The organism is Streptomyces sp. NPDC053560, assembly GCF_044544605.1.
Taxonomy (GTDB): domain Bacteria; phylum Actinomycetota; class Actinomycetes; order Streptomycetales; family Streptomycetaceae; genus Streptomyces.
Genome location: NZ_JBITXI010000009.1, coordinates 166,615 through 279,656, shown reverse-complemented (window position 1 = coordinate 279,656; position 113,042 = coordinate 166,615). Strand labels below are relative to the sequence as shown.

Here is a 113,042-nt window from a genome sequence, read left to right as displayed (position 1 = left end):
CCCGTACCGAACACCACTTCGGGCGCGTGGAACTTCGCCAGTTGCGCGGGAGCCTCCGTACCGCCGGCCATCACGGCGCCGTCCGACAGCGGCATGCACCCTCCTGGGACGGTGGTCTGTGCTCCGTGCGCGGAGCACAGTATTTTTACGTTCACCGATCAATAACACCCCTGTCACACGCGCACAACGCTACGGGCGGCGGGGGTGGGAGAAATACCGTCCTCCGGGACGGGGACGTCCTGTCCGTCCGGACAGGTGCGCTCCGGCGGTTCCCGGGGGACGATTGTCGGTTGACCCTGCTGGAGACGACAAGGTTCGGGACGCCCATGTCATCAGTGGTGAGTGACCTCCGGCAGCGCAGAGCCGCGCTGGAGAACGAATGGGCCCGCCGGGTACCGGAGCTGCGCGAGGCCCGGCGGGTGCTGGAAGGCGAAGCGCCGCTGCGCCGGGAAGTGACCGAGTCCTGGGTCCGCTCGCTGCACACCGTGGACCCCGGCGCGGCCAGTGCCCCGGTGACGGACGGCGGTGAGGTACGCCCCCGGTGGGCCGACTCGCCGCTGCGGCGCCCGGTCGTCGACCTCGCCGACGAGCTGAACAGCATCGCCGACGACGCCGGGTTCGTCGCCGGCGTCACCGACGAGTCCGGCACCCTCCTGTGGACATGCGGCGGCCGCGTCATGCGGCGCCGTGCCGAGCGGGTCAACTTCGCGCCCGGCGGCCGCTGGGACGAGCAGGCCATGGGCACCAACGCGCTCTCCCTCGCGCTGCGCACCGGCCGCCCCAGCGCCGTCTTCTCCGCCGAGCACCTGGTCGCCGCGCTGCACGGCTGGGCCTGCTACTGCGCCCCGATCCACGCGCCCGACGGCCGCATCCTCGGCGTACTGGACCTCTCCACCACTTGGGACCGCTCGCACCCGCTCGCCATGTCCACCGTCCGGACCCTGGTATCCACCATCGAGACCCGGCTCCGCGCCGACCAGGGTGAGCGCCGGAGGAGCGGCGCGGAGGCCGTGCCGGGCGCCCCGGCCGGTGTCCGGCTGGCCTGCCTGGGGGCCGAGGAGGCCGTACGGGCCGGCGCCCGGCTGCGGCTGCGCCCCCGCCAGCTGGAGATCCTCGCGCTGCTGGCGCTGGAGCCGGCGGGGTACACCCCGGAGCGGCTGCGGGACGCGCTGTACGGCGAACGCCCGGTGACCGCCTCCACGTTCAAGGCGGAGGTCTCCCACCTGCGGCGCGCCCTCGGCGGCGCGGTCGCCACCCGCAGGTACGCGCTGACCACGCCGGTCGAGTGCGACGCCGTGGAGGTGCTGCGGGCACTGGCGGCCGGCGACACGGACGGGGCGCTCGCCCGGTACAGAGGGCCACTGCTGCCGCAGTCCGAGGCGCCGGGCATCGTGGCCTGGCGGGAGCACCTGGAGGTCGCGGTCCGCGAGGCCGTCCTCGGCAGCCCGGTTCCGGACCACGCGCTCCGCTACGGCGAGCGCGCCCCGCACGACGCCGAGATCCATGAACACGCGCTGCGCGTCCTGCCGGCCGGCGATCCCCGCCGCGCCCTCGCGGCGGGCCGGCTGAGCACCGCGCTGCGCGACTGACGGCCCGCCGGGCAGCCGGCCCGGCGGACCGCCGAAAGGTCCCTGTCGGCCCCGGAACGGCCCTCGCCGGCAACGGAAAGGAGGCGCCAACCTTTCGCCAACCTCACGGGGTGAGGGTGTGCCGCACCCCGTACAGACCCGTACCTCTGAGGAGCGCACAATGGTGTACGCGCAGCCCGGCAGCGATGGCAGTGTCGTCAGCTTCAAGCAGCGCTACGACAACTTCATCGGCGGCGACTGGGTCGCCCCCGTGAAGGGCCAGTACTTCGACAACCCCTCGCCGGTGGACGGCCGGACGTTCACCCAGGTCGCGCGGTCCACGGCGGCCGACGTCGACCTCGCGCTGGACGCCGCGCACGCCGCCGCGCCGAAGTGGAGCCGTACTTCCACCACGGAGCGCGCCAATCTCCTCAACAAGATCGCCGACCGGATCGAGGAGAATCTCGAAAAGCTCGCGGTCGCCGAGACCTGGGAGAACGGCAAGCCGGTCCGTGAGACGCTCGCCGCCGACCTGCCGCTGGCGGTGGACCACTTCCGTTACTTCGCGGGCGCCGTACGCGGCCAGGAGGGCTCGATCTCCGAGATCGACGCCGACACCGTCGCGTACCACTTCCACGAGCCGCTCGGCGTGGTCGGCCAGATCATCCCGTGGAACTTCCCGCTGCTCATGGCCATCTGGAAGCTGGCCCCCGCGCTGGCCGCGGGCAACTGCGTGGTCCTCAAGCCCGCCGAGCAGACCCCGGCCAGCATCCTGGTCCTCGTCGAGCTGATCGCCGACCTGCTGCCGCCGGGCGTGGTCAACGTCGTCAACGGCTTCGGCGTGGAGGCCGGCAAGCCGCTCGCGTCCAGCCCGCGGATCGCCAAGGTGGCGTTCACCGGCGAGACCACCACTGGCCGCCTGATCATGCAGTACGCCAGCGAGAACATCATCCCCGTCACGCTGGAACTGGGCGGCAAGAGCCCGAACATCTTCCTGCCGGACGTGATGGCCGCCGACGACGACTTCCTGGACAAGGCCGTCGAGGGATTCGTGATGTTCGCGCTCAACCAGGGCGAGGTCTGCACCTGTCCGTCCCGCGCGCTCATCCACTCCTCGATCTACGACGAGTTCATGGCCCGCTGTGTCGAGCGCACGAAGGCCATCACCAGCGGCAACCCGCTGGACCCGGCGACCATGATCGGCGCGCAGGCCAGCAACGACCAGTTCGAGAAGATCCTCTCCTACATCGACATCGGCAAGAAGGAGGGCGCCGAGCTGCTCACCGGCGGTGCCGCCCGGACCGTCGACGGCTTCGAGGGCGGCTTCTACGTGGAGCCGACGATCTTCCGCGGCACCAACGACATGCGGATCTTCCAGGAGGAGATCTTCGGTCCGGTCGTCTCGGTCACCACGTACGACTCGGTCGACGAGGCCCTGAAGATCGCCAACGACACGCTCTACGGCCTCGGCGCGGGCGTGTGGACGCGGGACGGCAACACCGCGTACCGCCTCGGCCGCGAGATCAAGGCAGGCCGGGTGTGGACCAACTGCTACCACGCCTACCCCGCGCACGCGGCGTTCGGCGGCTACAAGAACTCCGGCATCGGCCGCGAGAACCACAAGATGATGCTCGACCACTACCAGCAGACCAAGAACCTGCTGGTCAGCTACTCGGCGAAGAAGCTCGGGTTCTTCTGATGGATGCCCCCATCCGACGCGTCGAACTGACGCCGGCCGCCGAGGAACTGGTGGCCCGGCTGACGGAGACGCACGGCCCGGTGATGTTCCACCAGTCCGGCGGCTGCTGCGACGGCAGCGCGCCGATGTGCTACCCGCGCGGTGAGTTCAAGGTCGGCGCCGTCGACGTCCTCCTCGGCCACGTCTCCGGGGACGTGCCGTTCTGGATGAGCGCCGACCAGTTCACCTACTGGCAGCACACCCACCTCACCGTCGACGTCGTACCGGGCAGGGGGAGCGGCTTCTCGCTGGAGGCCCCCGAAGGGGTTCGCTTCCTCATCCGCTCCCGGCTCCTCACCGACGAGGAACTGGCCCGCATCGATGCCGAGCCGCCGCTCCCCACGGGAGCCGACACCGCCGGCTGAGGCCTACGAGCACGGCCCGGGGCGCGGACGGCGCGCCCCGGGCCGTCCGGCGTTCACGCCGGGAGCGGCCGTTCATACACCACGTGCTTCATCACGAGGGTGGAGCTGAGCCGCTGCACGCCCGGGAGCGTGGCCAGCTTCTCGTCGTAGAGCCGCTGGAAGGCCGGCAGGTCGGTGCTGACGATGCGCAGCAGGTAGTCGGGGTCGCCGAAGAGGCGCTGCGCCTGCAGCACCTGAGGGATGTCCGCGACGGCCTCCTCGAAGGCGGAGACGGTGCCGCGGTCCTCCTGGCGCATGGTGACGAAGACCAGCGCCTCGAATTTCAGCCCGACCGCCTCGGCGTCCACGACCGCGCGGTAGCCGCGGATGGCGCCGCCGCGCTCCAGCTCACGCAGCCGGCGGTGGCACGGCGAGAGGCTGAGCCCGACCCGCGCCGCCAGTTCCGTGACCGTGAGGCGGCCGTCCTCCTGCAGTTCAGCAAGAATCGTCCGGTCCAAGTCGTCCATGGGGAAAATCCTTCCACAGACGCCCCGCGGGACGACAATATCGGGAAACACTTTCCGGGCTGTCGTGACTAATCTCCCTCTCTGCCGCCGTCCGACCAGAGAGAACCAGCGAGAACCACGTCATGGCCGCCAGCTCCATAGCCGCCTTCTGGGCAGTGTCCGTCCTCCTCGTCCTCGTGCCGGGCGCGGACTGGGCGTACGCCATCACCGCAGGCCTCCGCGACCGGTCCGTCCTGCCGGCGGTCGGCGGGCTGATGCTCGGCTACGTCGGGCTCACCCTCGTGGTCGTCGCCGGCGTGGCCGCCGTGGTCGCGAGCAACCCGGCGGTGCTCACCGTCCTGACGGTGCTCGGCGCGCTGTACCTGGTCTGGCTCGGCGTCATGACCCTGCTCCGGCCGGCGGCGCCCGCTTCGGCCGACCCGTCCGAGGCCCCGGCCGGCGCCGGCACCGGAGCGAGGCTCCTGAAGGGCGCCGGCATCAGCGGCCTCAACCCCAAGGCGCTGCTGCTCTACATCGCCCTGCTGCCGCAGTTCGCCGCCGCCCACGCCGGCGGCAGCAGCTGGCCGCTCGCGGCCCAGATCGGCGTGCTGGGCCTGGTCCACATGGCCAACTGCGGCGCGGTCTACACGGGGGTCGGCGTGCTGGCCCGTACCGTCCTGCGCGCCCGGCCCGCCGTCGCCCGCGCGGTCACCCGCGTCTCGGGCGCCGCCATGATCCTGATCGGCGCGCTGCTGCTCGTGGAACGCCTCGCGCCCTGACGCTTACGGACAGGGCGCGGCGGCGGGGTGCCCTCAGCCAGCGAACCGGCGGACGTACCGCTTCTGCCAAGGCGTCTCGACGGCGTGCCGGTCGTAGTGGCGCCGTACGAACTCCACCGCCTCGTCGGCCGGGACGCCGTCCAGTACGGCCAGGCAGGCCAGCGCCGTACCCGTCCGGCCGCGGCCCCCGTCGCAGGCGAACTCGACCCGCTCGGCGCCGGCCCGCTCCCACGCCTCGGTGAGCACGGCCGCCGCCCGGGCGCGGTCGCTGGGCAGCCGGAAGTCCGGCCAGCGCACCCATTGCGACTCCCAGGGCAGCTCCGGCGGCGGCTTGCCCAGCAGATAGACGCCGTACGTGGGGTCCGGCCCGGCAGGCACCGCCCGCCGCAGCCCCCGCCCCCGCACCAGCCGTCCGGAGGGCAGCCGCAACACACCGTCGTCGGTGGACTTCCAGGACCCGGTCATGCCGTCACGGTACCGGCGAAGTCGCCCGCACCGAAGGCCCTTTGCGCAGCTCCCTCGCAGGTCACACGGTTAGCGGCCGAGCCGTGGGCGGCTCGCGGGGGCTTTCGGTGGACTGGACCTCAGGAGTTTTCCACAGGCATGGCCCGGCCCGGTGGGGTCGCGTAACGTGACGAGGTGTGAAGATCCCCGCGTCGTGCGGGGATCGCCCGCGTCACGTCCCTGACCTGCGATAGGACTGGTGCATGGTGAAGATCCTCATCTCCGCCGACATGGAGGGCGCCACCGGCGTGACCTGGCCCGCCGACGTGCTGCCGGGAGCGAGCCAGTGGGAACGCTGCCGTCACCTGTTCACCTCCGACGTCAATGCCGCGATCGCCGGATTCTTCGACGGCGGCGCCGACGAGGTGCTGGTGAACGAGGCGCACTGGACGATGCGCAATCTGCTGCTGGAGAAGCTCGACGAGCGGGCGCAGATGCTGACCGGCCGGCACAAGTCGCTGAGCATGGTCGAGGGCGTGCAGCACGGCGACGTCGACGGAATAGCGTTCGTCGGCTATCACACGGGCGCCGGGACGGAAGGCGTGCTCGCGCACACCTACCTCGCCAATTCGATCACCGGTGTGTGGGTCGACGGCGTGGCGGCGAGCGAGGGCTATCTGAACTCCCTCGTGGTCGCCGAGTACGGCGTTCCGGTGGTGCTGGTGACCGGGGACGACCGGACGTGCGCCGACGCGAAGGGGTACGCACCCGAGGCGCGGGGCATCGCAGTGAAGGACTACGTGTCGCGGTATGCGGCGGTGTGCCGCCCGCCGGCGCGCACCGCGGCCGACATCAGGGCCGGGGCCCGGGAGGCGGCGGCCCTGGCGCGGCGGCACGAGCCCGCGCGCCGCGGCCCGTTCACCGTGGAAGTGGAGTTCGACGCCGAGCACCTCGTGGGAGCGGCCACGGTCGTGCCGGGCGTGGAGCGCAGCGGCACCCGCCGCGTCCGTTACGAGAGCCCGACCATGTACGAAGGTATCCGCTGCTTCAAGGCGGTCACCACCCTCGTCTCGTCCGCCGTGGAGGAGCAGTATGGCTGAGCAGATGACCGACCTGGAGGAGCTGGTCGACGGCGAAAGACCGGCGCCGGGCGCCCGGCCGGACAGTGCCGTCGACGCCAAGGCGCTGGACGAGGTGGTCCGCTTCACCTCGGAGCTGATCCGCATCGACACCACCAACCGGGGCGGCGGGGACTGCCGGGAGCGGCCGGCCGCCGAGTACGTCGCGGAGCAGCTGGCCGACGCGGGGATCGAGCCCACCCTGCTGGAGCGCAGCCCCGGCCGGACGAACGTCGTGGCGCGCATCGAGGGCACCGACCGGAGCGCCGATGCGCTGCTGGTCCACGGCCATCTGGACGTGGTGCCCGCCGCGCCGGAGGACTGGAGCGTGCACCCCTTCTCCGGCGAGGTCCGGGACGGCGTGGTCTGGGGCCGCGGCGCGATCGACATGAAGAACATGGACGCGATGGTGCTGGCCGCGGTGCGGGCCTGGGCGCGTGCCGGGGTCCGGCCCCGGCGGGACATCGTGCTGGCCTTCACCGCCGACGAGGAGGCCAGCGCCGAGGACGGCTCCGGCTTCCTCGCCGACGAGCACCCCGGCCTCTTCGAGGGCTGCACGGAAGGCATCAGCGAGTCCGGTGCCTTTACCTTCCACGCGGGCGACGGGCTCCAGCTGTACCCGATCGCGGCGGGGGAGCGGGGCACGGCCTGGCTGAAGCTCACCGCGACGGGCAAGGCCGGCCACGGCTCCAAGGTGAACCGCAGCAACGCCGTGAGCCGGCTCGCCGCCGCCGTCGCCCGCATCGGGGCGCACGAATGGCCGGTGCGGCTGACCCCCACCGTCCGGGCCGCGCTGCGCGAGCTGGCCGCGCTGCAGGGCGTCGAGGCCCGGCTGGACGCCACGGCGCAGCAGGACCTCGCGCGGGACGTCGACGCGCTGCTGGACGCGCTCGGCCCGTCCGCCGACCTGGTCGCGCCGACGGTGCGCAACAGCGCCAACCCGACGATGCTGGCGGCCGGTTACAAGGTCAACGTGATCCCCGGGAGCGCCACCGCCTTCGTGGACGGGCGGGTGCTGCCCGGCGGCGAGGAGGAGTTCCGCACCACCCTTGACCGGCTCACGGGCCCGGAGGTGGAGTGGGAGGTCGACCACGGCGAGGTGGCACTGGAGGCTCCCGTGGACGGTCCCACGTACGCCGCGATGCGGGCCTCGATCGAGCGCTTCGACCCGCGGGCCCAGGTCGTGCCGTACTGCATGTCGGGCGGCACGGACGCCAAGCAGTTCTCCCGGCTGGGCATCAGGGGGTACGGCTTCTCGCCGCTGCAGCTCCCCGAGGGCTTCGACTACCAGGCGCTCTTCCACGGCGTCGACGAACGCGTGCCGGTGGAAGCGCTGCACTTCGGGGTCCGGGTGCTGGACGACTTCATGGTGCACAGCAGGGGATGAGCGCGGGCGGGAGCAGCCCGCCGCCGCGCTGATGGAGACGAACGGACTGAGAGGAACACCGCCATGGTGACCACGGCGCCCTACGGGACCTGGCCGTCACCCATCGACGCCCGGCTGGTGGCCGCCAACGACGGCCGTCCGGAGTACCTCGGCGTGGTGGGCGACGAGGTCTGGTGGACCGAGCCGCGGCCCGAGGAGGGCGGCCGCCGCGCGCTGATCCGCCGCGGCCCCGAGGGCGCCGAGGAGTCGGTGCTGCCGCCGCCGTGGAACGTCCGCAGCCGGGTCATCGAGTACGGCGGCCAGCCCTGGGCCGGTGCCCAGGACGCGCACGGGGCGACGCTCCTGGTCTTCGTCCACTTCGCCGACCAGCGGCTGTACGCCTACGCGTCGGGCGAGGGCGGCGAGCCCCGGCCGCTCACCCCGCTCTCCGCGGTCGGCGGCGGGCTGCGGTGGGCGGACCCGGTGGTGCTGCCGGACCGCGGTGAAGTCTGGTGCGTGCTGGAGGAGTTCACCGGCGAGGGGTCGTCGGACGTGCGCCGGCTGATCGCCGCCGTACCACTGGACGGCTCGGCGGCGCAGGACCGCGCCGCCGTGCGCGAGCTGAGCGACGACCGGCACCGCTTCGTCACCGGACCGCGGCTCTCCCCGGACGGCCGGCGCGCCGCCTGGATCGCCTGGGACCACCCGCGGATGCCGTGGGACGGCACGCTCGTGATGCACGCGGACGTCACCGAGGACGGCGGCTTCACCGGAATCAGGCAGCTGGCCGGGGGGACCGACGAGTCCGTCCCCCAGATCGAATGGGCCGCCGACGGTTCGCTGCTGTACGCGTCGGATGCCGACGGCTGGTGGGAGCTGCGGCGCATCCGCCCCGGCGCGGCGGGCGACGGGAGCGTACCGAGCGTCCGGCTGTGCTCCGCGCGCCGGGAGGAGTTCGGCGGGCCGCTGTGGAAGGTCGGGCTGCGCTGGTTCCTGCCACTGGCGGACGGCACGATCGCCACGCTGCACGGCCACGGCGCGAACTGCCTGGGCATCCTCGACCCGGTCGGCGGCGAGCTGGTCGACGCGGCCGGGCCGTGGACGGAGTGGGCACCCTCGCTCGCCGTGCACGGCACCCGCGTCATCGGCATCGCCGCGAGCCCGCGCAGCGCGTACGAGATCGTGGAACTGGACACGGTGACGGGCCGGGCGCGGGTGATAGCGGCGCGGCACACCGACGCGCTGGACCCGGCGTACTACCCCGAACCGCAGATGCGTACCTTCACCGGCCCCGACGGCCGGGACATCCACGCCCACGTCCATCCGCCGCACAGCCCCACGCACGCCCCGCCGGACGGCGAGCCGGCGCCCTTCGTGGTGTGGGCGCACGGCGGTCCGACGGGGCACGCCCCGCTCGTCCTCGACCTGGAGATCGCCTACTTCACCTCGCGCGGCTTCGGCGTCGTGGAGGTCAACTACGGCGGCTCGACGGGGTACGGCCGGGAGTACCGCGAGCGGTTGCGCGAGCAGTGGGGCGTGGTGGACGTCGAGGACTGCGCCGCGGTCGCCGAGGCGCTGGCCGCCGAGGGCACCGCCGACCGCTCCCGGCTCGCCATCCGAGGCGGCAGCGCCGGCGGCTGGACCACCGCGGCCTCGCTGGCCGGTACGGACCTCTACGCCTGCGGCACGATCACCTACCCCGTCCTGGACCTGACGTCCTGGGCGGACGGCGAGACCCACGACTTCGAGTCGCGGTATCTGCACTCGCTGGTCGGGCCGCCGGACGAGGTCCCCGGCCGGTATCGGGAGCGCTCGCCGGTGCATCAGGTGGACCGGATCTCCGCGCCGTTCCTGCTGCTCCAGGGGCTGGACGACGTGATCTGCCCGCCCGCGCAGGCCGAGCGGTTCCTCGCCGAGGCCACCCGCTGCGGCATTCCGCACGCCTATCTGACCTTCGAGGGGGAGGGGCACGGCTTCCGCCGCGAGGACACCATCGTCCGTGCCGTCGAGGCGGAGCTGTCCCTGTACGCGCAGGTCTTCGGCATCGAGCGCACGGACGTGCCCGTGCTGGAGCTGGGCAAGTGAGGGGCGGACGCGCGGCGGAGGGGCCGCGGTGACCGTGCGGGCGGGCGCCAGGCCGCCACGGCTGCGGCCAGGGGACCGGGTGACGGTGATCGCGCCCAGCGGCCCGGTCGCCCCGGAGCGGTTGGACGCGGGACTGGACATCCTGCGCGGCTGGGACCTCGACCCCGTACTGGCGCCGCACGTCCGCACCGGGCACGCCGAACTGGCCCACCTCGCGGCGCCGGACGAGTGCCGGGCCCGGGACCTCCAGGACGCCTGGTGCGACCCCGGGGTGGCCGCGGTGTTCGCCGCGCGCGGCGGGTACGGTGCCCAGCGGATGGTGGACCTGCTGGACTGGCGGGCGGTCCGGGCGGCGCGGCCCAAGCCGCTGGTCGGCTTCAGCGATGTGACGGTGGTGCACGAGGCGTTCGCGCTGCGCGCCGGGGTGGCGACGCTGCACGGCCCCGCGGTGGCCGGCGAGGTCTTCCTCAAGGACGAGCCGACCAGGGACCACCTGCGGCGCACGCTCTTCACCCCCGAGGACGCGGCCGTGACGACCCTGGCGCCCGGTACGGCGCGCACACTGGTGCCGGGCCGGGCGCACGGCGTCACCTTCGGCGGCTGCCTGGCGCTGCTGGCGAGCGAGGCGGGTACGCCGGATGCCCGGCGCGACGCGGCGGGCGGCCTGTTGCTGCTGGAGGACGTCGGCGAGCAGCCGTACGCCGTCGACCGGGCGCTGACCCAGTTGCTGCGCTCGGGCACGCTGGCCGGGGTCGCCGGGATCGTGCTCGGTTCGTGGGCGCGCTGTGGTCCGTACGACCGGATCAGGGCGGTGCTGGCGGACCGGCTGGGCGGGCTCGGGGTGCCGGTGGTCGAGGAGTTCGGGTTCGGCCACGGCGACTCGGCGCTCACGATGCCGCTGGGCGTCCCGGCCACGCTGGACGCGGACGCGGGGACCCTGACGTGCGCCGTGCCCCCACTGCTCTGACACCGCTCCGGCGGAGGTGCCGCCGCACCCGCAGCAACCTGGGGCTGTCCCCTCAACAGCAATGTGACCAGCGGTAACTGACGCTCCGGTAAGAAGTTTCGTCAACTCCGTTGACATGGCCAAAACGCATGCCGGACCATGAGCGCGCCGTACTGACTGGTAGGTATGGCGTGTCTCTGTGGAGGTCAGCGTGTACCGAGCAGTGTCCCGCCCCGTTCTGCGCACGTCGCTCGCCCTGTTGGCCGCCGGTACCGTGGCCGCCCCGCTCGGCCTCGCGGCCCCCGCGGCAGCCGCCGCCGCACCGTACGACGTCACCGCCGTCAAGCTGACCGTGCCGGCGGGCGACCGTGACTGCACCGTGGACGCCGACCTCTACCGCCCGGCCGGCGTCGACGCGGCACATCCGGCGCCCGCGATCCTGACCACCAACGGCTTCGGCGGCGACAAGGCGGACGGCTCGACCGCCGCCACGGCCCAGGCGTTCGCCGCGCGTGGCTATGTCGCGCTCTCCTACTCCGGGCTCGGCTTCGGCAAGTCCGGCTGCCCGATCTCGCTCGACGACCCCACCGTCGACGGCAGGGCCGCGAGCCGGCTCATCGACTTCCTCGCCGGTACGCGCCCCGCGGACGACGGCACTCGCATCGACTACGTCACCAAAGAAGGCAGGGGCGGGGCGGCGGCCGCCGATCCGCGTGTCGGCATGATCGGCGGCTCGTACGGCGGTGCGATCCAGCTGGCCACCGCCGCCGTCGACCGCCGCGTGGACGCGCTCGTACCGCTGATCACCTGGAACGACCTGGCGTACGCGCTGGACCCCAACAACGCCGGTCAGCCCGCGGGCAGCGTCAGCAACGACGTCCCCGGCGTCTACAAGAAGCAGTGGACCAACGGTTTCTTCCTGATCGGCGAGGCGCAGGGGCTGCTGAACCCGAGCCTGGACCCGTCCCGCCTCGGCGGCGCCGGCTGCCTGCACTTCGTCGCGAAGGCCTGCGAGACCAAGCGTTGGCTGGACTCCGGCCGGTACCCGGCCGACAGCACGAAGCCGATCCTCGACTACGCGCGCAGCGTCAGCCCCGTCTCGTATCTGAAGGACGTGAAGGCACCGACCCTGCTCGTGCAGGGCCAGGCGGACAGCCTGTTCAACCTCAACGAGGCGGCGGCCACCTACCGGACGCTCAAGGCGCAGGGCACCGACACCAAGATGATCTGGCAGTCCTGGGGGCACAGCGGCGGTATGACCGACCCGGCATCCGGCGAACTGAACCTGTCCGAGGGCAATCTGGAGACGAGCTACGTCGGGCAGCGCATCCTCGCCTGGTTCGACCGCTACCTCCAGCACAAGAAGGACACCGACACCGGCCCCGCCTTCGCCTACTACCGCGACTGGATGCCGGCCGGGCAGACGTACGGCACGTCCGCCACGTTCCCCGCGAGCGGCGACTCCTGGAAGCTGTACCTCTCCGGCGACGGCAGGCTGGTCGACGACCGCGCGAAGGTGGCGCGCGGCAGCCGCGAGTACCGCAACCGGCTGCTGCCCACCAGCCACTCCGAGTCCCAGCTCGCGGGCATCCTGGGGCTGCCGGACCCCGCGCCGTACGACCTGAAGGGCACGTATCTGGACTGGACGTCAGCACCGGTCGAGGGCCGGCCGGTCGACGTGGTCGGTGCGCCGAAGGCCACGCTCAAGGTGGTCTCGCCGCGTACGGAGCAGGTGCAGAACTCCGGTGACGCCGCCGACAAGCTGGTCCTCTTCGCGAAGCTGTACGACATCGCGCCGGACGGCTCCAAGACGCTGGTGCACCGGCTGGTGGCGCCCGCGCGGGTGCCGGACGTGACCCGTCCGTTCACCGTCGAGCTGCCCGCCCTCGTACATCGCTACCAGCCCGGCCACCGCCTGCGGTTCGTCATCGCGGCGAGCGACACGGCGTACTACGGCAACAAGGGCGTCAAGCCGGTCACCGTCGTCAGCGCGCCCGAGGACACGGGCACGCTGGAACTCCCGTTGGCGGGCCGGTAACCGGGGCGGGTCAGTCCTCCGCGATCGTGATGGCCTGCACCGGGCAGGCGCGGGCGGCCTCGCGCGCCATGGGGTCTTCGGGCGCCCTCTCGTCGGGCGGCAGCAGGGCGCTGAAGCCGTCGTCGTCCTGCGTGAACGTCTTCGGCGCGGTCAGGGCGCACTGCCCCGAGCCGATGCAGCGCTCCGTGTCGATGCTGATGTGCTGAGTGGTCGGCATGGTCGGTCCCTGAATCCGTGAGTGGCGTGTGGGGGAGGGGCCGGCCCGGCGCGGTGGTGGTGCTGCCGTGTCGGGGACGGGGCCGGCTCCGGTGGTGCAGAGCGGTGCGGTCAACTGCTACCAGGCGACGGGGAGTTCCACCATGCCCTGGATGGTGTCGCCGGGCTTGAACGGGATCTCCTCGGCCGGTGCCGCGAGGCGGAGGCCGGGGAACCGGGTGAGGAGCGAGTGCATCGCGATCTCCAGCTCGGCGCGGGCGAGGTTCTGCCCGAGGCACTGGTGGATGCCGAAGCCGAAGGCGATGTGGTGCCGCGCGGAGCGGTCCCAGTCCAGCTCGTCCGGTGCCGCGTACGCCGTGGCGTCACGGTTGACGAGCGAGGTGGAGAGCACCACGCCGTCGCCCTTCTTGACGGTCACGCCGCCGACCTCGATGTCCTCGGCCGCCACCCGGAGCATGCCGTCGGCGATGGAGAGGTAGCGCAGCAGCTCCTCGACCGCCGCGGGCATCAGCGAGGCGTCCGCGCGCAGCGCCGCCAGCTTCTCGGGGTGCTGGAGCAGCGTGAAGGTGCCCAGCGAGATCATGTTGGCGGTCGTCTCGTGCCCGGCCACCAGCAGGATCATGGCCATGCTCACCAGCTCGTCGCGCTCCAGGTCGCCGGTGCGCAGCCGGTCCGCGATCAGCTCGTCCAGCAGCCCGTCGCCCGGCTCGGCCTCCTTCCGGGTGATCAGCTCGCCGAAGTACCCTTCCAGGTCGTCCAGCGCCTTGCGGGAGTCGGCAGCGGCCGGTCCGCGCAGCAGCCGGCGCGACGCGTCCTCGAAGAACTCGTGGTCGGTGTACGGGACTCCCAGCAGCTCGCAGATGACCATGGAGGGCACCGGCAGCGCGAAAGCCGAGACCAGCTCGGCCGGGTGACCGCCGGCCTCCATGTCGTCCAGCAGCCGGTCGACGATCTGCTGGATGCGCGGGCGCATCGCCGCGATCCGCTTCAGGCCGAAGCTGGGGATGAGCATCCGCCGCTGGACGTTGTGCTCGGGGTCGTCGACCCCGAGGAGCGTGGTGCGGCTCTTGCGGTCCTCGTTGCGCAGCCCCTCGAACCGGGCGCTGGGGACCGGGAAGTCGGGGTTCAGGCGGTCGGACGAGAGCCGCTGGTCGGTGAGCAGGGCGCGTGCCTCGGCATGCCCTGTCACGACCCACACCTCCCGTCCGTCGTAGAGGTGGACACGGCTGAGGGGCTGCCCCTGCTCACGCAGGGGCGCGTAGGCGGTGGGCGGGTGGTAGGGACAGGCGCGGTCCTGCGGAAACTTGACGGTTTCCGCGACCGCTTCCGATATGACTTCCGACACGGCGTACCTCCGGTGCGCTGACTCAGTTGTGCCACTTCTCATTTCATGTCATGCCAGGAGAAATCACTACGCCAAGTTCAGCCAAGTGGTCAGCTACTGCCAAGAGTTGCCTCCTCTTCTGGTACGTGGTGGCTGAACAGGGCGTTCCGGTGGGGTGTGGGGTTCGTGGCGTCCGCCGGGCCGCCGGGCGGAGTCCGCAGCTCCTCAGGGACGTCACCCGGTCGGCCTCGGCGTGGCCGAGAAGTGCTGGGTGTGGCGAGGAGTTCGCGCCGAACTGCTCCGCGCGTCGTCCCGGCTCCGCACGCTTCTCACAGGTGGCACTCAGTGCCACACTGGCGCCATGAACGACGACGCGCGGTACCAAGGGGACGCGGCGGCCCTGGCCTGGGCCGCACTCGGCGGCGAGGCCGGCCTGACCGGACGGGTGCGGCACGGCGGTGCGCGCGGGCTGCTCCCCGCGCGGCTGCCGGTCATGGACCTGGCCAGGGCGACCGTCACGGTGTGCGCGCTGGCCGGCGCGGAGCTCGCCGCGGCCCGCACCGGCGGCGCCCTGCCGGCCGTCGAGGTCGACGACGGCGCCGTGGCCACCGCCTTCCTCAGCGAACGGCACCTGCGCATCGACGGCCGGGCGCCCGCGGTCTTCGCGCCCCTCTCGGGCTTCTGGCACACCGCCGACGGATGGCTGCGCACGCACGCCAACTACCCCCACCACCGCGACCGGCTGCTCGCCGCGCTCGGCCTGCCGGAGTCCGCGGGACCCGAGGCGCTCGCCGCCGAACTGGCGGGCCGGAGCGCGGCGGAGACCGAGGCGGCGGTGTACGCGGCGGGTGGCCTCGCCGTCGCCGTACGGGACGCCACGGAGTGGGGCGACGGCCCGCAGGGCGCCGCGGTGGCCCGCCGGCCGCTGCTCACCCTCGAACCGCTCGGCGCCGCCACGCCGCCCCTTCGCGCGCCCGCCCCGGCAAGCGATCCGCTGCTGCCCGCCGCCGGCCTGCGCGTGCTGGACCTGACGCGGGTGATCGCCGGGCCGGTCGCCACCCGTACGCTCGCGCTGCTCGGCGCCGACGTGCTGCGGATCGACGCGCCCGGCCTGCCGGAGAGCCGGGACGCGCACGCCGACACCGGCTTCGGGAAGCGCTCGGCCGTCCTGGACCTGGACTCGCGGGCGGGGCGCGCGACGTTCGAAGAGCTGCTGTCGTACGCGGACGTGGTGGTCACCGGCTACCGGCCGGGCGCCCTGGACCGCTTCGGCCTGGCGCCGGAAGCGCTCGCCGAGCGCCGCCCCGGCATCGTTGTCGCCCGCCTGTCCGCCTGGGGCGACTACGGCCCCTGGGGCGGCCGCCGGGGCTTCGACAGTCTCGTACAGGCAGCCACCGGCATCGCCGTGACCGAGGCAGCGGCCGACGGCACCCCCGGGGTGCTGCCCGCCCAGGCCCTGGACCACGGCACCGGATATCTGCTGGCCGCCGCAGTGCTGCGGGCGCTGACCGAACGGTCCCGTACGGGCGGCGCACGGCTGGCGACGCTGGCCCTCGCGCAGACCGCCGCACTGCTCACCGACGTCCTGCCGCGGTGCGCCCCGGGCCCCGCCGACGCGTACGACCCGGCCGTCCGGCTCGCGGAGACCACCGGGCCCCTGGGCCGGCTGCGGCACGCGCTGCCGCCGGTCGCCTTCGCCGGCTCCCCCGCCAACTGGGCCCGGCCGCCGGGGGAGTGGGGCGCCGACACACCCGCGTGGGTGTGAGCACACGGAGACGCCGAGCGCGGGGCACTCCGTACGACCGACCGATAGCATCCGACGGTGACCGACGACCGACGCTCTCCGACCGCATCCGTACCGGAATCCGACCGCTACCTTGCCAGTGGCGCGCGCGTGGGCATCCGGCCGTTCCGGCGAGCGGACCGGGCGGAGTTCACCGCGCGGGCACGGGAGAGCGTGGCGCTGCACCGGCCATGGCTCTTCCCGCCCGTCGACGAGGCGGGCTACGACGCCTACTACGAGCGGCTGCAGGAGCCGGAGCGCGAGGGCTTCCTCATCTGCGAGCTGGACGGTGGCGGCATCGCGGGCTACCTCACCGTCAACAACATCGTGCACGGCGCCTTCCGCTGCGGTGCGGCAGGGTACGGAGCCTTCGCGCACGCGGCGGGCCGCGGCCTGATGAGCGAGGGCCTGCAGCTCGTGCTGCGGTACGTCTTCGGACGGCTCGGGCTGCACCGCATCGAGGTCAACGTCCAGCCGGAGAACACCGCCTCGATCGCGCTCGCCCGGCGCAACGGCTTCCGGAAGGAAGGGCTCTCGCCCGACTTCCTCTTCGTCGACGGGGCCTGGCGGGACCACGAGCGCTGGGCTATCACCAGCGAGATGCTGCCGCCCGAAGCCCCGTGACCCGCCCATCCGGTCCGCCCCCTCAGCGCCGCTTCCGGTTGACCTTCATCGTGTCCATGTCCGTGGCCGAGGAGCGCAGGCCGCGGTGGCCCAGCCCGGCAGCGCGCAGCGCCTGCTCGGCCTTCTCCTCCGCGAGGGCGGCCGCCATCTCCTCGCCGTCGGCCGCGTCGGAGACGACGGTGTAGCGGTACGTGAACGACGTCAGCGACCGGTCGTACGCGAGCGAACCCTCGGGGGTGAACCGCAGCTGCGCCAGACCGTGGTCGTCGGCCCCGTCCAGCAGCCGGGCCCTGGTCTCCTCGGTCAGCCCGTCCCACGTGCCGCGCACGATCACGCGGTAGGTGTGCTCGGTGGCCATCTCGTCCGTCCTCGCCTTCGTCGTGGCGCAACGCTGCCTCATACGGTGTACGAGGCCAGCATCCATCATCCTCCGGCGCCCTGTCGCGCGAATTCTTTTTGCGCAACCCTGACCGGAGGACGCCCTGTTCAGGGTGGGCGCGAGAGGGTTCCATGGTGATCAGACGGCCGCCACGACCGGGGCGGCCCGCTCCGACTGCGAGGCGCCGTGACCACGAGCGTGCGACGCACGACCCTCACCCTGCCCGCTGCGGCCCTCGGCCCCGACAACCCGCTGCCCGCGCTGGCCGGCCCCCGGGACGTCCACCGCGTCACCGTCCCCGAAGGCGCGGACATGCCCGCCGACATGGCCCGGCAACTGGCGTACCGCCCGCTGGACTCGCTGCTCCCCGTACGCCGCCGCGACGGGTACACCCGGCACCGCACTCCCACCGGCCTCGACGCGCTGGTCATCGAGAACGACCGGCTGCGCGCCACCGTCCTGCCGGGCCTCGGCGGCCACGTCCACTCCCTGCACCACAAGCCCACGGGACGTGAACTCCTCTACCGCAACCCGGTGTTCCAGCCCGCGGACTTCGCCCTCAACGGCGCGTGGTTCTCCGGCGGCATCGAATGGAACATCGGCGCCACCGGCCACACCACGCTCTCCTGCGCGCCCGTGCACGCCGCGCGCGTACCGGCACCGGACGGCGGGGAGATGCTGCGTCTGTGGGAGTGGGAGCGGCTGCGCGACCTCCCCTTCCAGGTCGACCTCTGGCTCCCGGACGGCTCCGACTTCCTGTACGTCGGCGTGCGCGTCCGCAACCCCCACCACCACACCGCACCGGTGTACTGGTGGTCCAACATCGCCGTCCCCGAGGACGCGCGCACCCGCGTCCTCGCCCCCGCCGAAGAAGCGTTCCACTTCGGTTACGAGCGCGCCCTGAGCCGCGTCCCCGTCCCCGAATCCGGCGGCGTCGACCGCACGTACCCGCTGCGCAGTGAGTATCCCGCCGACTACTTCTACGAGATCCCGCCGGGGGAGCGGCGCTGGATCGCCTCGCTCGACGCGGACGGCCACGGCCTCGTCCACACCTCCACCGACACCCTGCGCGGCCGCAAGCTCTTCCTCTGGGGCGCGGGCCGGGCGGGACGGCACTGGCAGGAGTGGCTGACCGAGCCGGGCACTCCCGGGTACGCCGAGATCCAGGCCGGGCTCGCGCGCACCCAGCTGGAGCACGTACCCCTCGAAGCGGGCGCGGAGTTCGCGTGGCTGGAGGCGTACGGGCCGCTGGCGGCCGACCCGCGAGCCGTGCACGGAGCGGACTGGGGCGCGGCCCGTGGTGCGGTGGCGGATCGGCTGGAAGCGGTGCTGCCGCGCGCCGCCGTGGACGCCGCGTACGCCGCCTGGCGCCCGTACGCCGACATCGAGCCGAAGGAGCGGCTCGCCACCGGTTCCGGCTGGGGTGCGCTGGAGGTGGCCCGCGCCGGGTACGACCTGCCGGGCCTGCCGTTCACCGAGGACACGCTGAGCGAGGAGCAGTGGCCGTGGCGGGAGCTGCTGCGCACCGGTGATCTCCCCGACGAGCCGGGCGTACCGGGCCCGTCGCCGGTCGCCCCGGCCTGGCGGGACCTCCTGGAGTCCGCGCGGCCCGGCCCCACCACCGACTTCCACCTCGGGGTTGCCCAGTGGCACGCCGGCGACCGGGCCCAGGCGGTGCGCAGCTGGGAGCGCGCGCTGGCCCGCGGCCGGAGCTGCTGGCCGCTGTACTGCCTGGCGGTCGCGGAAGCCGTCGCGGGTGAGACGGGCCGGGCGGCGCAGCGGTACGCCGAGGCCGTCGCGTGCGCGGGGGAGACGGCCCAGGAGGTGCGGCACACCGTGCTGCCCGCGCTCGCCCGCGAGGCGGTGCCGGTGCTGATCGCGGCGGGCCGGGCCGACGACGCGGCCGCCGTCCTCGCCCGGCTGCGCCCCGAGGACCGCGCACGCGGCCGGTTCCGGCTGCTGACGGCACAGGTCCTGCTGGCGCGGGGGGAGGTGGCCGCCGCCCGTGCCGTCTTCGACGAGGGGTTCGAGGTCGCGGACCTCCGGGAGGGCGACGAGACGCTCAGCGACACCTGGTACGCGATCGCCGAACGGCTCGTGGCGGGCGACGGCCCGGTGACCGGCGCGGTGCGCGCCCGGGCCCGCGCCGGCCACCCGCTCCCGGAACGGTACGAGTACCGGATGCATCCGGCCTGAGAGCTGTTCGGGCGCCGCGCGTCACCCGGACGCGCGGCGAACGGAATGCTCGGGCCACCCTGCTCGTTGTACGGGGCATGAAGGCAATCACCACCGACAGCTATGGCGACCCCGACGTTCTCGCCCTCACCGACCAGCCGGACCCGAAGGTGGCGCCCGACTCGGTCCTGATCCGGGTGAAGGCGGCCGGCGTCAATCCGGTCGACTGGAAGATCCTCGCCGGCTACCTCGACCCGATCATGCACGTGCACTTCCCGCTGATCCCCGGCTGGGACGTCGCGGGCGTCGTCGAGGCGGTCGGGATGGACGCCACCGAGTACCGGGTCGGCGACGAGGTCATGGGCTACGTCCGCAAGGACGAGGTCCAGCACGGGACGTTCGCCGAGCTGGTCGCCGCGCCGGTGCGGACCCTCGCCCGCAAGCCGGCGGCGCTGGACTGGCAGCAGGCGGCGGGCGTGCCGCTTGCCGGGCTCACGGCGTACCAGGCACTGAAGCGGCTGGGCGTGGGCAGCGGCGAGACGGTGCTGGTGCACGCGGCGGCGGGCGGCGTCGGCGCGTTCGCGGTGCAGATCGCCGTGGCGTGGGGCGCCCGCGTCATCGGCACGGCGGGCGAGCACAACCACGACTTCCTGCGCTCGCTGGGCGCCGAGCCGGTGACGTACGGGGAGGGCCTGGCGGAGCGGGTGCGCGCGCTGGCCCCCGAGGGCGTGGACGCGGCGGCGGACTTCGTCGGCGGCGAGGCGGTCGACATCTCCCAGCAGGTGCTCAAGGATCCCAAGAGGGTGGCGTCGGTCGTCGACAACGACGTCGTCGGCAAGGGCGGTCACCTGGTGTGGGTGCGCCCGGACAGCGCCGACCTCACCGCGCTCGCCGACCTCGCCGACGCGGGGCAGCTCACCGTCAACATCGACACGGCGCTGCCGCTGGCGCAGGCGGCCGAGGCGTTCCGCCGCAGTCAGTCGGGCCGGGCCCGCGGCAAGATCGTGCTCGACCTCTCCTGACCGTCCTCAGGTGATCGCCACCCGGTCGACGTACTCGAAGATCGAGCCGTCCGGGTGGCGGGCCACCATGTTCCGGCCGGCGGGGCTGGCGAGCGGACCCGCGATGATCTCCCCGCCCACCGCCTTCAGATCGTCCACGGCCTCGTCCACGTTGGTCACCGCGATCGTCGCGGTGATCTTGCGGAGTACGGACAGCTCCGTCTCGGGGCCGCTCATCAGGAAGAAGCAGCCGACCGCCGCGACGGCCACGCCGCCGCGCTGGAAGCGCTGCGCCTGCGCGCCCGTCAGCCGCTCGTACACGGGGATCGCGGCATCGAGGTCGTTGACGCACACACGCAGTGAGGTTCCCAGAATGTCCATGGGACGAGCCTAGTTGGCGCGGCGGGGCGGCGCGATCATCCGATCGGATCGGCGCACGGACCTTCAGAGAGTCCTCACACGCGGCACAGGATCTCGCCGTGCACCATGGCGAACCAGCCGTCCTCCTTGGTGCCCCACTCGCGCCAGGCGGCGCTGATCGCCTCCAGCTCCGTCTGCGTCGCCTGCCCGCCCTCGGTCGCCCGCCGGGCGTACGTCGAGGCCAGCGTGCGGTCCGCCCACAACCCGCTCCACCAGGCGCGTTCCTCGTCGGTCGCGTAGCACCACGCGCTCGCGGTGCACGTGACGTCCGCCGCCGCGAAGCCGGCCGCCAGCGCCCAGGAGCGCAGCCGGCGCCCGGCGTCCGGGTCGCCGCCGTTGGCGCGGGCCACCCGCCGGTACAGGTCCAGCCACTCGTCCATGCCCGGGACCGCCGGGTGCCAGGTCATCGTGGCGTAGTCACTGTCGCGCACGGCGACGATGCCGCCCGGCTTGGTGACCCGGCGCATCTCGCGCAGTGCCTGTACGGGGTCGCCGACGTGCTGCAGTACCTGGTGGGCGTGGACGACGCAGAAGGTGTCGTCCGGGTAGTCCAGTGCGTGGACGTCGCCGACCGCGAAGTGAACGTTGGTCAGGCCGCGTTCGTCCGCGACCGCACGGGCCTGCTCCAGCACGCCGGGCGCGTGTTCCAGGCCGGTCACCGAGCCGTCCGGGACCAGCGCGGCCAGGTCGGCGGTGATGGTGCCGGGGCCGCAGCCGACGTCCAGGACCTTCATGTGCGGTTTCAGCGAGTCCAGCAGGTAGGCGGCGGAGTTCTCGGCGGTGCGCCAGGTGTGCGAGCGCAGTACGGACTCGTGGTGGCCGTGGGTGTAGACGGCGGACTCCTGAGACATGGCTGCTCCTTCGCATGCTCGATGCGGTCACGGCGCGCGGCCGCGCCGTGATCACACCGTACGCCGCAATCTCGAAGTATGAGAGTCGCGTATCAAAATATGGACCGAGGTTCGGGTCGCCGTGGCCGGTTCACTCGGGGAGCAGGCGGTAGACGACCAGCGCCTCGTTCTCCTTATCGATCGTCAACTCCTCGGCGGCAGGCGACACTTCACCGTCGTACGCGAGGTCGGTACCGGGCGCGAGGCCGCCGATCCGCAGCGTCCGCAGCCGCGCCTCGCTCAGTACGGGGGTGTGCCGCAGCGCACCGGTCACCGCCGCGGTGAGCAGCCGGGTACGGGCCAGCCGGCCACCGTGCACCATCCGCACGTCCAGCACGCCGTCCGCGAGGTCGTGCCTCCGTACCGGCGCCGAACCCAGCCCCCGGTACGCGCAGTTGCCGACGAACAGGGTCCACAGCTCGCGCCGCCGGCCGTTGATCTCCACGGTCACCGGCTCGGCCGTCCGCAGCACCTGCCAGGCCGCCAGCACCCCGGCCGGCCAGGCGCCGATCTTCCCGGCCCACTCCTCCCGGATCCGCACCAGCTCCGGGTAGGCACCGATGGAGAAGGTGTTGAGGAAGTGCGTCGACTCCTGCCCGGCACCCGGCCGGAACCGTGCCAGGTCGACCGCGACGGCCTCGCCCGTCTCCACCGCGCGGGCCGCAGCGGCGATGGTCTCCACGCCCAGGTCGTACGCGAAGTGGTTGTGGGTGCCGCCGGGCAGCACCGCGAGCGGCACCCCGTGCTGCCTGGCGACCGCCGCCGCGGCGTTGATGGTGCCGTCCCCGCCCAGCACGCCGAGCGCGCCGCCGCGCTCGGCGGCCCGCTCGGCCGCCGCCTCCAGCGCCTTGTCCAGCGGCGCCGCGCCCTGGTGGCCGCACTCGGTCACCTCGGCGCGCGGCAGCACGTCGTGGATGACCTGGGCCTGGTCGCTGTGCGAGCCGGTGCGCTGGCCGGAGCCCTGGTTGGTGACGACGAAGAGCCCGTCCCCGTCCGGCAGTGCGGGCGCGTCGGCGCGCGGCCTGGCGGGCGGCGCCAGCAGGGCCCGGGTCGGCGCGAACCCGCGTACCGCGAAGGCCGCGCCCGCACCCAGCGCGGCGCCCGCCACCACGTCGCCCGGGTAGTGGACGCCCGTGTAGACGCGGGAGAAGGCGACCGAGGCGGCGAGGGGCGCCAGCGCCAGCCCCCACCACTTGTTCTCGAACGCCACACCGGTCGCGAAGGCCACGGCGGAGGCGGCGTGCCCGGAGGGGAAGGAGGTGGTGAAGGGCTGCTTGGCGAGCTGCCGTATCACCGGCACCGTGTCCAGCAGCGGCCGCTCCCGGCGCACCGAGCGCTTGGCCAGGGTGTTCACGGTCAGGGACGCCACCGCCAGCGAGGCGACGCCGCGCAGCGCCGCCCGGCGTGTGGGGCGGCCGCCGAACGCCGCCGCTGCCGCCGCCGACCCCAGCCACAGCAGCCCGTGGTCGGCGGCCCGGCTCAGCTTCGGCAGTACCCGGTCCGCGCCGGGCCAGTGCCGGGTGGCGACCCCGTTGAACGTCTTGCGGTCCCAGGTGCTCAGTACAGTGCGCATGAGCCACATGTACCCCAACGGGACCGACGCAGACGACAGGGTCCCGGACGGCTCAGCGCCGGTCCGGCCCGCCCTCCGCGGCCCGGCTGATGTCCGCCGGCGCGGAATCCGGATCCTGCGCCCGGGCCAGGTCCCCGATGCTCACCATGCCCACCGGGGCGCCGTCCCGGACGACCGGCAGCCGTCGCACCGCCTTCCGGCGCAGCAGCGACACCGCGGCCGAAACCGGCTCCTCCGGCCCGACGGTGACCGGTTCCCGAGTGCAGACCGCGAGGCAGGGCACGCCGAGCGGATCCACCCCGTTCGCCACGGCGCGCAGCACGATGTCCCGGTCGGTGACCACGCCGACCAGCTTGCCGTCCTCGGCCACCAGTACGTCGCCGATGTCGTGCGCGCGCATGAGCTGTGCCGCTTCCACCAGCGAGGCGTCGGGGTGGACGGCGGTGACGGCCGGCGTCATGACTTCCCGTACCAACTGTGCCATTGCCTGATCGCCTTCTTCCTCGTCCTGCTCCGACGGCCGGCCTGCTGCGGGGATGCTGGAGGCTGTACCCGGCACGCTCCCCGCCATGCCCGGCGCGTGGTTCGATGAGCGGGTGATCAGACGACGGGGCGCGGCGGACCTTCCCGCGTGCGTGCGGGTGCTGCGCGAAGTGCATCTGGAGAGCGGATATCCGTACGCCTGGCCGGCCGATCCGGCGGGCTGGCTGACCCCGGACGGGCTGACCGGTGCCTGGGTCGCCGAGGACGGCGCCGGGCGCGTGGCGGGGCACGTCGCGCTGTGCGGGCGCGAGGTCGGCCGGCTGTACGTGTCCCCGGCGGCCCGCGGCCGGGGACTCGGCGGCCGGCTGCTGCGCGCGGTGACGGACGCGGCGACGGCCGCCGGGCTGCGGCCCGTACTGGCCGTCAACGCCACCGACACCGCGGCGATCGCGCTCTACGAGCGGCACGGCTGGCGGCCCGCCGGCACCGAACAGCAGGACTGGGGCGGCCCGGCACCGGTCACCGTCCGGTTCTACGAAGCACCCGCGCCTCCGCTCCGGACGGACGGCTGACCCGGCTCGGCCCGGCGAAGGAGGCCGCGCGGGGCGGTTTTTCGTACTGGTCGGCGGGTGTGGGATGCCTGCGGTGGGTTACCCCGGAGGCAAGTGCTGCCGGTCGAGGGCGTGCTGGATCGCACGCACGGCGCGCAGGGCGAACTGTGTTTCGCCAAAGGTGTTTACGGGTCTGGGGGCCGGGCACGCGACTAACCGTGCTTCGGACCGGAGGCACGCCCGTGGAAGTCACATGACTCCTGTGTCGGGCGCGCCTGACCGGTCGTGCTTCCGCGGGTTCGACGGACTCTGAAGTCGACGGATCAGGGAGCCCAGACCATGCCCGTGACACCCCAGGCCGAAGAAGCGCGTACCCCCATAGAACCCATCCCCGAGCAGCGCAGCACCCGCCGGCGGAGCGAACAGGCGCCGAGCAGGCCGCCCGGCAAGCCGGGCCGCCGCACGAAGCAGCGCCGCGTCTCCGCGAACAAGCCCCCGCCCGCACCCCGGCAGCGGGGCCGCCACTCCCATCACGACGCTCCCGACACCGCGGAGGACTTCCGGCGGCTGGTCGCGCTGCCGGACGGCCCCGAGCGTGACGAGCTGCGGCAGCGCGTGGTCTGCGCCTGGCTCCCGATGTCCGAACGGCTCGCGCTGCGGTTCCGCAACCGCGGTGAGGCCGCCGAGGACCTCCAGCAGGTCGCGGCGCTCGGCCTGGTGAAGGCCGTGGACCGGTACGACCCCGACCGCGGCTGCGCGTTCGAGAGCTTCGCCGTGCCGACGATCGTGGGCGAGGTCAAGCGCCACTTCCGCGACCACATGTGGGGGCTGCACGTACCCCGCCGGGTGCAGGAGCTGCGCAACCGCGTCCGTGCCGCGCGGCAGGAGCTGACCCGCAGCGTGGACGACCGCGGGCCCACCCCCGAGGAGATCGCCGAGCACACCGGCATGTCCCTGGAGGAGGTGCTGCTCGGCAGCCAGGCACTGGACAGCTTCACCACGCTGTCCCTGGACGCGGAGCTGCCCGGTGCCGACGACGGCTACTCGCTGGCGGACACGCTCGGCTCGTCCGAGTCCGGCTTCGACCTCGTGCTGGCCCGTGAGGCGGTCAAGCCGAAGCTGCGCAAACTGCCCGAGCGCGAGCGGGAGATCCTCTACATGCGGTTCTTCTGCGACATGACGCAGAGCCGGATCGCCGACCGGCTGGGCATCTCCCAGATGCACGTCTCGCGCATCATCAGCCGCACCTGCCGGCGCCTCGCCGACCAGGTCGGCGCCCGTCAGGGTGAGTACGCGGCGTCCTGACCGCAGGGCCGGGCCCGGTGCTCAGGGCCGGCTGTCGCGCAGTGCCAGCCCGAGGTGGCGCGACAGCCGGTCGACGGCACCGGCCTCGGCGAGACTGAACGCGCGCCGGGTCCCCGTACGGAAGAGCGTGAGCACACCCCGTACGGGGCCGTCCGGCTCGCGAAGCGGCACGCACAGCAACGACGTGACGGCGGCGCGCGCCAGCAGCGGTGCGCCCGCCGCGTCGTGCCCGAAGGCCGCCAGGTCGTCCGGCCGTACCTGGACGGCCGAGCTGCCGGTACGGGCGGTGTCCTCGGCGAGCGGGCAGCCGGCCGGGTCCTGTCCGGCCAGGGCCGCCGCGAGGTCGTCCCTGTCCTCGGGGCCGAGCACCAGCGAACGGCGCAGCGCGCCGGGCGCGTGCCCGTCCCGTGCGGCATCGGCCCCGGGGGCCTCCTGGTCCAGGACCACCCAGTCGGCGAACCGCCCGTGCAGCTCCCGCAGGGCCCGCTCCACCGCGGCCGGCGGCCGCTCGCCGTCCGGCGCCGCGCCCTCCGGCGGTCCGGACAGCAGTGCCGTGGTCGTGTCGTCCAGCAGGTCCATCAGCTCCGCGCCCTGCGTGACCTCGGCGAGGTGCGCGCGGGAGAGCGGGCGGGGCGGGTCGGGCACTCGGCGGGCCGACGGCGCGGCGCGCTGCGCGGGCGGCGCCGGAGTGCTCCCGCGCTGCCGTGCCGCGCGGTTCTCCCGCTGTTCGTCCTCGTGCTCCGTGCCGTTGACCGACGGCTGGTCGTACGCGGGCAGGGCGCCGCCGGTGTGGAAGACGGTGAGGACGGCGTTGCCCGGCTCCTGCGGCGGGCGCAGCGCCGTCATCGTCGCCCGCAGCGGCTCCCCGGGTCCGTCCGGCGTACGGAGCAGCCGGACGACCATGCTGCGGTCGCCCTCGTTGCGGGCCACCGCGGCGACCTGGGACCGGAAGGCGGCCCGCACCTCGGGGGCCAGCGAGCCGGTGAGCGGGCGCCCGGTGGCGTACCCCGCGCGCATCCCGAAGAGGATCGTGCCCGCGAAGTTCAGCCGCCGTACGACCGTGTCCGGGTCGAGCAACGCGACGACGCACGGCGTCCGCTGGAACAGCGCGCGCAGCAGCTGCTGCTCCTCCGTCCCCGCCCGGGAGTGGTTGTTCCGCTCGGCCCCCGCCAGCCCTTCGTACCGCGGCAGCAGCACGTCGACGACGTGCTGCAGCTCGAAGAGCGCAGCGTCCAGCGTCGGCTGCTGTTCCTGCGACGGGAGCGTGCGCGCGTTCCGCAGTTCTTCCACCCGCTTGCGGAAGTCGGCGAGCTCTCCGCCGGCTGACTGTTCTACCCCGGCCATGCCCACACCGTATCCGGACCGGCCGGTACCGGCCCCGCCCGTAACCCATCACGTCCGGAAGACCCCCCTGCCGTTCGGCGAAGCAGCAGGTCGTGGGCGTGCGGCGAGTCATGGAGAAAGGGCTGCGCCGGGCCGGAACCCGCCCCGGTGCGGTGCATGAGAGAGGCGCCTGGGGCCCTTGGGCCGGAGCCCGGTGAACGGCGTTCGAACGACGGGATACCGGCGTTTTCCGTGCCCGCGTGCCGGGCATCCGAGTCCCTACGGGCAGGGCCCCCGACATATGCGGGGACAGCCGCGGCGATCCGCCGTGACGCCCGCCCGACGCACCGACCGAGGGAATGACTGGAAATGGTGACCCACACCCTCTGCCCGGTGGACGAACCCGGCGACTCCCAGGGCTCGTCCGCCCGGAGCCTCGCGAACCTCGCAGACGTGGCCGCGCGATGCACCCCGGCCAGCTGCGGCGCCACGGCCACCGTCACGACCGGCGAAGTGGCCGACGATCCGCCCGCCGCCGTCACCCACCCCGACCTGTCCACTCTGGTCAGCGTCCAGTGGGAGACCGGCGAAGGGCCCATCCGGGCCGCCCTCGCCTCCGGACACCCCGTCACCTCCGACGATCTGCTGCACGAGGACCGCTGGCCCGCGTACCGCACCGAGGCGCTGGAGGCCGGGGTGCGCTCCAGCACCACGCTGCCGTACCTCCGCGACGGACTGGCGGTCACCGTCACCGTCTACGGCTTCCGGCCCGGCCTCTCCGTCGAGCCCGGCGACTGCGCGGCAGCGGCGCTCGGCGATCTCGCCGCCACCGGGCTGGCCCGCGACCGCAACTACCGCCGGGCGCTGGCCGAGGTCGGCCGGCTGGACGCGGCGCTGCGCTCCCGCCCGGTCATCGACCAGGCCTGCGGCATCATGATGTACGTGCTGGGCTGCGACGCGGACGACGCGTTCGACATGCTGCGCCGGCTCTCCCAGCGGACCAACCGCAAGCTGCACGACCTCGCCGTCGCCGTCGTCCGGACCCGCGGCCGCGGCCTGGAGCGGGAGCTGCGCGTGCTGCGCGAGGGGAACGGCCGGCGCTGACGGCGGCCCGAGGCCCGGGCGGTGACGTGTCCTCCCGCCCGGCACCTCCCCGATCTGCGAGGGTGGTGGGGGGGGGGGGGGGGGGGGGGGGGGGGGGGGGCGGGCCGGGGCGGGGGGGGGGGGGGGGGGGGGGCGGGGGGGGGCCCCCCGCGCCCGGCCCGCGCCGGCGCGCCCGCCTCCCCCGCCGCCCGCGGCGCGCGGGGCGCCCCGGCCCCCCCCCCCGCCGCCGCCCCCCCGCCCCCCCCCGCGCGCCCCGCCCCCCCCCCCCCCCCCCCCCCCCCCCCCCCCCCCCCCCCCCCCCCTGCCGTGGAGAGTGGAGGTACGGATGCAGCCGAGCGCCCCGGAGCCGCACCCGGATCCGGATCCGCCCATGGGGCTGCCCGTCCTCCCGGAGCTGGCCGCGCACCTCGCAGCGGCGGCCGACCGCACGTCGCCCGAACCGCCCGGCGGAGCCCGGCCGCTGCGCACCGCCGCCTGCGGTTACTTCGGGCGCCGCGGCCTGGTGACCACCGAGGACCGCGTACTGGCCGGGCCCGGCGCGCCCGCCCTGCTGCTCGCGCTGCTCGCCGCGGCCGGCGGCGACATCGTCGTGTCCCGCCCGTGCGCCGCGTGGTACGCGCCGCAGGCCCGGCTGCTGGGCCGTGCCGTGCACCCGGCGCCGGTACCGGCCGAGTCCGGCGGCGTACCGGATCCGTTCACGCTCCTGGAGGCCGTGCACCGGGCGCGGGACGCCGGCGGCGACCCGAAGGTGCTGCTGCTGTCCGTCGCCGACGACCCCACCGGCACCTGCCCGCCGCCGGAGCAGCTGCACGAGGTGTGCGAGGCGGCGGCCGGCGAAGGGCTGTGGATCGTCAGCGACGAGACTCGCCGCGACCTGCTGCACGACCCGCACGACACGGTGGTGCTCAGCCCCGCCGAGATGCTGCCCGGCAGCGTCGTCGTCCTCGCCGACCTGCGGGTCACGCTCGTGCCTGCCTCATGGCCCGCCGCGCTCGCCCGCTTCCCCGCCACCGGCCCCGGTGAGGCCCTGTGCGCCGCGGCGCTCGCCGCGCTGTCCGGGCTCGCGACCCCGCTGCCGGGCCCGCTCGCCGCCGCCGTCGGCCACGCGCTCACCGAGCCGGCCACCGTACGGGAGCGGACCGCGGCGGCGGCCCGGCTGCACGGCCGGCTCGCCGCCGGACTGCACCGCACGCTCACCGAGGCCGGCGCCGTGTGCCGCCCGCCGCACGCCGGCAACCACCTCTACGCCGACCTCGAAGCGCTGCGGCCCGTGTTCGCCGCCCGCGGCGTGACGGGACCGGTCGCACTGGAGCGGGTGCTGGCGCCCTGGGCGGCCCGCGGCGGCCACCGCTTCGGCGACGACCCCAAGGCGCTGCGCGTCCGGCTGAGCACCGAGGCACTGTTCGACCCGGACGCGGACCGCAGCCGGCGCCTCCTGGCCGCCCCCGACCCGCTCCATGTCCCTGCCGTGGATGCCTCGTTGCGAGAACTGGACGCCGTACTGAAGTCCGGGGGAGGACCCGCGGGCGGTGCGTGACGGGACCTCAGGGCGTGCGGTCGTGCGGCCTGCGGATGCGGCGCCACGCGGCCGGTGCCGCGCTGAGCAGGACCGTCAGGCCCACCGCCGCGGCCACGCCCTGCCACGGTTCACTGAAGAGCGAGCCGCCCAGGATGCCGATGAGCTGGTACGTCGCCGCCCAGGCCAGGCAGGCCGGCAGGTCGCCGCGGGCGAACCAGCGGACCGGCTGCTTCGCCAGCAGGCAGGCCAGCATGACGGGGATGCGCCCTGCCGGCACGAGCCGGGACAGGACGAGCACCTGGACGCCGTGCTCCTCCAGCCGCGCCTGTGCCTGCGCCAGCCGCTCCGGCGCCGACCGCTCGCGCAGCCGCTCCAGCCAGCGCGAGCCGTTCTTCGACCGCACCCCGCGCGCACCCAGCCAGTACAGCCCCAGATCGCCGAGGAACGCGGCGGCCGACGCGATGAGGAAGACCAGCAGCAGCGAGAACGGCGCGGTGTGGTGGAAGGCGACCGCCGCCGCGGAACTGACCAGGGCGCCCGTCGGAACCACCGGAACCAGCGAGCCGAGGACCACCAGGACGAAGAGGGAGGGGTAGCCGGCCGCCTGCTGGGTGGTCTCCGGCGGCACGGCGGCCGCGATCCGGTCCATCAACTGCGGTGCCTGGGAAGCAAGTTCGGCCAAGGGTTCGGATGCCCGGTACGTGTTCACCGGCCCGCCGCCAGCCGTGCGGACCCGCCGTGCTCCAGCTGATGCACCGTCACCTCGGGGGCCAGCAGCGCCGACTGCCGGGCGAACTCCTGCCCGGGGGCGTGGAATTCGTGCGGCCGCACCGCGTCCATGCCGATCGGCCAGTACGTGCCGTAGTGCACCGGCACCGCGTCGCGCGGCGCGAGCCGGGCAGCCGCCACCGCCGCACGGTGCGCGTCCAGGTGCCCGTGCCCGAGGAACGGGCCCCAGCCGCCCACCGGCAGCAGCGCCACGTCGCACTCCCCGACCTCGTCGGCCATGTCGTCGAAGAGTCCGGTGTCCCCCGCGAAGTACGTCGTGGCCGTGCCCCGGACCACATAGCCGAGCGCCGGCACGCGGTGCGGTCCGTACGGCAGCCGCCGTCCGTCGTGCGCGGCGCGCACCGCCCGCACGGTCAGCGCGCCGACCGCCGTCTCCTCGCCCGCTTCGAGCTCGGTGAGGGGCAGCTCACCGGCGGCCGCGGTACGGCGGAGCCCCGGGAGCGCGGCCGGCGCGCCGCGCGGCACGATCAGCCGGGTGCCGGGCGCGAGCCGGGCGAGCGAGGGCAGGTGGAGATGGTCGGAGTGCAGGTGGGAGATGAGCACGGCGTCGGCCACCGCGGCGCGGCCGTCGGGGACGGGGCCGCGCCGGCGCCGCAGGTGCGCCAGGCGCCGGACGAAGAGCGGGTCGGTCAGCAGCCGGACGCCGGAGTCCTCGACCGTCGCGGTGGCGTGTCCCCACCAGGTGACCTCCACCGGCACCGAAGACCTCCTCGCCTCATCCGCCCGTACCCGTTCCGTCCGCTCCTCCGAGCGTAGCTCTCACCCCGCCCGGCGCTCCGCGTCAGGGGCGTCGATGACGTACACCCGGACCGCCCGGCCGCAGGTCGGGTCGACCGTCTCGAGGTCCGGGCGCATGCCCAGCTTCCGCATGATCCGCTCGGAGGCGTCGTTGCCGCGCTGCGCGATGCTGATGATCCGTTCCAGGCCGCGCTCGCGGAAGCCGTAGTCCAGCGCGGCCCGCGCCGCCTCCGTGGCGATGCCCCGGCCCCAGTACGGCTGCCCCAGCCGCCAGCCGATCTCCACGGCGGGCAGCACCTGAGGCAGGAAGTGCGGTACGGACAGGCCGGTGAACCCCGCGAGCTCCCCCGAGTCCCGCAGCTCCACCGCGAAGAGTCCGAAGCCCTCGATGTCCCACTCCTGTTCCCAGGAGGAGATCCCGGAGGCGGTCTGCGTCAGGCTGCGCGTCGCGCCGTTCCCGATCCAGCGCATCACTTCGGGATCGGCGTTCACGGTCGCCATCGGCTGGAGGTCCCCGGGGAGCCAGCGGCGCAGCACGAGCCGCTGCGTATGCAAAGTGATCACGCTTCATCCTGCCAAATCATGTCCATGGGACCGCCGGCGGAGCGATTCCCGAGGACCGCCCCCGGCTGCCGTCACCGTCCTCATGCCCGATGCGCACGTGTGACGTAACGCCACGATCCGTCCCCTCGTGCAGGTGTGGCACGCTGAGGCGCGTACCGGACACCCGTAACCGGGACATCGGTGAGGAAAGGTGAGTGCGGAGTGCGGCGACCCCGATGGCGGAGCGCGGGCGGTGCCCTGCTGCGAGTGATCGCGGTCTGGGCGGTCTCGACCGTCGCCATGCTCGTGCTGGCCGGTGCGCTGCCCGACTTCCGGCTCCAGTCCGCCGACGGCGACAGCGCCACCCGTATCGCGGTCACCGCGGCCCTCGCCGCCGGCGTCTTCGGCCTGCTCGGCGCCCTCGTGTGGCCGGTGCTCGTCCGCACCCTGCTGCTGGTGCCCGCGCTCGTGCTCGGCCTGCTGGTCTTCGGGCTCAACGGCTCGCTGCTGCTGATCGCGCTCTGGCTGGTCCCCGACGGGCGCGGTGCCGCCTCCCCGGAGACCGCGGTGGTGGTCGCGGCCGTGATGTCGGCGGTCTCCTCGGCGACCGGTGCGGCCCTCGCGGTCGGCGACGACGACGCCTACCGCCGGCGACTGGCCCGGCTCGCGCTGCGGCGCCGCAACACGGTGGTGCAGGACCCGGCGGGCGCCCCGCCCGGCACGGTCTTCCTCCAGCTCGACGGGGTCGGGCACGATGTGCTCACCGACGCGCTGGCCGGCCCCGACCCGCTCATGCCCACCGTCGCGTCCTGGGCCGGCAGCACCCACACGCTCACCCCCTGGCGCACCGACTGGTCCAGCCAGACCGGGGCCAGCCAGCTCGGCATCCTGCACGGCACCAACCACGACCTGCCCGCCTTCCGCTGGTACGAGAAGGAGACCGGCGAGGTCGTCGTCAGCAACCGCCCGACCAGCGCCGCCGAGCTGCAGCGCCGCGCCATGGCCAGGACCGGCGACGGCGGCCTGCTCAGCGCGGACGGCGCCAGCCGCGGCAACCTCTTCAGCGGCGGCGCGGCGCAGCTCGCGCTGGTGCTCTCGGTCGCCGCCCGGCGCGGCCGGTACAACCGCTCCCGGGCCGGCTACTTCGCCTACTTCTCCGATCCCGCGAACGCCACCCGCACCGCCGCCTCCTTCGTCGTCGAGGTGTTCCGCGAGATCGGCCAGGCGCTGCGGGCCCGCTTCCGCGGGACCGGCCCCCGGGTCAAGCGCGGTGGCCTCTACCCCTTCGTGCGGGCCTTCGCGACCGTCGTGGAGCGGGACGTGGTGGTCGCCGCGGTGATCGGCGACATGCTCGTGGGCCGTACCGCGGTCTACGCCGACCTGGTCGCGTACGACGAGGTCGCGCACCACTCGGGGCCGGCGAGCCGGGACGCCCGGCTGGTGCTGCGGCGCCTGGACCGCTCGCTCGCGCTGATCGCCAAGGTCGCCCGGCACGCGCCGCGCCCGTACCGCATCGTGCTCCTCTCCGACCACGGCCAGAGCCCCGGCGAGACCTTCGCCGGGCGGTACGGGCTGACGCTGGAGGACCTGGTGCGGGCCGGCTGCGGGCTGCCCGTACCGCGGCGGGCGCGCCGCAGCCCCACCGGCGCCGAGGCCAGGAACACCGCGCGCGCCGCGCTGCGCCGCCCCGAGGAGGAGCCGGAGGAGACCACCCGACGGGCCCGGCGGGCCGCCGAGCCGATCGTGCTGGCCTCCGGCAACCTCGGCCTGGTCTCTTTCCCGTCGATAGCGGGCCGGGCGACCCGCGAGCAGATCGACCGGCGCAACCCGGCGCTGCTGAGCACGCTGGCCGAGCACCCCGGCATCGGCTTCCTGCTCGTCCGGTCCGAGGAGCACGGCCCGGTGGTGCTCGGACCGCGCGGCGGCGCCCACCACCTCGACAGCGGGCTGGTGACCGGCGAGGACCCGCTGGCGCCGTTCGGGCCGGGCGCCGCGGACGCCGTACGCCGCACCGACGGCTTCCCGCACGTCGCCGACATCATGATCAACTCCTGCTGCGACCCGGAGACGGGCGAGGTGCACGCCTTCGAGGAGCAGATCGGCTCGCACGGCGGGCTCGGCGGGCCGCAGTCCCACCCCTTCCTCCTCTGGCCCGAGGAGCTCACGCCGCCGGTGGGGGAGGGCACGGAACTGGTCGGGGCCGAGCGGGTCCACCACGTCTTCCGGCGCTGGCTGACCGAGGGCGGCGGCCCGGCGGTACCGGTCGGGGAGCCGCCGGCCGCCGGGGAACCGCCCGCGGCGGAGCGGCGCCCGGCCGGCGACGGTTCCCGGCCCGCCGTGAACGAAATCCGGCCACGGGGTGCGGCGCCCGAAGCTTTTTCGCCCGGCCGGGGCGGCTCGCAGGAGGAACAGCGCTGATTTTGAGGCGGCCTCCGGGGTCCCGGACGATGGTGGGGCGCCCGCGGCCGTCCGGCCGGGCGCGGCGCGCCCGGTGCCCGACACTGGCCCGGTGCGCAGGGCGTCCGGCGATCCTCGGGCGCAGAGCACAAGAGAGAGCCACCACGCGCCATGCACGACCGGCACACCCGCCGCTTCGGTCTGGGGACCGCCACCGCCCTGGTGATGGGCAACATCATCGGGGGCGGCATCTTCCTGCTCCCCGCCTCGGTCGCCCCCTTCGGGACCGTCAGCCTCGTCGCCTTCGGCGTCCTGACCCTGGGCGCCATCGCGCTGGCCCTGGTCTTCGGACGGCTGGCGCAGCGCCACCCCGACACCGGCGGCCCGTACGTCTACGCCCGTGAGGCGTTCGGCGACTTCGCCGGCTTCCTGTCCGCCTGGTCGTACTGGACCATGGCCTGGGTCAGCAACGCGGCGCTCGCCGTCGCGGCCGTCGGGTACGTCCATGTGCTCTTCCCCGGCCACGCCTCCACGGGCCTGGACCTGACCGTCGCACTGGCCGCGCTCTGGCTCCCGGCGATCTCCAACTTCGCCGGTACCCGCTACGTCGGCGCGGTCCAGCTGATCGCCACCGTCCTGAAGTTCATCCCCCTCCTCTTCATCGCGATCGCGGGGCTGTTCTTCTTCGACGCGGACAACCTCGGCTCGTTCAACGCGGGCGGCGGCAGCGCGCTGGGCGGCCTCTCCGCGGCGGCCGCTTTCCTCCTCTACAGCTACCTCGGCCTGGAGTCCGCCGCGATGAGCGCGGGCGAGGTGCGCAACCCGCAGCGGAACGTCGGCCGGGCCACCGTCCTCGGCGTCGTCGGCGCCGCGGTCGTCTACCTCCTCGGCACGGTCTCCGTCTTCGGCACCGTCCCGCACGACAAGCTGGTCGACTCCAAGGCGCCGTTCTCCGACGCCATCAACATGATGTTCGGCGGCCACTGGGGCGGCATGCTGGTCGCCGCCGCCGCGGTGATCTCCATCGTCGGCGCGCTGAACGGCTGGACGCTGATGAGCGCCCAGTCCCCGTACGCCGCCGCGCGGGACGGCCTCTTCCCGGCCGCCTTCCAGAAGAAGCGGCGCGGCGTGCCGACCTTCGGCGTGCTCGCCTCGGCGATCCTGGCCAGCGCGCTGACCGTGATCAACTACGTCTCCGGCGCCGGCGGCGTCTTCGAGATCCTCGTCCTGATCACCACCTTCTCGGCCACCGTCCCCTACCTCCTCGCCGCCGCCGCGCAGATCTACTACCTGCTCACCGGGCGCCGCGACGAGGTGCGTCCGGGGCGCTTCGCCCGCGACCTGATCCTCGCGCTGGTCGCCTTCGGCTTCACCTTCTGGCTGGTGGCCGGTGCCGGGTACGCGGCGATCTACCAGGGCGTGCTGTTCCTCTTCGCCGGCATCCTGGTCTACGCGTGGATGCGGGCGCGGCGCACCGTACGCGAGCGGGAGGCCGCCGAGGCGGGGCTCCCGGCGGACGCGGACGACGCCCCCAAGCACGAGGAACCGGTGGCCTGACGCCCGGCGGGCGGGCCCGGACGATCACCTTTCGGTCACCCGCCCGGCGCCCTCGGGGTCCGTGATAGATCTCCGGTGGAAGCCGCACACCGCCAGGTGGCAGCCGTACACCGAAGGAGAGCCCGATGCCCGCCCGTTCCCTCGCCACCGCGCCGATCCTCGTCCTCAACGGCCCGAACCTGAACCTCCTCGGACAGCGGCAGCCGGAGATCTACGGCTCCGACACCCTCGCCGACGTCGAGGCGCTGTGCGCCAAGACCGCGGAGGCGCACGGCGGCACCGTGGACTGCCGGCAGTCCAACCACGAGGGCGAGATCGTCGACTGGATCCATGAGGCCCGCACGGCGCACGCCGGCATCGTGATCAACCCGGCCGCCTACTCCCACACCTCGGTCGCGATCCTCGACGCCCTCAACACCTGCGACGGCATGCCCGTCATCGAGGTGCACATCTCCAACATCCACCACCGCGAGGAGTTCCGGCACCACTCCTACGTCTCGCACCGCGCCGACGGCGTCATCGCGGGCTGCGGCGTCCAGGGCTACGCCTTCGCGGTCGAGCGGGTGGCCGCGCTGGTGGCCGCGCGCCAGGAGGGCTGACCGCCCGCACCCCGCCGGAGTCGCACATTGGCGCGAAAGCGGGTTCGGCGTGCGAGGGTGGGTGGAAAAGCTGGAACGCAGATACGGGCGACGGCCGAGAGGCGGTACGACATGGACGGTCAGGTGGATCCGCTCACCGACAAGGAGATCGAGGACCGGCTGGCGGAGCTGCCGGGCTGGTCGGTGGCCGAGGACCGGCTCACCCGCACGTACCGCTTCGACAGCCACCTCCCGGCTGCCGCGATGGTCGTGCACGTGGCCCAGCTCCAGGAGGAACTGGACCACCACTCCGAGCAGACCCTCGGCTACAACACCCTGGCCATCGCGGTGAACACGCACAGCGCCGGCGGCCGCATCACCGAGCGGGACTTCGTCCTCGCACAGCGGATCGAAGCCGTCGCAGCGGGCCACGGGGCGCATTGATCCTGCCCCGCGCGAGCTGCGGCGCCGCCCGCGTCAGCTCCGCGTTGAACTGCGCGCCGGTCAGCAGGGAGAGGTGGGAGAACCACAGCCAGATGAGGAACACCACCGGCCCCGCCAGTGAGCCGTACAGCCGGCTGAACGTGCCGGCGTACGACGCGTAGAGCGCGAAGCCCGCCGAGGAGACCAGCCAGAGCAGTACCGCGAGGACGCCGCCGGGCACCCCGCGCCGCACCCCGCGCGAGGCCGGCGGCCCCGACCGGAAGAGGACCAGCACCAGCACGGTCGCCAGGCACAGCAGGAACGGCCACTTGACCACGTTCCAGGTCGCCTCGGCTGCCCGGCCCAGGCCCACGGCCCGCCCCAGCGCACGCGCCAGCGGCCCGCTGGCCAGCAGCGCCACCGCACTGCCGATCAGCGAGGCCAGCAGCACCAGCGCGGTGCCGAGGATGCGCGGCGCCTTCCGCCACGGCGGCCGGTCGTCCTTGACCCGGTGCATGGCGTGCAGCGCCCGCCGGAACACCGCGAGATAGCTGCACGAGGACCACACGGCGCTCACCGTCGCACCGCCCACCAGCAGCCAGGCGGCGGTCCGCTGGTGGGCCATCGAGACCAGCGCGCGGTGCAGCGTGTCGCCGGACTGGGCCGGGGCGAGCGAGCTGATGTGCGCGATCAGCTGCCCGGTCGCGGGCGGATCGGCCAGGCCGATCAGCGACACCGTGATGATCATGGCCGGCAGCAGCGCCAGCACCGAGTAGTACGTCAGGCTCGCGGCCCAGTCCGTCAGGTCGTCGTTCCACACGGACACCGGCGTACGGCGCAGGGCGGTGCGCCACTGGCGCCAGGACGGCAGCGAGCGCCCCGCCACCGTGCCCGGCCCGGCCCGCTCCGGCGTCTGCTGCCCGGGCACCCGGCGCTCATCGCCGACCTCCATCGTGCTGGTCTTCCTCTCCGTACGGACCGATCTGTTCCGGCCAGGCCCCCATCCTGCCCCGTTCTGGCGATTCTCCGTACCGCGCGGGGGCCGCGATGCCGGGCGAAGGATCGGATAATGGGCGTAATCGGAGCGCTTTGTGCGTGCCGTACCGCGACATCGGCGGCCAGGCGTGTCCCAATGGGCCCCGGGGCAGTGATGCCTGGCACGGATGTTCCGAGGTACGGACGGAGAGGAGCGGACGGGTGCCCGAACCCGGCGATGGCCTCCTGGCCGCACGGGCCGCGGAGGGGGACGAGGGGGCGTTCGAGGTGCTCGTACGGCGGCACGGCCCGTCGCTGCTGCGCCTGGCGACCCGACTCCTGGGCAGCAGGGCCGACGCCGAGGACGCCGTGCAGGACGCGTTCGTCAACGCCTGGCGTCGGATGCCCGGATTCCGCGGCGATGCCTCGTTCTCGACGTGGATGTACCGCATCGTCACCAATCGCTGCCTGAACATCCTGCGGGCCCGCCGCCCCACCCAGGACCTCGGCTCGGTCCCCGAGCCGCCCGCGCCCGAGCACGCCTCGTCGCCGGTCCGTGCCGCCGAGTCGCACGCGGCCGTGGAAGCGCTGGGCGACGCCATGCGGGGACTCACCCCCGAACAGCGCGCCTGCTGGGTCCTGCGCGAACTCCAGGGGCTGCCCTACGACGAGATCGCCGAGATCGTCGGCAGCACGCACCAGGCGGTACGCGGCAGGGTTTTCCGGGCCCGCCGCCATCTGACGGAGGCGATGAGCTCATGGCGGTAGGCGACGCGTACGAAGAGGATCCGGCGCTGCCCTGCGGCCGCACGCTCTCGGAGGTCTGGGAGGCGGCCGAGGAGTCGCCGGACGACCCGCACGCGGCCGGGTGCCCGCACTGCCAGGAGGCCCTGGCGCAGCTCGGCGTGCTCGACGACTACGTACGGGAGGCCCGGACCGGCGCCGCCGACGAGGCCGCCGAAGCGGCGGACGCGGCGGCTGCCGAGCGGCTCACGGCACGGGTGATGGACCTGGTCAGAACCGAGCTGCGGCCCGGCCGCACCCTGCCGCTGGGCGAGCCGGCGGACGATGCCTGGATCACCGAGGCGGCGGCCGCGAAGGCGTTCCGGGCGGCGGCCGAGACACTGCCCGCGGTCCACGCCGGAAGCTGCCGGGTGACCCTGACGGCGCCCGAGGGTCCGATGACGGTGAGCATGGAGATCGCTGCGGGCCTGCGGTGGGAGCTGCCGGACCTGGCGGAGCAGGTGCGCCGGCGGGTGCGCGCGGCGGCGGACGAGGCGGTCGGCCTGAACGTCTCCGCGGTCGACGTCGCGGTCGTCGACCTCATCGACGAGTCGGAGGAGCCGGCATGAGCGGTGCACAGCAGGCGGAGGGCCGGGGAAGGACCGACCGGGAACTGCGCGCACTCCTCCAGCGGACCGCCGCCGAGGCCGCGCGCAACACCCCCGGGGTGGCCTACCTCCGCCCCGGCCTGGGCGACCTGGTGCGCGGCGCGGTACCGCTGCTCGCCGCCGCCGACGAGCGGCGCGTCGCGGGCGTCCGTGCCGAGCCGGACGGGGAGTCGGACCGGTGGCGCCTGCGCATCCACCTCGCCGTACGCCGCGGCCACCGGGCGCTGGACGTGACCCGCGCGGTGCGCGGCGAGGTGACGGCAGCGGTAAACCGCGCGTGTGCGCCGGACGGCCCCGAAGGCCACGGCATCGCGGGGCTCACGGTCACGGTGACGGTCACGGACCTGGCCTGAGCGGCGCGCGTCCCTGCCGGGATCCGGCGGTGCCCGCCACCGCGCCGCCGAGGTGGTTGCCCTCCGGCGCGCCGTACCGGAGGCTCGGCCCATGACCGACACCCCGCACCACCACTCGCACGGGCACGGCCACGACGACACGCACGTCGACTGGGACGAGCACGCCCCGGTACTGGAGCGCCAGGCCGAGATCGCCACGCCGATGTACGAACAGGCCGCCGACTGGCTGCGTACGCTCCTGGGCGGTACGGAGGAACACGCGTCCGGAACGGTGCCGGTCCGCCGCCTCTGGGACGTCGGCTCGGGGCCCGGCGTCCTCACCTGTCTGCTGGCGCGCGCCTTCCCCGAGGCCGAGGTGGTGGCGATCGACCCCGCGCCGGCGCTGCTGGCCCGGGTCCGCGACCGCGCCGCGCGGCTCGGGCTGGCCGACCGGGTGCACACCCACGTGGCCGAACTGCCCGGCGAACTCGGAGGGCTCGGCACGGCCGACCTCATCTGGACGAGCAGGGTGCTGCACCACGTCGGCGACCAGGCGGCCGCGGTCGCGCTGCTGGCCGGGCGGCTGCGGCCCGGCGGCGTGCTCGCGGTGGCCGAGGGCGGGCTGCCGGACCGGATGCTGCCGCGCGACATCGGTATCGGGCGGCCCGGACTGCAGGCGCGGATGGACGCGGCACAGGAGGAGTGGTTCGCGCGGATGCGCGCCGACCTGCCGGGGCACCGCGAGACGGCGGAGGACTGGCCCGCGATGCTGGCCGCCGCTGGGCTGCACGACACCGGCAGCCGGAGCTTCCTGCTCGACCTGCCGGCCCCGCTCACGGGCGACGCGCGTGACCACGTGGCGGACCGGCTGGCCCGCGCCGCCGAGCGGTACGCGGAGCTGCTGGACAAGGAGGACCGAGCGGTACTGGCACGCCTCACCGACCCCGCCGACGAGGCCGCGATCGCCCACCGCCCCGACGCCTTCCTGCTCTCGGCACAAACGGTGCACGTGGGCCGGGCACAGTAACCGGCACCGTCCCTGACGCTCCGTCAGCCCGTGGCCCCGTCCTCGGCGGTTGTCGCCCCCTCCAAGGAGAAATCGGGAGGCACGGACGAGGGCTCGGGAGTCACCGGGGAGGACTCGGGAGTTACCGACGAGGGCTCGGGAGACATCGGGAACCACCCGAACTCCGGCTCAGGTTGCTGCGACGGCGTAGCCGCCCCGCCGTTCAGCCACAGCGCCAGCCCGCCCCCTCCGACGACCAGCACGCCCCAGGCAATGACCAGCCACTTCTTCCCCCGCCGCGACATCCGCGCCTCCTCGTTCCGCCGATGACCGTAGATCGTATGACAGTTCAGGCGAAGGGCGGCGCCGCGGGCCCCTGCGTCGCGACTGTTCGAGTGGACCGCGCAGTGCGCCAGTTTTCCCGGATCGCCACCCGGTCAAGCAAGTGACGATCCGACTGAAGGGGAAAACGCTTATGCGCGTGCGTACAGCGGTCACCGCGACCGTGCTCTCGGCTCTCGTCGTCCTGGGTGCCGCGGGCGCCGCCGCGGCGGCACCGCCGCCATCGACGGCGTCCGACACCTCCAGCGCGACCGACGCCGCCGAGGACGCGGGAACGCCGCTCATCAACCTCAGCGACGTGCCCGTACTCAGCTACAACGGCGTCAACAAGAGCTGACCCGCCACAGCAACAACGGCGCCGCCGCCCACAGAGCGTGGGCGGCGGCGCCGTTGTGTGACCCGTTCGGGCCTCGATCAGGTGATCAGGAGCAGATCGCGGCGGACGGAGTGGTGTACAGCGCCTCGTCGCAGGGCGGGACCCCGTTCTCGGCCGACAGCTTGGCGACATCGGTGATGACGAACTTGTCGGGGGTGTCGGAGTCGGCCGCGGCAACGCCGGCGCTCCCCAGCAGAGATGCGACAGCCAGCGCGGCAGCGGCGAAGGCGGTACGGATGCGCATGGTTCCTCCTGATGGCAAAGGGTGAGGGTGTGCTACGGGCATGACCGTGCTGCTCGCCCTCTACTCGCAAAAAGGGGCTATTCCACCCGAAAGGTGCATTTGAAGCACCGGCCTCGGCGGCCACGACGACGGCGCCGCCGCCCAGGCGTAGTGGGCGGCGGCGCCGTAGGGATGAGCGCGGGGCTCAGGCCACGTCGAAGGTGGCGGGGTCCGGGCCGAGGCGCTTGTCGGCGTTGAGGCCGGCGAGGGTCTGCATGTCGTCGGCGTCCAGCTCGAAGCCGAAGACGTCGAAGTTCTCCTTGATCCGGGACGGGGTCGCGGACTTGGGGATGACGACGTTGCCGAGCTGGAGGTGCCAGCGGAGCACGACCTGCGCCGGGGTCTTGCCGTACTTCTCGGCGAGCTTGCCGATCGTGGCGTTCTCCAGGAGGCCCTTGCCCTGGCCCAGCGGAGACCAGGCCTCGGTGGCGATGTCGTGCTCGGCGTGGAACGCACGGCTCTCGGCCTGCTGCAGCTCGGGGTGGAGCTCGATCTGGTTGACCGCGGGGACGACCGAGGTCTCGTTCAGCAGCCGCTGGAGGTGCGGGGGCTGGAAGTTGGAGACACCGATGGCCTTGGCGCGGCCGTCCGCCTGGATCTTCTCGAACGCCTTGTAGGTGTCGACGTACGTGTCACGGGCCGGCAGCGGCCAGTGGATCAGGTACAGGTCGACGTAGTCCAGGCCCAGCTTCGCCAGGGAGGCGTCGAAGGCGCGGAGGGTGGAGTCGTAACCCTGTTCCGAATTCCACAGCTTCGTCGTGACGAAGAGCTCGTCGCGGGCGATGCCGGACGCGGCGAGGGCCTTCCCCGTGCCCTCCTCATTGCCGTAGATCGCGGCGGTGTCGATGCTGCGGTACCCGGCCTCCAGGGCGTGGCCGACGGCGGTGAACGCCTCGTCGTCCGGGATCTGCCAGACGCCGAAGCCGAGCTGCGGCATGGTGACGCCGTTGTTGAGGGTGATGTGGGGGACCTTGCTCACGAGCGAATCGATCCTTTGGTCGGCGTACAGGTTCTACAAGATCCAACCACTGAGTGGATCCGTGCATTCCCATACGCGCCCAAAGATTTGGTGCCGCCCGTGCGCACCTCCGCCGTCACCCGTACAGCGCCGCCACCTCGGCCTCGTACGCCGTCTCGATGGCCTTCCGCTTCAGCTTCAGCGACGGCGTCAGCAGCCCGTGCTCCTCGCTGAACTGGCTGGCCAGTATCCGGAACGTACGGATCGACTCGGCCTGCGAGACGAGCGTGTTCGCGGCGACCACCGCGCGCCGGATCTCGGTCTCCAGGTCCGGGTCGCGCACCAGGTCGGTCGGCGGCATGGCCGGCTTGCCGCGCATCTGCAGCCAGTGCGTCACCGCCTCCGCGTCCAGCGTGACCAGCGCGGCGACGTACGGCCGGTCGTTGCCGACCACGATGCACTGGGCGACCAGCGGGTGCGCCCGCACCCGCTCCTCCAGCGGCACCGGCGAGATCGTCTTGCCGCCGGAGGTCACCAGGACCTCCTTCTTGCGGCCGATGATCGTGAGGTAGCCGTCCTCGTCGAGCTGTCCCAGGTCGCCGGTGGCCAGCCAGCCGTCGTGCAGCGTGGCGTCGGTGGCCTTGGGATTGTTGAGGTAGCCCTGGAAGACCTGGCCGCCGCGTACCCAGATCTCGTTGTCGTCCGCGATGTGCACGGTCGTACCCGGTACGGGCAGCCCGACCGTGCCGAACCGGGTCTGCTCCGGCGGGTTGGCGGTGGCGGCCGCGGTGGTCTCCGTCAGGCCGTAGCCCTCGTAGATCGTGACGCCCGCGCCCTCCCAGAAGAGGCCGAGCCGGCGCTCCATCGCCGAGCCGCCCGACATGGCGTGCCGCACCCGGCCGCCCATGGCCTCCCGCACCTTGCTGTAGACGAGCTTGTCGAACAGCTGGTGCTGCATGCGCAGGCCGGGGCCGGGCCCGGAGCCGGTGCCGAAGGCCTTGTGCTCGATGGCCTCGGCGTACCGCCGCGCCACGTCCACGGCCTTGTCGAAGGGGCCGACCTTCCCGTCGGACTCGGCCTTCCGGCGGGCCGCAGCGAACACCTTCTCGAAGATGTAGGGCACCGCGAGGATGAAGGTCGGCTTGAACGACTGGAGGTCGGGGAGGAGCGCGGTGGCCGAGAGGTTCGGCTGGTGCGCGAGCTTGACCCGGCCGCGGATGGCGGCGACCTGCACCATGCGCCCGAAGACGTGCGCCAGTGGCAGGAACAGCAGGGTGGACGCCTCGTCCCCCGGCTTGGAGTGGAAGACCCGCTCGTACCGCTCGACGACGTTGTCGGCCTCGGCCATGAAGTTGGCGTGGCTGATCACGCAGCCCTTGGGGCGGCCGGTGGTGCCGGAGGTGTAGATGACGGTCGCGGGCGCGTCCGGGGTGACCGCCATGCGGTGCCGGTGCACCACGTCGTCCTCGATGTGCCGGCCGGCCTCGGTCAGCTCGGTGACCGGGTCGGCGTCCAGCTGCCACAGCCGGCGCAGGTGCGGCAGCCGGTCGATGACCGACCCGATGGTCATGGCGTGGTCCTCGTGCTCGACCAGGCAGGAGGAGACGGCCGAGTCGTGCAGCATCCAGAAGACCTGCTCGGCCGAGGAGGTCGGGTACAGCGGGACGGGCTGCGCGCCGATCGACCACAGGGCGAAGTCGAACAGCGTCCATTCGTACCGTGTCCGCGACATGATCCCGACGCGGTCGCCGAACCGTACGCCCTGTGCCAGCAGGCCCTTCGCGAGCGCCATGACCTCGTCACGGAACCGCGCGGCGCTGATGTCCTGCCAGCGTCCCGCGTCGTCCTTACGGCAGAGCGCGACCCGCTCGGGGCCGGACTCGGCGTTCTCGAAAATGGCGTCCGCCAGACCACCGACACGGGGCGCCGTCGCCAGTGGGGGGACGGAGTACTCGCGCAATGACCCGCTCCTCATGGTGCTCCTAGCAGCGCCGAGACCGTACCCCACGGAAACCGCCTCACGGCAGTGGCTGCCAAACGTCCGAACCGTTGCCATAGGCCCAGGTCATCCGACGAAAACGGGCTACTTCGGAGAACCCCGGACATGAACCCGTCAGTAACATGTGGATCGATCACGCCACAGGGACTTTTTCTGCACCAAATCTTTCCGTTTCCCGATGTCCGGACCCAACCGTTCCGGGAACGCACACCTGCCCGCCGCGGCCGGTCTCACGCTTCCTGCGTCGTCGCCGAACAGAACAGGCCATGTTGCGGGGCGCGCACTTCGCCCGGTTCGCCCCTGGTTGGGTGGTATCGGGTGGGGTGACGGGGTGTCGGGGCCGCTCGCGAACGCGAACTCTGGGGGCGTTCGGGAAGTGAACGGTGAGGGGGTGGATGTCACTCCGTGCGCTTCACATTGTTCATGGTCCGGTGGCTCCATCTTCCGGCGGGCGGAAGCGGTGCCGGTGCCGGATTCAGAAGGTGTCGAAAGTGATCGGTGTCACAGTCCCGCCTTTGACGGTCCATGTGCCCCCTTCTACGTTGCGCTGAGAGCGCTCTCTCCGGGTCTTTCCGACCGGTGCACCTCCTCACCACCGAAGGAGAGCCATGCGTCCCCGCACGAGAGTTCCGCGCACCAGACCCGTCCGGCTCCGCACCCTCCTGCTCACCGCCCTGGCCGCCCTCGCCGTGCTGGCGACGGTCACCGTCCCCGAGGCGACCGGCGCCACGCCGCGCGCCGCCGCGCCCGCCGCCTGGGACACCGACCTCGCGGCCGCCGCGTACGCCGCCGACCCCGGTGCCGTCACCGCCTCCGGCAGCGAGAACGACGGCACCCGGCCCGGCGGCGCCGTCGACGGCAGCGGGACCACCCGCTGGTCCAGCAACGCCGCCGACGACGCCTGGATCCGTATCGACCTGGGCGCCACCTTGCGCATCGACCGCGTCACCCTGGACTGGGAAGCCGCCTACGGCAATAAGTACGTCCTGGAGGTGTCGAAGAACGGCACCGACTGGCAGCCCTTCTACACCGAGGACGCCGGCACCGGAGGCAGCGTCACCGCGAGCACCTACCCCCAGGAGGTCACCGGCCGCTACGTCCGGATGCGCGGCGTCCAGCGCGCCACGCCCTACGGCTACTCCCTCTACGCCTTCGCGGTGTACGGCGGCGCCCCGGCGCCCGCCTCCACCACCCGCGCCAACCTCGCCCTGCACCACCCGGCCTACAGCAACGTCTACCAGCACGCCGGGAACACCCCCGCCTACGTCACCGACGGCGGCTGGCCCGCCGACCTCAAGGCGGACCGGTCGCGCTGGTCCAGCGACTGGAACGCGGACCGCTGGGTCTCCGTCGACCTCGGCGCCCGCTCCACCATCGACACCGTCGACCTCTACTGGGAGGCGGCCTACGCCGTCGACTACGAACTCCAGGTCTCCGACGACAACAGGACCTGGCGGACCGTGTACCGCCCGTCCGCCGCCGAGGCCGCCGCCCGCCGTGCCGATGTGAAGTCGCCCGCCGAGGCCACCGGGCGGCACGACACCGTGCAGCTCCCCTCGCCCGCCACCGGGCGCTACGTCCGCATGCTCGGCAAGGAACGCCGGTCCTTCTACAACCCGGCGCCGGCCACCGCCCAGTTCGGCTATTCGCTCTACGAGTTCCAGGTCTGGGGCACGGGCGGCAGCGCCGACGCGGCTTATCCGGCACTGCCGGGTGACCAGGGCGGGACGTACCGCACCACGTTCTTCGACGACTTCACCGGCGCGGGCCTGGACCGCTCGAAGTGGCGGGTGGTGCGCACCGGCACCGAGATGGGATCCGTCAACGGCGAGTCCCAGGCGTACGTCGACTCCACCGACAACATCCGTACGGCCAACGGCAATCTGGTCCTGACGGCCAAGTACTGCAAGGGCTGCACCAAGGCCGGTGGCGGTACGTACGACTTCACGTCGGGGCGCATCGATACCAATACCAAGTTCGACTTCACCTACGGCAAGGTCAGCGCCCGCATGAAACTGCCGGTCGGCGACGGCTTCTGGCCCGCTTTCTGGATGCTGGGCAGCAACGTCGACGACCCGTCCGTGTCCTGGCCGGCCTCCGGCGAGACCGACATCATGGAGAACATCGGCTACGGCGACTGGACCAGCAGCGCCCTGCACGGCCCCGGCTACTCCGCCGACGGCAACATCGGTGCCCAGCAGCACTACCCGGACGGCGGCCGCGCCGACCAGTGGCACACCTACGCGGTGGAGTGGACCCCGAAGGGCATGAAGTTCTCCGTCGACGACCGGGTGGTGCAGGAGACCACCCGCAACAAGCTGGAGTCCACCCGCGGCCAGTGGGTCTTCGACCACGACCAGTACGTCATCCTGAACCTCGCACTCGGCGGCGCCTACCCGGCCGGCTGGAACAAGGTCACCCAGCCGTACTGGGGCCTGCCGCAGTCCAGCGTCGACCGGATGGCCCAGGGCGGCGTCCAGGCCGAGATCGACTGGGTGCGGGTGGAGCAGAAGGGCCAGCCGGCCCGGCAATCAACGGTTCGGCTCGCCAAGTGAAGACCGTGCGTTGCGGGCGGCCGGCTCCTGCTGGACCGCCCGCACGTCGGCCGGGTGGGTACGGTGCAGCAGCCCGCAGAACGCGCCGTTGACCACCACCCGACGAGTACGGCCTGGCGACTGCGGATTCCGCACGGCCGGGCCCCGCTGACCGGCCCGGCACGCCGACGGCCCGTTCCCGCACCCTCGTGCGGGAACGGGCCGCAGTGTGAGCCCGTGCGGTCGGACTTCGACGGTCAGGACTCGTCGGTCCGGTCGCGGTCCGTCAGGGAGTCCTTGATCCCCTTGCCCTGCTCCTTGGCCTCGTCCACGGCGTCCTTGGCCTTGCCCTTGGTCTGGTCGGTGCGGCCCTCGCCCTTCATCCGGCTGTCGCCGGTGGCCTTGCCGGCCATCTCCTTGGCTTTGCCCTTGAGCTTGTCCATCGCGCCCTTGTCGGCCATGCCGGAACTCCTTCGTCTCGTTCGGCGGGACGGCAACCACGCTGCCCCACCCGTTGCCGGCCCGCACCCCGGGAAGGGCCGGGCCGGTACGGTCACCCGGACCGCTGGACTCCTTCCGACGCCCCTCATCTGGTCCTGTCACCAGGGGCGCGGAGCAGGCAGCATGTCGGGAATCCCGTCCCGACAGGCAAGCCCCGTCCTGCGTCAGGTGGTGACCGCCCGATGTCCGAGGTACCCCGTACTGCCGATTCATGCACGGCAGCCGACCTCGTCCTGCTGAACGGCACGGTCCGCACGATGGACCGGGCCGGTACGACCCGTACCGCGCTCGCCGCCCGCGCAGGACGCGTACTCACCGTGACCGACGACGCGTCGGTGCACGCGCTGATCGGACCGCGCACCCGCGTGCTCGACCTCCAGGGCCGGTGCGCGGTGCCAGGCTTCATCGAGACCCACAACCACCCCACGTTCTTCGGCCTCACACTGGCCGCCGAGGTCGACGCGGGCAGCCCGCCCAACGCCACGATCGCCGACATCGCCGCCCGGGTGGAGCAGGCCGCCGCCGACGCCGAGCCGGGCACCTGGGTACGCGGCTACCGCTACGACGACACCCTGCTCGCCGACGACCGGCACCCCACCCGCGCCGACCTCGACCCGGTCTCCCGCGACCGGCCGGTCTGCCTCCAGCACGTCTCCGGCCACTTCTGCGTACTGAACTCCGCCGGACTGCGGCTGCTCGGCATCGACCGGAACACCCCCGACCCGGTGGGCGGCGCGATCCACCGGGACGCGTCGGGCGAGCCGGACGGGGTGCTCGCGGAGACCGCCGCGTTCGCCGCGTACGCCGCGATGCCCAAGCCGGCGGCCGCCGACCTCGCCGAGGCCATCGGGCTGGCCGGCGACGCCTACCTGGCCGCCGGCGTCACCACCGTCCACGACACCGGGCTGGGACTGGTGGGCGGGCCCGCCGAGCTGGACGCGTACCGGCTGGCGCGCCGCACCGGCCGGCTGCGCAACCGCATCCAGGCCTACCTCGTGCAGGACCTCTTCCCCGGCCTGTCGCGCGGCGAGCTCAGCCCCGTCGAGGCGGGCGTGGCCGGGCTCGGCGACGAACTCTTCCGGATCGCCGGCGTGAAGATGTGGGCCGACGGCTCGCTCCAAGGGCTGACCGGCTGCGTCTCGGAGGGGTACGCCTGCGCCCCGGACAAGAACGGACTGCTGATCTTCCCGCAGGACGACCTCGCCCGGCGGGTGGCCACGCTCCACGAGGCGGGCTGGCAGGTCGCGATCCACGGCAACGGCGACGCCGCGATCCAGGCGGTCCTGGACGCGTACGGCAAGCTCGGGCTCGGCCCGGAGGAGGGCGACCGGCGGCACCGCATCGAACACTGCCAGATGGTCAGCGAGGAGCAGCTGGACCGGATGGCCGGGGCCGGGGTACTCGCCTCCTTCTTCATCAAACACGTCTATTACTGGGGCGACCGGCACCGGGACCGGTTCCTCGGCCCCGAGCGGGCGCGCCGCATCGACCCGCTCGCCTCGGCACGCAAGCACGGCGTCACCTTCGGACTGCACTCGGACACCCCGGTGGTCCCGGTGCCGCCGCTGGAAGGCATCTGGTGCGCGGTGCGCCGGACGACCCGCGACGGCCACGAACTGGGGCCGGAGCAGCGGGTGGACGTGGACACCGCGCTGCGCGGCTACACCAGCCAGGCCGCCCACCTGGCCTTCGAGGAGGACGCGAAGGGCAGCCTGGAGCCGGGCAAGCTCGCCGACATCGCGGTGCTCTCCGCCGACCCGGGCGCGGTGGCGCCGGACACGCTGCGGGACCTCCGGGTGGACGCCACCGTCATCGGCGGCGAGGTCGTGTGGAGCGGCACAGGACCGCCTGCCGCGGGGCGGGCCGGGGGAGGGGACGGCCGATGAAGGACAGCCGGAAGAGTCTCGCCATCGGGCTCGGGCTGCCGGTCGTGGCGATCCTCGTCGTCATGCCGCTGCTCGCGGACACCGGTGTGTACGTCCTCGGGATCCCGCTGCTGTGGCTGTGGCTGTTCGCGTGGTTCCCGCTCACCAGCCTGTGCCTGTGGGCGGCCTGGCGGATCGACGAGCCGCGGTACCGGGAGGACCCGGCGGCCGGGCCGGCGGGAGAGAGGGCCGGGAGATGACGGCGGCGGTCTTCTTCGGCTTCATGGCGCTCTCCGTACTGGTCGCCTTCAGCGCGCGGCGCGGGACGAAGAACATGTCGATCGGGGAGTACCTCGTCGGCGGCCGGTCCTTCCCGCCCTGGCTGCTGTACTTCCTCGCGGTCGGCGAGATCTACAGCATCGGCACCATGATCGGCTTCCCCGCGGGCATCTACGCGGGCGGCGCGAGCTACGGCGTCTGGTTCCTCGGCTACATCCTGCTGGCCTATCCGCTGGGGTATTACATCGCGCCGCTGATCTGGCGGGCCGGGGTGCGGTACGACGCGATGACCGTGCCCGATGTGTTCGGGCGGCACTTCCGCAGCCGGAGCCTGGAGCTGGTCACGGCGGGCGCGCTGCTGGTGGCGCTGGTGCCCTGGGGGCAGTACCAGTTCATCGGCATGCAGGTGGTGCTCGGCGCGCTCGGGCTGCCGATCAGCCCGGTGCAGTCGGTGGTGCTGGCGGGCGTGATCGCCTTCCTCTACCTCGCCGTCTCCGGCGTCCGCTCGCCCGCCTTCGTCGCGATCCTGAAGGACGTGCTGATGGTGCTGGGGATCGTCGTCGCGGGGGTGGTGGCGGTCGTGGCGGGCGGCGGTCCGGCGGAGGTCTTCGGGCCCGGCTCGGTGCCGCGCGCGCAGGTGACGATGAGCGGCTCGCCGATGGTGTTCGCGCTGACCACCATCGTCTTTCAGAGCGTCACCTTTTACCTCGGCTTCTCCGCCGCGTACATCTTCACGGCCAAGTCCGAGCGGGCGATCAAGTCCTCGACCGTCTGGATGCCGGTCTACATGCTGATGTATCCGTTCCTGGTCGCCACCGCCTACTTCGCCTTCGCCGACCGGCCGGACGTCAAGGACCCCAACACCGTCTTCATGGCGATCGTCCAGGACCGGCTCCCGGACTGGCTGGTGGGCGTGGTCGCCGCGGGCGCCGGCCTCTCCGGTGTGCTGGTCCTCGCCGTCACCGCGCTCACCATCGGCGGCATCGTCTCCCGCAACCTCGCGCCGAACATCCGCCCCGAGGCGCAGCGCCGCACCACCACGGCGGTGGTCGCCGTCTTCCTGGTCGCCGCCGCCGTCCTCACGCTCACCGCCTCGACGCTGATGCTGACGGTGCTCAACCTGACGTACTACCTGTTGGGACAGCTCGTACCGGGCTGGCTGGCGCTGATGTTCTGCCGCCGGGTGCAGCCGTGGGCGGTCTCGGCGGGGATGCTCGGCGGGATCGCGGCGTCCATCGTGCTGTACGTGACCGACCCCGGGCTCGGCGGCATCAACGCCGGGCTGGTCGCCGTGGCCATCAATTGCGTACTGATGTTCGGGCTGAGCCGGCTCCGCCCGGGGCCGGTCACCGAGCCCCTGTCGGCCGCTCCCCGGGTGACGGCCGATCAGGACGCGCACGCCCCTGCCCGGTAGCCGCGCGCCCGCGCCGGTGAGCCGGGCGCGCGGCTCCGCGGCGGGAGGGGAGCAGCAGTGTTAAAAATTGGATATGGCGGGACTTCGTCGGATTCGGCAGCAGTCATGGGCGTGGCCGCGCTCCCTGCTGAATCCGCGCAGCCTCGCCGGACAGGTCTTCATCCTCCAGGCCGTGATCGTGGTGCTCGTGGTGGTCGCCGCGGTGACGGCCCTGGCCCTCCAGGCCAAGCGGGACAGCAAGCAGTCGGCCGAGCGGCGGTCGCTGTCCGTGGCCGAGACCTTCGCCTCCTCGCCCGCCGTGGCCCGCGCGATGGACGGCCCCGACCCCACGGCGGTGCTCCAGCCGCAGGCCGAAGCGGTGCGCAAGCGGGCCAAGCTGGACTACCTCGTCGTCTTCGACCTGGACGGCATCCGCATCACGCACCCCGACCGCAAGCTCATCGGCAAGCACGTGGTCGGAGCCTTCGGCGCGGCCATCGACGCCGCCCGCCAGGGCCGCCCCTTCACCGAGATCATCGACGAAGGCCCGCTCGGGCCCGCCGTGGACACCACGGCCCCCGTCAACCGCCCCGACGGCTCCCTCGTCGGCGCGGTCTCGGCCGGCATCACCCTGGAGCGCGCGGAGAGCACCGTGGACCGCCAGACGCCGGTCCTGCTCGGCGCCGCGGGACTCGGCCTGGTGCTCGCCGCCGGCGGCACGGGCCTGGTGACGCGGCGGCTCCGGCGCCAGACGCACGGCCTGGGCCAGGCCGAGATGACCCGGATGTACGAACACCACGACGCGGTCCTGCACGCCGTACGGGAAGGCGTCGTGATCCTCGGCCCGGACGGCCGGATCCAGCTGGTCAACGACGAGGCGCAGCGCCTGCTGGACCTGCCCGACCTCGCCGAGGGCCGGGCCGTCGACGAGGTCGGGCTGCCGGACCGGCTGGAGGAGCTGATGCGGTCCGGACGGTCGGCCACCGACGAGGTGCACCACGTGGGCAACCGTCTGCTGGCCGTCAATGTACGGTCCACCGAACGCGCCGGCGGGCCGCGCGGCAGCGTCGCCACCCTGCGCGACACCACCGAACTCGCCGCGCTGACCGGCCGCGCCGAGGTCGCCAGGGAGCGGCTGAAGCTGCTGTACGAGTCGGGCGTGCGGATCGGTACGACGCTGGACGTGGTGCGTACGGCGGAGGAGCTGGCGGAGGTGGCGGTGCCGCGGTTCGCCGACATCGTCACGGTCGACCTGCTGGAGGCGGTGACGGCGGGCGATGAGCCCTCGGTGCACGCGGGCTGGCGGATGCGGCGGACCGCGGCCAGGGGCGGGCCGGGCGAGCCCGGCATCTACCCCGTCGGCGAGCTGATCCACTTCGTGTCGACCACCCCTCAGGCACGGGCGCTGGAGGAGGGCCGGGCGGCGCTCGTGGCGGACCTGACCCGGACGGTCGAGTGGTCCGACCAGGACCGGGCCCGGGGCGCCGCGTTGCTGGAGGCCGGCGTGCGCTCCCTGGTGACGGTGCCGCTGCGGGCCCGCGGCGTGGTCCTGGGCATGGTCAATTTCTGGCGGACGGAGGACTCCCCGGCGTTCGAGGGGGAGGACCTGTCCTTCGCCGAGGAGGTCAGCGCACGCGCCGCCGTCTGCATCGACAACGCCCGCCGCTACGCCCGCGAGCACGCCATGGCCGTCACCCTCCAGCGCAGCCTGCTTCCCCGCGGCCTCCCGGAACAGGACGCGCTGGACGTGGCCTGGCGGTACCTGCCGGCCCAGGCCGGGGTCGGCGGCGACTGGTTCGACGTCATCCCGCTGCCGGGCGCGCGGGTGGCGCTGGTGGTCGGGGACGTGGTGGGGCACGGGCTGCACGCCGCGGCGACGATGGGCCGGCTGCGGACCGCGGTGCACAACTTCTCCACGCTGGACCTGCCGGTGGACGAACTGCTGGGCCATCTGGACGAGCTGGTCACCCGGATCGACAGCGAGGAGGAGGCCGGTCAGGAGCTGCGCGGCTGGGAGGGCGTCACCGGAGCGACCTGCCTGTACGCGATCTACGACTCGGTCAGCGGGCTGTGCACCATGGCCAGGGCTGGCCACCCGGGCCCCGCGCTGGTGGCCCCCGACGGAACGGTCAGCTACCCGGACGTACCGCCCTCCCTGCCCCTCGGCCTGGGCGGCCACCCCTTCGAGACCACCGAGTTCCCGCTGCCCGAGGGCACGGACCTGGTGCTGTTCACCGACGGGCTGATCGAGGACCGCGGCCGGGACATCGACACCGGCCTCGACATGCTGGGCACGGCGCTGGCGGGCGCCGCGAGCCGCGGCCCGGACGAGATGTGCCGGGCGGCCGTCGAGGCCATGGTGCCCGAGCGCCCGTCCGACGACATCGCGCTGCTCATCGCCCGCACCCGTCTGCTCGATCCGTCCCGGGTGGCGGACTGGGAGGTGGCGCAGGACCCGGCGGAGGTGGGCCGGCTGCGCGCGGAGTGCGGCGCGAGGCTGCGCGAATGGGGGCTGGCCGACATCGGGTTCAGCACCGAGCTCATCCTCAGCGAGCTGATCACCAACGCGATCCGGTACGGCGCGGCGCCGATCCGCCTCCGGCTGCTCCACGACCGCAGCCTGATCTGCGAGGTGGCGGACGGCAGCAGCACCGCGCCGCACCTGCGCCGGGCGACGAGCATGGACGAGGGCGGCCGCGGACTCTTCCTGGTGGCGCACCTGGCGCAGCGCTGGGGCACCCGGTACGTCCCCGGCGGCAAGGTCATCTGGACGGAGCAGCCGCTCAACGGCGCGGGCGTGGCACCGGTCGAGACCCCGGCCGACGTCCTCCTGGACCAGTTCGACGACGGCGGCTTCTGAGACGGCGGCTTCTGAGACGGCGGCTTCTGAGCCGGCGACTGCCGAGGAAGCGGCTGCCGACCGTCCGGCCGCCGCCCGCGCGCTCACAGATGCAGCCGGTCGCCGCCCGCCAGGATCGCGGCGGCCAGCGCCTCGGCCGGGCCGCTCGCGGGCCCGTCCGGGCGGCCGTGCACCAGGACGAAGTCGACGCCGCCGAGGTCCGGCAGGCCGGCGCGGGACCCCACCCGGACCAGCCCCGGCGGGATCATGCCGAGCGAGTGCGCCATCACCCCGAGCCCGGCGCGGGTCGCCGCGATCAGCCCGTTCAGGCTGCCGCTCGTACAGGCGATGCGCCACTCGCGGCCCTGCTCCTCCAGCGCCTGGAGCGCGCGGCCCCGGGTGAGCGCCGGCTGCGGGAACAGCACCAGAGGCACCGGCCGCTGCGGATCCAGCCGCAGCCGCTCGCTGCCGATCCACACCAGCTTGTCCCGCCAGATGAGCCGCCCCCGCGGATCCTCCGGGCGCCGCTTGGCCAGCACCAGGTCCAGCCGTCCCGCCGCCAGCCGCTCGTGCAGCGTCCCCGACAGCTCGACGGTCAGCTCCAGGTCCACCTCCGGATGGTCCCGGCGGAACCCCTCCAGCACCTCCGGCAGCCGGGTCAGCACGAAGTCCTCGGACGCGCCGAACCGCAGCCGGCCGCGCAGCCGCGTCCCGGCGAAGAAGTCCGAGGCCCGTTCGTTGGCCTCCAGGATCGTGCGCGCGAAGCCGAGCATCGCCTCGCCGTCCTCCGTCAGGTCCACCCCATGGGTGTCCCGCGCGAACAGCCGGCGCCCGGACGCCGCCTCCAGCTTCCGCACGTGCTGGCTGACGGTCGACTGCTGCACCCCGAGGCGCTGCGCGGCCTGCGTGAAGCTCAGGGTCTGCGCCACGGCCAGGAAGGTCCGCAGCTGTACGGGATCGAACACGCTCCGAGCGTACCCCCGCCCATCACGTTCCGACATGACAGTGACTACGGTCAGAGGGCTTCCCGATGGCCGTGATCAGGCGCATTCTGGAGAGGGCACCGTCCATGCCCCGGGGCGCGACAGACCGCACGCCCCGGCCCGAGCCGCCGACCGATAGAGAGACCATGCGCCTCCCTCAGCTGAAGATCCCCTCCTGGCTCCCCGTGGACGGATACATCCTCGCGCTCGTCGGCACGGTCGTGCTGGCGGCGCTGCTGCCCGCGAGAGGCGCCCTGGCCACCGGCGCCGAGGGCGCCTCGACCGGCGCCGTCGCCCTGCTCTTCTTCCTGTACGGCGCCCGGCTGTCCACCCGTGAGGCGATGGACGGGCTGCGCCACTGGCGCCTGCATCTCACGGTCCTGGCGTTCACCTTCGCCGTCTTCCCGCTGCTCGGCCTCGCGGCCCGCGGCCTCGTGCCGTACCTGCTGACGCCGCAGCTCTACACCGGGCTGCTCTTCCTGTGCCTGGTGCCCTCCACGATCCAGTCCTCGATCGCCTTCACCTCCATCGCGCGCGGCAACGTCGCGGCGGCGATCTGCGCGGGCTCCTTCTCCAGCCTGGTCGGCATCGTGATCACACCGCTGCTCGCGGCGGCGCTGCTCGGCGGGGACGGCGGCGGCTTCTCCGCCGACTCGCTGCTCTCGATCGTCTTCCAGCTGCTGGTGCCGTTTCTCGCAGGGCAGCTGCTGCGCCGCTGGATCTCCGGTTTCCTGACCCGGCACAAGAAGGTGCTCGGCTACGTCGACCGCGGCTCGATCCTGCTGGTCGTCTACACCGCGTTCAGCACCGGCATGGTCCAGGGCATCTGGAGCAAGGTGTCCTTCTGGCGGCTGGCCGAGCTGGTGGCCGTCGAGGCCGTCCTGCTGGCCGTGATGCTGACGCTCACCACGTACGGCTCACGGAAGCTCGGCTTCCCCCGCGCCGACCGCATCGCGATCACCTTCGCCGGCTCCAAGAAGAGCCTGGCGGCCGGCCTGCCGATGGCCAGCGTCCTCTTCGGCGCCCAGGCCAGCCTCGCGGTCCTGCCCCTGATGCTCTTCCACCAGATGCAGCTGATGGTGTGCGCGGTGATCGCCAAGCGGTACGCCCGCCGAGCGGAGGCCGCGGAGGGGGCGGAGATACCGGGGACCGCGGAGCAGCCGGCGGCCGCAGGGACCGGGGAGGAGGACGGCCGGTCCCGCGCCGTGTCGGCCGACGATGCGGTGGGAGCGCGCCGCTAGGGTGCCTGCATGACGGGCCAACACGTCCTCACCTGGGACGTCACCGCAAGCAAGGGCATCGAGACCGCGTGGGTGGACCTCGGCGAGCGGACACTGTCCGCGCACGGCCGGGCGGTGGGCACCGTACCGGAGGCCTACTGGATCACGTACGAGCTGGAGACCGGCGAGGACTTCGTGACGCGGCGGCTGCGGGTACGCGCCGAGAGCGCGGCCGGCAGCCGCGAGCTGGATCTGCGGCGGGACGACGAGGGCCGGTGGACCGCGGGCGGCGAGCCGCTCGCGGGCCTGGAGGAGGCGCTCGACTGCGACCTCGGTCTCTGCCCGCTCACCAACACCATGCCGCTGCTGCGCCACGGGCTGCACCGCTCGCCCGGCGCGCACGACTTCGTGATGGCGTGGGTGTCGGTGCCGCAGCTGGTGGTCCAGCCGTCCCCGCAGCGGTACGAACACCTCGCCCGTACGGACGAGGGCGCCCTGGTGCGGTACACCTCGGGCACCTTCCAGCGCGACCTGGAGTGCGACGGGGACGGCCTGATCGTCGGCTATCCGGACCTGGCGCAGCGCACCCAGACCCGCTGACCGGCCGTCCCCTCCGCACCTTTCCTCGCACGCGGGCCGCTAGCTCCCGCGCACCCGGTCCAGCGGCAGCCGGAGCACGGCCGGCGCCGCGGCCGGCGTGTTGTGCTCGCGGACCAGCGCCAGTTCACCGTCGCTCAGGGCACGCCCGTAGACGCGTACCTCGTCCAGGGCGCCGGTGAAGTGCGACCGGGCGTCCGGCTTCTGACCGAGGTGTACGCCGAACGTGTCGTTCCGGCTGACCGACCCGGGCACGTCCGCCGCCGAAGCGGTCTTCGTCCCGTCCACCGTGAGCGTCAGCCGGCCGTCCGACCGGCGCAGCGCCAGATGGTGCCAGCGCCCGTCGTTGGCCGCGCCGGCCGCAGTGACCTGCGCCGACTTCGCGGGCCCGGCGCCGGTCAGCGCCGTGAGGTCCGCCGTCAGCCGGTCCTTGGCGGGGTCGGCGCGCAGCGCCACCTGCGGCGCCCTGCTGCCCACACCGCCCATCCACAGCAGCGGCTGCTCACCGCTCTTCGCCTCGTACCGGAACCAGAGACTGCACGTGAAGTCGCGGTCGCCCAGCGGCAGTGACGAGCGGAACGGCAACCGCACGGCGTCGTCCTTGCCGTCGAACGCCAGCGCCTTCCCGAAGCGTCCGTCGGTGGCCCGGGCGCCGCCCAGGACCGCCGCCGGACGGGCTCCGGACCCGCGGTCCGGAGTCGTCGGGTCCGGGCCGCGGCGCGGCCCGAGCCAGTCCTCGGTGAACCGCGCGAAGCGGATCTCGTCCCGCGCGTCCACGGCGCCGCCCTCGTAGAGCAGCCCGACCTCGCCCGGCGCGATGTTCGCCAGGTCCGAGTAGCCGGACCAGTCGGTGGTGATCCGCGCGCCCCGGTCCGCACCCTCCCATGTGCGGCCGTCGTCGTAGGAGGAACGGATGGTCATGGTGCGGCGCCGGTCGGGGTCGGCGGGCGCGGCGAACAGCAGCCGCCCCTGACCGCCGGGCGACCGCGGCTGCAGCCGCACCATCGAGCCCTGCACCATCGGGGAGTACAGGTCGGGAATGGCCTCGAACGGCCGGGCGAAGGACTTGCCGCCGTCCCGGCTGATGGCCGCCGTACGGTGGCCGAGGTCCGTGCCGTCCTGCTCCCGCCCGTTGACGTAGACGGTGCCGTCCGTGCGCTCCACGAGCGTCATCTCGGACGGCTTCTGACGGAACGTCCCGTCCTGTGCGGTGCGCCAGGTGTCGAGCGCGCCGGTGCGCCAGTTCCGGCCGCCGTCGTCGCTGTACATGAGCGCTGCGTGGTTGGCCGTTATGCGGCCGCCCCCGTAGCTCTCGGCGTTGACGGTGTAGACGAGGCGCCCGGCGTGCCGGCCGCGGGTCAGCTGGATGCCGTGCACGGGACCGGTCGCGTACCAGGAGTTCCACGACGGCGGCCGGAGCGCCGGCGTCATGTCCTTCGGCTTCGACCAGGTGCGTCCGTCGTCTTCGCTGATCTGCATGTGCGGTCTGCGGTCGCAGGGCACGTCGCAGTTGGCCGCGTCGTTACGGCCCTTGTTGTAGGTCTCGGCGAGGACGACGCGCCCGGTGCGGTGGTCCACGACCGGTGCCGGGTTGCCGTGCGTGTCGCCGCCGCCCTCATTGACGACCTGGAGCGGGCTCCAGGTGCGGCCGCCGTCGGTGGACCGTTTCATCACCAGGTCTATGTCGCCGGCGTCCCCGCAGTTGTTCACCCGGCCCTCGGCGAAGGCGAGGAGCGTGCCGCGCGGGGTCGTCACGATCGCGGGGATACGGAAGCAGGCGTAGCCCTTCTCCTGGGAGGCCTTGAACAGCACCTGCTGGCTGAGGCCGCCGGGGGCGGCCTCAGCGGGGGGTTGGGCGGTGGCGGGGATCGGGGGGAGGAAGGCGAGCGTCGCCGTGGCCAGCGTGGCCCACCAGCGGCGTCGCCCGGGTCTCGGGCCGGGACTGTTGTGTGCGCTCGGATCTGACGTCATGGTCCGACCTGCCCTTCGAGAGATCGGCGAGGCATCGGCGTCGACCGCGCGGCGGGTTCCCGGGTGTCGCGGTGGTCCGCCGGACGGGTCATCTGGACATCCCACGTATGGACATCCCACGTCCCATGTTCGTGCGGAGGAAGGTACTTGTCCCGCAGGCGCCCCGGCAAGAAGTGCGCGTCACTCGGATTGGCCGGGAGTCGCCGCTCGCTTCCGACGCGGCGTCAAGGGATCAGTACGACCTTGCCGAGGTTGCCGCGCGCCTCGATGACCGCGTGCGCGCGGGCGGCCTCCGCCAGCGGGAACCGCGCGTGCACCGCAGGGCGCAGCCGGCCGCTCCCCGCCAGCTCCCACAGCTCCTCCCCGTGCCGCGCGTACACCTCCGGGTGGCGGGCGGCGAAGTGGCGCATCGTCATACCGGTCATGGTCTTCGCGCCGGCCAGCAGCTCGTACGCCGGTACCGTGCCGCCGCCGGAGTTGAAGAAGACCAGCTGCCCGCCCGGCGCGCACGCGGCGAGTGCGCGCGGCAGCACCTCGCCGCCGACGCCGTCGAGGACGACCTCGGCCGGCTCGCCCCAGGAGGCGTCCTCGTACGACACCACCTCGTCGACGCCCAGCCCGCGCAGGAACTCCGCCTTGGCCGGACCGGCCGACGGGCCCACCGCGGCGACCACTCGCCGCGCGCCCCGCACCCGCGCCAGCTGCACGGCGAGGTGGCCCGTCGCGCTGGCCGCGCCCGTCACCAGGACGGACGCGCCCGCCACGGCCCGCGCGGTGTGCAGCGCGGCCAGCGCCACATGGCCGCCGCGCACCAGCGCCACCGCGTCCACCGCGCTCGCGCCGTCCGGTATCCGGCTCGTCAGGGCGACCGGCAGGGTGACCAGTTCGGCGTACGAGCCGGTGAACGGCAGCCCGGTCACCCGGTCGCCCGCCGCGTACGCCGTGACGCCCGGACCGGTGCCGACGACCTTCCCCGCGACCTCGCCGCCGAGCACGCCGGGCAGCGGCGGGCCGCCGCCGTTGCCGTCGCCGCGCACCGCGCGTACGGACGGCAGCGTCACCCCGATCGCCTCGGTGCGCACCAGCAGTTCGCCGGGGCCCGGCTCCGGCGCCTCGGCCTCCTCGCTCCGCAGCACCTCGGGGCCGCCGTACTCATGGAACCGGATACGCCGCACGCATACCTCCCGCACTCGGCAGAAACGTTGGTGGCCCCAACGATACTCCGAATTCCATTGGATGCCCCAACGTTTTTGCGTTCGCTCGATAGGCTGAAGGCATGGCCGAAACCCCCTACGTACCCACGCGGATCCGCGCCCTCCCCAGCTGGCTCCTCGGCCGCGCCGCCGCCCGCGGCCACCGGCTCGTCGCCGAGGCGCTCGCCCGCGAAGGCATGCGGATGATGCACCACGCCGTACTGTCGGCCGTCGCCGAACTGGGCCCGGTCTCCCAGGCGGACCTCGGCCGCAGTCTGAGCATCGACCCCAAGGACATGGTGACGATCGTCAACGACCTGGTCGCCGAGGAGCTGGTGACCCGCGCACCCGACCCGCGCGACCGCCGCAAGAACGCGGTCACCATCTCGCCGTCCGGCACCCGCACGCTGCGCCGTACGCAGCGACTCGGCGACGCGGCCAACGCGGAACTGACCGCGGCGCTCACCCCCGCCGAGCGCGACCAGCTCATAGACCTGCTCACCCGCATCGCCACTCCGGGCCTGGACAGTCACTGCCCCTGACCCGGACGGCGGGCCGCGGTAAGGCGCCGCCGCGCTTCCGACGGTGCGTCAGTCCAGGGAATCCAGGGCGATGCGCTGTTCCCCGGCGTAGATGTTCATCGACTTGCCGCGCAGGAAGCCGACCAGGGTGAGGCCGGTCTCGGCGGCCAGGTCGACGGCGAGGGAGGACGGCGCGGAGACCGCGGCGAGGACGGGGATGCCTGCCATCACGGCCTTCTGGGCGAGTTCGAAGGAGGCGCGCCCGGAGACCATCAGCACGGTGTCGGACAGCGGCAGCCGGCCCTGCTGCACCGCACGGCCGATGATCTTGTCGACCGCGTTGTGCCGGCCCACGTCCTCACGCAGGTCCAGCAGCTCGCCGTCGGCTGTGAACAGCCCCGCGGCGTGCAGCCCGCCCGTACGGTCGAAGACCCGCTGGGCGGCGCGCAACCGGTCGGGCAGGACGGAGAGCGTCTCCGGCGTGAGCGTCATCCCGTCGTCGTCCCGCAGCGCGAACCGGGCCGTGGTCCGTACGGCGTCCAGGCTGGCCTTGCCGCACAGCCCGCAGGAGGACGTCGTGTAGACGTTGCGTTCGAGGGTGATGTCCGGGAGTGCGACACCGGGCGCGAGCTGCACGTCCACCACGTTGTACGTGTTGCTTCCGTCCTCCGTGGCCCCCGCGCAGTACACGATGTTGGCCAGCTCGTCCGCGCTGCTCAGTACGCCCTCGCTGACCAGGAAGCCGGCCGCGAGCGCGAAGTCGTCGCCGGGCGTGCGCATGGTGATGGCGAGCGGCTTGCCGCCGAGCCGGATCTCCAGCGGCTCCTCGGCGACCAGGGTGTCCGGGCGGGTGCTCACGGCTCCGTCGCGGATGCGGATGACGCGCCGTCGCTCGGTGACCCTGCCCATAACTGATCATCCCGGTTCTGTGCGTGGTGGCGGCCGGCGGACCGGCCCGTCCTCTCATTGTCCTGTACGTGGCACGAATGGCCGAGACCCGCCCATGGTCCGGTCGCCGCCCGTCCCGCACAGCCGGCCGGGGACTCCGCGACGGCGGGGTGGCCCGGGCCGTCGGTCCAGGTGAGGATTCCCGGCCGCGTGGACCACCCCGGTACACGCTGTGCACGCCGACGGCCCGGCCGGAGGTGCCTCCGGCCGGGCCGCCGTTTCGTGGCTCCGCGGCAGTGGTGTCCGCGTCCGCGGCAGCGCTGTCGCGTCAGACCTCGCCGCGCCAGGCGCCGGTCTCCGTACCGCGCGACTCGATGAACTTCTTGAAGTTCTTCAGGTCCGTAGTGGCCTTGCTGCGGACGAAGCCGAGCTTGTCACCGACGGTGTCGGCGATGCCCTCGGGGTCGTGCTCCAGCTGGAGCATGACCTTGGTGTGCTGGTCGTCGATGCGGTGGAAGGTCACCACGCCGGCCTGGCGGGCCTCTCCCTCCACCGTCGTCCAGGCCACCCGCTCGTCGGGGATCTGCTCGGTGATCTGCGCGTCGAACTCGCGCTTCACCCCGGCGATCTTGGTGACCCAGTGGGTCAGCGTCGGCGTCTTCTGCTCGATGCGTTCGACCCCGTCCATGAAGCGGGGGAATTCCTCGAACTGTGTCCACTGGTTGTAGGCCTTCGTCACCGGGACGGCAACCTCGACCGACTCTTCGATCTTCGACATGGTCCGGGCTCCTCCTCTCTGGGAACGTCCAGGGCTCCCCGCGTACCCGTCGAGTGGAGGTCAACACAGCCAATCCGAGGGCCCGGCCGGTGAATCCGGGTGACACAGATCACCGGAGCGTACGGTGGCAGGCTGGTTGCGCTCGGTAGACTGTAGACGATAACCAATCGTGGAGTGCTGGATCCGAGTCGTAGAGGGGGACCGCGATGCTGTCCGCTGGACTGCCGCAGGGGACCGTGCCGAAGCTCGAACGCCCCGGCCCGCTGCGTGAACGGGTCTATGAAGCGCTGCTCGAACTGATCACCACCCGCGCGCTCCAGCCGGGACAGCACCTGGTCGAGAGCGAACTCGCCGGGCACCTGGGGGTGTCCCGGCAGCCGGTGCGCGAGGCGCTGCAGCGGCTGAACACCGACGGCTGGGTCGATCTGCGCCCCGCGCAGGGCGCGTTCGTGCACGAGCCGACGGAGGAGGAGGCCGACCAGCTGCTCAGCGTGCGCACCCTGATGGAGGCCGAGGCGGCCCGGCTGGCCGCGGCGAACGCCACGAAGGCGGGCATCGAGGAGCTGTCGGCGTTGTGCGACCGGGGCGAGCAGGCGGTCCGCGAGGACGCCGTGGACCTCGCCGTCGCCACCAACGCCGAGTTCCACGCCAAGGTGATGGAGCTGGCGGGCAACACCGTACTGGCCGGGCTGGCCGAGCAGGTCGGCCGGCGGGTGCGCTGGTACTACACGCCGGTCGCCCGGCAGCGCGGCAAGCGGTCCTGGGCCGAGCACCGCGAGCTGATCGATGCCATCTCCAAGAAGGACGAGCGGCGCGCCACCGAGATCATGCGCGCCCACACCGAGCACACCCGCCGTTCGTACCACGAGCGCGAGGGCGCGAAGTAGGGAAGAGAGCGCCGGAGGCGGCGCACACCCCACCCTTTGTCCTGAGACAGGAGAAAGTCACTGCGGATTCCGTCCGTAGTACTTCCTCCTGCGGACAAGCGCTGCTACGTTCCCCTCGAAAGCCCGGCGAGACGGCGTACACGCGCCCGTCTGTACCCGCCGATGGCGATGTCGGTCTATGCCGAGGACGGCTGGAGGGGCGGCGTGAGGCGCATGACGGCCAGGCCCGCGAACGCGCATCAGGCGCGACTCCTTCATCTGCTGCGCGATCAGGGGCCCAACTCCCGTGCGCAGCTCGGTGATCAGGTCGACCTGTCGCGCTCCAAGCTCGCGGTGGAGGTCGACCGGCTGCTGGAGACCGGGCTCGTCGTCGCCGACGGACTGGCCGCCTCCCGGGGCGGCCGCCGTTCCCACAACATCCGGCTCGCGCCCACCCTGCGCTTCCTCGGCGTGGACATCGGCGCGACCTCGGTCGACGTGGCGGTCACCAACGCCGAGCTGGAGGTGCTCGGCCACCTCACCCAGCCGATGGACGTACGCGAGGGGCCGGTCGCGGTCTTCGAGCAAGTCCTCGCGCTGGCCGCCAAGTTGAAGGACAGTGGTCTCGCCGAGGGGTTCGACGGAGCGGGCATCGGCGTGCCGGGCCCGGTCCGCTTCCCCGAGGGTGTGCCCGTCGCCCCGCCGATCATGCCGGGCTGGGACGGCTTCCCCGTACGGGAGGCGCTCAGCCAGGAACTGGGCTGCCCGGTCATGGTCGACAACGACGTGAACCTGATGGCGCTGGGCGAGCAGCACGCGGGCGTGGCCCGCACCTCGCAGGACTTCCTTTGCGTCAAGATCGGTACCGGTATCGGCTGCGGCATCGTCGTCGGCGGCGCGGTCTACCGCGGAACGACCGGCAGCGCCGGCGACATCGGCCACATCCAGGTCGAGCCGAACGGCCGCCGCTGCGCCTGCGGCAACACCGGCTGCCTGGAGGCGTACTTCGGCGGTGCCGCGCTCGCCCGCGACGCGGAGGAGGCGGCGCGCGAGGGCCGATCCGCCGCGCTCGCCGACCGGCTCGCCGCCGCCGGCACGCTCGCCGCGTCGGACGTCTCGGTCGCCGCCTCCGCCGGTGACACCACCGCACTGGAACTCATCAAGGCCGGCGGCACCCGTACCGGACAGGTCATCGCCGGACTCGTCAGCTTCTTCAACCCCGGACTCGTGGTGATCGGCGGCGGGGTGACCGGCCTCGGCCACACGCTCCTGGCCGCGATCCGCACGCAGGTCTACCACCAGTCGCTGCCCCTGGCGACCGGCAACCTTCCCATTGTTCTGGGTGAGTTGGGCCCACTGGCCGGCGTGACCGGCGCGGCCCGGCTGATCAGCGACCACCTGTTCTCGCCGGCCTGAGCCGGCCCCGGACTTCCGTTCCGGGTGACGCACCGTCACCCGGAACGGCGCTCGACCCGCACGACGGCACCACACCGCTCCGCCCGCGCGACCCGCAAGCCCGCTCCGCCCGCGTGACCGGTACGTCCGTTCCACCTGCCCGATCCGTACGCCGCACGAGCCGCACGAGCCGCCGCACCCGTACGAGCCGCACCGCAGCACCACCGCCCCACGCGCCCTTTCGCGATGCCGCATGCCCCCATGCGCACCGCTCCGCCCTGCCCGCTCGCCGGCGTACCGCCGAGGAGGCCCGCCATGGCACCAGCGCACCGCCCCGCACCGCCGCCGTCCGCGGCGCACGAAGCCACCGGACCCCTGCTCACCATGACCGGCATCACCAAGTCCTTCCCCGGCGTCCGCGCGCTGGACGGGGTGGACCTGGACGTGACGGCGGGGGAGGTGCACTGTCTGCTCGGCCAGAACGGTGCGGGCAAGTCCACCTTGATCAAGGTGCTGGCCGGCGCCCATCAGCCGGACGGCGGCGAGATCCGCTGGCGCGGCGAAACGGTCTCCCTGAAGTCACCGATCGCCGCCATGCGGCTGGGCATCGCCACCATCTACCAGGAACTGGACCTGGTGGAGCACATGTCCGTCGCGGAGAACGTCTTCCTCGGCCACGAGCGCGCCACCGGCGGCTTCGTACGCACCGGCGAGGCCCGCGAGCGGACCGCCGAGCTGCTCGCCCGGCTCGGCCACCCCGAGATCGACCCCGGCACCCTGGTCGGCCGGCTCTCCGCCGCGGGGCAGCAGATCGCTTCCATGGCCCGTGCCCTCTCGCACGACGTACGGCTGATCGTCATGGACGAGCCGTCCGCGGCGCTCGACCCCGACGAGGTCGACAACCTCTTCCGCATCGTCGCCTCCCTCACCGCCTCCGGCGTCGCCGTCGTCTACATCTCCCACCGCCTGGAGGAGATCCGCCGGATCGGCGACCGGGTGACCGTACTGAAGGACGGCCGCACCGCAGCCCGTGGTCTGGATGCGCACGCCACCCCCACCCGCGACATCGTCGCCCTGATGACCGGCCGCGACGTCCAGTACGTCTTCCCCGAGCGGCGCGCGGCCACCGACCGCCCGGCACCCGTCCTCAGCGTCGAAGGGCTCGCCCGCGAGGGCGAGTTCGCGCCCGTCGACCTCGCGCTGCACCCCGGCGAGATCCTCGGCCTCGCCGGGCTCGTCGGGTCCGGCCGCTCGGAGATCCTGGAGACCGTCTTCGGCGCCCGGCGGCCCACCGCCGGGCGGGTCCTGGTCGACGGCCGGCCGCTGCGCCCCGGCAGCGTCACCGCCGCGGTACGCGCCGGACTCGGCCTCGCGCCCGAAGAACGCAAGTCCCAGGCGCTGCTGCTCCTGGAATCCGTCAGCCGCAACGTCACCGTCTCCTCACTGCCCCGCTTCTCCCGGGCCGGCTGGCTGAACCGGCACGCCGAACGGGCCGGTGCCCGCGCCGCCACCCGCGACCTCTCGCTGCGCCCCGACGACCCCGACCGCCCGGTCCGCACCCTCTCCGGCGGCAACCAGCAGAAGGCCGTACTGGCCCGCTGGCTGCTCCGCGGCTGCCGGGTGCTGCTCCTGGACGAGCCGACCCGCGGCGTGGACGTCGGCGCGCGCGCCGAGCTGTACGCGCTGATCCGGCGGCTCGCCGACGAGGGCATGGCCGTGCTGCTGGTCTCCAGCGAGGTGCCCGAGGTGCTCGGGCTCGCCGACCGGGTGCTCGTCCTGCGCGAGGGCCGGGTCGTGCACGAGGGAGAAGCGGCCGCACTGGACGAGCACCGGGTCCTGGACCTGGTCATGAGCGACGGACCGGGGCCCGTACCGGCCCCGGCAGGCCCAGCGCCCGAGGAGACGCCGGCCCCGACACCGCGAGGAGACCGCCCGTGAACACCTCCGAAGGACACGCCCTCCCGGCCGAGGCGGGCAGCGCACCGCCGCCGGGCCCCGCAGCGCCGGCGACCAAGGACAGCGGGCGCGGCAGCGTCCGGCACCGCCCCGACGTGCACAAGCTCTCGCTGCTCGGCGTCCTCGCCGCGCTCGTCCTGGTCGGCGCGCTCACCAAGCCCGAGCAGTTCCTGAGCGTGCAGAACCTCCAGCTCGTGCTCACCCAGGCCTCGGTCATCGGCGTGGTGACCGTCGGCGTCACCTTCGTCATCATCGGCGGCGGCATCGACCTCTCGGTCGGCGCGATGGTGGCCCTGGCCACCGTCTGGGCAACCACGCTGGCCACCCAGGAGTTCGGCCTCGGCGGCATCCTGCTGTGCGCGCTGTGCGTCGGCCTGGGCTGCGGACTGGTCAACGGACTGCTCGTGTCGCTCGGCGGGCTGGTGCCCTTCATCGCGACCCTCGCCATGCTCGCCTCGGCCCGCGGCCTCGCCCTCCAGATCAGCGAGGGCCGCACCCAGGTGGTGTCCGTCGAGCCGGTGCTCGCGCTGGGCCGCCGGGACGCCTACCTGCTCGGCATCCCGCCCATCGTGCTGGTCTTCGCCGTCGTCACCGTCGTCGGCTGGCTGCTGCTGAACCGTACGACCTTCGGCCGGCGCACCGTCGCGGTCGGCGGCAACCCCGAGGCGGCCCGGCTGGCCGGCATCGACGTACGCCGTCAGCGGCTGCTGCTCTACCTGCTGTCCGGGCTGTGCTGCGGCATCGCGGCCTTCCTGCTGATCGTGCTGACCGGCTCCGGACAGAACACCAACGGAAACCTCTACGAGCTCGACGCCATCGCCGCGGCCATCATCGGCGGCACCCTGCTCAGCGGCGGCCGCGGCACCATCACCGGCTCCGTCCTCGGCGTCCTCGTCTTCACCCTCATCACCAACCTCTTCGCCCTGAACAACCTGGAGACCGCCGTTCAGCAGATCGCCAAGGGCGCCATCATCGTCGCCGCCGTACTGGTACAGAAGGGCCGCAAGTCATGACCGAGCGCATCCCACAGACTCCGTCGACCAGCCGCAGAAACATGCTCTTCGGCGCCGCTGCCGTCTCCGCCGGCGCGTTCCTCACCGCCTGCACCAGCAACGAGAACAACGCCTCGGCCGGCACCGGCAAGCAGCAGGCCGGCGGGGCCGACGACAAGCCCGGCAAGAAGGTCACCATCGGCTTCGCCGGACCGCAGGCCGACCACGGCTGGCTGAACGCCATCAACCAGAACGCCAAGGAGCGCGCGAAGCAGTACGAGGACGTCACCCTGGAGATCACCGAGGGCTCCAACGACACGGCCCAGCAGATCGGGCAGATCGAGACCCTGATCAACAAGAAGGTCGACGTCCTGGTCATCCTGCCCGCCGACGGCAAGGCGCTGACCCAGGTCGGGCTGAAGGCCATGCGCGCCGGCATCCCCGTCGTCAACCTCGACCGGGTCTTCGCCTCGCAGCAGGCCTACCGCTGCTGGGTCGGCGGCGACAACTACGGCATGGGCCTCAACGCCGGGCATTACATCGGCGAGCAGCTCAAGGACAAGAAGAACGCCAAGGTCGTCGAGCTGGCCGGGATCGACAACCTGGAACTGACCCGGCAGCGCACCCAGGGCTTCGACGACGCCCTGAAGAACTACCCCAACATCAAGAAGGTCGGGCGGCAGGCCGCCGAGTTCACCGTCGAGTCCGGCCAGTCCAAGATGGCGGGCCTGCTCCAGGCGCACCCCGACTTCGACGCCCTGTGGAACCACGACGACGACCAGGGCGTGGGCGCCGAGCGGGCCATCGAACAGGCCGGCCGCGACGGCTTCCTCATGGTCGGCGGCGCCGGCTCCCGCAAGGTCATGGACACCATCAAGGCCGGCAACTCCGTCCTGAAGGCCACGGTGCTCTACCCGCCCACCATGTCCGCCTCCGCCATCGACCTGGCCCGCGCGCTCGGCCAGGGCAAGGGCGTCAGCGGCATGGCCGAGCTGGAGATCCCCGCCTCGATCACCCTGTACTCCGCGGTCGTCACCAAGGACAACGTCGACGACTACCTCCCGACCGGCTTCAACTGACGCGGCGCGCGCCCGCCGGCCGGCCGCCGCGCCGCCCGGCCGTGCCCCGACCCCCACACCCGACTGCCACCGATGAGGTGATGCATGGACGACAACACGAAGGACCCCACCCCCGACGGCCGCCCCGCACTGGGCATCGGCATGGTCGGCTACGCCTTCATGGGTGCCGCCCACTCCCAGGGCTGGCGCACCGCGGCCCGGGTCTTCGACCTGCCGCTGCGCCCGGCCATGAACGCCGTCTGCGGCCGGGACGCCGACGCCGTACGGGCCGCCGCCGACCGGCTCGGCTGGGCCGCGGCGGAGACCGACTGGCGGGCCCTGATCGCCCGCGACGACGTCGACGTGGTCGACATCTGCACGCCCGGCGACAGCCACGCCGAGATCGCCATCGCGGCCCTCGAAGCCGGCAAGCACGTGCTGTGCGAGAAGCCGCTGGCCAACACGGTCGCGGAGGCCGAGGCCATGGTGGCGGCGGCGGAGACGGCCCGGGCCCGCGGCCGGATCGCCATGACCGGCTTCAACTACCGGCGCACGCCCGCGATGGCGCTCGCCCGGCGGTTCGTCGAGGAGGGCCGCATCGGTACGCTGCGCCACCTGCGCGCCACGTACCTCCAGGACTGGCTGGTCGACGCGCAGGCACCGATGACCTGGCGGCTGCGCAAGGAGAGCGCCGGCTCCGGCGCCCTGGGCGACCTCGGCGCCCACATCGTCGACCTCGCGCAGCACCTGGCGGGGGAGCCGCTGACGGGGGTCTCGGCCGTCACCGAGACGTTCGTACCGCGGCGCCCGCTGCCCTCGGGCGGTACGGACGAGGTGACGGTGGACGACGCGGCGCTGTTCACCGGCCGGTTCGCCTCGGGCGCGCTGGGGTCCTTCGAGGCCAGCCGGGTCGCCGCGGGCCGCAAGAACGCCCTCCGCATCGAACTCAACGGCGACCGCGGCTCCCTCTCCTTCGACCTGGAACGCCTCAACGAGCTGTCCTTCCACGACCACACCGAACCGTCCGTCGCGGCCGGCTTCCGCCGCATCCTGGTCACCGAGCCGGACCACCCGTACCTGGAGGGGTGGTGGCCGCCGGGCCACGGCCTCGGCTACGAGCACACCTTCGTGCACCAGGCCCGCGACCTGGTGCACGCCATCGCCGCCGGCAGCGACCCGGCGCCCTCCTTCGCCGACGGGCTGCGCGTGCAGCGCGTGCTGGCCGCTGTGGAGGAGAGCGCCGCGAAGAACTGCGTCTACACCCCCGTATCGGCCTGAGGAGGTCCCGCACCGTGCCACGCCAATTCACTCTCTTCACCGGTCAATGGGCCGATCTCCCGCTGGAGGAGGTCTGCCGCATGGCGCGCGACTTCGGCTACGACGGGCTCGAACTCGCCTGCTGGGGAGATCACTTCGAGGTCGACAAGGCGCTCGCCGACCCCGCCTACCTCGACTCGCGCCACGCGCTGCTCGACAAGTACGGCCTCAAGTGCTGGGCCATCTCCAACCACCTGGTCGGCCAGGCGGTCTGCGACGCCATCATCGACGAGCGGCACGAGGCGATCCTGCCCGCCCGCATCTGGGGCGACGGCGAGGCCGAGGGCGTACGGCAGCGGGCGGCGGCCGAGATGAAGGACACCGCGCGGGCCGCTGCCGCCTTCGGCGTCCGCACCGTCGTCGGTTTCACCGGCTCCGCCGTCTGGCACCTGGTCGCGATGTTCCCGCCGGTCGTGCCCGGCATGATCGAGCGCGGCTACGAGGACTTCGCCGAGCGCTGGAACCCCATCCTCGACGTCTTCGACGCCGAAGGCGTCCGCTTCGCGCACGAGGTCCACCCCAGCGAGATCGCCTACGACTACTGGACCACCCACCAGGCCCTGGAAGCCGTCGGCCACCGGCCCGCCTTCGGGCTCAACTTCGACCCGTCGCACTTCGTGTGGCAGGACCTGGACCCGGTCGGCTTCCTGTGGGACTTCCGCGACCGGATCTACCACGTGGACTGCAAGGAGGCCAGGAAGCGCCTGGACGGCCGCAACGGCCGGCTCGGCTCCCACCTGCCCTGGGGCGACCCGCGCCGCGGCTGGGACTTCGTCTCGGCGGGCCACGGCGACGTGCCCTGGGAGGACTGCTTCCGGATGCTGCGCTCGATCGGGTACGAGGGCCCGGTCTCGGTCGAGTGGGAGGACGCCGGCATGGACCGCCGGCAGGGCGCGCCCGAGGCGCTGGCCCGCCTCAAGGCGTACGACTTCGAGCCGCCCACGGCATCGTTCGACGCGGCGTTCGGCCGCTCGGACACCTGACGCACCACACTCCTTTGTCCTCCTGAGGGCAGAAGTCCTCGCTCTCTCGTGTCAAAGGTCTATCCGTAGCGGGCCGACGCGACTACCTTCGCCTCTGGTGTCACGTACACGTACATGACGGCTCGCACAGCGCACTGAACTCCCCAGCACCGCCCACCGCACGGCACTCAACCCGCCCGGGAGGCACCGCGTGCACAGAAGACGTCTCAGAATCCGCTCCGCACTCGCCCTCTTCGCCGGCGGCCTGCTCGCGGCCGGCTCGCTCTCGCTCGGCAGCACCCCCTCGGTCGCGGCGCCGGCCGCGGACCCGGCCCCCAAGGCCGAGGACTTCCAGCAGGTCACCCTCGCCAAGGGTGAGCCGGAGATGGGCGAGCCGATGACGCTCGCCGTCCTCCCCGACCGCTCGGTCCTGCACACCGCGCGCGACGGCACACTGCGGCTGACCGACGCCACCGGCTACACCAAGGTCGCCGGCAAGCTGCCCGTCTACACCCACGACGAAGAGGGCCTCCAGGGCGTCGGCGTCGACCCCGGATTCAAGGACAACCGCTTCATCTACCTCTTCTACGCACCGCCGCTGGACACCCCCGCAGGTGACGCGCCCGACAACGGCACCGCGGCGGACTTCGCGAAGTTCGACGGCCTCAACCGGCTCTCCCGCTTCGTCCTCAAGGAGGACGGCACGCTGGACACCGCCAGCGAGAAGAAGATCCTGGAGGTGCCCACCTCCCGCGGCACCTGCTGCCACGTCGGCGGCGACATCGACTTCGACGCGCAGGGCAACCTCTACCTCTCCACCGGCGACGACTCCAACCCGTTCGCCTCCGACGGGTACACGCCCATCGACGAGCGCGCCGACCGCAACCCCGCGTACGACGCCCAGCGCAGCGCCGGCAACACCAACGACCTGCGCGGCAAGATCCTGCGCATCAAGGTGAAGGACGACGGCTCGTACGACATCCCCGAGGGCAACCTCTTCGCGCCCGGCACCGAGAAGACCCGCCCCGAGATCTACGCGATGGGCTTCCGCAACCCCTTCCGGATGAGCGTCGACAAGCCCACCGGCATCGTCTACGTCGGTGACTACGGTCCCGACGCCGGTGCCGCCAGCCCCACCCGCGGCCCGGCCGGCCAGGTGGAGTTCGCCCGCGTCACCAAGCCCGGCAACTACGGCTGGCCGTACTGCACCGGCGACAACGACGCCTTCATCGACTACGACTTCGCCACCGGGAAGTCCGGCGAGGCCTTCGACTGCGCCGCGCCCAAGAACACCTCGGTGCACAACACCGGCCTGACCGACCTGCCCCCGGCCCAGGTCGCGTGGATCCCGTACGACAACGCCTCCGTGCCGGAGTTCGGCAGCGGCTCCGAGTCCCCGATGGGCGGCCCGGTCTACCGCTACGACGCCGCCCTCGACTCGAAGGTGAAGTTCCCCGAGGCCTACGACGGCGACTTCTTCGCCGGTGAGTTCGGCCGCCGCTGGATCAAGCGCATCGAGAAGGGCGACGACGGCACCGTCCAGTCCATCAACGCCTTCCCCTGGACCGGCACCCAGGTGATGGACATGGCCTTCGGCCCGGACGGCGCGCTGTACGTCCTGGACTACGGCACCGGCTACTTCAACGGTGACGAGAACTCCGCGCTGTACCGCATCGAGAACGCCACCGACGGCCACTCGCCGGTCGCCGAGGCCAAGGTCGACCGCACCTCCGGCCAGGCGCCCCTGAAGGCCAAGTTCACCGCGAGCGCCACCGACGCCGACGGCGACGCGATCACCTACGCCTGGGACTTCGGCGACGGCTCCACCTCCACGGCGCAGAACCCGTCGCACACGTACAAGAAGAACGGCACCTACACCGCGACCGTCACCGCGAAGGACGCCTCGGGCCGCACCGGCTCGGCCAGCGTCCACCTCACGGTCGGCAACACCGCGCCCAAGGTGACGCTGGAACTCCCCGGTAACGGACAGCTGTTCACCTTCGGCGACAAGGTCCCCTTCAAGGTCAAGGTCACCGACCCCGAGGACGGGAAGATCGACTGCTCCAAGGTCACCGTCACCCACATCCTCGGCCACGACAGCCACGGCCACGCCGTCACCTCGGCCAAGGGCTGCGAGGGCACCATCCAGACCCTGGCCGACGGTGAGCACGACGCCAACGCCAACATCTTCGGTGTCTTCGACGCCGAGTACACCGACAAGGGCGCAGGCGGCCAGCCGCCGCTGACCACGCACGCCCAGAGCATGACTCAGCCCAAGCACCGGCAGGCCGAGCACTTCGGTACCTCCAAGGGCGTCAAGGCGGTCAGCCACACGCCGGCGCACGGCGGCAAGACCGTCGGTGACATCCACAACGGTGACTGGATCGGCTTCACCCCGTACCGCGTCGGCAACGCCACGAAGCTGACCGCCCGGGTCGCCTCGGCAGGCGCCGGCGGCACGCTGGAGATCCGCACCGGCAAGCCGGACGGCAAGCTGCTCGGCACGGCCAAGGTGCCGGTCACCGGCGGCTGGGAGACGTACACGGACGTCAGCACCGCCCTCGCGAAGCCGCCCACCGGGACGACGACGCTCTACCTCGTCTTCAAGGGCAGCGGCACGGGAGCGCTGTACGACGTGGACGACTTCGACATCACGACGAAGTAGTGACGTAGCGACAGAGCGCAGTAGCGCAGTTGCGCACGGGTGTGGCGGGGGGGGGGGGGGGGGGGGGGGGGGGGGCCGCCCCCCCCCCCCCCCCCCCCCCGGCCACCTCTGCCCAGAGGCCCCTTGCCCAGCCACCCCCCCCGCCGCTGGAGGAAGGACTCCGCACATGCACGCGTACCAGCCCACGGCGAGACGGCAGGCCGTACGGCGGCTCGGCATCACCGCCGCCGCGGCCGCGACCCTGCTCGCCACCATGGCACTCCCCGGTGCCGCCGCTTCCCCTGAAGGCGGAACCGCGGCAGACGGCGCCCGGGTCCTGGTCTTCTCCAAGACCGCAGGCTTCCGCCACGACTCGATCCCCGACGGCATCGCCACCGTCAAGGACCTCGGCGCCCAGCACGGCTTCGCCGTCGACGCCACCGAGGACGCCGGCGCCTTCACGCCCGGCAACCTCGCCAAGTACGACGCGGTCGTGTGGCTGTCGACCACCGGAGACGTCCTCGACGCCACCCAGCAGGCCGCGTTCGAGAAGTACATCGCCGCGGGCGGCGGCTACGTCGGCGTGCACGCCGCCGCCGACACCGAGTACGACTGGCCCTTCTACGGCGGCCTGGCCGGCGCGTACTTCCAGTCCCACCCGGCGATCCAGCCCGCCACCCTGCGCGTCGAGGACCGCGCCCACCCCGCCACCGCACACCTGCCGGCGGCCTGGGAGCGCACCGACGAGTGGTACAACTACCGCACCAACCCGCGCGACCGCGCCCACGTCCTCGCCACCCTCGACGAGTCCACGTACACCGGCGGCTCGATGGGCGAGGACCACCCCTTCGCCTGGTGCCAGGGGTACCGCGGCGGCCGCGCCTTCTACACCGGCGCAGGCCACACCAAGGAGTCCTACGCCGACCCCGCCTTCCGCACCCACCTCCTCGGCGGCATCCGCTACGCCACGGGCCTCGCCCAGGCCGACTGCCGCCCGGAGAACGGCTACACCCCCCTCTTCGACGGCACCCGCACGAGCCTGGAGGGCTGGAAGCAGGCGGGCCCCGGCACCTTCACCCTGAACGAGGACGACGGCACGCTCACCTCCGACGGCGGCATGGGCATGCTCTGGTACGCCGCCAAGGAGCAGCGCGGCTACTCCCTCAAGCTCGACTGGAAGATGGCGAGCGAGTCCGGTGACGACAACTCCGGCGTCTACGTGGGCTTCCCGGCCTCCGACGACCCCTGGTCCGCCGTGAACAACGGCTACGAGATCCAGATCGACGCCACGGACACCCCCGACCACACCACCGGCTCCGTCTACGGCTTCCAGGCCGCCGACACCAAGGCCAGGGACGCGGCCCTGAACCCGCCGGGGGAGTGGAACACCTACGAACTCCGCGTCCAGGGCGAACGCCTGAAGGTGTACCTCAACGGCCGCAAGATCAACGACTTCACCAACCAGGACCCGGTGCGCTCCCTCCGCCAGGGCTACATCGGCATCCAGAACCACGGCCCCGACGACAAGGTCTCCTTCCGCAACATTCGGATCAAGCAGCTGGGGTCGGCCGGCGGGGGCCGGTGAGGGGTGAGGGGTGAGGGGTGCGCTGGAGCCGGGGAGGGCTGAGTGGGCTGAGTAGGTAACGGGCCCCCGGCTCCCGGCTCCGGGCTCCCGGCTCCGGGCTCCCGCTCCGGCCTCGGTCGGGGCCTTGGAGCCGAGGTCAGGCTTTCGAGAGGAACGGGCAGAGCCGAGGCCAGGCTTTCGAGGGAAACGGCACAGGTACGGCGCAGGCATGGCGCAGGAACGGCGCTTCGAGCAGGGATACGGGAGGGCGTATGGCTACGGGTTCGAGTACGGGGACGAGCGCGGGAGCGCCGGGTGCCGAGACGGGCGCGGCAGGAATGGGGGACGGGCCCGCGGGTTCGGGGACCGGCCGCACCGGGGTGTGGCTGATCGGCGCGCGGGGCTCGGTCGCCACGACCGTCATCGCAGGGTGTGCCGCACTCGTCGCCGGCCTGCACGAGCCGACCGGCATGGTCACCGAGTCGGCGGCCTTCGCCGACGTCCCGCTCCCGCCACTGGAGTCCCTGGTCTTCGGCGGCCATGACATCACCTCCTGCCCGCTCCCGAAGCGCGCCGAGCAACTGGCCGCCGGCGGCGTTCTGCCCCACGGCCTGCCCCGCTCCCTACAGAACGAACTCGCCGCGGCCGACGCCGAGATACGCGCCGGCGGCCCGGGACCGGGGGACACCCGCGACGACGAAACGCTGATCGCGTCCTTCGCCGCGGACCTCCGCACCTTCCGCAGCACACACGCCCTGGACCGCGTGGTCGTCATCAACGTGGCGTCGACAGAGGCAGCGCCGGGGGCCGGGGGTGTCGGTGGCGTCGACGGTGTCGACGGTGTCGACGGGGGAGGGGCCGTCGGGCAGTCGGTCGGTGAAAGGCCCGTGCCGCCCGCCGAGCGCCTCCCCGCCAGCTCCCGCTACGCCCTCGCCGCTCTGCGGGCGGGCTGTGCCTACGTCAACTTCACCCCCTCCACCGGCCTGCACCACCCACTCCTCCAGGACATGGCCCGCTGCAGCGGCCTCCCGTACGCGGGCCGGGACGGCAAAACCGGCCAGACCCTGCTGCGCTCCGTCCTCGCACCGATGATGGCCCAGCGCGCACTGACCGTACGGGCCTGGTCCGGTACGAACCTCCTCGGCGGAGGAGACGGCGCGGCCCTCGCCGACCCGGCCGCCGCCGCGGCCAAGAACGCGGGCAAGGCCGCCGTACTCCGCGACACCCTCGGCGAACTCCCGCCCGGCGACCTCCACATCGACAACGTCCCGGCCCTGGGCGACTGGAAGACGGCCTGGGACCACATCGCGGTCGACGGCTTCCTCGGCAGCCGGGTGATCCTCCAGACCATCTGGCAGGGCTGCGACTCCGCCCTCGCCGCCCCGCTCGTACTCGATCTGGCCCGCCTGGTCGCCGCCGCCCACGCCGCCGGCCTCAGCGGACCGCTCCCCGAACTCGGCTTCTACTTCAAGGACCCGGACGGCGGCCCGGCCGCACTGGCCGACCAGTACACGGCCCTCACCACCACCTTCGCCACCCGACTCCGGGAGGCCCACGCATGATCCCCCTCCCGCGCTTCCTCCGTCCGTCCTCGACCCGGCCCCACCGTTCCACGCCCCGCCGCCCCACCGACCTGAACGCCCCGGTGGGCCTAACGGGTCTGAGGCGCCGCACGAGTCTCTCGGGTTCCGCCGGCTCCGCGGGTTCCGCGGGTTCCGCGGAGAGCGCCCCAGGATCTCCGAACGTTATGGGTCTCGCATCCCCCGGCCCCGCGCCCGGCGATCACCACACGTCGCCCCACCCCCACGCAGACACGCCCCTGCATGCCGAGAGGCACCCGCACGCCGACGACACGGCCCCCCACCCCGCCGTATGCGGCTGCCGCAGCTCAACCGCCCTCCGGGCCCTCCTCCCCGTCCGCTCCCTCCGTGCATGGCACTTCCTTCGATCCTCCCTTCGTTCCCCCGGATCGCTGCGGGCCTGGGCGGAGCTGCTCCGGATTTCCGCACCGGCCAGTGTCCCCGGCGACCTCCTCGCCGGCGCCGCGGCCGCCGGCCTGCGCCCCAACACCCGTACCGCGCTGGCCACCCTCTCCTCCCTCTTCCTGTACGAGGCAGGCATGGCCCTGAACGACTGGGCCGACCGCGACATCGACGCCGTGGAACGCCCGCACCGCCCCATCCCCTCCGGCCGCATCACCCCCGGCGCCGCCCTCGCCGCGGCCGGCGGTCTCACGGCGGCCGGCCTTGCCTGCGCGGCAGCCGCCGGCCGCCCGGCCCTGGTCACCGGTACCGCCCTGGCCGCCACCGTCTGGGCCTACGACCTGCACCTCAAGAACACCGTCGCCGGCCCCGCGGCCATGGCCTGCGCCCGCACCCTCGACCTCCTCCAAGGCGCCGTCGCCACCACCGCACCCGGCTCTCCCGCGAGCCCCGCCGCTCGCCGCGCCCTCCCCTCAGCCGCCCTGCTCGGCGCGCACACCTTCACCGTCACCACCGTCTCCCGCCGCGAGGCCCAGGGCTCCTCCTCGTCCCTGCCCCTGCTGGCCCTCGCAGCGGTCACCGCCCTCGCCCACACCGCAGCCGACGCCCGCTCCCTCGTCCGCCTCCCCGCACCCCCCACCCCGCCCCCTACTCCCGCTCTCACTCCCACCCCCGCTCCCACTCCCGCCGACATGGCGGCTCGGATACTCGCCGCCGGCTACGCAGCCACCGCCGCCCGCCCCCTTCTCCTCGCCACGCTCAACCCCTCGCCCCATTTCCTCCAACGGGCCGTCGGCGGCGGCATCCGCGCGATGATCCCGTTGCAGGCGGCCCTCGCCGCGCGAGCCGGTGCGCCGGTCACCGGCACCGCGGTGCTCGCGCTCATCCCCGTCGCCCGTCGCCTGTCCCGGAAGGTCAGCCCGACATGACCCCGACACCCCCGCGGCCGTCGACAACGCTGTCACCGCTCCGTCTCGCCTACGGGACCAACGGCCTCACCGACCTCCGTCTGACCGACGCCCTCGCCCTCCTCTCCGACCTCGGCTACGACGGCGTCGCGCTCACCCTCGACCACATGCACCTCGACCCCCTCGCCCCGGGCCTGGCCGCCCGCACCGCGCGAGTGGCCGAAGCGCTACGGACCACGAATCTCGCCGTCGCCATCGAAACCGGCGCCCGCTACGTACTCGACCCCCGCCGCAAACATCACCCCACGCTCATCGATCCCGCCCCGGAAGCCCGTGCCGCCCGCGCCGACCTGCTGCGCACCGCCGTACGCATCGGCGCCGACCTCGGCGCCACCGCCGTGCACTGCTTCAGCGGCGTACGCGATCCCGGCAGTCCGGACACCGACTCCTGGCAGCGCCTGGCTGACACCCTGGCCCCGATCGCCGACGCGGCCTCCGAAGCCGGCCTGCCGCTCGCCGTGGAACCCGAGCCCGGCCACCTCCTCTCCGACCTGGCCGGCTTCCATCACCTCCGTACGCTGCTGGGCGAGCCCGACCCGGACGTACTCGGGCTGACCCTGGACATCGGCCACTGCCAGTGCTTGGAGCCGCTGCCGCCCGCCGACTGCGTACGAGCCGCCGCCCCCTGGACCCGGCACGTCCAGCTGGAGGACATGCGCCGCGGCGTCCACGAGCACCTCCCCTTCGGCGACGGCGAGATCGACTTCCCGCCGGTGCTCGCCGCCCTCTGTGACACCGGCTACCAGGGCCTGGTGAGCGTCGAGTTGCCCCGCCACTCCCACGCCGGCCCCATTCAGGCCCAAACCTCCCTCCACTTCCTCCGCTCAGCCCTCTCCACGATGACCGCTGCCACGGCCACCGACGCCACGCCCACCGAGGCCACGGCCGCCACTGCCACGGCCGCCACTGGCGCGACCACTAATGCCGCAACCACTGCTGCGACCACCACCCGCACCGAAGGCGCCCCACCCCGAGCCACCACCGCCGCCGTCACCCGCAACGGAGGTGCACCGTGCTGAACCCCGACGACGCCTGGATCGCCCGCCTGGACAAGGCACTCCGCGACCGCCTCGGTGGTGACGCCCGCGCCTGGCTGGACGAGGCCCTCGCCGAAGCCACCGCCCACGGCGCGACCGGCGCCACCGCCCACGCCACGACCGAAGCCACCGGTCGCGCCGCCGCCGAAGCCCCCGCCGCGGCCTTCGCCTTCGCCCACTCCGCCGCCGAAGCACCCGGCGCAGGCACCCCCGCCGTGTGGGAGATGCGGTTCGCGTCCGCCGGGCGGTGGTGCGTGCGGGAGGAACCGCCGCGCCACCCCGACCCGGAGGCCACCGAAGCCGCACGCGTGCTGATCCTCTGCACCGCCCGCGCCGACGGCCCCACCGTTACCCGGCTCTACGAGCACGGCACGGCCGCCGAGCGCCGGGCCGTGCTCCTCGCACTGCCGCGGCTGCCGTTGGGTACCGACGGCCGCGCCGGCCTGCCGCTCATCGAGGACGCCCTGCGGACGAACGACACGCGGCTGGTCGCCGCGGCCGTGGGCCCGTACGCCGCACGGCACCTCGATGCACACGCCTGGCGGCACGCCGTGCTCAAGTGCCTGTTCACCGGTGTGTCGGTGGACGCCGTCGCCGGTCTCGCCGAACGCTCCCGCGGCGACGGCGAACTCGCCCGCATGCTCGGCGACTACGCCCGCGAACGCACCTCAGCCGGCCGTCCCGTACCCGACGATCTCTCCCGCGTTCTCGCTCTCACCCAGATGTCCCCCCTGTCCGCCGACACTTCCCCCGGCTCGTCCGTCAGTCCGTACGCCGACCGCTCCGGCAACCCGTTCACCGGCCCGTCCGGCAGTCCGTCCCCTGGCCTGTCCTCCGAGGAGGCGTAACCCCGATGCGAATCTTCGATCCGCACATCCACATGACCTCCCGCACCACCGACGACTACGAGGCCATGTACGCGGCGGGCGTGCGCGCCCTCGTCGAGCCGGCCTTCTGGCTGGGGCAGCCGCGGACCTCACCGGCGAGCTTCTTCGACTACTTCGACTCCCTTCTCGGCTGGGAGCCCTTCCGGGCCGCCCAGCACGGCATCGCCCACCACTGCACCATCGCGCTCAACCCCAAAGAGGCGAACGACCCCCGCTGTACCCCCGTCCTCGACGCACTGCCCCGCTACCTCGTAAAAGACTCGGTCGTCGCCGTCGGCGAGATCGGCTACGACTCGATGACCCCGGCCGAGGACAATGCCCTGGCCGCTCAGCTCCAACTCGCCGTGGACCACGGCCTGCCGGCCCTCGTCCACACCCCCCACCGCGACAAGGCCGCGGGGCTCAAACGCACCCTCGACGTCCTGCGCGAATCCGACCTTCCCCCCGCTCGTGTCGTCCTGGACCACCTCAATGAGACAACGGTAGGGGACGCCACTGACAGCGGCTGCTGGCTGGGCTTTTCCATTTATCCGGACACCAAGATGGACCCGGAGCGGATGGTGCGGATCCTCCGCGTGCACGGCACGGAGCGGGTGCTCGTCAACTCCGCTGCGGACTGGGGCCGCAGCGACCCGCTCAAGACCCGGCACGTCGGCGAGGCCATGCTCGCCGCAGGGTTCTCGGAGGACGACGTGGACCAGGTGCTGTGGCGCAACCCCGTCGAGTTCTACGGCCAGAGCGGACGGGTGACCCTGGATATCGCCGACCCCGGCGCCCTCCACGAGGGCAACTCCATCCTCCGCGGCGGGGAATGAGGAGGCGGGCGGACCCATGCGCTTCCGGCATCCCGACGGTTCCACCGTCCACCTCGCGTACTGCACCAATGTCCACCCGGCCGAGACCCTGGACGGCATCCTCGACCAGCTGCGCGACCACTGCGAGCCCGTACGCAAACGGCTCGGCCGCGACCGGCTCGGCATCGGCCTCTGGCTGGCCCGTGCCGCGGCCCGCGTACTGACCGCCGACCCCGCGGCCCTCCGCCTCCTGCGCAAGGAGCTGGAGGTACGCGGCCTGGAGGTCGTCACGCTGAACGGTTTCCCGTACGAAGGGTTCGGCGACAGCCACGTCAAATACCGGGTCTACCGGCCGGACTGGACCGAGCCCGCCCGCCTGGAGTACACCTCAGACCTGGCCCGGCTGCTGACCGCACTGCTGCCCGACGACGCCACAGAAGGCACCATCTCCACCCTCCCGCTCGCCTGGCGCACGGACTTCGACGAGCACCGGCGCACTGTCGCACTGGAAGCACTGCACACCCTCGGCGCACGCCTGGACGCGCTCCAGGACACCACTGGCCGCTCCATCCGCATCGGCCTGGAACCGGAGCCCGGCTGCACCATCGAAACCCTCGCAGACGCCCTGGAAGCCCTGACCGGCACCTCAGGCGCCCCAGGTCCATCAGGCACCCCAGGTCCAACAGACACCGCAATCACGCCAGGCATCCCCGGCGATCCAGCCATCGCAGGCACTCCGAATACCCCAGGCACCCCAAACGCCTCAGACATCCCAAGCGCCTCAGACATCCCAGCTGCACCGGCCACCGCCGTCCCCACCCACCGCATCGGCGTCTGCGTCGACACCTGCCATCTCGCCACCTCCTTCGAGGAGCCCGGCCCGGCGCTGGACGCCCTGCACCGCGCGGGCATCCCCGTCGTCAAGGCCCAGCTCTCCGCCGCCCTGCATGCCGAGGAGCCCGCGCGTGCGGATGTCAGGGACGCGCTCGGTGCCTTCGCCGAGCCGCGCTTCCTGCACCAGACCCGCACCCGCTCCGCGCAGGGCGCGCTGCTCGCCACCGACGACCTCGACGAGGCGCTCGGTGACCGGGGGAGCGGTACGGGGCTGCCCACCGAAGCTCCGTGGCGCGCCCACTTCCACGTACCGCTGCACGCGCCGCCGCAGCCACCCCTCACCTCCACGCTGTCGGTGCTCCAGGACACGCTCGCCCGTCTCGTCGGCCCGGCCGCGCCGCCTCGTACGCACCACCTGGAGGTCGAGACGTACACCTGGCAGGCCCTGCCGCCCGAGCTCCGGCCGCGCACGCGCGCCCGGCTCGCCGACGGCATCGCCGCCGAGCTCTCCCTCGCCCGCGACCTGCTGACCGACCTCGGCCTCAAGGAACTGCCATGACCGCGCACGAGAGCCGCCCCGGCGACCCCGACGAACCCCGAGACCCCGAGGGCCCCGAAGGCACCGCCGCGGCTTCGTTCGACCCCGCGCCGCCGCCCCAGCCCCTTCTGGTCCTCGATGTCGTCGGCCTCACCCCCCGCCTCCTCGACCACATGCCGCACCTCAAGGCGCTGGCCACGGAGGGCTCGTACGTTCCGCTGCGCACCGTTCTCCCGGCCGTCACCTGCACCGTGCAGTCCACGATCCTCACCGGCACGCTCCCCTCCCGGCACGGCATCGTCGGCAACGGCTGGTACTTCCGCGATGTCGGCGAGGTCCACCTCTGGCGGCAGCACAACGCCCTGGTCGGCGGCGACAAGCTGTGGGACGCGGCCCGCCGCGCCCACCCCGGCTACACCGTCGCGAACGTCTGCTGGTGGTACGCCATGGGCGCGGACGTCGACTGGACCGTCACGCCGCGGCCCATCTACTACGCCGACGGCCGCAAGGAACCCGACTGCTACACCCGGCCGCCCGCCCTCCACGACGAACTCACGGAGCTGCTCGGGCCGTTCCCCCTCTTCACCTACTGGGGGCCCACGGCCGCTCTCACCTCCTCCCAGTGGATCACCGACGCGACCCGCCACATCCTGCGCACCCGACGTCCCGACCTCACCCTCAGCTACCTCCCGCACCTCGACTACGACCTGCAGCGTTACGGCCCCGACGACCCCCGCTCGCACGCGGCCGCCGCCGCACTCGACACCGTCATCGCCCCCCTCCTCGACGACGCCCGCTCGGCCGGCGTCACCGTCGTCGCCCTGTCCGAGTACGGCATCACCCGCGCCCACCGCCCCGTCGACATCAACCGCGCACTGCGCCGGGCCGGCCTGCTGGAGGTGCACACCCAGGACGGGATGGAATACCTCGACCCGACCGCGTCCCGCGCCTTCGCCGTCGCGGACCACCAGATCGCGCACGTCTACGTACGCCGTCCCGAAGATCTCGACGCGACCCGCGAAGCCCTGGCGGACCTGCCCGGTATCGCCGAACTCCTCGACGACGAGGGCAAGAAGCAGCACGGGCTGGACCACCAGCGCGCCGGCGAACTCGTCGCCGTCGCCGAACCCGACGCGTGGTTCACGTACTACTACTGGCTCGACGACGCGCGCGCACCGGACTTCGCGCGCCTGGTCGAGATCCACCGCAAGCCCGGCTACGACCCGGCCGAACTCTTCATGGACCCGCGCGACCCCTACGTACGGCTACGCGCCGCCACCGCACTGGCCCGCAAGAAGACCGGCATGCGTTATCGCATGGCCGTCGTCCCCCTCGATCCCGAGCCCGTGCGCGGTAGTCACGGGCGTATCCCGGACCACGAGGACGACGGGCCCGTCCTGATCTGCTCCACCGCAGGCACGCTCACCACCCCCCTCGATGCGACCGAAGTGAAGTCCTTGCTCCTCAAGCTTGCCGCACGGCACTGACAATCGACTTTGGAGCCGCAATGACCAGCGACGTTCCCAACCCGCGCACCTCGCGCCACCCCGAGCTCGCGCGCACCCTCGCCCGCCGCGGATTCCTCGGCGTGGCCGCCGGTGCCACCGCGGCGGCCGTCCTCGGCGCCTCGCAGGCCCAGGCCGCGCAGCCCGGCGCGCGCCCAGCACCCGCCGGCGCCGGCGGCCACCGCCCCGTCGTCCCGCCCGGCCGCCTCGGCATCCAGCTCTACACACTCCGCGACAAGACCTCCTCCCTGGGCTTCGCCAGAGTCTTCGAGGAACTGGCCCGCTACGGATACGACGAGGTGGAGTTCGCCGGGTACACACAGGGCTCGGCCGGAGCCATCACGCTCGCCCAGCTGAAGCGCCTCATGCGGAACAACGGCCTGCGGGGCATCGGCAGCCACGTCGGCTACTACTCCTCCGACCCCAACGCTTACACCTTCGCCACCAACCTCACGAAGGTGCTCGACGACGCCGAGGCCCTCGGCCTGCCGTACGTGGGCACCGCCTCGGGCCCCGACCGCTACGGCAACACCGTCGACGGCTGGAAGCGCGCGGCCGAGGACTTCAACACCTACGGAGCGGCCGCCAGAGCCCGCGGCATGTACTTCTACCAGCACAATCACGCTGAGGAATTCGCCTTCGCCACCGACAACCCGAAGGTGCGGCTCTACGACGTCCTTCTTGCCGAGACCGATCCGCGCCTCGTGAAGCTGGAGATGGACATCTACTGGGCGTACGTCGCGCAGTACCGCTTCTCCAAGCGCCCCGACGGCACCGCGGCGCCCTTCGAGCCGCTCGACTACGTCCTCGCCGACCCGGCCCGCTACCCGCTCTTCCACGTCAAGGACGGCGAGCACGACGAGGCCGAGCGGGACGGCTACCGGATGGTCGATGTGGGTGACGGCGACATCGACTACCGCCGCTTCATCAGCCGCGTGGACCGCCTCCCGGGCCGTCAGCGTCACAACTGGCTCGTCGAACGCGATGACGCCGTCGACCCGGCAGTCAACCCCGCTGGTTCCCTCACCACGGCCCGCCGCTCCGCGCGGCACCTCCTTCACCTGCGCGGATAGCACCGCCTCGTGCAGGCAGGGCGGCCGCCTCTCCGTGCGGCTACTCCGCGCAGCCACTCCGTGAGACGGCGGTTCCGTCCCTTACGTGCTCCTCGTCCGGGCCGGGTAGTGTGCCCCACGATCACGCACTACCCGACCCAGATTGGCGACACGACATGAGCGAGTGGACGCCCGCCACGCCGACCACGGCCGGCGGAGACCCGCGCTCCCACGCGGCCTCCGTATCGGACGAGGCGGCGCGGGAGCGGCTGCTGTACCTGCGCGGCAGCATCGACAACCTCGACGCCGCGCTGGTGCACCTGCTCGCCGAGCGCTTCAAGTGCACGCAGCAGGTCGGCGAACTCAAGGCCCGGCACAGCCTGCCGCCCGCCGACCCGGCCCGCGAGTCCACGCAGATCGCCCGCCTCCGCCGCCTCGCAGAAGACGCCAAACTCGACCCGGCCTTCGCCGAGAAGTTCCTCAACTTCATCATCGAAGAGGTCGTCCGCCACCACAAAGCGATCGCCCAGAACGCAGAAGCGGAAGAGCGCGCCCGCTGACACCGCTCCCTGCGCTTGGCGCGCGTCCGGTCACAGCTCCCGCACGAAGGACACGCGGTCCAGCCCCGGCCCGTCGTAGTCCGTGTGGACCGCCACGCCGTCCTCCACATGATCGCCCGGCTCGACCCGGAAGCCCATCCGCGAGTGGTACGCGATCGAGTTCCGGTTGACCGGACTCGTGATGGAGCGGACGCGAGACCGGCCGTGCCCTCGGGCGAGGTCGAAGAAGCGGTAGTACAGCGCGCTGCCCAGGCCGCCACGCTGCGCCTCCGGGTGCACGCCCACGAAGTGGATGTACGCCGTCTCGGGATCGGTCTGCGACAAGAACCCGATGAGAAACGCCCGCAGCGCCGCCGCCCCCTCCACCTCCTCCACAAGAAGGCTCGTCCCCGCAAAGTGCTGGAGGAACAGCCGCGGCACCAGAAGACGCCGCTGCTGAGCCCCCGCCTCACCCCCCTGACCGCCCCACCAGTCGGTCAGCGCCCCTTGAAGTACCGCGTGGTCCGAGGGCCGCGGATGGCGCACCGTGAGACCGGGCGGGAACGGTCGAGGCGATTCGTGGTCAGTGGATCGCACAGTCATGCGACGAGCCTACGGTGATCAAGCGCCGCCCCCCCACGCGTTCCGCCGTCCTCCTCAGAACCAGCGACAGCCCGGCCGCCCGGGCCCACCCGCACAGCCGGCCGTCACGTCGATCACCATCTTGATCACCATCCGTACAGACCGTCCACACATGCTGTGATCAGCGAAAACGCCAAACGGGGCCCGGCCGGCCACCGCCACCCCCGAGTCATAAGTCGCCCTTATGTCTGCGCGAATATGGATGTGAAACCCACTCCGAAACCTTGGTATTGTTGTCCATGTCGCCGCGGGCAAGGCCCCGCGCCGACGACACCTAGTCCGGGTGGCGGAATGGCAGACGCGCTAGCTTGAGGTGCTAGTGCCCTTTATCGGGCGTGGGGGTTCAAGTCCCCCCTCGGACACATAGTTCGCACACGCTGCGCGGTTTCCGCGCAGCGGTTATCGGCGCCCGTTCCTGGCTTTCGGCTGGGGCGGGCGTTTGTCGTGTCTGGGTTCCTTCCGTGGGTGGCGGATGGTGGGGCATGGTGGCTGGTCTCAGCTCAGTCGATGTAGATCCTTTCTGCCGTGGGTGTGCTGGTGGCGAGCGTCTCGTCTTTCGGGTCGTAGGTGAGTGTGATCTTGTCTGTCCGGAGGCGGGAAGCGATTCGGGCCGGCTCGTGCGGGGGCCGGTCGAGCCGGATGGCGAGGGCCGGCAGGTGGGGCAGGATGCGGTCTTCGCGGATGTAGGCGTTGGGTGGCCTGGTGGTAATGGACGGGCTGGCGGAGTTGTGGCCGTGGCGGCAGCGGTACGCGGCCCGGTGGGAGGACCAGGTGCCGTCCATCCGGCGACGGCACAGGCTGCCGAGCAGAAGCCCGGACAGCAGATAGTGGTGACCGGGCGCTGTCTCGCGGGGGATCTCGATGTTCTGCACGGTGACGAAGTCGGCTTCGCTGACCAGCGCAGGGTAGTGGGGTCGTGGCAGTGGAGATGGCCCAGTCTGCGGACGGATTCCCACGCACGGTGTCGCGGGTGCCGAGGGTGGTGTTGGCGGGGTCGAGCAGGGTGTGGTCGGTGCGTTGCCGGTTCCAGACTTGGTGGCCGGTGTAGCGGGGGTTGGCCAGGATGGCCCGGACGGCGGTCACCGTCCACTGGGTACCGGCGCGGTGCGGATTGCGGGCGGGGTCGCTGGCGGACGGGCACGGTAAATGCGCATCGTTGAGTGCCCGGGTGATGCGGGCGATGCTGTGCCCGGCCAGGCGCTGGGTGAAGATCCAGGTGACGATCGGCGCGGTGTGTGGGCCGGTGTCCAGGCGGTGGAGGCGTACGCCGCGGCGCGCCAAGGCGAGATTGGGGTGGGGGCCGGCGTCGGTGAGGCGGCAGCCGCAGGGCGGCCGCCGAGGTAGCGGCCGGCCCTGGTCGCGAGCCTGGACGGTCATCGAGGTGAGGGCGCGCATGCGGGCGCGAGCGGCCCGGTCCACCGGGAACGGACTGGTGGCCGGCCCGCCCTTCATCGCGCGGATGTGGCTGGAGTCGGCCGCGGCGCGGGAGCAGGCCAGCAGGTCTACGGCCCGCAGCTCGGTGAGCAGCAGCTCGTGCAGACACCGCCAGACCCGGGCTCGTTCCAGTCCCGTAGCCGTCGCCAGCAGGTCATCCCCGAGCCGAAACCCAGCTCCGGGGCAGAAACTCTCAGCGGGTCTCGGCGTACAGCACGAACAGGATCCCGCTCCACCTTGCGGCTATCCAGATGATGACGACCCGGGCGTCGCGGTTTACGCGGGGTACCAGCAGCAGCTCGATGCGCGCCCACAACTCGTCGTCGATCTCCCACGGCCTGGCAGCGGCCGTCCCCGTCGCGCCAGGCTCGCCCCTTGGCCAGCACCAATGAGCACCGGCGCACACCGTCATTCCCGGAGGTACAGGAGCCGGGTGCTGTTGCGCTACTGGTCTGCCGTCAGCCTCCGCTCCGAGTGGACACCCTGGTCTTCACTGGTGACGCTGACATGATCGGCTCCTTCGTCACCGTCCCACCACACCGCGAAGTCCCGTGCGAGCGCGTCGATGTACTCCTTCGTCCGGGGCTCCTGGCGGGTGAGGTAATCGGTGGATATGGTCAGCGCGCCGGATGCACGCCGACCGTATCCGATGCTGAGAGATGTGATGTGGTCCGCGCGGCTCCGTCCCATCTCTGTGTGTTCCGTGGTCCAGGTCTGGAAATCCGTGAGGAGATTGACGGGGCTGTTCCCGTCGTACAGCGTCGCCTCTTTCACCTTCTTGCCGCCCTGGCTGCGGAAGATCGCGATGCCGGCGGAGGCGTCGTCGTCCCACCACTCCTGGAACGCCTCCGCCAGTGGGCCGACTTCCTTTTCGGCGGAACCCCATGGGCCGTAGTCGGTGAGTACATCGGCCGTCCCCGCTCGACTGTCTGACTCGTAGCGCAGCCGCAGTGACAGCACATGTCCGGCGAGTTCGTCATCATGCTCGGAGGTATTCGACTTCAGCCACGACCGGAAGCCGCGCAAGAGGTTGGGATCGTCATCCTCGTCGAGCTTCTCCTCCTCATGTGTTGTCGAGCTCCCAGCTGTTGGCGAATGCGAGGCTGAGTGGCCTCCGTCGCCGGACGCGCACGACGTCGCCAAGAGGGCGACGATTCCCGCCGAAAGTGCTATTTGCCCAGCTCGCATCCGTTGGCAAACCTTGGTCACGGTTCGCTCCTATGCCCCGTATTGGTCGCGTCTTTACTGTTTGCATAGGGTACATTCCTCCCTGCTCTAGACCAATCGGGGCTTCTGACCAAGGCCCCGCGTTCGTTCCATGGGGGAACACACCACCTTGAAAGCAAGAACGATCCTTCCCGCGGTGACGGTGCTCGTGACGGCCGCTGCCGGCCCAGCACTGGCGGCCGAACCTTCGGCGACGCCCGGCGCCCCGCATCCCACCGCCACCCGGCCGGCAACCACCCCTGAACCCTTCGATACGCAAGAACCGCCGCAGCCTCCGAACTCCTCAGACGGGCCGAGTCCCTCTGACACCGCGGAACGACCAGGCGCGTCGGGGCGGCCAGGGCCCCCGGAAGGTGTGCCCACTCCGCGGCCGTCGGCCACACCTGACCAGCCGTCCGCCACTGACGATGGAGCGCTGGCTCGCTCCCTGGCCAAGTTCTGGACGCCCGAGCGGATGGCCGAGGCTCAGCCGGTTGAGGAGCAGCAGGCCCGCGAAGCCCGGTCCCGGACGAAGGCGGCTTCGAGCAGCACTTCGACGCGCCCCAGCGCCCCCCAACTGCGCTCGCCTTCCCACACGTTCAAAGGCCTCAAGCAGGTCGGCACGTTCTACTGGGCACAGAAAGCAGGCAACGACTTCCCCGACCGTTACGACTACCGTTTCTGCGGCGGCACCGTCGTGCCGTCCCCGGGAAAGAACCTGGTCGCCTCCGCCGCGCACTGCTTCGACAGCAATGACCAGAAAGAGAACCTGATCTTCGTGCCGCAGCACAGCGCGAAGAACCCCATGCCGCATGGGCTGTTCCCCATCAAGAAGGGCAGCATCTTCAAGGACCCCGGATACACGGGGACCAAGAAGAGCGAGGAAAACTACACCGACGTCGACGTTGCGTTCCTCGCCACCGAGCCGCGCAGCGACGGGAAGAAGGCCGAACAGGTCGTCGGCGCCATCCCGCTGGGCTTCAATACCGGCTTCGACCACAGTGTCCAAGCCATCGGGTACCCGTATCTGTACGGTGGGGGGCATTACAAGCCGAAGCAGGACCCGCTCAGCTGCACCACGCCGATGAAGCGGTACCAGACCGGCAATACCCGGGACAGCGGGGGGCGGCTCTGGCGCGGCGGCGTCTTCTCGGAAATCCATTGCGACGGTTATGTCGGTGGCACGTCCGGAGGCCCCTTCATCACGGCAGGTGGCGAGTCGGCCAAGCTTGTCGGCGTCACCGGTGGCTGGATGACTGGCGGACACAACGCCAACATCTCCTACTCCTCCTACTTCGACGGCGACGTCAAGCGCATCTACGACGCGGCGAAGGCCGGCAAGCAGCCGGCGAGCATCAATCCGCCCCCTATGAAAGAGCCGGTACTGCCCGCTGCCGGCACGTGGAAGTACGCACGGGACATCGCCAACGGCTACTTCGCGCTCGATGGCCCGGTCGCCGAGGACCGGATGGACATGTTCGTACGCTGGGCCGATGGTGAGCTGAGCATCTACCGGGGTGCCGAAAAGGGAAAGGGATACTTCGACAAGGAATTCAAGGTCCAAAGCCCCAACAGTCTGTGGCGCAACCACGCCAAGCAGATCGTCGCGGGCGACTTCACCGGTGACAGTGGCTCCGACCTCATTGTCCGCTGGTCGGACGGCGAGGTGACCCTGTACCCCTCGGTGGACGAGAACGGTTTCCACGGTGAACGGCAGCTTGTAGCCCCGAACGGCACCTGGAAACATGCCGAGGCGCTGACCGCGGGGCGGTTCGGCGGCAACAAGCGGCAGGACGACCTCGTCGTGCGGTGGTCGGACGGAGAGGTCTCCCTCTACCAGAACACCGGTACCGCCCTCGGCAAGGAGGTCAGAGTCGTCGCCCCCGGTACGGGCCAGGCGGGAACATGGAAGCACGCCACTCAGATCACGGCCGGTGACTATGCCGGAGACGACACCTGGGACCTCATCGTGCGCTGGTCGGACGGCGAGCTGACGCAGTACCAGGACTTCACGGGCACCGGCGACTCTTGGGGCGAGCACAGGTGGCGGGCCCCCAACGACCTGTGGAAGCACGCCCTGGTCGTGAGCGGTGGCGACTTCACCGACAACCCTTGGGCCGACGACACCGTCGTCCGCTGGTCCGACGGTGAACTCACCCTCTACGCCGACGGCAACGCCTCGGGCATTGGCGCGGAGCACCGACTTGTCGCCCCGTGATCGGCGCCTCCAGTAGCTCCTAACGGACGAAGGCACCACGGCAACGCGGCGGGTAGTGACCATATTCGCCGCCGCGTTGCCCGCTCACCCCAGTTTCCTTGTCACTCCCTCGCCGAAGTTCACGGCAGTGGGAGCTCACCCGTCGCCCACGTATGCGTGGCGCATAGGGAAACTCGGGCCTCGGGCACATACCAACACATGTGATTCACCACAAAGTGCTGGCCGGGCGCGATCTCGGTCGGCACTATGTGTTGGGCGGGTGTTCGTTGCGCCTGAACGTGTCGGTCACGTCACCCGTCGTGCAGACCTGTGGTGCACATCCGCGGTGCGGTCGAGCGCCGGCCGTCGCTGCCCCTGGCCACATGGGTGGCTGTGTGACCTCTACTATCGTTTCGCGTTCTCCGACGGACCTTGATGTTTGCTTGCTGTGTCCGCCGCCCAACGCCTGCCATGGCACGACGACGTCCACCGCATGGCGATGGAGTCGAGCATCGAGGAGAGATACGTACATGCGCGCCCGGAGCATAGCCGTAGCCACCGCAGCAGCACTGGGGCTGGTGGCTGCCCGTGACCTTGTTCAGAAGAAGCACGCGTTGCTGCGGAATTTCCCGGTGGTCGGGCACGCGCGGTACATGCTGGAGACGATAGGTCCGGAGCTGCGGCAGTACATCGTGACCTCCAACGACGAGGAGCGCCCGTTCAGTCGTGACCAGCGCACCTGGATCTATGCGTCGTCGAAGGGGGAGAACAACTACTTCGGGTTCGGCACCGACAACGACGTCGAGCACATGCAAGGGCACGCGTACCTGAAGCAGCGGACGTTCGCCGGCGCGCTGCCCGATATGCACGACCCGGAGGCCCCACTCCCATCGGCCAAGGTGCTGGGCGGGCCGCGGGGGCGGGCCAAGGCGTTCCGGCCGGCGAGCGTGGTCAACATCTCGGCGATGAGCTTCGGATCGCTCTCCGGCGCCGCGGTCACGGCGCTCAACAAGGGGGCGGCGCTGGCAGGCACGATGCACAACACGGGGGAGGGCGGCCTCTCGCCGTACCACCGCAACGGGGCCGACCTCGTCCTTCAGATCGGTACGGCGTACTTCGGCTGCCGCAACGAGGACGGCAGCTTCAACCTCGACAAGCTCAAGGACGTGGTCGCCGGCGCCCCGGTCAAGGCGATCGAGATCAAGCTCTCCCAGGGCGCCAAGCCGGGGCTTGGGGGGATGCTGCCGGGCGCGAAGGTGACCTCGGAGATCGCCGACATCCGCGGCATCCCGCTCGGCAAGGACTGCGCCTCCCCGTCGCGGCACACCGCGTTCAGCGACGTCGACTCGATGCTCGACTTCGTCGAACTCCTCGCCACCGAGACCGGCCTGCCGGTCGGGATCAAGAGCGCGGTGGGCGAGATGGACTTCTGGCAGGAGCTGGCCACGCTGATGGCGCGTGGTGACCGCGGGGTCGACTTCGTGACCATCGACGGCGGCGAGGGCGGCACCGGTGCGGCGCCGCTGACCTTCAGCGACTCGATGTCGCTGCCCTTCAGGATGGGCTTCTCGCGGGTCTACGGCGTCTTCGCCGAACAGGGACTGACCGACGACCTGACCTTCATCGCCTCCGGCAAGCTGGGCCTGCCCGAGAACGCCGCGGTCGCCTTCGCCCTGGGCGCCGACATGATCAACGTGGCGCGTGAGGCGATGCTGTCGATCGGCTGCATCCAGGCGCAGAAGTGCCACACCGACAAGTGCCCCACCGGCATCGCCACCCAGAACGCTCGGCTGGCCCGCGGCCTCGACGCGCCCTCGAAGGCCACCCGGACCGCCGACTACCTGCGCACCCTGCGCAAGGAACTGATGAAGATCTCGGCGGCCGTCGGCGTCGCCCACCCGGCACTCATCACGGCCACCGACATCGAGATCATGAATGGCGACTACGAAGCCCGCACGCTGGCCGGCGTGTACGGTTACAAGGATGGCTGGGGCACGCTCGGCCCGCGCCTCGCCGATGAGATCACCGCACTGGTCACCACCGAGCAGGACACCGTGCAGAAGTCGGCCGCCGCGGAGAAGTCGGATACCGTGCAGAGGCCCGGCACCGTGCAGAAGCCGAACGTCTGACGTAGCGAGGGCGACAGGCACCGCGGCGCACCGCAGCGTTCACCGCTCCACCGCTCGGAGCGCGCGGGGAACCGGCCGGTGTCGCCCTCGCTCTTGCCCTCGCTTCCCCCTCGTCCCCATGAACAGCCCTCTCCCCAGGTGATCACAACATGAGCGAAAAAGTGCGATTCCAGAGTGTCGTCGGCCCCGAACTGGCCGGAACGATTGATCTCCCGGACGGCGAGATCCGAGGCTGGGGGCTCTTTGTGCACGGGTTCACACTCGGCAAGGACTCACCGGCCGCCTCGCGCGTCAGCAAGCAGCTGGCACGCGAGGGCATCGGAATGCTGCGCTACGACAACCTCGGGATCGGCGACTCCGATGGCGACTGGGGGGACGGTTCCTTCACCGTCAAGGTCCAGGACACGGTCCGTGCGGCAGCTCTGATGGCGGAGCGGGGTACGCCGGTGGACCTGCTGGTGGGGCACTCCTGGGGAGGCGCCGCTGCCATCGCCGCGGCGGCCGAGGCAACCGGCGTCCGCGCGGTCGCCACGATCGGGGCGCCTGCCGACCCCAGCCACGTCGAGCGCCAGTACGACGCGGTCGTCGATCGCGTGCTCGGCGAAGGGTCGCACGAGTGGTTCGTCGGCGGGCGGACCCTGGTCCTCAAGCGTGCCTTCGTCGAAGACGTCCGCCGTGCCCATCTGCGCGACCGGATCGCCGAGCTGGACATGCCGCTGCTCGTCCTGCATTCCCCCACCGACAACACCGTCGACATCGACAACGCCGGAGAGATCTTCAGCCAGGCCCGGCACCCGCGAAGCTTCGTCTCGCTCGAAGGAGCGGACCACCTCCTGACCGCACGGGGGCAGGCGCAGCGCGCCGCGCACATCATCAGCGCCTGGGCCGATCAGTACATTCACGGGGCACGGTCCGGAGGAAAGACGTCTCAGGCGGGGGAGAGCCCGCAGAGGTAGCCTTCACCTTTTGGCGACGAGGGCAGGCACTGGTCGGCGCGGTACTCGTGGCGCTCAACACCAGGCTCGCGCCGGCCGAGATCGCATACATCCTCGACCACAGCGAAGCGTACGTGGTGATCGTGTACGCCGCCTGCCGTGACGTGCTGACAGAGGCGCTGAAGCACAGCACGTCACGGCAGACGGCAGTCATCCACTCAGGGCAGCCGCACGACGAGGACGGGTACGAACACACCAACGGCTGGTGCTCACCGTGGTCGGTGACCGCGGCCGGGGCGGCGCACCACTGCCTGCGCAAGGTGAACCCGCCGGACCTCTGGCGTGCCCGCTTCCGGTGCACGCGTTCGTCGGAGGGGCGCCGCCCTTGCCGGCACTGCTCGCCAGGATGAATGCTCCTTCTGGTTCACAGGTCCGGATGCTTCGTTGCCACGTGGTAGTACCCCGAGTGGAACACCAGGGGAGTGCCGCCGTCGGCCTCGTACTGTTCGACCTCGCCGAGGAAGATGATGTGGTCGCCGGCGTCGATGCGTTGGACGGTGCGGCACTGGAAACGGGCGACCGCGCCGTCCAGGAGTGGGGTGCCCGCGATGCCGGGGGCGGTGGGGACTCCGCGGAACTTGTCGTCGGCCGGGGTGGCGAACTGCCGGGAGAGGTGGTGCTGGTCGGCGGCCAGTACGTGGACGGCGAAGTGCGAGGCGTCGGTGAAGTCCGGCAGGCTCGGGGCGCCTTTGCCGGGACACCACAGGACGAGGGGCGGGTCCATGGAGACGGAGGTGAAAGAGTTCGCGGTCATGCCGACGTTGCGGCCGTCGGGGGCGCGGGCCGTCACCACGGTCACCCCGGTGGCGTACTGGCCCAGCGCGCGGCGCAGCTCGCGGTTGTCGAAGCGAGCGGCGTGCTGGGCACGCTTCTCGGCGAGAAAGCGGTGCGCCTCGGCCTCCTCGAACCACCAGCGGTACAGCGTGCGCGGGTCGTCGAATCCGGCGGCGAGCGCACCGGCGACCGAAGGGATGTCGGCCGCTGCGGAGAGGAGTTCGCGGTGGTGGGGGCTCAGGCCGGCCAGTAGGGAGTTGGTCCAGCCGACGGCCCACTGGGCCCAGCCGCGCCAGAAGTTGTCGAAGGTGCGTTGCATCCACTGCGGGGTGAATTCCGCGGCGCCGTGCCGGAGGATGCTGTCGAGATAGTGGGTCGCGGCCTGGGCGGCGTTGTTGGACCCCTGACCGGTGATCGGGTCGTTGAGTACGACGGCGTCGGCCATGCCGAGCACGTGCCGTCCGGAGGCGAGCCGGGCGACGGGATGCCGCACGGTCGGGGTGATCGCGCCCCGCAACACACCTCCGCTGTCCGTCAGTTGGGCGTGCCGACAGCGCTCGTACTCGTCCGGGAAGAACCGGTGGAGGATCTCCAGGGAGCGGCCGAGATGGGCTTCGGGGGCCCGGATGTCGTCCCAGCAGTCCATCGGGCCGTCGGGGACGCCCTCGAAGACCATGATGTCGCACGGTCCGCTGGTGGTGAGGGCGGGGAAGGAGAAGTATTCGCCGACGCCGGGCACCATACGGTAGTGGACGGCGGCCTCCCCCTCCCGCGGTGCCGTTCCCGTGACGTACGTCAGAGCCAGCGCGCGGCGCGGCCGATCGTACGGGGAGAGTTCGGCATTGCGCGGGAAGAGGCGGCTCAGCTCGCCCTTGCCGGTCGAGACCACGACGAGATCGTGCGTACGGGCGTACCACTCCAGGTCGTTGACGCCCGCTTCGTGCAGCACGATCTCGCCGCGGCCACCCTCAGCGAACTGCTCCATCCAGGCCGCGCACTTGACCCGCTGGTCGACGGAGTGGGCAGGGCCCTCCAGCGGCGCACGCCAGGAGAGTTCCGGAGTGCCGTGCGGACCGATGAGAGAGAGCGCGATGCCGGTGATGTCCGGGGCCCGGTCCTCCCAGTGGTGCAGCCCGAGGCCGCGCTCGCTCTGCAGCGCGGTGTCGAACATGCACTGGCTGGACATGACCGGGCCGTGGCGCACCTCGTCGGGGCCGCGGTCGGTGACCAGGGTGACGTCGTAGCCGTGCGCCTGGAGCCCCAGTGCGAGTTGGGCCCCCGCCTGCCCGGCGCCGATCACCGCGATCCTTCTCATGGTCCTGCTGTCCTGCTCTCGTCACGTGCGTGCTGTTATTGACGCATCGTCTGGTGCTGGCGGTTCGGGCCCCCGCTGACGCTGCCGAACGTTCAGGCGCCGACCTCCGCCGCGTAGTTCTCCGCGGCGGCCGGGTCCATGAACCAGTGGAAGAAGTCGCGCGGGTCGTCGAAGCCGTTGACGAAGCGAGCGGCGATACGGGGGTTGGCGCTCGCCGCACCGAAGAGCTCCAGGACGTGCTGCGGCGGGGCGCCGAGCATCGCGTTGGTCCAGGCCGTGGCGGACTGCGCGTTGTCCCAGAAGCGGCCGAAGGCCAGCTCCATGAACGCGGCGTCGTACGGGCGCGAGCCATGGTCCAGGATGGCGGCCAGGTAGGCGGCCGCGCACTTCGACGCGTTGTTGGAGCCCTGGCCGGTGACCGGGTCGTTGAGGACGACGACGTCGGCGAGGCCGAGCACCTGCGCGCCGGAGGGCAGCGTGGCGACGGGCTTGCGGACGGTCGGCGCGAAGCGACCCGCGAGGGTGCCGTTCTGGTCGGTGAGCGCGACATCGGTGCAGCGCTCGGCCTCCCACGGGACGTACGTCCGCAGCAGCTCCTGGAACTTCGCCAGCTGCTCGTCGGGGGTGAGCCCGTCGAAGCAGTCGAGCGGGCCACCCGGGATGCCCTCGAAGAACATGATGTCGCAGGGGCCGCTGGTGGTGAGGCTGGGCATGGTGAAGTACTCGCCGACACCGGGGATGACGTTGAAGCTGACGCCGGGGCGGTCGGGCAGCGGCGCCATGCCGGTGACGTACGCCAGGGCCAGTGCGCGCTGCGGTGCGTCGTACGGGGAACGCTGGGCGTCCCGCTCGAACAGCCCGGCGATGTCGCCCTTGCCGGCCGCGACGATCACCAGGTCGGACTCCGCGGCGTACCGCTCCAGGTCCTCGATGCCGGCCTCGCGGAAGTCCAGCCGGCCGCCGCGGCGCGCGAACTCGCCCAGCCAGATGGGCATCTTGACCCGCTGGTCGACCGAGCGCGCTGTGGCGTCGAGGCGGGCGCCGAAGGAGAGCGCCCGGCCGCCCTGGCCGTCGGAGATGTTCACGCCGAGCCCGGCGATCGGCGGGCAGGCGTCGCCCCAGAAGTCGAGACCGAGGTTGCGCTCGTGGGCCAGCGCGGTGCCGAACATGGCCTGGCTGGACATGACCCGGCCCTCGCGGATCTGGTCCCCGGTGCGGTTGGAGACGAGGGTGACGTCGTAACCGTGGCTCAGCAGGCCAATACCGAGCTGGAGGCCTGCCTGGCCTGCTCCGACGATGGTGATCTTGCGCATGAGGGGGCCTCCGGGGCGGGGACGAGTGGTTGGGGGTTTCGGTCGTGCGCTTCTGTCGTGCGCTTCCGTAGTGCGCTTCGGTGACGTGGCGGCGTCGACGAGTGGGGCTTCGCCGTACGGAAGGCGGCTGCCCGCCGGCGGGGGGTCCGGCGGGCAGCCGCGGGCAGCCGGGTTGCCCAGGGCCGGGGGAAGGGTCCCGGGGCACCCGGCCGGCTAGAGGGGACCGGCCGTCTCGACGAGCGCCGGCAGGCGGCGTCGCGAGGGTGTCGCGATGCGCGGGGGTGCGGCGGCCCCGGCGGTTCTCGCCGCACCCCGGGCCGCACGTGGCACGCGCACCGCGTGTGCGACGGACCGTAGGCGTGTGACGGGCCGTCCGTATGCGACGGCGCCGGGCTGTCCGCATGGGGCGGGCCATCCGTATGCGACGGCGCCGTGCCGTCCATACGCCACCGGCTGTCCGCTGGGCGTGACTCCGCCCGTGACGAGCGCAGTCCGGCCCGGCACTCCCTGCATTGATGATTCCCTGGCTTCTTCTCGAGTCCGCGGCGGTCGGGGATCAACCTTGGTATGACAAGATCACCTTCGCTATCCGGATCACGAGGGTCGCTGTCCCGGTCGCGCGTCCCGGCGGTGGAGGTTCAGGTGGAAGTTCACATGCCCGCTGAAGAGCTCCCCCTCGCAAACCACCAGCAGTTCCATACAGCGGACATTTGGGAGGCGCGAGCCGAGGTCGGCCGCGCCTTCTGCCCGCATGAGCTGCGCATCGTGCAGCGCTCGGCGACGCTCGACGCCCGGCTGCACGGTGCGTCCTTCGACCGGACGGGCCTGTACTACCTCGATTACGGAACGGAAGTCCGGATCACGCCGGGCGACCTGGAGAGCTTCTTCCTCGTCCAGATCCCGCTCGCCGGTTACGCCGAAATCGCCTGCGGCCGCGAGGAGATCATTTCCTCCCCCGAACTCGCTTCCGTCCCCTCGCCGACCGGAAAGGTGGACATGCGCTGGGGTGGCGGCAATCCGCAGCTGATCGTGTGGTTCGACCGGGCGTCCCTGGAGTCCCACCTGGGCAGTCTGCTCGGCCGCACCGTGCGCCGCCCGATCCTCTTCTCGCTCGGCATGAACCTCACCACGCCGGGCTCCCGCTCCTGGCTCAACGTCGTCGACCTCATGCGCCGGGAGGCGGAGGGCCCCGGCGACATGACGAGCCGGCCCCTCGTGATGAAGCAGTTCGAGTCTCTCCTCATGACCCAGCTGTTGATGGCCCAGCCCAACAACTACACACCGGCGCTGCTCGGCGAGCAGCCGCGCGTCGCGCCGCCCGCGGTCCGCCGCGCCATGGAAATCATCGAGGGGCACGCCGCGGAACCGCTCACGGTCGCGGATGTCGCGGAGTGCGTCGGCGTCGGCGTACGAGCCCTCCAGGAAGGCTTCCGCCGGCACCTCGACACGACACCACTTGCGTACCTGCGCGAGGTCCGCCTGGACCGCGTACGCAAGGAACTCCTGGCCTCCTACCCGGGCGCCACAACCGTCACCGCCGTCGCCTCCCGCTGGGGTTTCCACCACCCGGGCCGCTTCTCCCTCGCCTTCCGCCAGCAATTCGGCGAGTCACCTTCGGAAACACTGCGAGCGCATTCGTAGGCGGCTTGGCGGGGCGCAGTGGGGGCGGCCGGGCGACCCGGGAAGCCGGAATTGCGTGGAGAGGCCGCGTCGGGCAGCGCGTAGGGCAGGTCAACTGCTCGTGTGTCCGCAATGACGCCCCCCGACCCGCACCAATGTGACCGACATCACAATGTACCCATCGTGTGTCCTCAGGTCATCATATGACCTGACCGCGTCGCCTCCTCTGGGTTGACGAGGCTCTGGCCGTGGCGGGATGCGGCGGGGCGTAGTGATGACGTAGCGAGTGTGAGGGTGGGCATGGGCGAGGTGGGTGGGGCGGGGCGGCCGCGTGTGGGTGTGGTGGGGCTGGGGGCCATGGGGCTCGGGATGGCTCGGAGTCTGCGCGGCGCGGGGAATGAGGTGGGGGTTCATGACCTGCGGGGTGAGGTGGCTGCGGCTTTCGCGGAGGACGGCGGGGCGGCGTTCGCGTCCGTTGGGGAGCTGGCGGCCGGGGTGGATGTCCTGGTCGGTGTGGTGGTCAATGCGGAGCAGGTCGAGTCGGTGTTGTTCGGCCCCGAGGGGGCTGCTGGCAGGCTGCGCCCGGGCTCGGTCTTCGTGATGTGTTCGACGGTTGATCCGGGGTGGTCCGCCGCGCTTGAAGGGCGGTTGGCCGAGAGGGGCGTGCTGTATTTGGATGCGCCCATCTCCGGTGGGGCCGCTCGGGCGGCGGTCGGTGAGCTGACCATGATGACCTCGGGGTCGGCTGCTGCGTACGCGGTGGCGGATCCGGTGCTGGAGGCCATGAGCAGTACGGTCTACCGCCTGGGGGAGCAGGCCGGGCTCGGGTCGAAGGTCAAGGTCGTGAACCAGTTGCTCGCGGGCGTGCACATCGCCGCGGCGGCCGAGGCGATGGCGTTGGGTATCAAGGCCGGTGTTCCGGCCGATGCGCTCTACGAGGTCATCACGCACAGCGCCGGGAACTCGTGGATGTTCGAAAACCGCATGGCGCACGTGCTCGCCGGTGACTACACGCCCCTGTCTGCCGTCGACATCTTCGTCAAGGACCTGGGGATCGTGCTCGATTCCGCCCGGCCGGAGAAGTTCCCGCTCCCGCTCGCCGCCACCGCGCATCAGATGTTTCTGCAGGCTGCGGCGTCCGGGCTGGGAGCCGAGGACGACAGTGCCGTCATCAAGATCTTTCCGGGAATCGAACTCCCCCAGCCGACGGAGGGCTGACTGAACATGGGAATCCGACTCGGCTGTATTGCCGATGACTTCACCGGTGCTACTGACCTGGCAAACAATCTGGTGCGGGCGGGGATGCGCGTCGTTCAGTTGATCGACGTGCCGGAGGTCGGCGCCGAGGGGGCCGTGGGTGCGGGTGCGGGTGCAGGTGCGGATGCGGATGCCGTGGTCATTGCGCTCAAGTCGCGGACCGTGCCGGCCGCCGATGCTGTCGAGGCGTCGCTGAGGGCGCTGGCCTGGCTGCGGTCCGCGGGGGCCGAACAGATCTACTTCAAGTACTGCTCGACGTTCGACTCCACGCCGGACGGCAATATCGGGCCGGTCACCGAGGCCTTGCTGGACGCCCTGGGGAGCGACTTCACCGTGGCCACTCCGGCGTTTCCGGATAATGGGCGCACGGTTTTCAAGGGGCATCTCTTCGTCGGGGAGGTGTTGTTGAGCGAGAGCGGGATGCGGCACCATCCGCTGACTCCGATGACCGACTCCAACCTGGTTTCCGTGCTTGATGCCCAGATGAAGGGAACGGCTGGCCTCATCGACCATGCGGTCGTCGGGGAAGGGGCGGACGCGATACGGGCGCGCATCCGTGCCTTGCGCGAGGAAGGTCGCCAGATCGCTGTTGTCGATGCCGTGTCCAATGACGACCTTGTGCGCCTGGGCGCTGCTGTGAGGGGGATGCCGCTGGTGACCGCCGGTTCCGGGCTGGCGATCGGGCTGCCGGCGAACTGGGGTTTCAAGCCCTCCCGCGCCGCCGCGCAGCTGCCGCCGGCCGGCGGGCACGCGGCCGTCGTCTCCGGCTCGGTGTCCGCCGCCACGAACGAGCAGGTCCGTCGATTCTTGCGCGGTGGGCGGCCCGCGTTCAGCGTGGATCCGCTGCGTATCGCGGACGGCGAGGACGTGGCCGGTGAGGCCCTGGAATTCGCCACGGCGCATCTCGCCGACGGGCCGGTCCTCGTGTACTCCACCGAGGCGCCCGGCGCGGTCCGCACCGTCCAGGGCCGGCTCGGTGCCGCCGAGGCCGGTGAACTCGTGGAACGTACCCTCGCCCGTGTCGCACAGGGTCTGGTCGAGCGCGGTGTGCGCCGGCTGGTCGTCGCGGGCGGCGAGACCTCGGGAGCGGTCGTGCAGGCGCTCGGCGTCACCGGGTTGCGGATCGGGCCGCAGATCGACCCCGGTGTGCCCTGGTGCGCGGCCGCCCTTCCCGACGGGGGCACGCTTCATGTGGCCCTGAAGTCGGGCAACTTCGGCGGGCCCGAGTTCTTCACCGACGCGTTTGCTCGCCTGGGGCAGGAGGACTCGTGAACCAGCAGCATTCCGGGACCGCCGTCGATGAAGCGCGGCGCGAGATTGTTCGGGTGGGTACCAGTCTGTTTGACCGGGGGTACGTTCACGCCAGTGCCGGCAACATCAGTGCCAGGGTGGACGACTGCTACCTGATCACTCCCACCGATGCCGCCCTCGGGTTCCTCCAGCCGCAGCGCCTCGCCCTGGTCGACGGCGGTGGCGAGCAGCTCGCCGGTGACCGGGCCAGCAAGACGCTGACGCTCCACCGGCGCATCTACGCCGCCGATCCCACGGCCCGGTTCGTCATCCATACCCACTCCACGCACCTGGTCGCACTGACCCTGGCCGGTGTGTGGAGCCCGGACGACGTGCTCCCGCCCCTCACCCCGTACTACGTGATGAAGGTCGGGCACGTTCCCCTCATTCCGTACCACCGGCCCGGCGATCCGCGCGTGGCCGACCTGGTGACCGCTCGCATCGCCGATCGCGCGGCGAGTGGCACACCGATCAGAGCGGTCCTGCTCGACCGGCTGGGTCCCGTGGTCTGGGGCCCGGACCCGGCAGCGGCTCTCGCCGTCCTCGAAGAACTCGAGGAGACGGCGCGCCTCTGGCTGACCACGGGACGTCAGCCCGAACCGCTCCCCGCCGACGCGATCGAGGAGCTGAGGGAGACGTTCGGCGCCGATTGGTGACGAGCCCCCCTCTCCCCACATCCCCCACTTCCGTTCCCCCGTCAGAGAATCCCTGAGCCGCACGAAGGGTTCCTCATGCCCACTTCCGCCGCCACGGCGCCCGAGGCCGCCGGTCTCGCCCGTGAGAACGCCGTCTTCCGCAAGGTCGTCAGACGCCTCGTTCCGTTTCTGATGCTGTGTTACGTCGTTTCCTACCTGGACCGGGTCAATGTCGGCTTCGCGAAGCTGCAGATGTCCGCGGACCTCGGGTTCAGCGAAGCGGCGTACGGCCTCGGTGCCGGCCTCTTCTTCATCGGCTACTTTCTCTTCGAGGTTCCCTCGAACCTCATGCTGCAGCGCGTCGGCGCCCGCACCTGGATCGCCCGGATCATGATCACCTGGGGTCTGGTCTCGGCGGCGTTCATGTTCGTCACCAACGAGGCGACGTTCTACGTGCTCCGGTTCGTCCTCGGTGCCGCGGAGGCGGGGTTCTACCCCGGGGTGATCCTCTATTGCACGTACTGGTTCCCCTCGTACCGCCGTGCCCGGGTGATCGCGATGTTCATGTCGGCCATCCCGGTCGCCGGCATCTTCGGCAACCCGCTCTCCGGCTGGATCATGGAGCGGTTCCACGGTGCGAACGGCTGGCAGGGCTGGCAGTGGCTGTTCCTGCTCGAAGGACTGCCCGCGGTCGCCGTCGGTGTGGCGACGCTGTTCTACCTCGACAACAGCGTGCGCAGCGCCAAGTGGCTCACCGACGAGGAGAAGGCCGTCGTCGAGGGGGCGCTGGAGAAGGACGCCGCCCACCACACGGTGCACGGGCGGGTGCTGGACGCGTTCCGCGAACCCAAGGTGTGGCTCATGTGCCTCATCTACTTCTGCTTCGTGATGGGCCAGTACGCCCTGACCTTCTGGATGCCCACGTTCGTCCAGTCCACCGGCATCAAGGACAACCTCACGATCGGCGTGCTCAGTGCCGTGCCGTACGTGGTCGCACTCGTCGCGATGAATGTGTTCGGCGCGTCGGCGGACAAGCGCCGCGAGCGCCGCTGGCACCTCGTCATTCCCTCCCTCATGGGCGCCGTCGGATTCTCGCTGGCGGCCGGCTGGGCCGGGTCGACCGTACTGTCGCTGATCGCGCTGTCGTTCGCAGCGGCCGGGGTACTGACCTGCGCGCCGCTGTTCTGGTCACTCCCCACCGCGTTCCTCGGCGGCACCGCGGCGGCGGCCGGTCTCGCCGTGATCAACTCGGTGGGCAACCTCGCCGGTTTCGTCAGCCCCTACATGATCGGTGCGCTCAAGGACGCCACCGGTTCGGCGTCGATCCCGATGTACGTCCTGGCGCTCAGCCTCCTGGTCGGTGCCGCCGCGGTGCTCACCACCAGGAAGCAGGTCGTCAACCGCTGACCGGCCCCCCGGCCCCCCCGGGGCCGCCCAGAACGCAGGAGCCACCATGCCAAGGTTCGCCGCGAACCTGTCCATGATGTACACCGAACACGACTTCCTCGACCGCTTCGCCGCGGCGTCGGCGGACGGCTTCGAGGCCGTCGAGTACCTCTTTCCCTACGACCACGACGCCACCGAGCTGCGCCGCCGGCTCGACGACCATGGCCTGCGGCAGGTGCTCTTCAACGCGCCTCCCGGAGCGTGGGAGGCGGGCGAACGGGGGATCGCCTCGCTGCCCGGGCGCGAGGCCGAGGCGCTCGCCGGGCTCGACCGGGCGCTGGAGTACGCCGCCGCGCTGGGCTGTCCGCGGGTGCACGTGATGGCCGGGCCGGTACGGCCGGACGCGTCGCCGGCGGAGCGGGACGCGCACCACGCGACGTACCTGAACCACCTCGCCCTGGCCGCGGAACGGGCCGCGGCGGCGGGCGTCGACATCCTGATCGAGCCGATCAACGGCCGGGACATGCCGGGCTACTTCCTGCGCACGCAGGCGCAGGCACACGCCGTGGTGCAGGAGGTGGGTGCCGCGAACCTCAAGGTCCAACTCGACCTCTACCACTGTCAGATCGTCGAGGGCGACCTCACCACGACCCTGCGCCGCGACGTACCGACCGGCCGGGTCGGTCATCTGCAGATCGCGGGGGTACCCGACCGCAACGAACCCGACCGGGGCGAAGTCGACTTCCGCCATCTGTTCGACGTCGTCGACGAGGTGGGTTTCGACGGGTGGATCGGCTGCGAGTACCGCCCCCGCGCCGGCACGAGCGAGGGCCTCGGCTGGCTGAACGACTACCGAGGAGAGCAGGCATGAGGATCGTCATCACGGGTGGGTTCGGCTTCCTGGGGCGGCAGGTCGCCGGCGCCCTGCTGAAGGCGCGGACGTTCGGCGGCGCACCGATCGACCGGCTGGTGCTCGCCGACCGCTTCGTACCGTCCGAGGCTCCGGAGACGGCCGACCCCCTCGTGGACGTCGTGCGGGGCGATCTGACCGACCGCCTGCAGGAGCTGTTCGCGGAGCCGGTGGACGTACTGATCCACCTCGCCTCCGCGGTCTCGGCCGAGTGCGAGGCGGACTTCGACCTCGGTATGAGTGCGAACGTGGACACCACTCGCGCGCTGCTGGAGGCCGCCCGGGCACAGTCGGCCGCCGGCGGCCCCACGCCGCGGATCGTGTTCTCCAGCAGTGTCGCGATCTACGGCCCCGACCCCGCGCTGCCGATGCCGCCGGTGGTCAGTGAAGCGACCCTGCCGACGCCCCGGTCCAGCTACGGGGTGCAGAAGTTCGTGTGCGAGCAGCTGGTCGCGGAGTACACCCGGCGCGGCTTCATCGACGGCCGCGTGACCCGGCTCATGACCGTGTCGGTGCGGCCGGGCAAGCCGAACGCGGCGGCCTCCGGCTTCCTCTCCGGTATCGTCCGCGAGCCGCTCGCGGGCCTTCCGGCGACCTGCCCGGCCGACCCCGGACTGGAGGTGGCCCTGGCCTCGCCACGGCGTACGGTCGAGGGGATCCTGCGCGTCGCGGAGGCCGGGCGGGGCACCGGCCCCGGCCGGCTCGACGGCCGGCTGCCCGTCAACCTGCCGGCGCTCACGGTCACGGTCGGCGAGATGCTGGACACGCTGCGGCGGGTGGCCGGTGAGGCCGTCGCCGGCCTGGTGACGGTCGCGCCGGACCGCGATGTCGAGGCGATCGTGGGGTCCTGGCCGGCCCGCTTCGACAACGCCCGCGCCGCCGCGCTCGGGCTGGCGCCCGACCCGAGCTTCGAATCGGTGGTACGGGACTATCTGCGGGACCACGCCGACGCGGTGACCGTTGCCGGGGTGGCCGGTGATGGGGCGGCTGCCGATGCGCCTGCCGATGCGGCTGCCGGCGAGGCGGTGGCCGCCGACGCCCCGCCCGTAACCACGAGTCCCCGTCCGTAAACTGAAACCATGCTGTCCAAGTTGAGTGGTCCCGTACGGCTGGCGGACCGGGTCGCCGCGGTGCTGTCCGACGAGATCGAGTCCGGGCGGCTGGCCGAGGGCGACAAGCTGCCGACCGAGGTCGAGCTGGTCAAGCAGCTCGGCGTCAGCCGCACGGTGGTACGCGAGGCCGTCTCCCGGCTCCGCAACGCCGGCCTGGTCGAACCGCGCCAGGGCCTCGGTGTCTTCGTCATGCCCCGGCGTACGCGGCCGCTCGACCTGGAGGCCGAGGCCGCCGACACCACGGCGAAGGTGCGGCAGATCGTGGAGCTGCGCCGGGCCATCGAGGGCGAGGCCGCCTCGCTGGCGGCCACCCGCGCCACCCCCGACGACCTCGCCCGGATGCGGCAGGCCCTGGACGGCATCGACGCCGCGGTCGCGGCCGGTGGTGACGGCGCGGACGAGGACCTCGCCTTCCACCGCTCCATCGCCGAGTCGACCGGGAACGCGGTGATGGTCTCGACACTGCGGTACCTCGGCGAGGTGCTGCGCAGCGGCATCCGCGTCACGCGCGCGAACGAGGCGCGGCGGGAGGACTTCTTCGAGGCGGTGCGGCAGGAGCACCACGCCATCCTGGCCGCCATCGAGGCCGGCGACGCCGACGCGGCGTGCACCGCCGCCCGCCGCCACCTGAAGCACGCCGCGGCGCGGCTCCAGGAGGCGGACGACGGATTCTGGACGGAGACCGAGGACCTCGACGTGGACCTCGGGGCCACCAGGCCCACCACCTGACGAATCCCACTACCTGACGAGGCCCAGTACCTGTCGAGGCCCACTGCCTGACGAGGCCCAGTACCTGTCGAGGCCCACTGTCCGACGAGGCCCGCTACCTGGCGAGCGGCACCTCAGCGGGAGCATCTGCCATTGGCGAGTTATTTACCTCCGGATGTATTTCCATTGGAGGTTGGGGCGGTGCGAGCGGGAATGATGTCGCGCTCGTCCTGCGGTGTCCGACATCCCAGGCAATAACCGGCAGGCCTGGTAATAGCAGGTCGGCCCGGCAATAGCGGGTGGCCCTTTCGGGATCGGGGTTGTCCTGGTGTCGCCCGGTCCGGTTGACTGGGGCGGTGCGAGTGGACGCATTCGTGCAGCCGAGTGAGAGGGCAACGGGGTGAGCCTCAAATTCGATATTTCGCCGAGCGGTATGCATACGACCGGTCGGAAAACCACCGGGCAGGGCGACGACCTCGCCTCGGAGGTCCGTATGCTGCTCGATGCCCTCCATGACGCGGGATGCGCGAGCGACGCCGCGGTTTCCGGGGCCGTGACCAGGTTCTCCGGGGATGTCCAGCAGAAGACGGGCATCATGTCGGCCAGGGTGGAGAGCACGGTGGACGGTGCCGGCAAGGCAACCGGCATCTTCGTGGACGGTGACCACGAGATGCAATGCCATGCGAACAGGGGAAACGAACACGCGGATTCCCCGGGAAATGCTGGGCACGGGCAGGGCGGTCGCTGAATGGCGGACACGCTCATCGATCCGGCTGAAATCCCGTCCCTGGACGACGTGCACTTCGGGGAGGTGGAAGCGGCGGTCAAGCGGATGCGGACGGCCGCCGCCGGGCTGGAACGCCGCGGCGGGGAAATCGACGGTTCGTGGGCCGCGGCCGTCGGCCTGAACTACCTCGCGCCGAACGGCGCGGTCCTCGCCGAGAAATTGGTCCCCGTGAAGCAGCAGGCGAGCAAGGTCTCCCAGGCCGCGCTGACCGCCGCGGACGCCCTGCAGGCGTACGTCGATGCCGGCGCGCCGGTCAAGAAGGCGCTCAAGCAGCTGAAGCGTGATGCCGAGAGCCTGGTCGCGAAGGCGAGGCCGCTCGGCGACGGCTGGCGGACGAAGCCGGACCTGGTCGAGGAGAACGACCGGATCGCCTCGACCGCCCGCGTCAAGACCGCCACGTACGACGAGGCCTGCCGGACCGCAGCCGACAAGATCAACGCAACGAATGACGGCCCCGGCACCCACTGGGCCGAGCGGGGACGCCAGTATCTGGGATTCGGCGGCTACGGGACGACGGGGCTCGGGGCCGCCACGGTGTGGCGTACCAATTACAAGTACGGCAGATTTGCCCCTCAGGGCAGCAACGGACGCTTTCTCAACGTGCGGCAGGCATCGCTGTGGGACAACACTTGGCGTCGCATGCAAGGCAGCAACTGGAAAGCCAAGTCGTACATGGCTGCCACGCGCAACAAGTGGCTGTCGGTGGGCAAATGGGGTGGCAACGCGAGCTTGGGTCTCACCGCTGTCACCTCAGGGCTGAGTCAGTGGAGCGCTGATTCCCAGGACGGGAACATGTCCACCGGAAAACGTGTCGCCCGTACGGGGGTCAAGGCCGCCGCGACGACCGGAGGAACGTGGGCGGGCGCGGAAAGCGGCGCTGCGGTCGGTACTGCGGTGGGTGCCGCGTTCGGTGGTGTCGGGGCGCCCGTGGGTGCGGTGGTCGGTGGGCTCGTCGGCGCCGCAGCAGGTTCTGGTCTCGGCAGTGCGGCCGGAGATTGGCTCAACGGAATTGTCGGGAAGTGATGTAACCATGGCGCGCCGGCGGACCCCCTCGATCTTCTCTCCCAGGTCGCCCGTGGTCGTGATGCTCTTGACGTTTCTGGGGATGTTCCTGGAAGTCGAATGTGCCAGATCCTGGGGGATGCAGGGGCTGCCCGGTACCGTCGTTGGCGGGCTCGGCAGTGTCTACGCCGTGTGGTGCTGGCTCGGTCGCACACGGCAGGCCCGTTCCTGGGCGGTCATCGATCGTGGTCCGAACCTGGCCCTCATCGGTATTCCCATGTTCGCCTTCGTGATGTTCGGGGCTGGCATCCACCTTCTCTTCGGCCTCCCCAAGCTGGTTGTGCTCCCTTTCGGCATCATCAGCGCCCTGCATTTCCTGGTTCTTCTCGCAGGGTTCTTCAGTCTCCCGAAGTGGTGGGGCCCCGGCTGGTTCCGGCGAGGCGAGTACAAGAAGGACTTCGAGGGCGCGCAGCCCCAGGGCGCGATGGGGACCTTGCTGGACTCCTACGCCGCGGGCACCCCCGCCGTACGCAGCCGTCACGAGCTGGCGAAGAGCTTTGGAGACGTGTCCGCGCCCGTGGCCCGGTGGAAGGGGGGCTGGGTGCACGACCCGGACACCGACGAACAGGATCATGGGCTGGCGCGCAAGGGAACGGTCGAGGGCACGCTTGCCTGGTACCCGCAGGGGCTGGGGTTCGCCGCCACCGAGCGCGAGGACTCACTGCGCGGGAAACCCACCGTGGTGACGATTCCCGCGGAGCGGCTCACGAGCGTGGAGGTGGTGTCCGCGCGTGCGGGCGCCGACGGTCGCCCGCGCCGCGGACGCTGGATGCGTTCGCCGTTCCCCCGGCTGGTCGTTCGCACGGCGAGCGACACGTACGTATTCGACGTGGCCAGAGGCAGAGCGCGCCAGGTCGCCGCCTTCATCAAGGAACGGGCAGGGCAGGTCGCATGACCGGGACCGCGAATCCCGCAGGCACTGGGCTGCGGCCGTACGACGACCGGGAATTCCACCTTGCGCTTCCGGAGCACTGGGAGACGGTGGAGCCGCCGGGGCCGCCGGTCGTCCTGATCGCGGTGGAGCCGGGGGACGGTGAGACGTTCCGGGCCAACGTCGTCGTCACGGCCGAGGACATCACCGACGCGGGGCAGTGGCAACAGGCCGTCGGCCGGGCGCTGGCGGACCATCTCCAGGAGTACCTGCTGGTGGACGAGGAGCCGGCGGGCGACGGTGTACGACGGCTGTTCCACCACATCCTTCCCGAGGCCGGCGCCGTCACCGCGGAACAGTGGTCCTGGGCCGCGGGACGCCGGGGGTTCACCGTGACCGCTTCGGCCGCCACCTTCGACTACGACGCGAAGGCGGACCTGTTCGCCGCGGTGGCCGACGGTTTCCGTCCGCGCGGAGCGGCCACGTGAGGACCGCGCCCACGATGCTCTTCGACGGCGAGAGCGGGCGGCTGCGCCTGCCCCTGGAACTGTTCGGTGCGTTCTACGACTGGGCGGAGGGCGAGCGCACCGACGGGGAGGGGCTGGAGGCGTTCGCGGCCGCCGGGGTGCTGTCCGGCGGGCAGCCGCATCCGGCCGTCGAGCCGGTGGTCGCCGCGATGGCCGATCCGGTGTGCGTCCTCTCCGTACGCGGGGCCGCAGCGGACGGCAGCGGCGTGCACGGTGCCTGCTGGCTGGGTGCGGAGCCCGCGGCGCTGCTCCTCGACGCCCCGGACGACTCGGCGGAGCTGACCGGCGTCGCCCCGGTGGCGGTGCCGGCCGCGGTGGCCCGCGTCGTCGGGCTCGCGCCCCGGCCGGTGTCCGACGCGGCCGCGGTACCGGTGCCGACCGCCGAGGTCGAGGCGCTGTTCCAGGACGGACCGCCGGCCGCCGGGTACCCCGCGCTGGAGGCGGTCGGGGTGTCGGCCGCGGACGGTGCGCGGTGGTGGGAGGTGGCGACGCGGTGGCCCGACGCGGCGGGCACCCCCTGCACGGGCAGGCTCCGGGTCCTCGACTCCGCCGCCGGACTGTGGGCCGTGACCGGGGGAGACGCCGAGCGGTCCACGTGGGAGCCGGTCTCGGCGAGTGCGGTGTGGCGACTGCTGCTGCGCTGTTTCCCCCGGTAGCGCTTCGTGTTCTAGGGTGCAACGCCGCGCCCTGGCGCGATCATCTTCCGATCCACCGGCACGACTTACGACTTACCAGCACAACGCACCATCACGTCCCACCCGTACGACTCACATCACTCACACACCACGGGGTTCTCTCATGCGTCTGGCAGCCGTACTTCTCCTCATAGGCTCCTTGTTCGGGGCGACGGCCGTTACGGCCCACGCGGCGCCGGTAGGCAACTCCGCCTCGCGCGCCGTGCAGGCGCCGATGCTCGGCAGTGGCGGCAAGGGCAGCGGTGGCAGCAGCGGCGGCGTCAGCAAGAGCGGCTCCCGGACGTCGAAGAGCGGTGGGTTCTCCTCCAGCCGCGGCTACGGCGGCTCGTCGTCCAGCGGACACGGGAATATGCCGCTGTGGCAGGCCATCCTGGTCCTGCTCCTCTTCGGGGGCCTCGCCGTCTGGGGCCTGGTCAAGCTCGTGCAGAAGGTCCGCAAGGCCCTGGCCTGACCGGTGTCCGCCACCGTGCTCCCCACTTCGTGGTAATTTCGCATACAGGTTGTATGCAATGTGACGGGAGCGGGGAGAGCCGGTGCAGTCGGGACGAGAGAAGGCGTACGCGTACCTCAAGGAGAGCGTGCTCACCGACCCGGAGATGCAGGACCGGTTCCTGTCCGAGCAGGAGATCGCGGATCGGATCGGAGTGTCGCGCACGCCGATCCGGGAGGCGCTGCTGTTGCTGGCCGCCGAGGACCTGGTGCGGCTGGTGCCCAAGCGGGGGGCGCACATCGCTCCGCTGTCCGGCCGCGAGATCAGCGAACTGATGGAGATGCGCGCGCTCATCGAGCGCTTCGCCGCCGAGCGGACCACCCGGGAGGGCACCGCTCCCGTGGCGGAGATGGCCGCTGTGCTGGCCGAACAGCACGCACTGCGCGGTGCGGACTCGGCCCGGGAGTTCATCGCCGCCGACCACCGCTTCCACGCCACGCTGGTGGCGGCCGTCGGCAACACATTGATGAGCCGTCAGTACGACGCGCTGCGCAGCCGGCAGATCCGGGCCGGCGTGACCGCCCTCTACCGGGCGGGAAACCGGCAGGACGAGGTGCTCGCGGAACACCAGGAGATCCTCGACCACCTGTCGGCGGGCGACGGCGCGGCCGCCTGCGCCGCCATCGACAGCCATCTCCAGGCCACCCAGCGCATCCTGCTGGCGGCCTGAGGCCCCGGCGCCGGGGGCCACCGCGCCCGGGGCCCCGCGCCGCGCCGGTCCCGGCGGCAGGCCGGTGAGTACCGGTTCAGGGCGGCCGGCAGGTGAATGCCGGTCAGGGCAGCCGGCAGGTGAGTCCCGGTCAGGGCAGCCGACGGTTGTCCAGGACCGCGACCGCGCGCCGGACCCGGTCGGCCTCCGCGGGGTCGATGTCGGCCGTGAGCAGCTCCGGCGCCGCGCCGAGCCGGGCCCGTACCGTGCCGTCCGGGCCGATGAGGGCGCTGTGGCCGATGCCCGTGGGGGCCTTGGTGGGCTGCTCCGGGTCGGCGTCGGGGTCCGGTGCGCACTGCCCGACGGCGGCCACCCAGGACGTGGCGTCCAGGGCGCGGGCCCGCACCAGCAGGTCCCACTGCTCCCGCTTGCCGGGCCCGGCGCCCCACGAGGCGGGCAGTACGGAGAGTACGGCGCCCGCGTCCGCATGGGCCCGGAACAGTTCGGGGAACCGCAGGTCGTAGCAGGTCGCCAGCCCGACGCGGACGCCGTCGACGTCAATGGTCACCACGCGCTCGCCCGCGGCCACCGTGTCCGACTCCCGGAAGCCGAACGCGTCGTAGAGGTGAATCTTGTCGTAGGACTCCTCGACGCCGGGGCCGGTGGCCAGCAGGGTGTTGGCGACCCGGCCGTCGGCGGCCGGGGTGAACATGCCCGCGATGACGGTCACGCCGGTCTCGTCCGCGACGGTGCGTACGCCGTCGGCCCACGGGCCGTCGAGGGGTTCGGCGACGGGGCCGAGCGGAACGCCGAAACGGCTCATGGCCGCCTCCGGCAGGACCGCGAGGCGGGCGCCCGCCTCGGCCGCGCGGCGCACATGGTCCTGCACGGCCGCGAGGTTCTCCTTGGTGTCGGTCGAACTGGTCATCTGGCACAGCGCGATACGCATGCGGCTCCTGGCTCCTCTTCCTTGTCCGTTGTCGCTCTTCATGGTCCTTGCCGGTCCGGCCGGCCGTGACCGGAGGGGCGGCCGGACCGCCTCAGTCGTCCCGGGCGGCCGTGGCCGCGTGTTCCCGTGTGCGGTGGGCCGTCTCCTCGACGTAGCGCTCGTCCTCGTCGTGGTCGGCGTCCCGGCCGAGCAGCACGCCGACGATGGTGAGTACGGCGGTGCACACGAGGTACAGGGCCAGCGGCAGCCACGTGCCGAAGGTACCCAGGAGCGCGGTGAACAGCAGGGGTGCCACCGCGCCGCCGATCACGCCCGCGAGGGTGTACGCCAGCGAGGATCCGGTGTACCGCAGTCGCGGGGTGAACTGTTCGGCGACGAAGGCGGCCTGCGGACCGTACAGGAGCGAGTGGATCACCAGCGCACCGACCACACCGAGCACCAGCAGCCCCCAGGAGCCGCCGCCGTCGGTCATCAGGAAGAAGACGAACGGCCACACGCCGGCCGCCACCGTGCCGCACAGGTACATCCGGCGCCGGTTCCAGCGGTCGGAGAGGGCGCCGGCCAGCGGGATCAGCACGATCTGGAGCGCCGAGCCGATGAGTACGGCGGTCAGCGCGCTGCTGCGCGCCATGCCCAGCTTCTGGGTCGCGTAGGTGAGGACGAAGACGGTGAACATCGCGTACAGCACGTCCGGCGCGACCCGGCAGAGCACCGCGGCGATCAGTGCCCGGGGCTGGGTGGTGAACACTTCCTTGATCGGGGCCTGCGGCCGGTCCCCGCCGGCCTCCATGGCCTTGAAGACCGGCGTCTCCTCCAGCCGCACCCGGATCCACAGCCCGAAGAGCACCAGGACTCCGGAGAGCAGGAAGGCGATGCGCCAGCCCCAGGAGAAGAACTGCTGCTCGGTGAGGAGGGCGCCGAGCGCCGCGAGCACGCCGTTGGCCATGAGGTTGCCGGCCGGCGGGCCGATCTGGGCGGCCGACGCCCAGAAGCCGCGGCTGCGGGTGTCGCCGTATTCGCTGGTCAGGAGGACGGCCCCGCCCCACTCGCCGCCGACGCCGACGCCCTGCGCGAAGCGCAGCAGGACGAGGAGCACCGGTGCGGCCGGCCCGATGGTGGCCTGGGTGGGGATCAGGCCGATCAGGAATGTGGCGGCGCCGATCAGCACGAGGGTCGCCACGAGCACTTTCTTGCGGCCGATGACGTCCCCGAGCCGGCCGAAGACGAATCCGCCCAGCGGGCGCGACACGTACCCGACCGCGTACGTGGAGAAGGCGAGCAGGGCGCCGGTCAGCGGGTCCTCGGAGGGGAAGAAGAGCTTGCCGAAGACGAGCGCCGAGGCGGCCGA

The 113,042-nt window shown here is 72.1% G+C and carries 102 protein-coding genes, 1 tRNA gene and 1 pseudogene (2 of these 104 only partly in view); 72 read left to right on the top strand and 32 right to left on the bottom strand.

What is annotated here, in order from left to right; genetic code table 11:
* Positions 1–95: the beginning of an iron-containing alcohol dehydrogenase gene (locus ACIGQF_RS23220; protein ID WP_399713291.1), read on the bottom strand. It extends 1,102 nt beyond the left edge of the window; 95 of the gene's 1,197 nt are visible here — the first part of the coding sequence; its start codon is at positions 93–95; the stop codon falls past the left edge of the window.
* A gap of 231 nt (positions 96–326) precedes the next feature.
* Between ACIGQF_RS23220 and ACIGQF_RS23215 the strand changes: the two genes are divergently transcribed.
* From ACIGQF_RS23215 to ACIGQF_RS23205, 3 genes are all read left to right on the top strand, one after another.
* On the top strand, positions 327–1,589 hold the full coding sequence (locus tag ACIGQF_RS23215; protein WP_399713288.1) for a GAF domain-containing protein: 1,263 nt from the start codon (positions 327–329) through the stop codon (positions 1,587–1,589).
* Between the two features lie 160 nt (positions 1,590–1,749).
* Positions 1,750–3,267, top strand: a complete 1,518-nt coding sequence (gene adh / locus ACIGQF_RS23210; protein ID WP_399713285.1) for an aldehyde dehydrogenase — start codon at positions 1,750–1,752, stop codon at positions 3,265–3,267.
* The gene (locus ACIGQF_RS23205; protein ID WP_399713280.1) at positions 3,267–3,671 is read left to right on the top strand and encodes a DUF779 domain-containing protein; all 405 of its coding nucleotides are present in this window, start codon (positions 3,267–3,269) and stop codon (positions 3,669–3,671) included. Before adh ends, ACIGQF_RS23205 begins: the two co-directional genes overlap by 1 nt.
* Positions 3,672–3,724: 53 nt before the next feature.
* Here the strand turns inward: ACIGQF_RS23205 and ACIGQF_RS23200 are convergent, their stop codons facing one another.
* Positions 3,725–4,177 carry an Lrp/AsnC family transcriptional regulator gene (locus ACIGQF_RS23200; RefSeq protein ID WP_399713278.1) on the bottom strand — a complete coding sequence of 151 codons (453 nt, stop codon included), beginning with the start codon at positions 4,175–4,177 and terminating at the stop codon, positions 3,725–3,727.
* 122 nt (positions 4,178–4,299) lie between these two features.
* Here ACIGQF_RS23200 and ACIGQF_RS23195 point away from each other — a divergent pair, with 122 nt between their 5' ends.
* Positions 4,300–4,935, top strand: coding sequence for a LysE family translocator (locus ACIGQF_RS23195; protein WP_361567168.1), 636 nt, complete (start codon positions 4,300–4,302; stop codon positions 4,933–4,935).
* A 33-nt stretch (positions 4,936–4,968) separates the two neighbouring features.
* Here ACIGQF_RS23195 and ACIGQF_RS23190 read toward each other — a convergent pair whose 3' ends face one another.
* A complete protein-coding gene (locus tag ACIGQF_RS23190; protein ID WP_399713274.1) occupies positions 4,969–5,400 on the bottom strand; it encodes a protein phosphatase in 432 nt (143 codons plus the stop codon).
* 245 nt (positions 5,401–5,645) lie between these two features.
* On the opposite strand from ACIGQF_RS23190, the gene ACIGQF_RS23185 reads away from it, so the two are divergent.
* The 5 genes from ACIGQF_RS23185 to ACIGQF_RS23165 all read left to right on the top strand — a co-directional run bounded on the left by ACIGQF_RS23185 (position 5,646) and on the right by ACIGQF_RS23165 (position 12,932).
* Complete coding sequence (locus ACIGQF_RS23185; RefSeq protein ID WP_361567262.1) at positions 5,646–6,479, top strand: M55 family metallopeptidase; 834 nt, start codon at positions 5,646–5,648, stop codon at positions 6,477–6,479.
* Positions 6,480–6,483: 4 nt separating this feature from the next.
* On the top strand, positions 6,484–7,884 hold the full coding sequence (locus ACIGQF_RS23180) for a M20/M25/M40 family metallo-hydrolase (RefSeq protein ID WP_399713604.1): 1,401 nt from the start codon (positions 6,484–6,486) through the stop codon (positions 7,882–7,884).
* Positions 7,885–7,947: 63 nt separating this feature from the next.
* Entirely contained in the window at positions 7,948–9,948 is a 2,001-nt protein-coding gene (locus ACIGQF_RS23175) for a prolyl oligopeptidase family serine peptidase (RefSeq protein ID WP_399713271.1), read from the top strand.
* Between the two features lie 28 nt (positions 9,949–9,976).
* Positions 9,977–10,915, top strand: coding sequence for an LD-carboxypeptidase (locus ACIGQF_RS23170; RefSeq protein ID WP_399713268.1), 939 nt, complete (start codon positions 9,977–9,979; stop codon positions 10,913–10,915).
* Between the two features lie 217 nt (positions 10,916–11,132).
* The gene (locus tag ACIGQF_RS23165) at positions 11,133–12,932 is read left to right on the top strand and encodes a CocE/NonD family hydrolase (RefSeq protein WP_399713601.1); all 1,800 of its coding nucleotides are present in this window, start codon (positions 11,133–11,135) and stop codon (positions 12,930–12,932) included.
* Positions 12,933–12,942: 10 nt separating this feature from the next.
* On the opposite strand, the gene ACIGQF_RS23160 is transcribed toward ACIGQF_RS23165, so the two are convergent.
* Both ACIGQF_RS23160 and ACIGQF_RS23155 read right to left on the bottom strand, forming a co-directional pair.
* Positions 12,943–13,149, bottom strand: a complete 207-nt coding sequence (locus ACIGQF_RS23160; RefSeq protein ID WP_399713266.1) for a ferredoxin — start codon at positions 13,147–13,149, stop codon at positions 12,943–12,945.
* 117 nt (positions 13,150–13,266) lie between these two features.
* Positions 13,267–14,535: a cytochrome P450 gene (locus ACIGQF_RS23155; protein ID WP_399713264.1), complete on the bottom strand. Its 1,269-nt coding sequence runs from the start codon at positions 14,533–14,535 to the stop codon at positions 13,267–13,269.
* Between the two features lie 298 nt (positions 14,536–14,833).
* Here ACIGQF_RS23155 and ACIGQF_RS23150 point away from each other — a divergent pair, with 298 nt between their 5' ends.
* Both ACIGQF_RS23150 and ACIGQF_RS23145 read left to right on the top strand, forming a co-directional pair.
* The gene (locus tag ACIGQF_RS23150) at positions 14,834–16,237 is read left to right on the top strand and encodes a CoA transferase (RefSeq protein WP_399713260.1); all 1,404 of its coding nucleotides are present in this window, start codon (positions 14,834–14,836) and stop codon (positions 16,235–16,237) included.
* Between the two features lie 57 nt (positions 16,238–16,294).
* On the top strand, positions 16,295–16,879 hold the full coding sequence (locus tag ACIGQF_RS23145; protein ID WP_399713257.1) for a GNAT family N-acetyltransferase: 585 nt from the start codon (positions 16,295–16,297) through the stop codon (positions 16,877–16,879).
* 22 nt (positions 16,880–16,901) lie between these two features.
* Here ACIGQF_RS23145 and ACIGQF_RS23140 read toward each other — a convergent pair whose 3' ends face one another.
* A complete protein-coding gene (locus ACIGQF_RS23140) occupies positions 16,902–17,237 on the bottom strand; it encodes a DUF6204 family protein (RefSeq protein WP_399713255.1) in 336 nt (111 codons plus the stop codon).
* A gap of 207 nt (positions 17,238–17,444) precedes the next feature.
* Between ACIGQF_RS23140 and ACIGQF_RS23135 the strand changes: the two genes are divergently transcribed.
* Both ACIGQF_RS23135 and ACIGQF_RS23130 read left to right on the top strand, forming a co-directional pair.
* Complete coding sequence (locus ACIGQF_RS23135) at positions 17,445–19,454, top strand: DUF5107 domain-containing protein (protein WP_399713252.1); 2,010 nt, start codon at positions 17,445–17,447, stop codon at positions 19,452–19,454.
* Positions 19,455–19,531: 77 nt separating this feature from the next.
* Positions 19,532–20,455 carry an NADP-dependent oxidoreductase gene (locus tag ACIGQF_RS23130; RefSeq protein ID WP_399713249.1) on the top strand — a complete coding sequence of 308 codons (924 nt, stop codon included), beginning with the start codon at positions 19,532–19,534 and terminating at the stop codon, positions 20,453–20,455.
* A gap of 6 nt (positions 20,456–20,461) precedes the next feature.
* Here ACIGQF_RS23130 and ACIGQF_RS23125 read toward each other — a convergent pair whose 3' ends face one another.
* From ACIGQF_RS23125 to ACIGQF_RS23110, 4 genes are all read right to left on the bottom strand, one after another.
* Positions 20,462–20,815 (bottom strand): VOC family protein, encoded by a 354-nt coding sequence (locus ACIGQF_RS23125; protein WP_399713246.1) that lies wholly within the window; start codon positions 20,813–20,815, stop codon positions 20,462–20,464.
* A 74-nt stretch (positions 20,816–20,889) separates the two neighbouring features.
* Positions 20,890–21,705 (bottom strand): class I SAM-dependent methyltransferase, encoded by an 816-nt coding sequence (locus ACIGQF_RS23120; protein ID WP_399713243.1) that lies wholly within the window; start codon positions 21,703–21,705, stop codon positions 20,890–20,892.
* Between the two features lie 130 nt (positions 21,706–21,835).
* Positions 21,836–23,317, bottom strand: a complete 1,482-nt coding sequence (locus tag ACIGQF_RS23115) for a bifunctional phosphatase PAP2/diacylglycerol kinase family protein (RefSeq protein WP_399713241.1) — start codon at positions 23,315–23,317, stop codon at positions 21,836–21,838.
* Between the two features lie 52 nt (positions 23,318–23,369).
* Positions 23,370–23,801 (bottom strand): CBS domain-containing protein, encoded by a 432-nt coding sequence (locus tag ACIGQF_RS23110; protein ID WP_399713238.1) that lies wholly within the window; start codon positions 23,799–23,801, stop codon positions 23,370–23,372.
* Positions 23,802–23,853: 52 nt separating this feature from the next.
* On the opposite strand from ACIGQF_RS23110, the gene ACIGQF_RS23105 reads away from it, so the two are divergent.
* On the top strand, positions 23,854–24,372 hold the full coding sequence (locus ACIGQF_RS23105; RefSeq protein ID WP_399713235.1) for a GNAT family N-acetyltransferase: 519 nt from the start codon (positions 23,854–23,856) through the stop codon (positions 24,370–24,372).
* Between the two features lie 318 nt (positions 24,373–24,690).
* Positions 24,691–25,656: a SigB/SigF/SigG family RNA polymerase sigma factor gene (locus tag ACIGQF_RS23100; RefSeq protein WP_399713232.1), complete on the top strand. Its 966-nt coding sequence runs from the start codon at positions 24,691–24,693 to the stop codon at positions 25,654–25,656.
* Positions 25,657–25,677: 21 nt separating this feature from the next.
* Here the strand turns inward: ACIGQF_RS23100 and ACIGQF_RS23095 are convergent, their stop codons facing one another.
* Complete coding sequence (locus ACIGQF_RS23095; RefSeq protein WP_399713228.1) at positions 25,678–27,000, bottom strand: PAS domain-containing protein; 1,323 nt, start codon at positions 26,998–27,000, stop codon at positions 25,678–25,680.
* Positions 27,001–27,348: 348 nt separating this feature from the next.
* Here ACIGQF_RS23095 and ACIGQF_RS23090 point away from each other — a divergent pair, with 348 nt between their 5' ends.
* A complete protein-coding gene (locus tag ACIGQF_RS23090) occupies positions 27,349–28,083 on the top strand; it encodes an ANTAR domain-containing protein (protein ID WP_399713225.1) in 735 nt (244 codons plus the stop codon).
* A gap of 325 nt (positions 28,084–28,408) precedes the next feature.
* Entirely contained in the window at positions 28,409–29,620 is a 1,212-nt protein-coding gene (locus tag ACIGQF_RS23085; protein ID WP_399713222.1) for an aminotransferase class I/II-fold pyridoxal phosphate-dependent enzyme, read from the top strand.
* Positions 29,621–29,627: 7 nt separating this feature from the next.
* Here the strand turns inward: ACIGQF_RS23085 and ACIGQF_RS23080 are convergent, their stop codons facing one another.
* Genes ACIGQF_RS23080 through ACIGQF_RS23070 form a run of 3 tightly spaced genes read right to left on the bottom strand, consistent with a single transcriptional unit; the run spans position 29,628 to position 31,693 of the window.
* Positions 29,628–30,251, bottom strand: a complete 624-nt coding sequence (locus ACIGQF_RS23080) for a DedA family protein (RefSeq protein ID WP_399713597.1) — start codon at positions 30,249–30,251, stop codon at positions 29,628–29,630.
* 56 nt (positions 30,252–30,307) lie between these two features.
* Positions 30,308–31,090, bottom strand: a complete 783-nt coding sequence (locus ACIGQF_RS23075; RefSeq protein ID WP_399713219.1) for an MBL fold metallo-hydrolase — start codon at positions 31,088–31,090, stop codon at positions 30,308–30,310.
* Between the two features lie 60 nt (positions 31,091–31,150).
* A complete protein-coding gene (locus ACIGQF_RS23070) occupies positions 31,151–31,693 on the bottom strand; it encodes a GNAT family N-acetyltransferase (protein ID WP_399713217.1) in 543 nt (180 codons plus the stop codon).
* Between the two features lie 201 nt (positions 31,694–31,894).
* Here ACIGQF_RS23070 and ACIGQF_RS23065 point away from each other — a divergent pair, with 201 nt between their 5' ends.
* From ACIGQF_RS23065 to ACIGQF_RS23050, 4 genes are all read left to right on the top strand, one after another.
* Positions 31,895–34,090, top strand: a complete 2,196-nt coding sequence (locus ACIGQF_RS23065) for a phage holin family protein (RefSeq protein ID WP_399713214.1) — start codon at positions 31,895–31,897, stop codon at positions 34,088–34,090.
* Between the two features lie 150 nt (positions 34,091–34,240).
* Positions 34,241–35,626: an amino acid permease gene (locus ACIGQF_RS23060; protein ID WP_399713211.1), complete on the top strand. Its 1,386-nt coding sequence runs from the start codon at positions 34,241–34,243 to the stop codon at positions 35,624–35,626.
* A 125-nt stretch (positions 35,627–35,751) separates the two neighbouring features.
* Complete coding sequence (aroQ, locus tag ACIGQF_RS23055) at positions 35,752–36,225, top strand: type II 3-dehydroquinate dehydratase (protein ID WP_399713209.1); 474 nt, start codon at positions 35,752–35,754, stop codon at positions 36,223–36,225.
* Positions 36,226–36,336: 111 nt separating this feature from the next.
* The gene (locus tag ACIGQF_RS23050; RefSeq protein WP_399713206.1) at positions 36,337–36,648 is read left to right on the top strand and encodes a 4a-hydroxytetrahydrobiopterin dehydratase; all 312 of its coding nucleotides are present in this window, start codon (positions 36,337–36,339) and stop codon (positions 36,646–36,648) included.
* Here ACIGQF_RS23050 and ACIGQF_RS23045 read toward each other — a convergent pair.
* Positions 36,581–37,579, bottom strand: a complete 999-nt coding sequence (locus tag ACIGQF_RS23045; RefSeq protein WP_399713204.1) for a YihY/virulence factor BrkB family protein — start codon at positions 37,577–37,579, stop codon at positions 36,581–36,583. The two genes, ACIGQF_RS23050 and ACIGQF_RS23045, sit on opposite strands and share 68 nt — an antisense overlap.
* Before the next feature lie 245 nt (positions 37,580–37,824).
* On the opposite strand from ACIGQF_RS23045, the gene ACIGQF_RS23040 reads away from it, so the two are divergent.
* The 5 genes from ACIGQF_RS23040 (at position 37,825) to ACIGQF_RS23020 (ending at position 41,010) form a co-directional block, all read left to right on the top strand.
* Positions 37,825–38,370, top strand: coding sequence for a sigma-70 family RNA polymerase sigma factor (locus ACIGQF_RS23040; protein WP_361567246.1), 546 nt, complete (start codon positions 37,825–37,827; stop codon positions 38,368–38,370).
* The gene (locus tag ACIGQF_RS23035; RefSeq protein WP_399713200.1) at positions 38,361–38,954 is read left to right on the top strand and encodes an Asp23/Gls24 family envelope stress response protein; all 594 of its coding nucleotides are present in this window, start codon (positions 38,361–38,363) and stop codon (positions 38,952–38,954) included. The genes ACIGQF_RS23040 and ACIGQF_RS23035 overlap by 10 nt, the downstream gene beginning before the upstream one ends.
* Positions 38,951–39,346, top strand: coding sequence for an Asp23/Gls24 family envelope stress response protein (locus ACIGQF_RS23030; protein ID WP_399713198.1), 396 nt, complete (start codon positions 38,951–38,953; stop codon positions 39,344–39,346). The genes ACIGQF_RS23035 and ACIGQF_RS23030 overlap by 4 nt, the downstream gene beginning before the upstream one ends.
* A 91-nt stretch (positions 39,347–39,437) precedes the next feature.
* On the top strand, positions 39,438–40,352 hold the full coding sequence (locus ACIGQF_RS23025) for a class I SAM-dependent methyltransferase (protein WP_399713195.1): 915 nt from the start codon (positions 39,438–39,440) through the stop codon (positions 40,350–40,352).
* Between the two features lie 454 nt (positions 40,353–40,806).
* Positions 40,807–41,010, top strand: coding sequence for a hypothetical protein (locus tag ACIGQF_RS23020; protein WP_399713192.1), 204 nt, complete (start codon positions 40,807–40,809; stop codon positions 41,008–41,010).
* 85 nt (positions 41,011–41,095) lie between these two features.
* Here ACIGQF_RS23020 and ACIGQF_RS23015 read toward each other — a convergent pair whose 3' ends face one another.
* The 3 genes from ACIGQF_RS23015 to ACIGQF_RS23005 form a co-directional block, all read right to left on the bottom strand.
* Positions 41,096–41,293, bottom strand: a complete 198-nt coding sequence (locus tag ACIGQF_RS23015; RefSeq protein WP_399713189.1) for a hypothetical protein — start codon at positions 41,291–41,293, stop codon at positions 41,096–41,098.
* A gap of 184 nt (positions 41,294–41,477) precedes the next feature.
* A complete protein-coding gene (locus ACIGQF_RS23010; RefSeq protein ID WP_399713187.1) occupies positions 41,478–42,311 on the bottom strand; it encodes an aldo/keto reductase in 834 nt (277 codons plus the stop codon).
* Positions 42,312–42,426: 115 nt separating this feature from the next.
* Positions 42,427–44,250 (bottom strand): AMP-dependent synthetase/ligase, encoded by a 1,824-nt coding sequence (locus ACIGQF_RS23005; protein ID WP_399713184.1) that lies wholly within the window; start codon positions 44,248–44,250, stop codon positions 42,427–42,429.
* A gap of 647 nt (positions 44,251–44,897) precedes the next feature.
* Here ACIGQF_RS23005 and ACIGQF_RS23000 point away from each other — a divergent pair.
* On the top strand, positions 44,898–46,844 hold the full coding sequence (locus ACIGQF_RS23000) for a discoidin domain-containing protein (RefSeq protein WP_399713181.1): 1,947 nt from the start codon (positions 44,898–44,900) through the stop codon (positions 46,842–46,844).
* A gap of 236 nt (positions 46,845–47,080) precedes the next feature.
* On the opposite strand, the gene ACIGQF_RS22995 is transcribed toward ACIGQF_RS23000, so the two are convergent.
* The gene (locus ACIGQF_RS22995; protein ID WP_361566121.1) at positions 47,081–47,284 is read right to left on the bottom strand and encodes a CsbD family protein; all 204 of its coding nucleotides are present in this window, start codon (positions 47,282–47,284) and stop codon (positions 47,081–47,083) included.
* Positions 47,285–47,506: 222 nt separating this feature from the next.
* Here ACIGQF_RS22995 and ACIGQF_RS22990 point away from each other — a divergent pair, with 222 nt between their 5' ends.
* The 4 genes from ACIGQF_RS22990 (at position 47,507) to ACIGQF_RS22975 (ending at position 53,721) form a co-directional block, all read left to right on the top strand.
* Positions 47,507–49,210 carry an amidohydrolase gene (locus tag ACIGQF_RS22990; RefSeq protein WP_399713177.1) on the top strand — a complete coding sequence of 568 codons (1,704 nt, stop codon included), beginning with the start codon at positions 47,507–47,509 and terminating at the stop codon, positions 49,208–49,210.
* Positions 49,207–49,449 (top strand): DUF3311 domain-containing protein, encoded by a 243-nt coding sequence (locus ACIGQF_RS22985; RefSeq protein WP_399713174.1) that lies wholly within the window; start codon positions 49,207–49,209, stop codon positions 49,447–49,449. Before ACIGQF_RS22990 ends, ACIGQF_RS22985 begins: the two co-directional genes overlap by 4 nt.
* On the top strand, positions 49,446–50,882 hold the full coding sequence (locus ACIGQF_RS22980) for a sodium:solute symporter (RefSeq protein ID WP_399713171.1): 1,437 nt from the start codon (positions 49,446–49,448) through the stop codon (positions 50,880–50,882). Before ACIGQF_RS22985 ends, ACIGQF_RS22980 begins: the two co-directional genes overlap by 4 nt.
* A 73-nt stretch (positions 50,883–50,955) precedes the next feature.
* Positions 50,956–53,721, top strand: a complete 2,766-nt coding sequence (locus tag ACIGQF_RS22975) for a SpoIIE family protein phosphatase (protein ID WP_399713168.1) — start codon at positions 50,956–50,958, stop codon at positions 53,719–53,721.
* Positions 53,722–53,804: 83 nt separating this feature from the next.
* On the opposite strand, the gene ACIGQF_RS22970 is transcribed toward ACIGQF_RS22975, so the two are convergent.
* On the bottom strand, positions 53,805–54,665 hold the full coding sequence (locus ACIGQF_RS22970) for a LysR substrate-binding domain-containing protein (RefSeq protein WP_399713164.1): 861 nt from the start codon (positions 54,663–54,665) through the stop codon (positions 53,805–53,807).
* A gap of 164 nt (positions 54,666–54,829) precedes the next feature.
* Here ACIGQF_RS22970 and ACIGQF_RS22965 point away from each other — a divergent pair, with 164 nt between their 5' ends.
* Positions 54,830–55,924, top strand: coding sequence for a bile acid:sodium symporter family protein (locus ACIGQF_RS22965; RefSeq protein ID WP_399713161.1), 1,095 nt, complete (start codon positions 54,830–54,832; stop codon positions 55,922–55,924).
* Between the two features lie 9 nt (positions 55,925–55,933).
* On the top strand, positions 55,934–56,503 hold the full coding sequence (locus ACIGQF_RS22960) for a putative glycolipid-binding domain-containing protein (RefSeq protein WP_399713158.1): 570 nt from the start codon (positions 55,934–55,936) through the stop codon (positions 56,501–56,503).
* A 39-nt stretch (positions 56,504–56,542) separates the two neighbouring features.
* Here ACIGQF_RS22960 and ACIGQF_RS22955 read toward each other — a convergent pair whose 3' ends face one another.
* On the bottom strand, positions 56,543–58,471 hold the full coding sequence (locus ACIGQF_RS22955; protein ID WP_399713156.1) for an exo-alpha-sialidase: 1,929 nt from the start codon (positions 58,469–58,471) through the stop codon (positions 56,543–56,545).
* Positions 58,472–58,695: 224 nt separating this feature from the next.
* A complete protein-coding gene (locus ACIGQF_RS22950; RefSeq protein WP_399713153.1) occupies positions 58,696–59,646 on the bottom strand; it encodes a zinc-binding alcohol dehydrogenase family protein in 951 nt (316 codons plus the stop codon).
* Positions 59,647–59,747: 101 nt separating this feature from the next.
* On the opposite strand from ACIGQF_RS22950, the gene ACIGQF_RS22945 reads away from it, so the two are divergent.
* A complete protein-coding gene (locus ACIGQF_RS22945) occupies positions 59,748–60,206 on the top strand; it encodes a MarR family winged helix-turn-helix transcriptional regulator (protein ID WP_399713150.1) in 459 nt (152 codons plus the stop codon).
* A 48-nt stretch (positions 60,207–60,254) separates the two neighbouring features.
* Here ACIGQF_RS22945 and fdhD read toward each other — a convergent pair whose 3' ends face one another.
* Complete coding sequence (fdhD, locus tag ACIGQF_RS22940) at positions 60,255–61,094, bottom strand: formate dehydrogenase accessory sulfurtransferase FdhD (RefSeq protein WP_399713148.1); 840 nt, start codon at positions 61,092–61,094, stop codon at positions 60,255–60,257.
* Between the two features lie 307 nt (positions 61,095–61,401).
* The gene (locus tag ACIGQF_RS22935) at positions 61,402–61,851 is read right to left on the bottom strand and encodes an SRPBCC family protein (protein WP_361566085.1); all 450 of its coding nucleotides are present in this window, start codon (positions 61,849–61,851) and stop codon (positions 61,402–61,404) included.
* Between the two features lie 206 nt (positions 61,852–62,057).
* Between ACIGQF_RS22935 and ACIGQF_RS22930 the strand changes: the two genes are divergently transcribed.
* From ACIGQF_RS22930 to ACIGQF_RS22845, 18 genes are all read left to right on the top strand, one after another.
* Complete coding sequence (locus tag ACIGQF_RS22930) at positions 62,058–62,738, top strand: GntR family transcriptional regulator (RefSeq protein ID WP_399713144.1); 681 nt, start codon at positions 62,058–62,060, stop codon at positions 62,736–62,738.
* Positions 62,739–62,951: 213 nt separating this feature from the next.
* A complete protein-coding gene (locus tag ACIGQF_RS22925) occupies positions 62,952–64,133 on the top strand; it encodes an ROK family protein (RefSeq protein WP_399713595.1) in 1,182 nt (393 codons plus the stop codon).
* Positions 64,134–64,427: 294 nt separating this feature from the next.
* Complete coding sequence (locus ACIGQF_RS22920) at positions 64,428–66,050, top strand: sugar ABC transporter ATP-binding protein (protein ID WP_399713141.1); 1,623 nt, start codon at positions 64,428–64,430, stop codon at positions 66,048–66,050.
* Positions 66,047–67,081: an ABC transporter permease gene (locus tag ACIGQF_RS22915; RefSeq protein WP_399713138.1), complete on the top strand. Its 1,035-nt coding sequence runs from the start codon at positions 66,047–66,049 to the stop codon at positions 67,079–67,081. The genes ACIGQF_RS22920 and ACIGQF_RS22915 overlap by 4 nt, the downstream gene beginning before the upstream one ends.
* Complete coding sequence (locus ACIGQF_RS22910; RefSeq protein ID WP_399713135.1) at positions 67,078–68,139, top strand: substrate-binding domain-containing protein; 1,062 nt, start codon at positions 67,078–67,080, stop codon at positions 68,137–68,139. Before ACIGQF_RS22915 ends, ACIGQF_RS22910 begins: the two co-directional genes overlap by 4 nt.
* An 84-nt stretch (positions 68,140–68,223) precedes the next feature.
* A complete protein-coding gene (locus ACIGQF_RS22905) occupies positions 68,224–69,396 on the top strand; it encodes a Gfo/Idh/MocA family protein (RefSeq protein WP_399713133.1) in 1,173 nt (390 codons plus the stop codon).
* A gap of 14 nt (positions 69,397–69,410) precedes the next feature.
* Positions 69,411–70,418, top strand: a complete 1,008-nt coding sequence (locus ACIGQF_RS22900) for a sugar phosphate isomerase/epimerase family protein (protein ID WP_399713131.1) — start codon at positions 69,411–69,413, stop codon at positions 70,416–70,418.
* Positions 70,419–70,608: 190 nt separating this feature from the next.
* Positions 70,609–73,062, top strand: coding sequence for a PQQ-dependent sugar dehydrogenase (locus ACIGQF_RS22895; RefSeq protein ID WP_399713128.1), 2,454 nt, complete (start codon positions 70,609–70,611; stop codon positions 73,060–73,062).
* 166 nt (positions 73,063–73,228) lie between these two features.
* Complete coding sequence (locus ACIGQF_RS22890) at positions 73,229–74,626, top strand: ThuA domain-containing protein (RefSeq protein ID WP_399713125.1); 1,398 nt, start codon at positions 73,229–73,231, stop codon at positions 74,624–74,626.
* Between the two features lie 317 nt (positions 74,627–74,943).
* On the top strand, positions 74,944–76,167 hold the full coding sequence (locus tag ACIGQF_RS22885; RefSeq protein WP_399713592.1) for an inositol-3-phosphate synthase: 1,224 nt from the start codon (positions 74,944–74,946) through the stop codon (positions 76,165–76,167).
* Between the two features lie 185 nt (positions 76,168–76,352).
* A complete protein-coding gene (locus tag ACIGQF_RS22880; protein ID WP_399713122.1) occupies positions 76,353–77,516 on the top strand; it encodes an SCO3242 family prenyltransferase in 1,164 nt (387 codons plus the stop codon).
* Positions 77,513–78,574 carry a sugar phosphate isomerase/epimerase family protein gene (locus ACIGQF_RS22875; RefSeq protein ID WP_399713120.1) on the top strand — a complete coding sequence of 354 codons (1,062 nt, stop codon included), beginning with the start codon at positions 77,513–77,515 and terminating at the stop codon, positions 78,572–78,574. The genes ACIGQF_RS22880 and ACIGQF_RS22875 overlap by 4 nt, the downstream gene beginning before the upstream one ends.
* Positions 78,568–79,440 carry an EboA domain-containing protein gene (locus tag ACIGQF_RS22870; protein ID WP_399713117.1) on the top strand — a complete coding sequence of 291 codons (873 nt, stop codon included), beginning with the start codon at positions 78,568–78,570 and terminating at the stop codon, positions 79,438–79,440. Before ACIGQF_RS22875 ends, ACIGQF_RS22870 begins: the two co-directional genes overlap by 7 nt.
* Positions 79,441–79,445: 5 nt before the next feature.
* The gene (locus tag ACIGQF_RS22865; protein WP_399713115.1) at positions 79,446–80,294 is read left to right on the top strand and encodes a TatD family hydrolase; all 849 of its coding nucleotides are present in this window, start codon (positions 79,446–79,448) and stop codon (positions 80,292–80,294) included.
* 16 nt (positions 80,295–80,310) lie between these two features.
* Positions 80,311–81,666 (top strand): metabolite traffic protein EboE, encoded by a 1,356-nt coding sequence (gene eboE, locus ACIGQF_RS22860; protein WP_399713113.1) that lies wholly within the window; start codon positions 80,311–80,313, stop codon positions 81,664–81,666.
* Positions 81,663–83,132: a nucleotide pyrophosphatase/phosphodiesterase family protein gene (locus ACIGQF_RS22855; RefSeq protein ID WP_399713110.1), complete on the top strand. Its 1,470-nt coding sequence runs from the start codon at positions 81,663–81,665 to the stop codon at positions 83,130–83,132. The genes eboE and ACIGQF_RS22855 overlap by 4 nt, the downstream gene beginning before the upstream one ends.
* Positions 83,133–83,152: 20 nt before the next feature.
* Entirely contained in the window at positions 83,153–84,223 is a 1,071-nt protein-coding gene (locus ACIGQF_RS22850; RefSeq protein WP_399713107.1) for a sugar phosphate isomerase/epimerase family protein, read from the top strand.
* Positions 84,224–84,378: 155 nt separating this feature from the next.
* Complete coding sequence (locus ACIGQF_RS22845; protein WP_361566048.1) at positions 84,379–84,762, top strand: chorismate mutase; 384 nt, start codon at positions 84,379–84,381, stop codon at positions 84,760–84,762.
* 30 nt (positions 84,763–84,792) lie between these two features.
* Here the strand turns inward: ACIGQF_RS22845 and ACIGQF_RS22840 are convergent, their stop codons facing one another.
* Positions 84,793–85,344 carry a GNAT family N-acetyltransferase gene (locus ACIGQF_RS22840; protein WP_399713103.1) on the bottom strand — a complete coding sequence of 184 codons (552 nt, stop codon included), beginning with the start codon at positions 85,342–85,344 and terminating at the stop codon, positions 84,793–84,795.
* Positions 85,345–85,660: 316 nt separating this feature from the next.
* Here ACIGQF_RS22840 and ACIGQF_RS22835 point away from each other — a divergent pair.
* Positions 85,661–85,745, top strand: a tRNA-Leu gene (locus tag ACIGQF_RS22835).
* Between the two features lie 138 nt (positions 85,746–85,883).
* Here ACIGQF_RS22835 and ACIGQF_RS22830 read toward each other — a convergent pair.
* The 3 genes and pseudogenes from ACIGQF_RS22830 to ACIGQF_RS22820 form a co-directional block, all read right to left on the bottom strand.
* On the bottom strand, positions 85,884–86,255 hold the full coding sequence (locus ACIGQF_RS22830) for a hypothetical protein (protein WP_399713636.1): 372 nt from the start codon (positions 86,253–86,255) through the stop codon (positions 85,884–85,886).
* Between the two features lie 175 nt (positions 86,256–86,430).
* Positions 86,431–86,760 (bottom strand): annotated as a pseudogene (locus ACIGQF_RS22825) (recombinase family protein); the annotation flags it as partial.
* 501 nt (positions 86,761–87,261) lie between these two features.
* Positions 87,262–88,026, bottom strand: a complete 765-nt coding sequence (locus ACIGQF_RS22820; protein WP_399713100.1) for a hypothetical protein — start codon at positions 88,024–88,026, stop codon at positions 87,262–87,264.
* 154 nt (positions 88,027–88,180) lie between these two features.
* On the opposite strand from ACIGQF_RS22820, the gene ACIGQF_RS22815 reads away from it, so the two are divergent.
* From ACIGQF_RS22815 to ACIGQF_RS22800, 4 genes are all read left to right on the top strand, one after another.
* Positions 88,181–90,241, top strand: coding sequence for a trypsin-like serine protease (locus ACIGQF_RS22815; RefSeq protein WP_399713097.1), 2,061 nt, complete (start codon positions 88,181–88,183; stop codon positions 90,239–90,241).
* 509 nt (positions 90,242–90,750) lie between these two features.
* Complete coding sequence (locus ACIGQF_RS22810; RefSeq protein ID WP_399713094.1) at positions 90,751–92,349, top strand: FMN-binding glutamate synthase family protein; 1,599 nt, start codon at positions 90,751–90,753, stop codon at positions 92,347–92,349.
* 149 nt (positions 92,350–92,498) lie between these two features.
* Positions 92,499–93,305, top strand: a complete 807-nt coding sequence (locus tag ACIGQF_RS22805) for an alpha/beta hydrolase family protein (protein WP_399713092.1) — start codon at positions 92,499–92,501, stop codon at positions 93,303–93,305.
* 47 nt (positions 93,306–93,352) lie between these two features.
* The gene (locus ACIGQF_RS22800; RefSeq protein ID WP_399713089.1) at positions 93,353–93,694 is read left to right on the top strand and encodes a hypothetical protein; all 342 of its coding nucleotides are present in this window, start codon (positions 93,353–93,355) and stop codon (positions 93,692–93,694) included.
* Between the two features lie 14 nt (positions 93,695–93,708).
* Here the strand turns inward: ACIGQF_RS22800 and ACIGQF_RS22795 are convergent, their stop codons facing one another.
* Together ACIGQF_RS22795 and ACIGQF_RS22790 are read right to left on the bottom strand one after the other, a co-directional pair.
* Positions 93,709–95,433, bottom strand: coding sequence for a styrene monooxygenase/indole monooxygenase family protein (locus ACIGQF_RS22795; protein ID WP_399713086.1), 1,725 nt, complete (start codon positions 95,431–95,433; stop codon positions 93,709–93,711).
* Between the two features lie 92 nt (positions 95,434–95,525).
* A complete protein-coding gene (locus tag ACIGQF_RS22790; RefSeq protein ID WP_399713084.1) occupies positions 95,526–96,746 on the bottom strand; it encodes a styrene monooxygenase/indole monooxygenase family protein in 1,221 nt (406 codons plus the stop codon).
* A 654-nt stretch (positions 96,747–97,400) separates the two neighbouring features.
* Between ACIGQF_RS22790 and ACIGQF_RS22785 the strand changes: the two genes are divergently transcribed.
* The 15 genes from ACIGQF_RS22785 to ACIGQF_RS22715 all read left to right on the top strand — a co-directional run bounded on the left by ACIGQF_RS22785 (position 97,401) and on the right by ACIGQF_RS22715 (position 110,766).
* A complete protein-coding gene (locus ACIGQF_RS22785) occupies positions 97,401–98,387 on the top strand; it encodes an AraC family transcriptional regulator (protein ID WP_399713082.1) in 987 nt (328 codons plus the stop codon).
* A 279-nt stretch (positions 98,388–98,666) separates the two neighbouring features.
* On the top strand, positions 98,667–99,584 hold the full coding sequence (ltnD, locus tag ACIGQF_RS22780; protein WP_399713079.1) for an L-threonate dehydrogenase: 918 nt from the start codon (positions 98,667–98,669) through the stop codon (positions 99,582–99,584).
* Positions 99,585–99,590: 6 nt separating this feature from the next.
* Positions 99,591–100,895 (top strand): 3-oxo-tetronate kinase, encoded by a 1,305-nt coding sequence (gene otnK / locus ACIGQF_RS22775; protein ID WP_399713077.1) that lies wholly within the window; start codon positions 99,591–99,593, stop codon positions 100,893–100,895.
* Positions 100,892–101,569: an aldolase gene (locus ACIGQF_RS22770; protein WP_399713074.1), complete on the top strand. Its 678-nt coding sequence runs from the start codon at positions 100,892–100,894 to the stop codon at positions 101,567–101,569. Before otnK ends, ACIGQF_RS22770 begins: the two co-directional genes overlap by 4 nt.
* Positions 101,570–101,644: 75 nt before the next feature.
* Entirely contained in the window at positions 101,645–102,955 is a 1,311-nt protein-coding gene (locus ACIGQF_RS22765) for an MFS transporter (protein ID WP_399713071.1), read from the top strand.
* A 46-nt stretch (positions 102,956–103,001) separates the two neighbouring features.
* Complete coding sequence (gene otnI / locus ACIGQF_RS22760) at positions 103,002–103,805, top strand: 2-oxo-tetronate isomerase (RefSeq protein WP_399713068.1); 804 nt, start codon at positions 103,002–103,004, stop codon at positions 103,803–103,805.
* Complete coding sequence (denD, locus tag ACIGQF_RS22755) at positions 103,802–104,914, top strand: D-erythronate dehydrogenase (protein ID WP_399713065.1); 1,113 nt, start codon at positions 103,802–103,804, stop codon at positions 104,912–104,914. Before otnI ends, denD begins: the two co-directional genes overlap by 4 nt.
* A gap of 9 nt (positions 104,915–104,923) precedes the next feature.
* On the top strand, positions 104,924–105,685 hold the full coding sequence (locus ACIGQF_RS22750) for a FadR/GntR family transcriptional regulator (protein WP_399713062.1): 762 nt from the start codon (positions 104,924–104,926) through the stop codon (positions 105,683–105,685).
* Between the two features lie 379 nt (positions 105,686–106,064).
* Entirely contained in the window at positions 106,065–106,412 is a 348-nt protein-coding gene (locus tag ACIGQF_RS22745; protein ID WP_399713060.1) for a DUF6507 family protein, read from the top strand.
* A complete protein-coding gene (locus ACIGQF_RS22740; RefSeq protein WP_399713057.1) occupies positions 106,413–107,474 on the top strand; it encodes a hypothetical protein in 1,062 nt (353 codons plus the stop codon). It abuts the gene before it with no gap.
* A gap of 82 nt (positions 107,475–107,556) precedes the next feature.
* On the top strand, positions 107,557–108,408 hold the full coding sequence (locus ACIGQF_RS22735) for a hypothetical protein (RefSeq protein ID WP_399713054.1): 852 nt from the start codon (positions 107,557–107,559) through the stop codon (positions 108,406–108,408).
* On the top strand, positions 108,405–108,872 hold the full coding sequence (locus ACIGQF_RS22730) for a hypothetical protein (RefSeq protein WP_399713051.1): 468 nt from the start codon (positions 108,405–108,407) through the stop codon (positions 108,870–108,872). Before ACIGQF_RS22735 ends, ACIGQF_RS22730 begins: the two co-directional genes overlap by 4 nt.
* Positions 108,869–109,567 carry an ESX secretion-associated protein EspG gene (locus tag ACIGQF_RS22725; protein ID WP_399713048.1) on the top strand — a complete coding sequence of 233 codons (699 nt, stop codon included), beginning with the start codon at positions 108,869–108,871 and terminating at the stop codon, positions 109,565–109,567. The genes ACIGQF_RS22730 and ACIGQF_RS22725 overlap by 4 nt, the downstream gene beginning before the upstream one ends.
* A 142-nt stretch (positions 109,568–109,709) precedes the next feature.
* On the top strand, positions 109,710–110,057 hold the full coding sequence (locus ACIGQF_RS22720) for a hypothetical protein (RefSeq protein WP_399713045.1): 348 nt from the start codon (positions 109,710–109,712) through the stop codon (positions 110,055–110,057).
* Positions 110,058–110,139: 82 nt separating this feature from the next.
* Positions 110,140–110,766 carry a GntR family transcriptional regulator gene (locus ACIGQF_RS22715; protein WP_399713043.1) on the top strand — a complete coding sequence of 209 codons (627 nt, stop codon included), beginning with the start codon at positions 110,140–110,142 and terminating at the stop codon, positions 110,764–110,766.
* 130 nt (positions 110,767–110,896) lie between these two features.
* Here the strand turns inward: ACIGQF_RS22715 and ACIGQF_RS22710 are convergent, their stop codons facing one another.
* Both ACIGQF_RS22710 and ACIGQF_RS22705 read right to left on the bottom strand, forming a co-directional pair.
* A complete protein-coding gene (locus ACIGQF_RS22710) occupies positions 110,897–111,694 on the bottom strand; it encodes a carbon-nitrogen hydrolase family protein (RefSeq protein WP_399713040.1) in 798 nt (265 codons plus the stop codon).
* Between the two features lie 91 nt (positions 111,695–111,785).
* Positions 111,786–113,042 carry the 3' portion of an MFS transporter gene (locus tag ACIGQF_RS22705; protein WP_399713589.1) on the bottom strand. Its footprint extends 63 nt past the window's final position, so 1,257 of the gene's 1,320 nt are visible here — the last part of the coding sequence; the start codon falls outside the window, past its right edge; it ends in the stop codon at positions 111,786–111,788.

What these genes read in the sequence shown, in the direction of transcription:
- ACIGQF_RS22990 (WP_399713177.1), top strand. Translation starts at nt 47,507, where the DNA reads ATGTCCGAGGTACCCCGTACTGCCGATTCATGCACGGCAGCCGACCTC.
- ACIGQF_RS22840 (WP_399713103.1), bottom strand. Translation starts at nt 85,344, where the DNA reads ATGACTGTGCGATCCACTGACCACGAATCGCCTCGACCGTTCCCGCCC.
- ACIGQF_RS23105 (WP_399713235.1), top strand. Translation starts at nt 23,854, where the DNA reads ATGCTGGAGGCTGTACCCGGCACGCTCCCCGCCATGCCCGGCGCGTGG.
- otnK (WP_399713077.1), top strand. Translation starts at nt 99,591, where the DNA reads ATGGGAATCCGACTCGGCTGTATTGCCGATGACTTCACCGGTGCTACT.
- ACIGQF_RS23120 (WP_399713243.1), bottom strand. Translation starts at nt 21,705, where the DNA reads ATGTCTCAGGAGTCCGCCGTCTACACCCACGGCCACCACGAGTCCGTA.
- ACIGQF_RS22730 (WP_399713051.1), top strand. Translation starts at nt 108,405, where the DNA reads ATGACCGGGACCGCGAATCCCGCAGGCACTGGGCTGCGGCCGTACGAC.
- ACIGQF_RS23205 (WP_399713280.1), top strand. Translation starts at nt 3,267, where the DNA reads ATGGATGCCCCCATCCGACGCGTCGAACTGACGCCGGCCGCCGAGGAA.
- ACIGQF_RS22980 (WP_399713171.1), top strand. Translation starts at nt 49,446, where the DNA reads ATGACGGCGGCGGTCTTCTTCGGCTTCATGGCGCTCTCCGTACTGGTC.
- ACIGQF_RS22765 (WP_399713071.1), top strand. Translation starts at nt 101,645, where the DNA reads ATGCCCACTTCCGCCGCCACGGCGCCCGAGGCCGCCGGTCTCGCCCGT.
- ACIGQF_RS23025 (WP_399713195.1), top strand. Translation starts at nt 39,438, where the DNA reads ATGACCGACACCCCGCACCACCACTCGCACGGGCACGGCCACGACGAC.
- ACIGQF_RS23110 (WP_399713238.1), bottom strand. Translation starts at nt 23,801, where the DNA reads ATGGCACAGTTGGTACGGGAAGTCATGACGCCGGCCGTCACCGCCGTC.
- ACIGQF_RS22795 (WP_399713086.1), bottom strand. Translation starts at nt 95,433, where the DNA reads ATGAGAAGGATCGCGGTGATCGGCGCCGGGCAGGCGGGGGCCCAACTC.
- ACIGQF_RS22890 (WP_399713125.1), top strand. Translation starts at nt 73,229, where the DNA reads ATGCACGCGTACCAGCCCACGGCGAGACGGCAGGCCGTACGGCGGCTC.
- ACIGQF_RS23150 (WP_399713260.1), top strand. Translation starts at nt 14,834, where the DNA reads ATGAACGACGACGCGCGGTACCAAGGGGACGCGGCGGCCCTGGCCTGG.
- ACIGQF_RS22875 (WP_399713120.1), top strand. Translation starts at nt 77,513, where the DNA reads ATGACCCCGACACCCCCGCGGCCGTCGACAACGCTGTCACCGCTCCGT.
- adh (WP_399713285.1), top strand. Translation starts at nt 1,750, where the DNA reads ATGGTGTACGCGCAGCCCGGCAGCGATGGCAGTGTCGTCAGCTTCAAG.
- ACIGQF_RS22885 (WP_399713592.1), top strand. Translation starts at nt 74,944, where the DNA reads ATGGGGGACGGGCCCGCGGGTTCGGGGACCGGCCGCACCGGGGTGTGG.
- ACIGQF_RS22710 (WP_399713040.1), bottom strand. Translation starts at nt 111,694, where the DNA reads ATGCGTATCGCGCTGTGCCAGATGACCAGTTCGACCGACACCAAGGAG.
- ACIGQF_RS22935 (WP_361566085.1), bottom strand. Translation starts at nt 61,851, where the DNA reads ATGTCGAAGATCGAAGAGTCGGTCGAGGTTGCCGTCCCGGTGACGAAG.
- fdhD (WP_399713148.1), bottom strand. Translation starts at nt 61,094, where the DNA reads ATGGGCAGGGTCACCGAGCGACGGCGCGTCATCCGCATCCGCGACGGA.
- ACIGQF_RS23090 (WP_399713225.1), top strand. Translation starts at nt 27,349, where the DNA reads ATGGTGACCCACACCCTCTGCCCGGTGGACGAACCCGGCGACTCCCAG.
- ACIGQF_RS22955 (WP_399713156.1), bottom strand. Translation starts at nt 58,471, where the DNA reads ATGACGTCAGATCCGAGCGCACACAACAGTCCCGGCCCGAGACCCGGG.
- ACIGQF_RS23155 (WP_399713264.1), bottom strand. Translation starts at nt 14,535, where the DNA reads ATGAGAAGTGGCACAACTGAGTCAGCGCACCGGAGGTACGCCGTGTCG.
- ACIGQF_RS22910 (WP_399713135.1), top strand. Translation starts at nt 67,078, where the DNA reads ATGACCGAGCGCATCCCACAGACTCCGTCGACCAGCCGCAGAAACATG.
- ACIGQF_RS22965 (WP_399713161.1), top strand. Translation starts at nt 54,830, where the DNA reads ATGCGCCTCCCTCAGCTGAAGATCCCCTCCTGGCTCCCCGTGGACGGA.
- ACIGQF_RS23180 (WP_399713604.1), top strand. Translation starts at nt 6,484, where the DNA reads ATGACCGACCTGGAGGAGCTGGTCGACGGCGAAAGACCGGCGCCGGGC.
- ACIGQF_RS22855 (WP_399713110.1), top strand. Translation starts at nt 81,663, where the DNA reads ATGACCGCGCACGAGAGCCGCCCCGGCGACCCCGACGAACCCCGAGAC.
- ACIGQF_RS22740 (WP_399713057.1), top strand. Translation starts at nt 106,413, where the DNA reads ATGGCGGACACGCTCATCGATCCGGCTGAAATCCCGTCCCTGGACGAC.
- ACIGQF_RS23020 (WP_399713192.1), top strand. Translation starts at nt 40,807, where the DNA reads ATGCGCGTGCGTACAGCGGTCACCGCGACCGTGCTCTCGGCTCTCGTC.
- ACIGQF_RS23190 (WP_399713274.1), bottom strand. Translation starts at nt 5,400, where the DNA reads ATGACCGGGTCCTGGAAGTCCACCGACGACGGTGTGTTGCGGCTGCCC.
- ACIGQF_RS22785 (WP_399713082.1), top strand. Translation starts at nt 97,401, where the DNA reads ATGCCCGCTGAAGAGCTCCCCCTCGCAAACCACCAGCAGTTCCATACA.
- ACIGQF_RS23085 (WP_399713222.1), top strand. Translation starts at nt 28,409, where the DNA reads ATGCAGCCGAGCGCCCCGGAGCCGCACCCGGATCCGGATCCGCCCATG.
- ACIGQF_RS23035 (WP_399713200.1), top strand. Translation starts at nt 38,361, where the DNA reads ATGGCGGTAGGCGACGCGTACGAAGAGGATCCGGCGCTGCCCTGCGGC.
- ACIGQF_RS22975 (WP_399713168.1), top strand. Translation starts at nt 50,956, where the DNA reads ATGGCGGGACTTCGTCGGATTCGGCAGCAGTCATGGGCGTGGCCGCGC.
- ACIGQF_RS23125 (WP_399713246.1), bottom strand. Translation starts at nt 20,815, where the DNA reads ATGGACATTCTGGGAACCTCACTGCGTGTGTGCGTCAACGACCTCGAT.
- ACIGQF_RS23140 (WP_399713255.1), bottom strand. Translation starts at nt 17,237, where the DNA reads ATGGCCACCGAGCACACCTACCGCGTGATCGTGCGCGGCACGTGGGAC.
- ACIGQF_RS22790 (WP_399713084.1), bottom strand. Translation starts at nt 96,746, where the DNA reads ATGCGCAAGATCACCATCGTCGGAGCAGGCCAGGCAGGCCTCCAGCTC.
- otnI (WP_399713068.1), top strand. Translation starts at nt 103,002, where the DNA reads ATGCCAAGGTTCGCCGCGAACCTGTCCATGATGTACACCGAACACGAC.
- ACIGQF_RS23215 (WP_399713288.1), top strand. Translation starts at nt 327, where the DNA reads ATGTCATCAGTGGTGAGTGACCTCCGGCAGCGCAGAGCCGCGCTGGAG.
- ACIGQF_RS23160 (WP_399713266.1), bottom strand. Translation starts at nt 13,149, where the DNA reads ATGCCGACCACTCAGCACATCAGCATCGACACGGAGCGCTGCATCGGC.
- ACIGQF_RS23130 (WP_399713249.1), top strand. Translation starts at nt 19,532, where the DNA reads ATGAAGGCAATCACCACCGACAGCTATGGCGACCCCGACGTTCTCGCC.
- ACIGQF_RS22850 (WP_399713107.1), top strand. Translation starts at nt 83,153, where the DNA reads ATGACCAGCGACGTTCCCAACCCGCGCACCTCGCGCCACCCCGAGCTC.
- ACIGQF_RS22985 (WP_399713174.1), top strand. Translation starts at nt 49,207, where the DNA reads ATGAAGGACAGCCGGAAGAGTCTCGCCATCGGGCTCGGGCTGCCGGTC.
- ACIGQF_RS23115 (WP_399713241.1), bottom strand. Translation starts at nt 23,317, where the DNA reads ATGCGCACTGTACTGAGCACCTGGGACCGCAAGACGTTCAACGGGGTC.
- ACIGQF_RS23095 (WP_399713228.1), bottom strand. Translation starts at nt 27,000, where the DNA reads ATGGCCGGGGTAGAACAGTCAGCCGGCGGAGAGCTCGCCGACTTCCGC.
- ACIGQF_RS22925 (WP_399713595.1), top strand. Translation starts at nt 62,952, where the DNA reads ATGACGGCCAGGCCCGCGAACGCGCATCAGGCGCGACTCCTTCATCTG.
- ACIGQF_RS23200 (WP_399713278.1), bottom strand. Translation starts at nt 4,177, where the DNA reads ATGGACGACTTGGACCGGACGATTCTTGCTGAACTGCAGGAGGACGGC.
- ACIGQF_RS23080 (WP_399713597.1), bottom strand. Translation starts at nt 30,251, where the DNA reads ATGGACCGGATCGCGGCCGCCGTGCCGCCGGAGACCACCCAGCAGGCG.
- ltnD (WP_399713079.1), top strand. Translation starts at nt 98,667, where the DNA reads ATGGGCGAGGTGGGTGGGGCGGGGCGGCCGCGTGTGGGTGTGGTGGGG.
- ACIGQF_RS22865 (WP_399713115.1), top strand. Translation starts at nt 79,446, where the DNA reads ATGCGAATCTTCGATCCGCACATCCACATGACCTCCCGCACCACCGAC.
- ACIGQF_RS23175 (WP_399713271.1), top strand. Translation starts at nt 7,948, where the DNA reads ATGGTGACCACGGCGCCCTACGGGACCTGGCCGTCACCCATCGACGCC.
- ACIGQF_RS22805 (WP_399713092.1), top strand. Translation starts at nt 92,499, where the DNA reads ATGAGCGAAAAAGTGCGATTCCAGAGTGTCGTCGGCCCCGAACTGGCC.
- ACIGQF_RS23015 (WP_399713189.1), bottom strand. Translation starts at nt 41,293, where the DNA reads ATGCGCATCCGTACCGCCTTCGCCGCTGCCGCGCTGGCTGTCGCATCT.
- denD (WP_399713065.1), top strand. Translation starts at nt 103,802, where the DNA reads ATGAGGATCGTCATCACGGGTGGGTTCGGCTTCCTGGGGCGGCAGGTC.
- ACIGQF_RS22720 (WP_399713045.1), top strand. Translation starts at nt 109,710, where the DNA reads ATGCGTCTGGCAGCCGTACTTCTCCTCATAGGCTCCTTGTTCGGGGCG.
- ACIGQF_RS23045 (WP_399713204.1), bottom strand. Translation starts at nt 37,579, where the DNA reads ATGGAGGTCGGCGATGAGCGCCGGGTGCCCGGGCAGCAGACGCCGGAG.
- aroQ (WP_399713209.1), top strand. Translation starts at nt 35,752, where the DNA reads ATGCCCGCCCGTTCCCTCGCCACCGCGCCGATCCTCGTCCTCAACGGC.
- ACIGQF_RS22945 (WP_399713150.1), top strand. Translation starts at nt 59,748, where the DNA reads ATGGCCGAAACCCCCTACGTACCCACGCGGATCCGCGCCCTCCCCAGC.
- ACIGQF_RS22995 (WP_361566121.1), bottom strand. Translation starts at nt 47,284, where the DNA reads ATGGCCGACAAGGGCGCGATGGACAAGCTCAAGGGCAAAGCCAAGGAG.
- ACIGQF_RS23195 (WP_361567168.1), top strand. Translation starts at nt 4,300, where the DNA reads ATGGCCGCCAGCTCCATAGCCGCCTTCTGGGCAGTGTCCGTCCTCCTC.
- ACIGQF_RS22930 (WP_399713144.1), top strand. Translation starts at nt 62,058, where the DNA reads ATGCTGTCCGCTGGACTGCCGCAGGGGACCGTGCCGAAGCTCGAACGC.
- ACIGQF_RS22750 (WP_399713062.1), top strand. Translation starts at nt 104,924, where the DNA reads ATGCTGTCCAAGTTGAGTGGTCCCGTACGGCTGGCGGACCGGGTCGCC.
- ACIGQF_RS22960 (WP_399713158.1), top strand. Translation starts at nt 55,934, where the DNA reads ATGACGGGCCAACACGTCCTCACCTGGGACGTCACCGCAAGCAAGGGC.
- ACIGQF_RS23060 (WP_399713211.1), top strand. Translation starts at nt 34,241, where the DNA reads ATGCACGACCGGCACACCCGCCGCTTCGGTCTGGGGACCGCCACCGCC.
- ACIGQF_RS23100 (WP_399713232.1), top strand. Translation starts at nt 24,691, where the DNA reads ATGCCCGTGACACCCCAGGCCGAAGAAGCGCGTACCCCCATAGAACCC.
- ACIGQF_RS22845 (WP_361566048.1), top strand. Translation starts at nt 84,379, where the DNA reads ATGAGCGAGTGGACGCCCGCCACGCCGACCACGGCCGGCGGAGACCCG.
- ACIGQF_RS23030 (WP_399713198.1), top strand. Translation starts at nt 38,951, where the DNA reads ATGAGCGGTGCACAGCAGGCGGAGGGCCGGGGAAGGACCGACCGGGAA.
- ACIGQF_RS22905 (WP_399713133.1), top strand. Translation starts at nt 68,224, where the DNA reads ATGGACGACAACACGAAGGACCCCACCCCCGACGGCCGCCCCGCACTG.
- ACIGQF_RS22735 (WP_399713054.1), top strand. Translation starts at nt 107,557, where the DNA reads ATGTTCCTGGAAGTCGAATGTGCCAGATCCTGGGGGATGCAGGGGCTG.
- eboE (WP_399713113.1), top strand. Translation starts at nt 80,311, where the DNA reads ATGCGCTTCCGGCATCCCGACGGTTCCACCGTCCACCTCGCGTACTGC.
- ACIGQF_RS22880 (WP_399713122.1), top strand. Translation starts at nt 76,353, where the DNA reads ATGGGTCTCGCATCCCCCGGCCCCGCGCCCGGCGATCACCACACGTCG.
- ACIGQF_RS22920 (WP_399713141.1), top strand. Translation starts at nt 64,428, where the DNA reads ATGGCACCAGCGCACCGCCCCGCACCGCCGCCGTCCGCGGCGCACGAA.
- ACIGQF_RS23050 (WP_399713206.1), top strand. Translation starts at nt 36,337, where the DNA reads ATGGACGGTCAGGTGGATCCGCTCACCGACAAGGAGATCGAGGACCGG.
- ACIGQF_RS22810 (WP_399713094.1), top strand. Translation starts at nt 90,751, where the DNA reads ATGCGCGCCCGGAGCATAGCCGTAGCCACCGCAGCAGCACTGGGGCTG.
- ACIGQF_RS23000 (WP_399713181.1), top strand. Translation starts at nt 44,898, where the DNA reads ATGCGTCCCCGCACGAGAGTTCCGCGCACCAGACCCGTCCGGCTCCGC.